Genomic DNA, 115,343 nt, shown 5'->3' on the forward strand with positions numbered 1-115,343 from the left:
AGAAAGCCCGCCTAGTGCGGGCTTTTTGCTGTCTGCGATTTAAGAAAATTGCTCGATTCTGCGCGGAATCCGTGTAGGAGCTGCGGCACGCTGCGATCTTTTGATCTGGCTTTTAGAGATCAAAAGATCGCAGCCTCGTTTCACTCGACAGCTCCTACAGGGGTTGTGATTCTCACTGCTCGGCATTGCGACTGTGCCGATAGTCACTCACCGCCTCATACACCGCTTTGCGCAAGCGGTTGATCCCGCCAATCGGCCGATGCGCCTCGATACCAAACCACGGGTTGAACGACAGGTTGTCGCACGCCAGATTCAGCGCCGGCGTGTCGAAGTCCTGGGCAGGCAGGGTAATGCGCGCCACGGTTTCGAACGGTGAGTCCTGCTCGCGCCATTCGATGCTGGTGTCCTCGATCGGCATGGACTTGTTCGCGTCCTGGCGCTGAATCTGCAACACGAAACACGCAGGCACGCGATCCGTCGACAGTTGCTGGTTCAAGGCGTTGCGCAGGAAGTTCGGCAAATCGTGGTTTTGCGGGGGCAGGGTATACGCCGGGCAGTTATCCGGATCCGGCGTGACCCGAAACTTCGCATTGGCCTCACCGAACTTGTAGGGCGATACCGAAAAGTATGTGGCCCCGGTCGGGCTGTCCGGCGCTGGCGCCAGCGTCGCCAGGGCAATCGCCAAGTGGCGGATCTGCCAGGTGCGCGGATCCCAGCCGGGGAAAAACGCCATGATCTTTTTGCCGTCAGCCTGAGCCGCCACATTCTGACGATACTCGGCGACATCGCTGACAAAGAAATTCGGGTGGCTGAACATCACAAAGTCTTGCTCGCGCCGATCCTGACGGTCGCCGAGCAACGGTTTGCCGGGAACATCGAGCAGCTTGATCGCCATGCCCCGCGCGTCACGGATGCTGTCGAACTGCGGGTAGGCGTTGCCATTGGACAGGCGAATCATCGCCTGCCAGGTCTTGCCCGGCTGGCTGAAAACGCCCTGGCGCAGCGATGGCGTCAGTTCCGGCAACACCGTCACCTCGGCTTTTACGCAACCATGCGCCTTGGCATGCGCATCGCGCAGGTAGCGTGTGCCTTCGCGGTGTTGATCGACGATGCGTATGGCGGTCTGGATCACGTCCTGGGTCATGGCCGCTTCACCGGCGGGAATCTGTTCCTGCGCCGACACCGGGCCGCGGTGTTGCCAGGCGAACCATGCGCTCGCGATGACCCAGCCAAGCAGGCCGATCACCAGCAATGCCAACAGGGTTTTGCCCAGCAGTCGTCCCAGCCACAGCCAGATACGGGCGAGCATGGACGGTCTTTTGTATGAGTTGATCATCATGGCAATTGCGCCTCCAATGGCCCGCCGAGGACTTTCAGGTACTCCAGCAATGCCCAGCGTTCTTCCGGTTGCAGCAGTCGGCCGATGACGCCCTTACCACGCTCGCCGGCGCGAAATTCGTGGCCGCTGTTGTGGTTGCCGGTGATCCGCGTGTCGAACAGAAAGCCATTGGTGAAGGCCTCGGTGCGATATCCCAGATGGTGAGGGTCGTATTCGAATGAACCCTTGTAGAACGTGGGCGCGCGCTCATCCTGCGGCGACAGCAATTGATATATGCTCGGCACCGAACCGTTGTGCAGAAACGGCGCAGTAGCCCAAACGCCAGCCAATGGCCTGGCCTTGTAAGCGACTTTTTCGCGCACGCCGATCGGCAGGCCGAAGCCGTCCAGCCCGGGTTTCTCCTGCGCTGTGACTCCGGCCTCGCGATAGGCGCGGTTTTCAACGAATGCAGTGACGTAGGCCAGGCCTTTAGCCACCGATAGCTGGCTCAGATCCAGTGGTTCCGTGGGCGTCGGATGCAACTTCACGTCCATCTGCTCAAGTTCTTTGAGATTCCATTGCAGCGGCGTCAGGTCGAAACGGTGGCTGGCAATGTTGATGGCGGCGTTCGGATCAGTGCCGATCACGTCCACCGGCAGCATGTGCAAATGCTGCACCCAGCGCTGGCCTTCCTGAGTCTTGCGCGGCATGTGGCAACTGGCGCAGTTCTCGGCAAACAGTGCGCGGCCCTTGGCGGCCAGCGGTTTATCGACAGCGCCGAGCACGTCCTCCGGCCAGGCGGGCGGTTGCAGGCGTTGCAGGGTTTCTTCGATGGTATGCAGATCGCGCACGCGCACACTGGAGGCATAACGCGCATCGCCCTGCAGCGGCTGACCGTTGCTGTCGAAGAAATTCAGCGTGGCGCCGACGCCCAGCGCCTCTCCGATGTTGCGCGCCATTGGTTGCTGCGCCGAGCCGTTCCATTGCACCCAGTCGAAGGTCCACATGTCCCACAGTTGCGGGTAGTCCACCGGGGCATTGGCCACGCGGTAGTTGGCGGGGGAGATGGCGTCACCGAAGGTGGCGTTGGCGATGCGGCCGAAGGCATCGGTGCGCCCGGGGCCTTCTTCGGTCGGGTAGAGGCCGCGGTGGGTGTCGTTCCAGGCGACTTTCAGGAAAGTGTTCAGTGAAACCTTGAAGTCCTTGCGCAGTTGTTCGTGGCGCGCCTCGTAGTCATTGCCCAGCACCTGTCGGGCGAACCGTTCGAATTTCCAGGGGTTGTAGTAAGTCGAGGTCAGACTGGCGACCAATGCCTGTCCGAAACTGCCACCGCGCAGTGTAGGAACGCTGGAGGGCAACACATGTTGCGCCGAACCACCGTCAATCCGCACGGCCTGGCCCTTGAAGCGCAATTCGCCGGTGTGGCAGGCGGCGCAGGTGATATCGAGATAGTGCTCGGTGCCGCCGGGATTCTGATGGCGGGCGAAGCCGACCGGCAGATTGCCGGGATTGTTCGCTGTGGCTTGTTGTTGCGGATCGACCAGAAAACCGAAGCGTGCGAGGTATTCCGGGGACGCAAAGCGCTGCTGCGAGAAGGGCAGCTCCAGCGCCTGGAACCACTCATAGCGCAGGCCTTTGACCTGCGTGCCCTGGGGGGTGAAGTAGTAGGTCTGGCGTTCTTCCTCACTCCACTGGTTCAGGTAATGCACCTGCTGGGCGGGGGTGTAGAACGGCAGTTTCGGGTTGGCGACGTAATACAGAACCACGGCGAGAGCCAGGCCCAGCAGTACGATGATCAGCGTCAGCACACGGAATAAGAGGCGCAAGTTAAACATCCTTGTCGAGTTGTTGCGCTGTTATGCCTCAGCTGTTGCAGGTGTAGCAAGTGGCCATTACGCCAACGGTCGCGGGAAATCTCCTCAGCCCATGTCAGGCCAAGATGACAGAAGCTTCATCGTCGCTTTTCCCGAATGCGTTTTAATCCCTGAACTTATCGGACGTTTCCTGCTCTCATGCCGGTAGCCATTGGTCGTGGCGGCCTGATAAGCTCGCGGCTTTACTCGATTGCCCTTTCGGCGCATGAACAAGGAAATAGCATGAAACAGCATCGGTTGGCGGCGGCGGTAGCCCTGGTTAGCCTGGTCCTCGCGGGTTGTGATTCGCAGACCAGCGTAGAGCTGAAAACCCCGGCGCAAAAAGCTTCCTACGGTATCGGCCTGAACATGGGCAAGAGTCTTGCTCAAGAAGGCATGGATGATCTGGACTCCAAAGCGGTAGCCCAGGGCATCGAAGATGCCGTTGGCAAGAAAGAACAGAAGCTGAAAGACGACGAACTGGTCGAAGCCTTCGCCGCGCTGCAAAAACGTGCTGAAGAGCGTATGGCCAAGATGAGCGAAGAGTCGGCAGCCGCCGGCAAGAAATTCCTCGAAGAAAACGGCAAGAAGCCGGGTGTCACCACCACGGCTTCCGGCCTGCAGTACGAAGTGGTCAAGAAGGCCGACGGCCCACAGCCCAAGCCGACCGACGTAGTGACCGTTCACTACACCGGCAAGCTGACCAACGGCACCGTATTCGACAGCTCCGTCGAGCGCGGCAGCCCGATCGATCTGCCTGTCAGCGGCGTGATCCCGGGTTGGGTCGAAGGTCTGCAACTGATGCACGTTGGCGAGAAGTACAAACTGTACATCCCTAGCGATCTGGCCTACGGCGCACAATCGCCAAGCCCGGCAATCCCGGCCAACTCGGTTCTGGTTTTCGACCTGGAACTGCTGGCCATCAAGGATCCGAGCAAAGAAGACGCCGCCGCCAAGTAAACCGGCAATGGCTTCGACAACAACGCCTCGCAATTGCGGGGCGTTGTTGCATCTGGAGGATGGCAAGGGTAAACAGAGCGAACGGATGCCACTGGCAGCAGTCCTAGAGATTGAGACCGCCAGCGCTAGACGCCCTGAGCCGCCAAGTCAATGAAATATTGGGGTTTTTTATGTGAGTAAAAAACGCCCGATCTGAGCGCAGCCCTTGTAATACGGGGCTCTCAGCGCTGAAATGCAGCTCTGTTCACAAGGTTATCCACAATTTGTGTGGATAACATTTCAACGGGAGAAATAGATGAAAGCACCGTGGAATTTCACCCGATTTCTACCCTTGGCCGGACGCCTGCTGGCCCGCGGCCGCCTGCCGACCCTGCTGTTTGCCGTCGCCAGCAAAGGTGCCGCACAAGGCAATCGTCTGGGCAAGCTCAAGGATGATCTGCGTTTGCTCCAGGCGCTGTGCCTGGCCTACTGGCGCGGTGAATACCGCGCCATCAGCCCCAAGGCGTTGATTTCGGTGGTGGCGGGGTTGATGTATTTCCTCAGCCCGGTGGATGCGATCCCGGATTTCATTCCGGTGTTCGGCATGCTTGATGACATCGCCGTCCTCGCCTGGCTGATGAAAACCCTCGACGATGAACTCAGCGCCTTCCGGCAGTGGCGCAACCGCCAGCAGCCGGAAAAGCTGGCGGTGGTCGAGCGTCTGCCCGATACCCCGGAACAACTTCAGCTTCAGGGCCCGAAAAAGCCCTGATTCATTCCTGCCTGCATACAGATAGATACCCCCCGCGACCTTGGCCGCTGTTAGGATTACACTTCTAGGGAAAAGTGCCGACTCGCTAAGTGTTGTTGTCCTACGGGGTAGTCATGGATATTCAGATAATTGCACGCGATGGCGAACCCGAATATGCGGTTCTGCCATGGCCTCAGTATCAGGCTCTACTGAAAGCAGCAGGCATCAACGAAACACCGTCGCAGCAGGCCCCGGCGCCGCTCGCGGCAACACCGGATCCGATTCTTCCAGGTCTGGATCAATTACGCAGTTTGCGCGAAGGGAAGGGCATCGCCATTGAGGCGCTGGCCCGCACGGTAGGCATCAGCCCGTCTTATCTGGCCATGATCGAAAGTGGCGAGCGTCAACCTGACGCCGCGATTCGCCGCAGCCTGGCCTGGGAACTGACGGTGCCCGGTTGGAGGGATGAATCGTGAGCGTACGCATCAGTCGGCAACATTGGGATGGATTGCTCGGAGAATTGGACCAGGCGCGCAGGCAGCGCCATCTACTGACCTATCGGGCGTTGCTCGAACGTTTGCAGTTGCCGACGCCGGCGATGCAAACCCTGACTGCGGCACTGGAACATCTGGCCGCGCTGGACGCCAAGGCTGAACAACCGTTGCGCAGTTCGCTGGTGATCAGCCAGGGCGCGAGCCGCCTGCCACGTACCGGTTTTTTTGAATGCGTTGAACGTCTGGGGCGTTTCTCCGGGCCATCCGATGGTGTCGCGGCAGCCTCCTGGCACGCATCGGAAGTGGTCAGGGTCTTCGAATACGAGTACCCGGAATCGGCGGAGGCCTGAGTGTTCTTACGACTCAAGGCGCAGGTCAGTTACTGGCTGGCTCGCCGGTTGTTTCACTGGTCGTGGTTTGTCCGTCAGCCAAAAGGCTGGCGCTGGCTCGAAGGGCAGTTTGCGCGTATGGCCAATCTTGGCGATGTCGGCGCGCAGAGCTTTTACGGACACATCCTGACGTTTCGTGGCGTTGGCCTGGGCGCCCGCGAAGAGGGTGTGCGGTTGTTGCGTCTGGCGGCACTCGCTGGTGATGGCAAGGCGGCCTATCAGGTCGGTGTGATCTGCCTGACCGGTACTGCGAGCAAGGCGCCGGATCCGGCAGAGGCGGCGCGCTGGTGGACCCTGGCCGCCAAGGCCGGCCACCCGCTGGCCGAGCTTAAGCTCAAGGAGTTGAGCGCTCGGGACTCAACGCAGTAAATCCATATGTGTCGGCCCGATAAACGTGGCGCGAGGGAAACCTCGCGCCACGTTTTGCGTTTAAATCCGTACGATTTGTAGTTATGGGGCTTTTGAGGACTAGTCCTACAGTAAACGCCTACTCGCCTGACTTCTTTCCTGATTGATCCCCCGCAAAGTCCCCGCGCCTAATTTTTGCGCGAGGGAACGTTCATGTTTGACCCGGTTTTTCATTCCACCCCGCACGGTGGCGTGTGCTGATGGACGCCGTCAGCCGTATCGAGCAGGAACTCGACAGCTTCCCCGACACCCTCAGCCTCTATCGCCAGCAACTTGAGCATTGGTTGAGCCGCACGGCTGATCAGGTCAGCCACGCGGCGGATCTGCCGTCGCTGATGGGCATGGAGCGGATCATCCGCTTCGGTGATCGCACCACCACCGTCAGCAGCGGCGACAACGCATTCTTCTCCAGCGTCGTGCAGTGCCCGGAAAGCGGGGTGCTGGCGATCGAGAGCAAGTTCGAGTCGGTGTATGACATCCCGCTCGGCGACATCGTGGTCGATGTGGTGGCGGTGGAGGGCGCAAAGGTCACGCCGGTCACGCTGGATGCGCAGGGTAAAGGCTCATTCACCGGCGAGGCGGGCAAGTTCTACCGGGTACAGGTTCGCAGTGAGGTCACTCCCAAGCAGTTCAACGATCTGTTTGCCGCTTATGACGGGCTGACGCGTGAGCTCAATGGCTGGCTGCGCAGCGAGTGGCAAGGGTTCAAGCCGCAATGGTCGCAGTCGGTAGCGACGGCGGCGGGCAACGGCATGCTCGCCGGGAGTTGGGCGGCGATCGAGGGAGTGTGGGACAGCATCGGGCTGCTGTCGGAAATTCTGCAGGATCCGCGCAAGTTTGCCGAGCGCTTGGGAAGTGCGGCAGATGATCTGATTGCGCTGGCGCAAACCGCTCCGCAGGTGATGGAGAAGCTGCAACTGCTGGTCAGCGACGAGGCGGCGCTGTGTTTGCTGCTGCGCACCGCGAGCTTGTGGCTGGAGATGCTGCCACCCAGCGAAATGGCCGGGAAAACCGCTGAAGCGGCGTCGATGATCATCGTGCAACTGTTGATCGACGTGCTGATCGGCATCGTCCTGACGTTCGTGGGGGCTGGCGCCGGGATTGCCTATCTGACCCTGCGTCTGGCGGACCGCGCAGCCCAATTATTGTCGATTGTTAAACGATTGGTGAAGGCGATGTTTGGCATCGTCAGCACGTTTATCGAATACGTCGACCGCTACAAAAACGTCGCCGCGCGGGGCATTGCCGCCGGGGTGAAAAAGGGCCGCATGCAATTGCGCTGGGATGCGAAGCGCAACGCCGCGCTGAAGAAAAACGAACCCCACGACGACTCACCCGATCAAGCAAAAAACCCCAACGGCGACAGCGCCGATTGCGTGCCGCTGACCTGCACCAACGGCTGCCCGGTGTCGATGGTCACCGGTGAAGAACTGCTGACCCTGACCGATGGTTCGCTCGACGGGGTGCTGCCGTTCGAGTTCACCCGCCTGTATCGCACCAGCGCCGTTGAGATCGATGTCGGGCTGGGGTTTGGCTGGAGCCATTCACTGGCCCATCGGCTGGTCCTCGATGGCGATGCGGTGGTCTGGGTCGATCACGAGAACCGCCGCACACGGTTTCCCATGCCCAGTGTTCAGCGGCCGGCGATTCACAACAGCCTGTCGCGCGCGGCGATTTTTCTCGGGGATGAACCGGAGGAATTGATCCTGGCGCTGGCGGGGAGCGCGGCGCGGTTTTATCACTTTCGCGCCGGGCGGCTGACGGCGATCAGTGATGCGTATGGCAATCGCCTGCGGGTTGCTCGTGATCATCAGGAGCGCATTGTTCGCTTGGACAATGGTGCGGGTCGGTCGCTGGGGTTGCGTTACGACCGGGCGCATCTGGTTGCCGTCGACTATCAGTCCTTTGCTTCTGACGGGACTGGCTGGCACACCGAACAGACCCTCGTCAGCTACCGCTACGACGCCCGTCAACGTCTGCTCGAAGCGACCAATGCCGCCGGTGACAGCGAGCATTACGACTACGACGATCAGCACGTCATCCTGCAGCGGCAACTGACGGGCGGAGCGAGCTTCTTCTGGGAGTGGGAGCGCGCCGGCAAAGCCGCGCGTTGCGTGCGGCACTGGGCGTCGTTCTCGCAGATGGACAGCCGTTACGTCTGGGCCGACGACGGCAGTGTGGCGGTGCACTACGTCGACGGCAGCGAAGAAACCTACGTCCACGATGACAGCGCGCGGCTGGTGCGCAAGGTCGAGGCCGATGGCGGTGAGCACCTCAAGGCCTATGACGATGCCGGACGGCTGATCGCCGAGCAGGATCCGCTGGGGGCGGTCACCGAATACCGCTACGACGAAGTCGGACGCTTGGTGGCGCTGCTTCCGCCGGAAGACGAGCCAACGTCCTACGAGTATCGCAACGGTTTCCTGCACAGCCGTTCCCGCGGCGAGGCGGTCTGGACATTTCGGCGCAACGCCGAGGGGGATGTCACCGAGGCGGTCGATCCCGACGGGCTGGTCACCTATTACTACTACGACACCCGTGGGCAGTTGCTGTCGATCCGTTACCCGGACAGCAGTCGGCATCAGTTGGTCTGGAACGACCTCGGCCAACTGACCGAAGAAACCCTGCCCGACGGTGGCGCGCGGCGTTTTTCCTACGACACGCTGGGACGACGGATTACCTCTTGCGACGAACACGGCGCGATGACCCGCCAGCAGTGGGACGCCGTTGGCCGACGGGTCCAGACGACGTTGCCCACAGGCGCCACCCGCGCCTACAGCTACGGCGCTTACGGCCAGGTCACTGCCGAGCGCGACGAACTCGGGCGCATCACCCGTTACGAGTATGACGACGACCTGCACCTGGTCTCGCGCAAGATCAATCCCGACGGCACCCGGGTGCAGTATCGCTACGACCATGCGCAACTGCTGCTGACAGAAATCGAGAACGAGTCCGGGGAAAAGTACCGACTGGACTACACGCCGACCGGACTGATCCGACAGGAAACCGGGTTTGACGGCCGACGCACAGCCTACGCCTATGACCGCAACGGGCATCTGCTGGAAAAAACCGAATTCGGGGATGACGGCTCGACGCTGGTCACCGCTTACGCGCGCGATGCCGCCGGGCGCCTGCTGCTGAAAACCCTGCCCGACGGGGTTCAGGTGGCTTACCGCTATGACCGCTTAGGCCGATTGACCGGGGTTGATGACGGGCAGAAACATCCACTGGCGTTCGAATACGACCGGCAGGACCGGTTGATCACCGAACATCAGGGCTGGGGCACGTTGCGGTATGCGTATGACGCCTGCGGCCAGCTCAAACGCCAGCGTCTGCCGGACAACAGCAAGCTCGACTATCACTACGCCAAGGGCGGCGCGCTGACCGCCATCGACCTTAATGGCGCGCGGCTGACCAGCCACGTCTATCAGTCCGGTCGCGAACAACAACGGCAACAAGGCCTGCTGCGCAGCGATTATGCCTACGACGATCAGGGGCGTTTACTCGCTCACGCGGTAGGCCATCAGCACGAAGCGTTGTATCGCCGCGATTATGCCTACAGCGCCAACGGCAACCTCGAGCACATTGCCGACACCCGCCACGGCCAGCGCACCTACGGCTACGACGCTCTCGACCGGCTGATCCGCGTGCGCCACTCGCGCGACGAACTGCCGGAATCCTTCGCCCACGACCCGGCCGGCAACCTGCTGATGCAGGATCGGCCCGGCCCCACCCGGATCAAGGGCAACCGCCTGCTGATGCAGGGCGACCGTCATTACGACTACGACGCCTTCGGCAACCTGATCCGCGAGCGTCGTGGCCGCGATCAACAGTTGCTCACCGAATACCGCTACGACTGCCAACACCGCCTGATCGGCCTGACCCGCCCCGACGGCAACACCGCGTCCTACCAGTACGACGCCTTCGGCCGACGCATCCGCAAAACCGTCGACGGCCAGAGCACCGAGTTTTTCTGGCAAGGCGACCACCTCGTCGCCGAAAGCAGCCAGAGCCACCACCGCAGCTACGTCTACGAACCCGGCACCTTTCGCCCGCTGGCGCTGCTCGACGGCAAAGGCCCGAAAAAAGCCTGCCCGTTCTACTACCAGCTCGACCACCTCGGCACCCCGCAGGAACTCACCGACTACAGCGGCGAAATCGTCTGGTCGGCGCAATACGACGCCTACGGCAAGGTCTCGGCAATCACCCTGGCCGGCGAAGACTACCTCGACCAGCCGCTGCGTTTTCAGGGTCAGTATTTCGATGCGGAGAGCGGGCTGCATTACAACCGGCACCGCTATTACGACCCGAGGTTGGGGCGGTATCTGACGCCGGATCCGGTGAAGCTGGCTGGAGGACTGAACCAATACCAGTACACGCCGAATCCGACGGGGTGGGTGGATCCGTTGGGGTTGAGCTCGAACTGTCCGCCGCCGAACAGGCCGGGCTGCGAGGTGCCGGGTGGGGCTGGTGGGGCTAAGGTTGATGAAGGAGAACCTGAGCTTCCGAAGCCGAAATTAAGCGCAAGGGAGGCCGCGAAGAAAGAGATTGAGAGGTTAAATGACAGTCAGCGGATGCATATGGTTGGTAAGCATGGCCCTGAGCTACCAGATGAAAAATTTAAACAAAGGGCTATTGATGGAACGGACCCGATTACGGGTCAACAAAGAAGGGGGCGAAATGCTGGTGAGGGCAACCCGAGCTCCAGATTCTACAGTTGGGAAATCATGCTTGAAGCCTATGTCCTCGCAACCACTAGGGTTGAACGCGGACTTCCTCGTTACACCGGACAGGATAGGCAGGGCGCCAACGTTGTAAAGATGAGGCTTCCTGACGCAGGGGAAGGTTACAAACCAAATAGAAGGGACAAAGAAAATCCTAGATTGATTACCAATATGGGAGGGTTCGAAATGAAGTTTGATCCCATTACAAACGTACCATTTACTCTTTATCCGACGGAGTGACTTTATGTATATAGATCCTGAAACATCGAAGCCTTATCTACCGAGCCCCGCATATTTTTTGTGTTGTTTTGATGTTTATGATCGTGAAGAAACTCTGGGGGATGAGCTTGAGCAATATAACCCGAATATCGCGGTAGATAGGGAGGTGCTTATTCTAAAATATTGCATGCCTATGAAGCGGTCGTATCGGCAGAAATTTTTACTTGTAGGATGTCTGAAGTCTGCGTTGCAAGACGAGAGATACGATTTTAAATCCCTTTTCCAATATGATCCTGAAGCTTGTTCTTCATTTCCGGATGGTTGGGATGAGATGGTCGATTCAAGGGTTTTTTTTGAAGATATATATCGAATAGCTATGGTTGAGTGGGGGGCAGAATTAAAGAAGGCTAGCTTGGAAGACCAAGCTACGTGGTGAATGCGTTTAGTGAATTATGATGTTGTTGTGGAGTGGTGATGGAAAATGTTTAGAGGCGTTTATAGTTCACGGTTTGTAACCCATCGAGCGCAGTTGAATGCTTATAACGAAGCGATGACAAGAGAGACAAGGAAGATGTCGCGATTTACGGGCGAGGACAGTATGGGTAATTTGGTTGTGAGAATGGCTGCCGAAAATGTGGGGCAAGGATACGAACCTAACCCATTAGATCCCTCAGAACCCCGCTTCATTCAAAAGATGAATGGGTTTGAAATGAAATTTGACTTTGAAACGTTGCAGCCCTTCGCTCTGTATCCGGTGGAGAGTGTTTGATGTTGATGCATCCCTATCTTGACATTCCATACAGCCCTCAGTTGAAGCACTTTCTTGGAGGGTTCGATATATACGATCGCGAGGAGACGCTGGGTGCGGAGTTGGCGAAATACGATCCTGAGTGTCCTTCAGATAGAGCAGACCTAATTTCTAAGTTTATTGTGAGAAGATTTTCGGGCTTGACTCATCGGCACAAGTTTGTCTTGTTTTTCGTATTGGGTGAGGCTCTGGATGACGATACGAGTAAGCTCTCTGAGGTCTTTAAACATGATCCTTTCTCTCATTCATTGCTTCCAGTTGGCTGGAACGAAATGAAAGATCCGAGAAGTTTTTTTGAGCACGTGTACTCTATCCTGTCCGAAGTCTGGATTGATGAGTTATACCGCGCCAGTCAGGAAGATTGCTCAACGTGGTAGGCGGGGCGGCACTAGAAGCTGAATCTAGGGTGACTTTACTGACCCCTTCGCGAGCAAGCCCCCTCCCACAGGGATTTGTGTCGTCTTAGGCCTCAGCGTTGACCGATTAGTTGCGGTGGATGAAGGTCGGCGGCAGTGAGGCTATCAATCACATGCACGCTATACCCCGGAACATTCTTCGCATGATGTTTCGCCTGCGAAGCCATCTCCGCGAGTTGGCTTGCATCCAGTTCGGCGCAGGACTGCGGGTGCAGATGTACCACGCCGATCGATAGCGACAGCAACGGAAACTCCTGCCGCACGCCCTGACGGTTCGGCGCAATGAAGCAGCCCGCCTCCAGGTGTTCCGGGCGATAGAAGCGCCGGCATTGGCTCTGGAAGTCGTCGAGCAGTTGGTTGAGGCGTTTGCGCCAGTCTTCCGGGCCGAGGACGAGGAGGAAGTCGTCGCCGCCGATGTGGCCGACGAAGTCGCGGGACGGGTCGACGCGTTCGTTGAGGCATTGCGCCAGGCACAGCAGGACTTCGTCGCCCCGGCCGTAGCCGTATATGTCGTTGAAGGGTTTGAAGCTGTCGATGTCGACGTAGCAGATGATTGATTCGCGGCCCTGTTGCAGCAGGCGGGTCAGGCATTGCTGGATCGGCACGTTGCCGGGCAGCAGGGTCAGCGGGTTGGCGTAGCGGGCCTGCTGGATTTTCAGTTCGGTGATCAGTTTGAGTACGTCGATCACCCGGCCCAGACCGAGATAACCACCGTTGAGGGTGATGATGAAGTCTTCTTCGATGCGTTGCCGCGCGCGGCTGGTGATCAGGCGGCTGACCTGTTGCAGCGACTGGCTCATCTCCACGGCGAGGAAATCGTCGTTCATCAGGCGGCTGATCGGTTTACGCGCAAACAGGTCGGTGGCGAACGGTTTGAGCAGCGCGTCGGACAGCGAATGGCGGTGGACGATGCCGCACGGCTGGCCTTGTTCGTCGAGCACGGCCAGCGAGTTCAGATTGGCCTGGCGGCGGAAGGCCTCCAGCACCGTGGCGGTCGGTGTATCGCGATGCACGGCCGGATGGTCGTTGAGCAGGGCGCTGAGGTCGCTGCCTTCGTCATTCAGCGCCACGGCGCTGCTGTCGTGTTTGGGCATCAAGGCCCGGGCATCGCGCGGCGGATGTTCTTGCGGACGACCGAGCAAGTAACCTTGCACCAGATCGACGCCCATTTCGGTCAGCACCGCCAGCTCCTCCGGTAACTCGATCCCCTCGGCAATCACCTGCGCCCGTGAGGCTTTGGCGATTTGCAGGATCGAGCCGACGAACTCGCGTTTCAGCGCATCCTGATGAATGCCGTCGATGAAATGGCGGTCGATCTTCACGTAATCCGGACGCAACTCGGACCACAGACGCAGGCTTGAATAACCGGCGCCCAAGTCATCCAGCGCAATCGAAAAACCCATCGCCCGGTAGTGATGCAGGGCGGTTTGCAGCAACTGGAAATCGTCGATTGGGGTCTGTTCGGTGAGTTCGATCACCACCTGGCTCGGCGGAATGCCGAAGTCCTGCAGCAATTGCAGGGTTCGTCCCGGCTGGTGCGCGGCTTCGAGCAGGGATTCCGGGGAGACGTTGAGGAACAGCTTGCCCGGCAGTTGCTGCTCGTTGAACCGGCGGCAGGCCGATTGGCGGCAGGCGATCTCCAGTTCGCTCAAGCGTCCGGCCTGACGGGCTACGGCGAACAGGGCGATAGGCGAGTGCAGAGGGCTGTTGGATGGGCCACGGGTGAGGGCTTCGTAGCCGAGGATGCGGCGCTCGGAGAGACAGATGATCGGCTGGAACAGACTGTGCAAACCGCTTTGAGTCAGGATCGAGCTCAAGGCACTCAGCTGTTCGGTCGTGGTCATGGCAATCTCTGGCGATAAAAAAAGGACTGGGAGCGCTCTCGATGAAGAGAGGCGCTCCCAGTCCTTTATTTCACGACAGAATGATGACTGTTTGATGACGCTCCGAGGAGCGTCAGCACTAAATTGCCATCATCTTACTTCTTGGCCACCTGATTGCTCAGCTTCAGGTAATCGAGCAGGACACGCCCGGTTTCGGCCAGGTAGGCGTCGTCCTCTGGTTTGACCTTGTCCGGCTCGGCGGCTGCGAGCGCGTCTTCATCTTCTTTCTTCAGCTCTTTGAGCGGCTCTTCGCCTTTGGCTTTGCGACGGATGTTTTCCATCGCCAGTTGCTTGGCGTCGATGTCAGTGTGCTGGGCACGGCGGTCTGCTTCGTTGAGGCTGACGGTTTTTTCTTCCATCAGCTTCTGCGCCAGGGCCAGCTTGTCGCGGATGAACACGAACTCGGCGTCCTTGGCGGTACGTGTGTCATGCTCGGACTTGAGCTGTGCCAGAAACGGCTTGAACGGATCGGATGCCGGTCTGATCGCGGCCTTGATGGTGTCCCACGGCATGGCTTCGGGCAGGGCGCTTTCGCCGATTTCCTTGGTGTCGATGATCGACGGATAATCGATGTCCGGCAGCACGCCCTGATGCTGGGTGCTCTGACCGGAAACCCGGTAGAACTTGGCCAGGGTCAGTTTCAGTTCGCCATGGTTCAGCGGCTGAATGGTCTGCACGGTGCCTTTACCGAAGGTCTGGCCACCGATGATCAGCGCACGATGGTAGTCCTGCATGGCGCCGGCGAAAATCTCCGAAGCCGAGGCGGACAGGCGGTTGACCAGCAGTGCCATCGGGCCTTTGTAGAACGCACCCGGGTTTTCATCTTCCAGTACATCGACGCGGCCATCGGCGTTACGCACGAGGACGGTCGGGCCCTTGTCGATGAACAGACTGGTCAGCTCGGTGGCTTCCTGCAGGGAGCCGCCGCCGTTGTTGCGCAGGTCGATGACCACGCCGTCGACTTTCTCTTTCTGCAGTTCGGTCAGCAGTTTCTTGACGTCACGGGTGGTGCTCTTGTAGTCCGGATCACCGGCACGGAACGCCTTGAAGTCGAGGTAGAAGGCTGGAATCTCGATGATGCCGAGCTTGTAATCCTTGCCGTCCTGTTTCAGGTTCAGCACGGATTTTTTCACCGCCTGGTCTTCAAGCTTCACTGCTTCGCGAGTGATCGACACGATCTTGCTGGTCTGATCGTTCGGCGCATTGCTGGCCGGAATCACTTCCAGGCGCACCACGGTGCCTTTCGGGCCGCGGATCAGCTTGACCACTTCGTCCAGGCGCCAGCCCACCACGTCGACCATCTCTTTGTTGCCTTGGGCAACGCCGATGATCTTGTCGGCCGGAGCAACCTGCTTGGTCTTGTCGGCCGGGCCTGCCGGCACCAGACGCACGACTTTCACTTGATCGTTGTCGCTCTGCAACACGGCGCCGATGCCCTCGAGGGACAGGCTCATGTTGATGTCGAAGTTCTCCGCGTTATCCGGCGACAGATAGTTGGTATGCGGGTCGTAGGACATGGCGAAGGTGTTGATGTACGCCTGGAAGATGTCTTCCGCGCGGGTCTGATCCAGGCGCGCCAACTGGTTCTTGTAGCGCTTGGTCAGGGTTTCCTGGATCTGCTTGGAATCCTTGCCCGCAATCTTCTGCCGCAGCACTTCGTCCTTGACGCGTTTGCGCCACAGGTCGTCGAGTTCAGCAGTGGACTTGAGCCAAGGGGCGTCCTTGCGATCGATCAGCAAGGTTTCCTTTGTGGTGAAGTCCATCTTGTCGACGCCCTTGTTCAGCTCCGCAATGGCGAAGTCCAGACGCGCCTTGACGCGGTCCAGATAGCGCTTGTAGATGGTGAACCCGGCGTTGAGGTCGCCGCTTTTGAGGAAGTCGTCGAACTGGGTCTTCCACTTGTCGAATTCGGCGATGTCGCTGGCCATGAAATAGCTGCGCGACGGATCCAGCAGCTTGATATAGCTGTCGTAGATGATCACCGAGCGCGCATCGTCGAGCGGTGGCTTGCTGTAGTGGTGACGCTTGAGCAACTCGACGACGTTGAGACTGGCGATCACTTCGTCGCGATCAGGCTGCAACTTGTCCCAGCTGTTGGCTGCGAATGTATTGCCCGACATCGGCAACAAACCGATACCGATGAAAAGAGCGAGGGCGGTGCTGGGGAGCAAATGCTTCATGCTGATTCGACGCGGGGACAATTGATAACGCATATTAGGCCGTCTTTGAAGTCGCCGGTTCTACGAGAGCCGGTCGCATAATGCAAAAAGCCCGGCGCTACAGCTTCGGGCTCAGTCCAGACTCACTATGGAGGCACTGTGAAGGCATTGCAAGGCGTTGAAGGTCAAGTGGCATGGGTTGAAGAGCCGAGTCCTGTGTGTGATGTAGGACAAGTGCGCATTCGCGTGGCGGCAGCTGGCCTCAATCGTGCCGATTTATTACAGAAAGCCGGGCTTTATCCACCGCCACCCGGCGCCAGTCAGGTGCTCGGTCTTGAGTGCTCCGGGGTGATCAGCGAAGTCGGCGCCGGGTCCTCGTGGCAGGTCGGCGATCGGGTCTGCGCCTTGCTGGCGGGGGGCGGGATGGCCGAAGAGGTGGTCGTCGACGGACGGCACGTGCTGCCGGTGCCCGAGGGTGTCTCGTTGATCGAGGCTGCGGCATTACCCGAGGTTTATGCAACGGTCTGGCTGAATGTGTTTCAGCTGGCAGCGCTGAAACCGGGTGAGAAAGTTCTCCTGCATGCCGGTGCAAGTGGAATTGGTTCAGCGGCGATTCAGCTGTGCAAGGCGTTCGGCAACCCGTGCTGGGTCAGCGTCGGCTCGGCCGAGCGTCTGGCCTACTGCGAAGCGCTGGGCGCCCAGGGCGGAGTAGTGCGCAGCGATGATCTGGAGAGCCTTCGCGACTTTGGCCCGTTTGACGTGATCCTCGATCCGGTCGGCGGCAATTACGCCGCGCTGAACCTCAAGCTGATGGCGCTCGACGGTCGCTGGGTGCTGATCGGTCTGATGGGCGGGCGTGAGGCGAAACTGGACCTGGCGCAGTTACTGGCCAAGCGTGTGCAGTTGCTCGGTTCGACATTGCGCAGTCGTGACGATCAGTTCAAGGCTGACCTGTTGAGTGATCTGGGTCAGCAGGTCTGGCCGCTGTTTGCCGAAGGGCGGCTGCGTCCGCAACTGGCGAAAACCTTCCCGGTGAAGGATGCCGAAGCAGCGTTTGCCGAGCTGGCGAGCAATACTGTTTCCGGGAAACTGGTATTGGTGATTGACGACAGCCTGAGCTGATTGAAGGGACAAGATCAAAAGATCGCAGCCTGCGGCAGCTCCTACATTGGGAGGGTGTACACCCTGTAGGAGCTGCCGCAGGCTGCGATCTTTGTTTTTATTTCCAGAGATGGATCGGCCAGTCGGACTTTTCGGCGTGGTCCAGCAACACCGGGTCCGGATTCACCACATGCGGGAAGTCCACCTTCAGCAGCAACGGCAGATCATTGCGTGAGTCGGAGTAGAAGCTCGCGCCCTCAAGGTTTTCTTCCTCGGCATCCAGCCATTCCAGCAAACGGGTGATCTTGCCTTCGCGGTAGGTCAGCGTGCCGACGGTCTGACCGCTGTAAACGCCGTGCGCGACGTCCAGCTCGATCCCCAGAATCTCGTCGATGCCCAAACGGTCGGCGATCGGCTTGACCAGGTGCGTGCCCGAGGCTGATATCACCAGGATCCGGTCGCCGGCCTTGCGGTGGGCCGCGATGGTTTTGGTCGCATCGCTGAAGATGATCGGTTCGATGAAGTCTTCAACCCACGGGCCGACCAGATGCTCGACTTCTGCCGGGGTGCGGCCGATCAGTGGTTCGAGGCTGAACGCCATGTACTCTTCCATGCGCAATTTGCCATGGCTGTAGGCGTCCATCAGCTCGTTGTTCTTGCGCATGAACGATTCAGGATCGACCCAGCCCAGGCGCCCCATCTGCTCGCTCCAGAGGGTGGCGCAGTCGCCGTGGATCAGGGTTTCGTCCAGATCAAAAATTGCCAAAGCCATCGGTTCTCTCCGAGAACAGCTGCGAGCTACTAGCTTCGAGCTGCAAGAATTGGAATCAGGTTCGCCGCAGTCTACAGCTTGAGGCTTGTAGCTCGAAGCTTGCAGCTGCTTTCAAGCGACTTCACACAGGGCCGTCGGATCGATGGAAAGTGCCAGACGCTGGCCGTCGGGATGCAGATCCGCCGCCGAGCGGTTGAGCACGTCCACCACCAATTCCACGCCGCGTGCCTCGACCCGGTAGCGGATCACGTTGCCGAGCAGGCTGTGGCTGCGGATCTGCGCATCGAGTTCGCCATTGAGGCTCAATTCGATGGCTTCCGGACGAATCGCGATGCGGTGGTTGATCGGTCGTTGCAACAGCTTCGAGGCACTGTCGGCGTCGAGCAGGTTGTAGTTGCCGATGAAGCCGGCGGCGAACAGATCGATCGGCGCGGTGTAGAGGGTTTCGGCGTCGCCGCTCTGGACGATTTTCCCTTGGTTCATCAGGAAAATCCGGTCGGACATGGTCAGCGCTTCTTCCTGATCGTGGGTGACGAAAATCGTGGTCAGGCCGAGTTCGCGCTGGATCTGCCGGATCTGTTCGCGCAGGTGTTTGCGAATCCGCGCGTCCAGCGCCGACAGCGGTTCATCCAGCAGCAACAGGCGTGGGCGGGTGACCAGCGAGCGGGCGAGGGCCACGCGTTGGCACTGACCGCCGGAGAGCTGGTGCGGATAGCGGCTGGCGAAGTCATTGAGCTCGACCAGTTTCAGCACTTCGGCGACACGCTTGTGGCTGTCGTCGGCATTGACCTTTTGCATGCGCAGGCCGAAGGCGACGTTCTGTTCGACGGTCATGTTGGGGAACAGCGCGTAGCTCTGGAACACCATGCCGATCCCGCGTTTTTGCGGACTGAGCGGCACGATGTCGACGCCATCGAGCAGGATCTTGCCGCCATCCACCGGCGTCAGGCCGGCAATGCAGCGCAGCAGCGTGGACTTTCCGCAACCCGACGGGCCGAGCAGGGTGACGAATTCGCCCTTGTTGATTTCGCAGTTGATGTCGCTGAACACCGTGGTGCCCGCGTAGTTTTTCTTCAGGGTTTGGACGCTGACATAGCTCATTCGCTTTTGTCCTTGTTCAAGATGTTGGCGACCCAGGTCAGGACCAGCACGAAAAAGAAGTAGGAAATCACCAGCGCACTGGTGAAGTGACCGCTGCTGTTGCGCATGTTGTTCAGATACACCTGCAGGGTTTCGTAACGCGTGCCGACGAGGATGTTGGCAAACACGAACTCACCGAACAGGAACGAGAACGACAGCAGCAACGCGACCATCAGGCCTTTGCGCAGGTTTGGCAGCACCACCAGGAACGCGGCCTGAAAGGTGCTGGCGCCGAGCAGTTGGGCGGCGTCCATCAGGTCGCGCAGGTTGATGGCCTGCAGGTTGTTGGTGATCGCCCGGTACATGAATGGCAATGCCACGGTGAAATAGCAACCGATCAGGATCCACGGCGTGCCGACCATCGCCAGCGGCCCGGAACCGTAGAGCTGCAACAGCCCCACCGACGACACCACCGGCGGCACTGCGAAGGGCAGCAGGATCAGGATGTTCATCAGCGCATCGAGTTTCGGGAAGTGGTAATGCACCACGAACAGCAGCGGCAGAATCAGCACCACCGACAGTACCAGCGCGCCGACACACACCAGCAACGATTGGCCGAAGGCGTGCAGAAAGCGCGGATCGCTCCACAACTGGATATACCACTTGAAGGTGAAGCCGCTGGGCAGGATGGTCGCCGACCAGCTGCTGGCGATCGAGTAGACCAGCGTGCCCACCAACGGCAGCAGCAGGATCGCGAACAACAGATAAACCACGACGCGGTGGTAGACGCCGGCCGGGCCGGATTCAGCGCGAGACATGGTAGCTCCTCTTCAACAGCAGTTGATGCACGACGGTGACGATGGTCATCAACGCCACCAGCACCACGGCCAGGGCGCTGGCGAGATTCGGATCCAGCGAAATGTCGCCGGAGACCATCGCCGCGATGCGGATCGGCAGTACGTTGAAGTTACCGGTGGTCAAGGCATAGACCGTGGCGTAGGCGCCGAGCGCGTTGGCCAGCAGGATCACGAAGGTGCCGAGCAGCGCCGGGGTCAGCACCGGCAGACCGATGTGGCGCCAGAACTGCCAGCCGTTGGCGCCGAGCAGCGCGGCGGATTCACGCCAGTCTTCACGCAAGGCGTCGAAGGCCGGGTAGAGCAGCAGCACGCCGAGGGGAATCTGGAAGTAGGTGTAGAGGATGATCAGGCCGGTTTTCGAATACAGGTTGAAGTCCTGAATGATCCCGGCCTGCTTGAGCATGATGGTGATGCTGCCGTTGAAGCCGAGCAGGATGATGAACGCGAAGGCCAGGGGCACGCCGGCGAAGTTGCTGGTCATGTTGGCGAAGGCATTCACGAAGTTGCGCAGTTTCGAGTCGACCCGGCGCAGGGAGTACGCACCGAGCACGGCGATGATGATGCCGAACACACTCGACCAGAAACTGATCTCGAGGCTGTACTGGATCGCCTGCAGGTAGAACTTCGAGTTGAAGATCTTGCTGAAGTTGGCGAAGCCCCAGCCGAACTCTTCCGACTGCAGGCTGTTGATCATCACCCAGACCAGCGGGGCGATTTCGAACACGATAAAGAACAGGGCGAAGGGCACCAGGCACAGGGCCGCCAGCCATTTGCCGCGAGTCATGGCATTCACTTGAGCAGCTCCCGGCACACAGGTTTGTCGTGAGGCACGCCGAGCAGCTCGCAGACGGTGCCGCAGATGTCAGTCTGTTTCGGTGCGGCGTCAGCGTTGAGGCTGAAGGCGTCACCGAGGACGAACAGCGGCACCTGACGTTCTTCCGGCAACAGGCCGTTGTGCGAGCGGTCATTGTTCATGCCGTGGTCGGCCGTCACCATGACTTGATAGCCAGCGTCGAGCCAGCCTTGCAGGTAGTCGGCGAGGATGATGTCCGCCGAGCGCGCGCTGTTGCGGTACTGCGAGGAGTCGAGGCCGTGCTTGTGGCCGGCGTCGTCGATGTTCATCGGGTGGATCAGCAGGAAGTTCGGCGCATGGCGCAGGCGCAGGTTTTCCGCATCGGCGAACAGGTGCGAATCCGGGTAGTGGTCATTCCAGTAGAAGTGGCCGTGCTGGATCGGCAACGACAGGTTCTCGGTATGACGGTCGCGAGCGGCGACGAACGGCGAGCGGTTGTACAACTCGCTGACCCAGTGATAGGCCGCTGCGGCGGTTTTCAGGCCGGCGTCGCGGGCGTAGTGATAGATGCTGCGCTGATTGGACAGGCGCGCAACGTTGTTGTGAACGATGCCGCTGTCGATCGGCGGCACGCCGGTGAGGATGCATTCGTAAAGCGGTCGGGACAGGGCCGGCAACTCGCACTCCAACGGATAGAGTGCGGCGCGTCCTGCGCCAACGTAAGCCTGCAGATGCCCCATGGCGTGCCGCGCGACTTCAAAATTGAGGCCGTCGAGCACGACAAGGATGACGTTGTGCTTCATAGGGGCGTTGACTCCGAAAACAAAACTTGGACCGATCAATGTAGGAGCTGCCGCAGGCTGCGATCTTTTGTCTCTGCCTTTTAAAAGCAAGATCAAAAGATCGCAGCCTGCGGCAGCTCCTACAGATGAAGGATTACTTCATCTCGACGATGACTTCTTCGTTCCACTTCTGCGGCAGGGCCTTGGAGGTTTTTTCCCACGCGTCGGCGTCCTTGATCGGCGTGACCTTCTTGTACTGCTCGTTCGGCAGCAGCTTGGCCTTCACGTCTTCCGGCAGTTGCAGGTGTTCGGCGCGGATCGGGCGGGCGTTGCCGCGAGCGAGGTTGGTCTGGCCGGCATCGCTGAAGATGTATTCGCGGGTCAGCTTGGCGGCGTTAGGGTTTTTCGCGTACTTGTTGATGATCGTGGTGTAGCCGGAAATCACCGAACCGTCGGACGGGATCAACACCACGTAGTCATCCGGGTTGGCCATCTTGGCCTTGTAGCTCAGACCGTTGAAGTCCCAGACCACGCCGACTTCGATCTCGCCTTTTTCCATGGTGGCGATGGTCGGATTGGCCATCGACAGGCGACCCTGCTTGGCGATGTCTGCAAACAGCAGCAGGGCCGGCTGGATGTTCTTCTCGTCGCCACCGTTGGCCAGGGCCGCGGCCAGTACACCGTTGGCGGCTTGCGCGGCGGTGCTCACGTCACCGATGGAGACCTTGTATTTGCCGCCCTTGAGATCAGCCCATTTGGTCGGCACTTCGGAGCCGTGCAGCAGCTTCTTGTTGACGATGAAGGCGATGGTGCCGGTGTAGGCCAGTGCCCAGTTGCCGTCCTTGTCCTTGGCCCAGGCCGGAACCTGATCCCAGGTGCTTGGCTTGTACGGTTGCACCACACCCTGCTTGACCGCGATCGGGCCGAAGGCGGCACCGACGTCGCCGATGTCGGCAGTGGCGTTGTCTTTTTCAGCGGCGAACTTGGCGATTTCCTGGGCCGAGCTCATGTCGGTGTCGATGTGTTTCAGGCCGTAGGTTTTGGCCAGGTCTTCCCAGGTGCCTTTCCAGTTGGCCCAGTCATCGGGCATGCCGACGCTGTTGACGGCGCCTTCCGCTTTCGCAGCGGCTTCGAGGGTTTTCAGGTCGGTGTCGGCCGCCATGGCGGCGGTGCACATTGCAATGGTCGAGCCTAACAGTGTTGCCAGGAAAAGCTGTTTCATTCCGAAGCTCCTTGGTCGTGTTCAACGCTGCGATTGCGGTTTGTGTTGGTCTAGGTCAGCAATACCTGAGCCAATTTAAGGGGGCTGGATGACACTTTGATGTCGGCGGTCGCCCGACAGGGCTTTTATTCGCCCGGTTCTGGCGCTTGCCCGGTAAGCGTAGACCAAGGTCAAAGCCCCGGCCGGCAAGGGACTTGGCCGATGTATTGCAAGTCATGAGGGCGACCGTCGGGCGGGTTTGTCATCTCTCGGTCATCTGCACTGCCTAGGCTTGCAATACATGGAAACGGCTTGCAGGCCGTGCGGTTTTTGCCCTGAAACAGTGCTGGTCTAGTCCAGATAGGTAACGTTGATGCGCGATGAGGCAACAAAAGCGGTGACAGCCATCGGCCAGGTGCTGCAGGAGCAGCTCGATCACGGCCTGTTGGCGCCGGGCAGCAAGCTGCCGGCCGAGCGCAAGCTCAGTGAGTTGTTCGGTACCACGCGCATCACGGTGCGTGAGGCGCTGTTGCAGTTGGAGGCGCAGGGGCAGATCTATCGCGAGGAGCGGCGTGGCTGGTTCGTCTCGCCGCCGCGTCTGGCGTACAACCTGATGCAGCGCAGTCACTTTCACGCGATGGTCAGTGCGCAGGGGCGGGTACCGTCGACCGAGATGATTTCGGCGCGCCTGCAGCCGGCTTCGGCGGCGGTGTGTGCGTGGTTGCAGTTACCGGCGTTGTCGAGCGTGATTCAGATTTGCCGGTCGCGGCGGATTGACGGGCGGCTGGTGCTGTATGTGGAGCACTATCTGAATCCGCAGTTTTTTCCGGGGATTCTGGAGTTTGATTTGAATCAGTCGATTACCGAGTTGTATGCGCGGCATTACGATTTGCATTATGGGCGGGTGCGGTTCGAGATTGTGCCGACGTCATTGTCGGCGGATGCGGCGGCGGCGTTGCGGGTGTCGGTGGGGAGCCCGGGGTTGCGGATTGCTCGGGTCAATTATGATCAGCATGGGCGGTTGATTGATTGTGATCTGGAGTTTTGGCGGCATGATGCGATTCACGTGGGTGTAGATGTGGTTTGACCTTGGCGGCCTTTGGGCCGACCAGGTTCTTGGGGTTGGGGTGAATATCCGTTGCTTCGGGGGGTGCGGCTGGCGGTTTCGCCCTTACGGCGAGTCACTTTTTCCAGACGCCGGAATGCCGGCCCAGCGAAAAAATAACCAAAAAGGCTCGCCCCAGCGTTCGGCCCGCTCGCTAAGGCTCGGGGTTCCTTCGTTCCGGAATTCATCCGTGGGGCATCGCCTACGGTTTGCTTCGCTGCACCTCCTCTCGATGTGTTTGGCTTCGCCAAACGGTCGCTGCGCTCCCACCCCCGGATAAACCCCTCCACTCAGCCTGCCGAAGGGGCCGGCAGATCAAGAGCTGCAGCCGAGCTAACGCTCATCCTGTTGAGTGGGGCGGCTTTGCCGCGTGCGGTGCACACAGTTCAAAATTGTGGGAGCCAGCCTACGAGCCGACCAATCACCAACTGAATGCACTCAATCCCACTGTAGGAGTGAGCCTGCTCGCGAAGCCGCCCCCACAATCACCTCATCTCTATCGGGCTGCCTCAGCATTCCCATACAAATAATCCGTCGCCAACGACGCCATCGTCCTCACTCCAACTACCAGCGCCGACTCATCCACAAAGAACCCCGGATTATGATTCGGCGCGGCCTTGCTCATGTCCTGATCCCTTGGCGTCACCCCGAGAAACACGAACAGCCCCGGCACTTCCTTGGCAAAGAACGAGAAGTCTTCCGCGCCGCCCACCAGCGGTGCATTCACCACATCATCCTTGGCGGCCCACTTCAACGTCGGCAGCATTTTTTCCGTCAATGCCGGGTTGTTAATCGTGGGGTCGTATTTTTCGATGATGGTCACGTCGGCTTTCGCGCCGCCGCTTTCGGCGATTTTTTCGATGGTCTGGCGCACGTCTGCGTGCAGTTTCTGGCGGATGCCGTAGTCGTAGGAGCGGATGGTGCCGCTCATGTCCACGGACTCGGGAATGATGTTGTAGCGGGTCCCGCCGTTGATGGTGCCGATGCTGACGACTGACGGATAGGACGAGATGTCGGTGCGACGGCTGACCACGGTTTGCAGGCCGACGATGGTTTGTGCGCCGACGGTGATCGGGTCGATGCCGTCCCAGGGGCGGCCGGCGTGGGTCTGTTTGCCGAGGATTTTGATGCGCAGGTCGTCGGAGCTGGCCAGGGTGGCGCCGGGGCGGTAGGCGATCTGGCCGGCGGGGACGCCGGCCCAGACGTGCAGACCGAAGACGGCGTCGGGTTTGGGGGCTTTCATCACGCCTTCCTCGACCATCATTTTCGCGCCCCAAGTGTTTTTGCCGTCGGGGATGAAGTCGCTCGGGCCTTCTTCGGCGGGCTGGAAGTAGAACACCACGGTGCCGGGCAGGGTGGCGCGCATGTTCGTAAGAATTTTCGCCGTGCTCAGCAGGATCGCGGTGTGAGCGTCGTGGCCGCAGGCGTGCATCACGTCGACTTCTTTGTCCAGGTAGGTGCCTTTGGCTTTCGAGGCGAACGGCAGGTCGGCGACTTCCTTGACCGGCAATGCGTCCATGTCGGCACGCAGGGCCACGGTCGGGCCGGGCAAGGCGCCTTTGAGGATGGCGACCACGCCGGTGCGGGCGACATTGGTTTTGACTTCCAGGCCCATGGCCTTGAGTTGTTTGACGACTAGTTCCGAGGTGCGTTTTTCGGTGTTGCCGAGTTCCGGATGCGCGTGGATGTCGCGTCGGGTTTCCAGCAGTTCGGGTTCAAGTGCCTTGGCCTGCGCGGCGATTTGTTCGCGGGTGCTGTCCAGGGTGGCAGCACCGGCGTGGCCGGCGAACAGGCTGAGCAGAAGGGCTTGGGCAATGCGTGTCAGCTGCATCGGGTTTCTCCATGGTTATTGTTTTTCTGGCTTCCCTGCCTGTGACCCGCACATCGCGCCCAAGTGCTATTCCTTGGGCTGGCCACCGCCGGCGGTGATCACTTGCACGCTCATGCGCGGCGTTGCCAGGTCCAGGCCGGCCTCGTCGAGGTGGCGTTTGAGCGACAGGTTGAACGCTCGGGAAACTTCCCATTGCTTGATCGGCGCGGTCTTGAAACGGGCCCGCAGGATCGCGCTGCCGGACTCGAAGCTTTCTACGCCTTGAATCTCCAGCGGCGACCAGATGTCGCGCCGCTGCAGGGGATCGGTGCGCATTTTCTGGCCGACTTCGCGCATCAGTTTGATCGCGTCGTCGATTTCCATGTTGTACGGCACGGCCACCCGGAAAATCGCGTAGCCGAATTCCCGGGAGTAGTTCTTGATGCTTTTGATTTCGCTGAACGGGATGGTATGGACGATGCCGTCGATGTCGCGCAGGCGCACGGTACGGATGGTCAGGCCTTCGACGGTGCCGAGGTGGCCGCCGACATCCACGTAGTCGTCGATCGCCAGTGAGTCTTCGATGATGATGAACAGGCCGGTGATCAAGTCCGCCACCAGCGACTGCGCACCGAAACCGATGGCCAGACCGATGACACCGGCACCGGCCAGCAGTGGCGTGACGTTCATGCCCATGTTCGCCAGGGCGACGATCAGCGCGATGATGAAAATCGCCACGAACAGCACGTTGCGGATCAGCGGCATCATCGTTTGCGCACGGGCATTGGCCAAGCCTTTGCGCGAGCGGGTGAGGGCGTGATGCACGGCCGTGTCGGCGAGGATCCAGATCAGCCAGGAGAAAATCAGCGTGCCAATCAGGCTGAACAGTTTGACGCTGACGTCATGCCCTTCACCCTCGGCGAAACCGATCAGCGACTTGCCCCATACGCGCAGGCCGAGTTCGATGAAGGTCAGCCACACCAGCAGGTGGGCGAGGGTGTAGAAGAAGCTTTTCAGGCGTTCCGAATACAGCGCATGGCGTTTCGGCCCGCGCTGCGGTTTGAGCGAGTGACGGCGCACGAGGCCGTTGATCACCATGCACAGCACCAGCAGCACTGTGCAGATCAGCGACTGGCGCAGCGCGGTGCTGGTGTCGCCGGCGGAAACGAAGGTGGCGAACAGCGAGATCCCGACCAGTACCAGCGCCGGCACGTACCAGAAGGTGCCGAGGATATCGATGGTGTCGCTGAGGGCGCGGCGGGTCAGGCGGCGGGACAAGGGCTGGTTGCGGATCAGGTGCGCGATCGGCCGGCGGAAGCGCAGGATGAACAGGCCGGTGAACAGCGCTGCGAGGACATTGGTGATCGTCGCGGTGCTATGCGCCAGGTGCACGCCGAGGGCTTCCACCAGACGCGGGTCGTTGAGCGCTTCACCGAACGCGGCGAAGCTGCCGATCAGCCACAGCGGGCGGAAGGCCTGATGGCGCAGGATGTACAGCGCCCGATGCCGATGCGGGCCGTCGAGCAGCGAGAACGCGATCACGCAGATCGCCGAGAAACAGGTGCCGACCACCAGGGCATAAGCCAGCACCATCGCCAGGCTCTTGCCCAATGACGACGGCAGCGCGTAGCTCATGTAGACGGTGATCACCAGCGCGATCAACCACGGCCCGAGTTTGCGCAAGGCAAAGCGCAGCATGTCGAGGGCCTTGGGGTGCTGGGGCAGTTCTTCAGTCAGGCCGAAGCGCATGCGCACCCGGTGACCGAGCCAGATCAACGCGGCGGCGAGCAGGCTCCAGACCATCAGGATCACGGCGAAGGCGAAGATGATCGGCAACCATTCGCTGGCTGGCAGCATCAATGCCTTCAGCTCATCCTTGGCCTGATCGAACTCGTCTGACCAGCGGGTGAGCGGGCTGTCGGCACCGGAAAACTGTTTCTCGAAATTGGCCAGCGTGCCGCCAATCAGACCCAGCACACCTTCTTCCGGAGAGACCTGGGCCTTTTTCGTGGCGTCGCGCAGCTTTTTCAGGTCGGTCAGCAATTGCGCGCGTTGCTTGTCGTTTTCCAGCGACTTGATGACTTCATCCAGCGACTGGCCCAGCGGTTCCTGCGCCTCGGGCTGCGCCTTGGTGTTGCTGAGCAGCCCCGGCAAGCCGACCGCATGGGCAGGGGACAGTGGCAGCAATGTCATCAGGCAGACAAGGAACAGGCAGGGCAGAGCAAACAGACGAGCGAACACTAGGCGGTCAACCTCGCAAAGGGGCGAATTGAGCGAGTGTACGAGGCAGCCAGAATCAATGCGAGCCGGGCGCTGATTTATTCGTTGAGTTTGGCGAGGATCTTGTAGACCACGGTCGCCAGGATCATCAGCATGCCGATCCACATGGCGAACACTCCGGCGTTCTTGTCGCGGAAGTTGAAGCCGATGGCCAGCAGGATCATCCCGGTGAGGATGGGCACGAGCATGGCGTGGAATGAAGACATCGAGATCATGGTGACTGCCTTGTCGAAGGGAATGATCTGAGTCTAGGCCGGTTTTCGCTGACGGGTATTGATCTGTGTAGGCGTTGCCGCAGGCTGCGATCTTTTGATCTTGTGTTTTTGCAGTTCAAAAGCAAGATCAAAAGATCGCAGCCTGCGGCAGCTCCTACAGTGATTTGCGATTCACCCCGAAAGAGATGATCGTTTAGAACTTACGGTAGTTCGCGGGAGGCGTAGAACGCGCTCAGCACTTTGACCAGGTGCGCCAGGTCGTGGCTGCCACACAGTTCGCGGATCGAGTGCATGGCGAAGGTCGGCAGGCCGATGTCGACGGTGCGCACGCCCAGATGGCTGGCGGTGATCGGGCCGATGGTCGAGCCGCAACCCATATCACTGCGGACTACGAAGCTCTGCACCGGTACTTCTTCGGCCATGCACAGGTGGCGGAAGAACCCGGCGGTTTCGCTGTTGGTGGCGTAGCGCTGGTTGCTGTTGACCTTGATCACCGGGCCGGCGTTGAGTTTCGGGCCGTGGTTGGCGTCGTGCTTCTCGGCATAGTTGGGGTGTACGCCGTGGGCGTTGTCGGCCGAGACCAGCAGCGATTTCTGGATGGTACGGACGAATTCATCACCTTCGGGCAGCAGGCGGCGCAGGGTCTGTTCGAGCATCGGGCCGTCGGCACCGCAGGCCGAGCAGGAACCGACTTCTTCGTGGTCGTTGCACACCAGCACGCAGGTTTCGTCGGTCTCGGCGGTGAGCAAGGCTTGCAGGCCGGCGTAGCACGACAGCAGGTTGTCCAGGCGCGCACCGGCAATGAAGTCGCCATTAAGGCCAATCACCGCAGCGCTTTGGGTGTCGTAGAAGCTCAGTTCGTAATCCAGCACCACGTCGGCGTTCAGACCGTGTTCGCGGGCCAGTTGATCGGTGAGCACGGCGCGGAAGTCGACGCGCTCGTCACCGGCGAATTGCGCGAGGATCGGCGGCAGCTCGGTCTGCGCGTTGATCGCCCAGCCCTGGTTGGCTTCCCGGTTGAGGTGAATCGCCAGGTTGGGAATGATCGCGATCGGTGCCTTGAAGTCGATCAACTGGCTTTCGACCTTGCCGTCGCGGCGGAAGGTGACGCGGCCCGCCAGCGACAGGTCGCGGTCGAACCACGGTGCGAGCAGTGCGCCGCCGTAGACTTCTACGCCCAGTTGCCAGAAGCCCTGGCGTTGCAGTTCCGGTTGCGGCTTGACCCGCAGGCACGGGCTGTCGGTGTGGGCGCCGACCAGACGGATACCGTCGTGCAGCGGCGAATTGCGGCCCATTTTGATCGCGACAATCGAGGAGTCGTTGCGGGTGACGTAGTAGCGGCCGTTGGCCTCGGTGTTCCACGGCTCGCGCTCGTCGAGGCGCACGTAACCGGCGGCCTCCAGACGCTGAACGAGGCTGGCGGTGGCGTGGAACGGGGTAGGGGAGGCCTTGAGGAAGTCGATCAGGCCTTGGTTCAACTCTTCGCGCATAAGAAGCTCCAGACAGCAATGGGCGGGAGTTTAACGCATCGGCTTGGGGCTTGGGGCATGACAATGCGCAGTTCATTGTCTGCACGAAAACTGTAGGCGTGAGCCTGCTCGCGATTACGTCGTATCAGTAGCAGATTTGTTGACTGACATGACGTAATCGCGAGCAGGCTCACTCCTACAGGGGATGTGTGGCCTAGCGGGCGGCGGTCACGCGTTTTTTCAGGTAGCTCATGATGACTTTTTCATCTTCGGGTTTGTCCGGGCGCGGCAACTGTTGTGGCCAGGTCTTCTGGCTCAGCAGTTTTTTCTGCCGGCTCTCGTCCCAGCGGAGTATTTCCCGTGAGGCACATTCCCACCATTCGTGTCGGCAGGCGCTGTAGTACGGATCCTCCGGCGCAGCGCTGCCGTACAGCAGGTCGCGACCGACCTTGCGCAGCGCGCCGTTCTGGTGGCGCAGCTTCCATTTGATTTTCAGTCGGTGCCAGGCGGAGGGGAACGGTTTGACCCGCGGTACGTCGGTGCACAGGTCCACCAGGCGTTGACTGAACTGCTCGCCATGCTGGGAGAAGAAGTACGTCTGCATTGCGTGGAAAAAGCGTTTTTCCGCGAAGTAGTGGTAGACGTGTTTGCGCGCCTCCACCACCTGACGCTCGCGCATGGCGTACGACAGGGCGATCTGTTCGATGGTGTGGATTTCGAAGCCGCCGAGTGTCCACTCATCGATCAGGCGGATCGACTCTTCGAACAGCGCCGAATCACGCTCGGTCACGCCACACAGGCCGCTGTTGTAGAGCTTGAAGCCGTTATCCGGGGTCACGCCGTGGCTGCGCAGGTCGTGGCCCAGTTTTTGATACTCGGCGCGCAGGTGCACGTCTTTCCAGTCGTACTCGAAGCGATCCATCACCGAGCGGTTCGGCTCAATGAATTTGAACAGTTGGCTCGGGTGGCGGGTGAACAGGGTGTCGGTGTCGACGAACAGGGTCTTTTCCGCCCACTGCATGCCGGCGGCAATGGCGCAGGCCTTGCGCCGGTGGTGATAGCCGTGAGTGCCTTGCCAGCGGGTCTGGGTTGCTTCGTCCAGCAACACCGTGTCGACCGGCCAGCCGGCATAGTCGTCGGGGCGGTCGGTGAGAATGCGGATGGCCGGACGCTCGCCGTTTTTGGCGTGGGACAACGCCGTCAGGATGCTGAACTTGGCTTCGCGCCGGTACACATCCTGATTGCCGTAAATCAGGTAAAGCAGTTGGTGACGAACTTTTTTGAGGGGGGGTACCAGGGAATCAATACAACTCATCCGAAAACAAAATCCTTGTCTGAAAACAGCGCTGCCTCTCAGATAGCGCTTAAAACGGTGCCGGGCATTCGAAGCGCAGGCGCTCGCCGGTTTGCGGGTGGGTAAAGCTCAGCATGCTCGCGTGCAGGCACAGGCGCGGCCAGGCTGCCAGAGCTTGTTCGTGGGCGTAGAGCCCGTCGCCCAGCAGCGGGTGGCCGATGGACAACATGTGTACGCGCAACTGGTGCGAGCGACCGGTGATCGGCGTCAGTTCGACACGGCACCAGTCGCCGCAACGCTCCAGTACGCGCCAGAAGGTCAGGGCATGCTTGCCGAATTCGTGGTCGACCACGTGCCGCGGTTTGGTCGGCGGATCGTAGCGCAGGGGCAGGTCGATGCTGCCGCTGTCCAGTTCCGGCTGACCCCAGGCCAGGGCGGTGTAGGCCTTTTCGGTTTCGCGGTCGTGAAACTGCCGCGACAGTTCGCGGTGGGTGTCGGCGTCACGGGCCAGCAGAATGATGCCGGAGGTTTCCCAGTCCAGGCGATGGACGATGCGCGCTTCCGGGTAGCCGTTTTCCTGCAGGCGGGTGATCAGGCAGTCCTTGTTGTCGTCGGCGCGACCGGGCACCGAGAGCAACAACGTCGGTTTGTCGACCACCAGTACGGCGGCGTCCTGATGGATGATGCGGATGTTGGACAACGGCATTAAAACAGCCTCGTAACAAATGCCAACGGCGGCTCAGACTGCCGATAACTCTGCAGGAGCCGCCGAAGGCTGCGATCTTTTGACGTTGGAGATCAAAAGATCGCAGCCTTCGGCAGCGCCTGCACGAGCATCAACAGCCCGAGCCGCCGTCGTTCCTGCCGGATCGACTCAGCGATCTGGCAGGGTGATGTTGAGTTCCAGAATCGAGCAACTGCCCTGGCTTTCCAGTGCAACATGTACGTCGTCGTTGCCGATGTTGACGTACTTGCGGATCACGTCGACCAGTTCCTTCTGCAAGGCTGGCAAGTAATCCGGCGTGCTGCGCTGGCCGCGCTCATGCGCCACGATGATCTGTAGACGCTCTTTCGCTACCGAGGCGGTACTTGGCTTTTTGTTGGCACGAAAGAAGTCAAAAAGGTTCATTACCTACCTCCAAACAGGCGCTCGAAGAATCCCTTCTTCTCGACATCGAGGAAACGGTGGGCTTTTTCTTTGCCCAGCAAACGGTCGACGGTATCGCTGTATGCCTGACCGGCGTCGCTCTGGTCGTCGAGAATCACCGGTACGCCCTGGTTGGATGCCTTGAGCACCGCCTGGGATTCCGGGATCACGCCGAGCAGGGTTACCGAGAGAATTTCCTTGACGTCTTCCACGCCAAGCATCTCGCCCTTTTCAACACGCTCCGGGTGGTAGCGGGTGATGAGCAGGTGTTCCTTGATTGGGTCTTCGCCACGTTCGGCGCGACGCGACTTGCTCGCCAGCAGGCCGAGCATGCGGTCCGAATCTCGTACGGAAGACACTTCCGGGTTGGTCACGACGATCGCTTCGTCAGCGAAGTACATGGCCAGGTGTGCGCCTTTCTCGATGCCCGCCGGAGAGTCGCAGACGACGAACTCAAATTGTTCCTTGAGCTCCATCAGAACTTTTTCCACGCCTTCGACAGTCAGCGCGTCTTTGTCGCGGGTCTGGCTGGCGGCCAGCACGTAGAGGTTTTCCAGGCGCTTGTCTTTGATCAGGGCCTGCTGCAGGTTGGCTTCGCCGTTGACCACGTTGACGAAGTCATACACCACGCGACGCTCGCAACCCATGATCAGGTCGAGGTTACGCAGGCCCACGTCGAAGTCGACGATCACTGTTTTGTGGCCGCGCAGAGCGAGGCCGGTACCGATAGCGGCGCTGGTGGTGGTCTTACCCACACCACCCTTGCCGGATGTAACCACGAGAATCTTGGCCAAGGTGTTTCACCCCTAAGGAAGAAGGACTTTTTAGCCCCTGAAAAACATCTCTTGAAAACTACTGCAGTCGGACAGCCTTGGCTGGAATTCGGCGCAAGTCGCACTTGCCGGGGGCAAACACTCCTTGATCCTTTTTCCTACTTCGTTTGAGCCGTTTTCGCTACGTTTTAGAGATGCTTGGAAAATGCGGCAGTATCCGTTAAAGCCGAATGATGTTCAACACGTCGGCCGACAGGCTGACCTGTACGCCGGAGCCCCACAGCGGATCGCGACGCAAATCCTCGGAAACCTTGTAATGCCCGGCGATGGAGATTAGTTCAGCGCTCAATTGCTGACAGAAAATCCGGGCCTTGGTGTCGCCTTTGACGCCAGCCAGCGCGCGACCGCGCATCGGGCCGTATACATGGATGTTGCCATCGGCAAGAAGTTCCGCCCCCGGACTGACCGAAGAAACCACGACCAAATCGCCACCCTGGGCGTATATCTGTTGGCCACCACGTACTGGCGAAGTGATTACGCGGGTCGGTTTGATGGTCGGCTCTGGTGGTTTTTCCGGCTTCTTTTTGACTTCCGGTTCCGGGGTTTCCAGCGGCCGCTCACGGGCGCCGGAGGGCGGCAGCACCGGGATGTCGATGGCGATGGCGGCGGCGATGTCTTCAATACGGCTGGCGCGGATCGCCAGGGTGCGCAGGCCATGCTGGCGGCACACGCGCATCAGCCCGGGCAGGTCGACCGCGCCTTCACCCGGCGGCAGTTTGTCCAGCGCCAGGACCAACGGTGCATTGCTGAAGAAATTCGGCGCCTGGGCGACTTTGGCGGCCAGTTGCCGATCAAGGCTGTCGAGGTCGTTGCGGGACAACTCCAGTACCGTAATGGCCAGCATGCTGCCCTTCAACTGGAACACGGGATCTTGGTCTGGCGATTCGTTTTGGCTCATATCGGCATACAACGGCTTGTCACTAAAAGTGCCGAGACTTATAACGAGAACGCCCGCGAGCCGCAAGCCGGGTCGAACGATGTAGAATGCGCGGCCACTGTATTTACGGAAGCTTTAATGGATCGCCCGCGTTTTCGAAAAGCCTATCTTTCTCCCCGCTTCTGGCCGCTCTGGTGCGGTCTGGGGCTGTTGTGGCTGGTCGTGCAGTTGCCGTATCCGGTTTTACTGACGATCGGTCGTGTCCTGGGCGCGTTGATGTATCGCGTGGCCGGCGACCGGCGGCGCATTGCCAAGCGCAATCTTGAGCTGTGCTTCCCGGAAAAATCCGCCGCCGAACGCAAACGCCTGCTCAAGGAAAACTTCGCCTCCACCGGTATCGCCTTCTTTGAAATGGCGATGAGCTGGTGGTGGTCCCGTGAGCGCCTGGCGAAACTGGCCCACGTCGAAGGGCTGGAGCATTTGCAAAAAGCTCAGCGCGAAGGCAAGGGCGTGATCCTCATGGCCGCGCACTTCACCACGCTGGAAATCGGCGCAGCGCTGCTCGGCCAGCAACACACCATCGACGGCATGTACCGCGAGCACAAGAATGCGTTGTTCGACTTTGTTCAGCGTCGTGGTCGCGAGCGGCACAACCTCGACTCGCTGGCGGTGGAGCGTGACGACGTGCGCGGCATGCTCAAGTTGCTGCGTTCGGGCCGGGCGATCTGGTACGCACCGGATCAGGATTATGGCGCCAAGCAAAGCATCTTCGTGCCGCTGTTCGGCATTCAGGCGGCGACGGTGACCGCGACCACCAAGTTTGCCCGGTTGGGTAAAGCGCTGGTGGTGCCGTTCACTCAGGAGCGTCTGGCGGACGGCAGCGGTTACCGGTTGGTGATCCATCCGCCGCTGGAAGACTTCCCCGGTGAAACCGAAGAGGCCGACTGCATCCGCATCAACCAGTGGGTGGAAAGTGCGTTGCGCGCCTGCCCTGAGCAATACTTGTGGGCGCATCGCCGCTTCAAGAGCCGGCCACCGGGCGAGCCCAAGTTGTACGCCAAGCGGCGCCGTTGATCGACCTATCCCTTTAAGCACCATGGAGCGTTGCGATGAGCCCAGCTGAACCGGTCACAGGTTTGATTCTTTCCGGCGGCGGGGCTCGGGCGGCGTATCAGGTGGGGGTGCTGGCGGCGATTGCCGAATTGCTGCCGCTGGGCGCGGACAATCCGTTTCCGGTGATCGTCGGCACCTCGGCCGGAGCGATCAATGCGGTCAGCCTGGCCAGCGGCGCCACCGACTTTCGCGCCGCCATCGAACGTCTCACCTTGTTCTGGCAGGGCTTTCGCAGTCACCGGGTGTTGCGCAGCGACTGGCCCGGGGTGATCCGTCAGGCCAGCCGTTTTGTCAGTCACAGCCTGCTCGGCATCGGCCGCCAACTGCCGGTGGCTCTGCTCAACAGCTCGCCGCTGCGCGACCTACTCAATGAAAAACTGCACATGCCCGGCATCGCCGAATCCATCGCGCGCAAGCAATTGCATGCGGTGGCGGTGACCGCGTTCGGCTATGAGTCGGGGCAGGCGGTGACGTTCTATCAGGGCGGCGGCAAGATCGATGCGTGGTTGCGCCACCGGCGGATCGGCGTGCCGGCGCAGTTGTCGGTGGACCATCTGCTGGCCAGTTCGGCGATCCCGTTGCTGTTTGCGCCAGTGAAAATCGGCGAGGAATATTTCGGTGACGGCGCGGTGCGCCAATCAGCGCCGATCAGCCCGGCACTGCATCTGGGCGCGAGCCGGGTGCTGGTGGTGGGCGTGAGTGGCAACCCGCGCGGTTTCGATCCGCAGCAGCCGCTGGAGCGCGCCTACACCGGGCAACAGCCGACGCTGGCGCAGATCGGCGGGCACCTGCTCAACAGCACGTTCATTGACAGCCTGGAGAGCGACATCGAGTTGCTGCAGCGTCTGAACCAGTTCAGTCACCTGATGCCCGAGGGCATTCCGACTCGCGAGCTGGGGGTGGCGCCGGTGGAGGTGTTGGTGATTGCGCCGAGTCAGCCGATCGATGAAATCGCGGCGCGGCATCGCCAGGAGTTGCCGGCGGCGTTGCGCCTGTTTTTGCGCGGACCGGGGGCGACCAAGACCAGTGGGGCAGGGGTGTTGAGTTATCTGCTGTTCGAGGCGGGGTATTGCAGCGAGCTGATCGACCTGGGACGGCGCGATGCGTTGGCCAAGCGTGAGGAACTGTGCCGGTTTCTGGGGATTACCGAGGCGGTGGTTCCGGCCTGAAATCTGTGGTGTTGCCATCGCGAGCAGGCTCACTCCTACAAGGATTTATGTCGGGCGCGCAAATGGCGTCAACAATGAACCCCTGTAGGAGTGAGCCTGCTCGCGATGGCGTCCTTGCAGACGCCACCTACATCAGCATCAGAAGTGGAACTTCACCAGGAAGCTGGTCACGTTCTGATTGGTGGTGAACGCACGGGTGTCGTCGATCCCGTACTTGTCTTTCCAGTAGTCGTATTCAACACCGACGTACAGCTGCTTCTCGCCGAAATTCAGCGCCTTGCCCAGGTCGTATTTGACCTGTGGGTTGAAGTGCAGGTTGGCGTGGTATTCGCCTTTGCTGTTGACGTCGTTGTCGACCACCCAGTCCATGAAGCCGTCGATCAGGATGTTCGAGTCGCCGACCGGAATGGTGTAGGACCACACAGGGGTAATCTGCCAGACGTTGTCGCCAGCGCGCGAGCCTTCGGTGTGGCGCTGGTAGAAGTTCAGCTGGAAGTAGTCGAAACCGGGAATCGCCAGGTCGAAACCAGGGCCGATCAGGTACGACTCGACGTCGCCCTCACCGAATTCGTAGGTCATCGCCAGCAGCACGTCCTTGACCGGGCCGAATTCGATCTTCTGGTCGAGGATCTTGCCGAGCGACAGGCGCGGGCTGAATTCGCCGTAGTAAGTGTTGTTGCCGACGCCGCCATCAGGCTTGCCGTTGTAGAAGATCTTGTCGACGAACAGGAAGTTATCCCCGTACTTCCAGGCATCGGCGTGCTCGAAGGTGACGGTCTGCTGGATCGCCGGGTTGACCTTGAAGTCTTTGCCGTAAAGGTAGGTCAGGCTGTTGTTCTGCCATTGCAGCAGGCCGTCGGCCATGGCCTGGCCGCCGGCCAGCATCGATCCCGCGAGCATCAGGCTGGTGCACATACGTTTCATTCGGTTGCTCCCAAAGTAGGTGTTCCACGTTTATTTTTTTAAGATCGGCGCTCTGGTGTGGCGCCTTTTTTCGTTGCTGCAAAAGTCATCCGACTGGTCAGCTTTGATGCTGTTAGCAAGAGCTGAGCCAAGGCTTTCGAAAAGCCAAAAAACGCCCGTTCGGCTGCTGAAAAACAGTCGATTGAGCGTGTTTTCGGGATGCCTCGGTACTGACCGGGGCCGGGATAAGTTGGCCTGCTGGTCAGGAATTAAATTCGGGCTTTTTTTTAGACCGAATTCAAGAGGCCGCGGAGAATACTGACTCCTCGGCCAGGTCTCAAGTGCCCCGCAACAGAGCACCGACGACAGGTATGGGGCACGGTTGCGGGCCATCTTCAGAAGTGTACCTTCACCAGCAGGCTGGCGGTGTTCTGGTTGGTGTCGAGGTTGTGGCTGCTTTCGACGCCATATTTGTTCTTCCAGTAGCTGTATTCGGTGCCGACATACAGCTGCTTGTGGCTCCAGCCCAAGGCTTTGCCCAAGTCGTATTTGATCTGCGGATTGATGTGCAGGTTGGCGTGGTAGGTGCCGCGCGAGTTCTGGTCGTTGTCGACGACCCAGTCCAGATAGCCGTCGATCAGCAGGTCGGAATTGCCCACAGGAACGCTGTACGACCAGCCCGGGGTGATCTGCCACACGCCGTCGCCGGGGCGCGGGCCCTCGGTCTGGCGGCGGAAGATGTTCAGGGTCACGTAGTTGAAACCGGGTACTTTCAGGTCGAAGCCTGGGCCGATCAGGTAGGCCTCGCTGTCGCCTTCGCCGTACTCGTAGGTCATCGCCAGCAGCACGTCCTTGATCGGGCCGAACTCGATCTTGCGGTCGAAGATCTTGCCGAACGAGAAGCGTGGGGTGAATTCGCCGTAGAAGGCGTGCGGGCCTTTGTTGCGGTCTTCCTGACCGTTGTAGAAGATCTTGTCGACGAACAGGAAGTTGTCGCCGTACTTCCACTTGTCGGCGTGCTCGAACGTCACCGTCTGCTGGATCGACGGGTTGATCGCGAAGTTCTTGCCGTACAGATAGCTCAGGCTGTTGGTCTGCCACAGCAGCAAATCGCCGGCCATGGCCTGACTCGCGGCCAGCAGGCCGCCACTCAACAGAACGTTGGTTTGCGTGCGAATCATCGGGTGCTCCCTCTTGTTTTTATTTTTCTGTGGCGAGGGGGATTGCCCCCGTTGGGTCGCGAAGCGGCCCCCTGCATTTTTATGGGTCAAATCGAGCTGGCAGGTTTACGACTGCTTCGCAGCCGAACGGGGGCAAGCCCCCTCGCCACAGGGGATTGCCTTGACTTCAGGCGTTGCTGTTAATGCGGGTGTGCGTGGCAGTCGTTGATCGCTGCGCGTTCGGCGCCGCCGAGGATGTTGAACAGCAGGTTCAGCGTCAGTGCGCTGAGCGTGGCCATGGCGATGCCGCTGTGGGTGATCGGGCTCATCCACAGCGGCAGGTGGGCGAAGAACTCCGGACGCACCACCGGGATCAGGCCCATACCGATGCTTACCGCCACCAGCAACTGGTTGCGCCGGTCACCGATGTCGGCTTCCTGAAGGATCTTGATTCCGGTCGCGGCAACCATGCCGAACATCGCGATCGCCGCACCGCCCAGCACCGCTGGAGGAATCGACGCGACGAGGAATGCGGCTTTCGGCAGCAGGCTCAGCACGATCAGCAGACCGCCGGCGACGATGGTCACCGAGCGGCAGCGCACGCCAGTCATCTGCACCAGGCCGATGTTCTGCGCGAACGAGGAGTGGGTGAAGGTGTTGAAGAAACCGGCGACGAACGAGGCGCCGGCATCGCACAACAGGCCGCGACGCAGCATGCGCGGGCAGACTTCCTGGCCGGTGATCTTGCCCAGCGCCAGGAACATCCCGGTGGACTCGACGAAGATGATCACCACCACCAGGCACATCGACAGGATCGGCGCGAGTTCGAATTTCGGCATGCCGAAGTGCAGCGGAGTGACGAACTGAATCCATGGCGCGTTGGCCATGCCGCTCAGATCGACCATGCCGATCGCGCCGCACAGCACGTAGCCGATGCACATGCCGATCAGTACGGAAATATTGACCCAGAAACCGCGCATGAAGCGGTGGATCAGCAAAATGGTCGCCAGCACCAGAGCGGCGATGGCCAGATAAACCGGGGAGCCGAATTGCGCAGCGGCGGCACCGCCACCGGCCCAATTCACGGCCACGGGAAACAGCGACAGACCGATCGAGGTGATGACCGTGCCGGTCACCAGCGGCGGGAAGAAGCGCACGACCTTGGACATGAACGGCGCGATGAGCATGCCGAAGAACCCGGCGGCAATCGTCGCCCCGAAGATCCCCTGCAGGCCGATGCCCGGCATGCCGGCCATGGCGACCATGCTGCCGACCGCGGCAAAACTGGCGCCCATCATCACCGGCATGCGGATGCCCATGGGGCCGATGCCGAGCGACTGGACGATGGTGGCGATACCGGCGACCAGCAGGTCGGCGTTGATCAGGAAGGCAATTTCTTCACGACTCAGGCCAGCGGCCTGTCCGATGATCAGCGGCACCGCGATGGCACCGCCGTACATCAGCAGAACATGTTGCAAACCGACCAGGATCAGTTGCAAAAGGGGCAAACGCTGAATGGCGGGTGCGTCGGGGATGCGCGCTTTGGACAGCTCGGACATGCAACACCTCGGATCTTTTTATTCTTGTGATTGAACAGCTGCCGGGTGGCTCACAGCTGTCCTTGTGCATCATTCGTATGCTTGGCTGGAGGCATTTTGTGGCAAGGGGGCTTGCCCCCGTTGGGCTGCGAAGTAGCCCCAAAACCTTTAACCGCGTACATCAGGCAGATTGCGATTGCCGGTTTGCGACTGCTGCGCAGTCGAACGGGGGCAAGCCCCCCTCACCACAGGTAAATCCCTTCATCCCAAAAGCCTGCTTTTACACAGGCTTTGGTGTGGCTCAGTTGGTCTGGGCTCCCTGGGCGATCCATGCACCAATCAGGTCACGTTCCTGCTGGGTCATCTGGGTGATGTTGCCCAGTGGCATGATCTGCGTGGTGATGGCTTGCGCCTGGATGCGCGCCGCGTTCTGACGGATCTGCTCCGGGGTGTCGAACATCACACCGGCGGGCGCCGCGCTGAACAACGGGCTGGTCGGTTTGGCCGAATGGCAGACCGCGCAGCGTTCCTGGATCACGTTGTGCACCTTGTCGAACGCAGGCCCTGCGTTGGACGCTTGCGCCGGTGCCGCAGCAGGGGCTGCTGGCGCTGCAGGTGCCGCAGCTTCAGCCGGTTTCGCGCCACCGCCCAGTGCCGTTTCCGGCAGGGGTTGGTAGTCGATTTTCGCTGGCGCCTTGGCCACGTCCGGCGCGGTCGGCATCGGCGCAGGGCCGGTGACGTACGCCAGGGTGATCATGCCCACCGCTGCCACGGGCAGGGTCCAGGCAAACTTGTGGCTGTCGTGACGGGTGTTGAAGTAGTGACGCACCAACACCGCCAACACGGCGATCCCGGCCAGGATCAACCAGTTGTACTGGCTGCCGTAGGTGCTCGGGAAGTGGTTGCTGATCATGATGAACAGCACCGGCAGTGTGAAGTAGTTGTTGTGGCGCGAACGCAGCAGGCCCTTGGCGGGCAGCGCCGGGTCCGGCGTGCGGTTCTCGGCGATGGCTGCGACCAGTGCGCGCTGCGCCGGCATGATGATGCGGAACACGTTGCCGACCATGATGGTGCCGATGATCGCGCCGACGTGCAGGTACGCGCCACGACCGCTGAACACTTTGCTGAAGCCGTACGCCGCGCCGATGATCAGCACGAACAGAATGAAGCCCAGCAGAGCAGGGCGTTTGCCCAGCGCCGAGTCGCACAGGAAGGAGTAGATGAACCAGCCGAGGAACAGCGAGCCGATACCGATGGCCACGCCTTCAGGGCCGCTCAGTGTGCTGCCCGGAGCCAGCAGGTAGAGCGTTGGATTGGAGTAGAACACCACGCACAGCAGCGCGATCCCCGACATCCAGGTGAAGTAGGCTTCCCATTTGAACCAGTGCAGGTTCTCCGGCATCGACGGCGGGGCCAGTTTGTATTTTTCCAGGTGATAGATACCGCCGCCGTGAATCGCCCACAGATCACCGGCCAGACCGGTTTTCGGGTTGACGCGGTTGAGGTTGTTCTCCAGCCAGACGAAGTAGAACGACGCGCCGATCCAGGCCACGCCAGTGATCATGTGAACCCAGCGCACGCTCAGGTTCAGCCATTCCAACAGATGTGCTTCCACAGTCTTTACCTCTCGCCTGTCACTCTTGTTGTCGAGTGATCAGACCTTCTCTTATTGGTGGGGGGCGAGGATCAAACGCTCATCCTCTTTGAAAAAATGCTCATCGCAGTTATTGCCTGTGCCACTGCGATCAACCACCAGGAAGTCATCCCGCTTTTCGATCGTCAGCACCGGGTGGTGCCAGACGCCGCGATGGTAATTGATGCCCTGCCTGCCGTTGGTGACGAAGGCGCGGACCAAGCCTGATACAGGTACATCGCCAAGTGGCGCGACCACGATCAGAAAGGGGTTGCCGAGCAGCGGAATGAAAGCCTGGCTGCCCAGCGGATGGCGTTCCAGCATGCTCACGGTCAGCGGCATGTCCTGCGCGTCGGCGCGGAAGATGCTGATGATCGCGTTGTCCTCAGGCGTAGCGGTTTCGACCGTCGCCAGTTTATGGAAGCGCATGGTCGAACCGTTGTTGATCATGAAGTGATCGCTGCCGTCGGTTTCGATCACGTCACCGAAGGGGGCGAAGGCTTCTTTGGTCAGCGGTTCAATCTGTAGTGTGCGCATGCTGTTCTTATCCGAATTCTGTGTTGTTCAACTTGTCAGTGCGTCTTGCGCGATCCCTGTAGGAGCTGGCGAAGCCTGCGATCTTTTGACTTTGTTTTTTAAGATCAAGATCAAAAGATCGCAGCCTGCGGCAGCTCCTACAGACTCAGCCTTACTTCGCGACCTTGCCCAATACACGCAGGCGACTCACGCCACCGTCCGGGAACACGTTCAGGCGGATGTGGGTGATCGGGCCCAGTGCCTTGATCTGCTCGACGAAGGTGTGTTCGGCGTGCATTTCCAGCTTCTGGCTCGGCAGCAGTTCGCGCCAGAACAGCGATTGGGTTTCGATCTGGCTGTCGGTACCGCCCTTGACGAACGCGCCCTGGATCGAGCAGGTGTCCGGGTAGTTGCCCTTGAAGTGCAGGGTGTCGACGATGATTTTTTCGATCTCGCCCGGGTGACCCAGCGCGACGATCACCCAGTCATTGCCCGGGGTACGACGACGTGCAGTTTCCCAGCCGTCGCCCATGTTGATGCCACGGCCCGGGTTGAGGATGTTGCTCATGCGGCCGAAGTGTTCGTCGGAGCAGGCGAGGGCGCGGCCACCGTTCAGGGCTGCAGCCAGATCGACTTGCTCGTTGTCGCCAACCGCGGACCAGTCGCGGAACGGAATGCCGTACACGCGCAGACGGGCCACGCCGCCGTCCGGGTAGATGTTGAAGCGCAAGTGGCTGAACGCTTTGTCGTTGCTGATTTCGTGGTAGTGGTGGCTGTTGCCCTGCAGCTCGACGGCCGACAGCACTTCAGTCCACTGGGTGTTTTCGTCCGGCTCGCCCGAGGCCAGGAAGCACGCTTCCAGCGAGGCCGATGGCGGGAAGTTGCCGGTGAAGAATGAAGTGTCGATGTCCACGCCTTTGATCGAACCCGGTACGCCCAGGCGGATCACGGCGCTGTCGTAGCCTTCAAAGCGCTTGCGACGCGATTCCCAGCCGTCCATCCACTTGCCGTTGTCGTCGAACACACCCTCCTTCCACACGGCCGGGGTCGGCTGAAACAGACGATTGGCGTCTGCGAACCAGTCATCGGTGACCGAGATGATTTTGGTGCCCAGACGGGCATCGGCCAGGTTGACGAACTTCTCGAAAGGTACAACGTAAGCTTTCATTCTTCTTGTCTGCCTTTAAATAAGTGGCTGGGGATGCTTGCGAGGCCCTGGGCATTCTCCGCGTCTGACATGCTCGGGCCAGGCTTGCTAAAGAGTCAGTAAACGGAACAGGGCGATCTTGTTGATCTGCGCCAGCGCGCATTTGAATTCGGTGTCGACCGAGTTGTGAATGCGCGTTTCGAACGCCGCGAGGATCTGATGCCGGTTGCTGCCTTTTACCGCCATGATGAAGGGAAACTTGAACTTGGCCTTGTAGGCGTCGTTCAGCTCGGTGAAGCGCTGGAACTCTTCGGCCGTGCATTGGTGAATACCGGCGCCAGCCTGTTCATGAGTGCTGGCTTCGGTCAGTTGACCCTGGACGGCCGCTTTGCCGGCCAGGTCCGGGTGAGCGTTGATCAACGCAAGCTGGCTTGCGTGATCGGCGCTCAACAGGATGTCGCTCATGCGCTGGTGCAGGGTTTCGATCTCGTCGATCGAAGCATCTGCGCCCAGGTCGTAGGCCTTCTCGGCCACCCATGGCGAATGTTCGTAGATGTCGGCGAAGGCTTTGACGAAGGCGTCGCGGCTCAGGGTCGACGGTTGCAGGGTTTGAAAGCGGCTCATTGGGCGGCCCCTTGATACGGGTGGGTTTCGTGCCAGTGGCGCGCGATGTCGACACGGCGGCTGAACCACACCTGTTCATGACTTTTGGCGTATTCGATGAAGCGCTTGAGCGAAGCCAGGCGCGCCGGACGGCCGATCAGTCGGCAGTGCAGGCCGATCGAAAGCATCTTCGGCGCTTCGGCACCTTCGGCGTAGAGCACGTCGAACGCGTCTTTGAGGTATTCGAAGAAATCGTCGCCCTTGTTGAAACCCTGCACCTGGGTGAAGCGCATGTCGTTGGTGTCGAGGGTGTACGGAATCACCAGGTGCGGCTTGCCGGTCGGGTTGTTCGGTTCCCAATAGGGCAGGTCGTCGTCGTAGGTGTCGCAGTCGTAGAGAAAACCGCCTTCTTCCATCACCAGACGACGGGTGTTCGGGCCGGTGCGGCCGGTGTACCAGCCCAGTGGGCGTTCGCCGGTGAGTTCGGTGAGGATGCGGATCGCTTCGAGCATGTGCTCGCGCTCCTGCGCCTCATCCATGTACTGGTAGTCGATCCAGCGGTAGCCGTGGCTGCAGATCTCGTGACCGGCCTCGACCATCGCGCGGATCACGTCCGGGTGGCGCTGGGCGGCCATGGCCACGGCGAAGATGGTCAGCGGAATGTCGAATTCCTTGAACAGTTTCAGGATCCGCCAGACGCCGGCACGGCTGCCATACTCGTAAAGCGATTCCATGCTCATGTTGCGCGCGCCTTGCAGCGGCTGGGCGGCAACCATCTCGGAGAGGAAGGCTTCGGATTCTTTGTCGCCGTGCAGAATGTTGCGCTCGCCGCCTTCTTCGTAGTTGAGCACGAACGACAGGGCGATGCGGGCATTGCCCGGCCAGTGTGGGTGAGGAGGGTTACTGCCGTAACCGATCAGGTCGCGTGGGTAGTCAGCGCTCACTGCAGTCTTCCTTCTTATTCGTTGACAGAGGGTGTGGCGGCCTGGCGGTGAGTAAGCAGGCTGGCGTCACAGCGATGGGCTGATTGTATACAACTTTGATCTCACTTTGTAAGCCTGAATTTTCGCATTTTTCACCGACTGTCCTCTTTTGCTGTTAATGGCGTGAGCCTGCAAGAAACCTGCCTGATCAGTCAGCTAATGGATCGCAGGTTCAATAGATAGGCGCTGACTGCGCAGATCAGCGGTAAACGCCCGAATGGCGGGGGTGACGCGAAAAATGTCGTTTTTATTGTGTACAATTTTTATGGAAAGTGTCTTAATTAATCGCTCGCCGCAGCTTTTCGTGCTCCGAATCGGTGCGGTCTCCTTTTTACCTGACTTCGGGAGGCGCGAAGTCTGACTGCTCTTTGCGGCCAGGCGCGCAGAATCAATGGGACGTTTGACAACACACGTTTTGGACGCTGCACACGGTTGCCCGGGCAGCTCGATCAAGGTCGAGCTGTACCGCGTTGAAGGATCGCACCTGGAATTGGTCGCCAGTGCGGTTACCAACAGCGATGGCCGGGTCGATGCGCCGCTGCTGCAAGGCGATGACTACCGCACCGGGGTCTATCAGGTGCAGTTCCACGCCGGAGATTACTACCGCGCCCGTGGCGTGCAGTTGCCGGAGCCGGCGTTTCTGGACGTGGTAGTGCTGCGTTTCGGCATCTCTGCCGAACAGGATCACTACCACGTGCCACTGCTGATCTCGCCTTACAGCTATTCCACCTACCGGGGCAGTTGACCCCCAAGCAGCTGCCCCCACCGGGAAGCGACTGCGCATATAGCTTCTTTGGTCTTTCGCCCGCTCACACTGCGGGCTTTTTTTCGTCTGCCTTAAAGTCAAAAGATCGTCCGAACGCGGCCCGAGCCTTCGGCAGCTCCTACAGGGGACTGTATTTCAAACTGTAGGAGCTGCCGAAGGCTGCGATCTTTTGCTCTTTAGCGGCTCAACAGAGAAGCAGCCCCCGCACCACTGAACAACCCGGCACTCACCCGGTTGAACCAGCTCTGCCCCTTGCCGCTACGCAGATAGCGTGCCGCGCCATGCGCACCCAGTCCGTAAGCCAGTTTGCAGCCCAGGTCGAGCACCACCCAGGTGACGATCATGATCAGCAACTGCGGCAGGAACGGCTGTTGCGCGCTGAGGAACTGCGGCAGAAATGCGGCGAAGAACAGGATGTCTTTCGGATTGCTGGCGCCCAATACAAAAGCCCGCCCGAACAGTGTGCGAAAGCGCGGTACCGGCGCAGCTTGCGGCACTTCAGCGCCTACCGACGGCTGACGCGATTGCTGCCAGCTCTGCCAGGCGAGATAGAACAGGTACAGCGCACCGACGATTTTCAGCGCGCTGAACAGCTGTTCCGACGCCAGCAGCAGGGCGCCAAGCCCCAGCGCCGAGGCACTGAGCAGGCAGATCGAGGCGATCACGCCGCCGAGAAACGCCGGGTACGAACGGCGCAAGCCGTAGTTCAGGCTGTTGCTGATCATCAGCAATGACAGCGGCCCCGGGATCAGGATCACCACCAACGCAGCGCCGCTGAACAGCAGCCAGGTTTCCAGACTCATCACTTTGCTCCTTTTTTTGTTGTACTCAAGAATGTGCAAAAGCCCCACCCGCGAGGGTGAGGCTGTGTCGAAGCTTGAACCGCGTGACGCTTACAAGAAGATGAACTTGGCGATGAAGATCGCGCAGAGCACCCACAGGCTGACGGAAATTTCCTTGTACTTGCCGGTACCGGCCTTCAACGCCACGTAGGTGATGAAGCCCAGCGCGATGCCGTCGGCGACCGAAAAGGTCAGCGGCATCATGATCGCGGTGACGATCGCCGGAATGGCATCGGTGGCTTCGTCCCACTCGATGTGGGCCATGCCACCCATCATCAGCATTGCGACGTAGATCAGTGCACCGGCGGTGGCGTAGGCGGGAATCATGCCGGCCAGTGGTGCGAAAAACATCGCGGCTATAAATAGCACACCTACGGTGACTGCGGTAAGACCAGTCCGACCACCAGCGGCCACACCGGCGGCACTTTCCACGTAGCTTGTCACCGGAGGAACACCGACCACGGCGCCGAACACGCTGGACGCGCTGTCGGCTTTCATGGCGCGGGAGAGGTTTTCGATACGCCCGTCAGCGTTGACCAGATTGGCGCGCTGGGCAACGCCCATCAGGGTGCCAGCGGTGTCGAACATGTGCACAAAGAGGAAAGCCAGGACCACGCTGATCATGCTGACGTTGAACACGCCGGCCACGTTCATCGCCATGAAGGTCGGCGCCAGGCTTGGCGGGGTCGACATGATCCCTTCGTAATGCACGATGCCCAGGCCCCAACCGGCCAGGGTCACGGTGATGATGCTGATGAGGATTGCGCCGAAGACTTTGTGGTAGCTGAGGATTGCGATCATCAGGAAGCAGATCGCCGCCAGCAATGGGCCCGGTTCACGCAGGGAGCCGAGCTTGATCAGGGTGGCCGGGCTGTCGACGACGATGCCGGCGGTTTTCAGGCCGATCAGACCGAGGAACAGGCCGACACCGGCGCCCATCGCAAAGCGCAGGCTGACTGGAATACTGTTGAGCAGCCACTCGCGAATACGCGAGAAGGTCAGGATCATGAACAGTACACCGGAGACGAACACCGCACCGAGCGCGGTTTCCCAGTTGTAGCCCATGGTGCCGACCACGGTGTAGGTGAAGAACGCATTGAGGCCCATGCCCGGTGCCAGACCCACTGGCCAGTTGGCGTACAGGCCCATCAGCAGGCAGCCGAGTGCGGCGGCGATGCAGGTGGCGACGAAGGCTGCACCGTGATCGATCCCGGCATCGGCCATGATGTTCGGGTTGACGAAGATGATGTAAGCCATGGTGATGAAGGTTGTCAGACCGGCAATCAGCTCGGTCTTCACCGTGGTGCCATGCAAGCTGAGTTTGAAGATGCGCTCCAGCACACCGGTGCGTAAGGGCGGTGAGAGTTCCAGCGTCGATGCTTCGGATTTGCGGCTTTCCACAGCGAGTACTCCTCAAGAGTTTTATTGTTATTTCCAGGGCTGGACCCATGAGGGGTGGCAGCAGCCCTTTGAGGCATACGCGAATTTGTTGACCATGCGGTCAGGAACTCGCACGCAGTGGATTATGCTTTTGTGTACAAATAAAGCAAATATTGTTTTTGATTTTGTTTGAGAAAGTTCCGACTTTAGGGGTATATCGTTTGTTCGGACGCCTTCGCGAACGAGCCCGCACATTTGAAATGCGTTCCCCTGTGGGAGTGGGCTTGCTCGCGAAGAGGCCGGCCCATTCAATCGAGGTGTGACTGGCTATTCCCCAACGCTGAATTCACCGCCAACCACCCATTCACCGCCGCCGCCCCAGCCTCGGCAAACACCCGCTCGAGCAACTTCACCTGCTCACGGCGCAACGCCTGCTCGAACTTCGCACCCTCGGCGGTCAGCTCAAGCAGGCGCTTACGCTTGTCCGCCTCTGACGCCACGCTTTCCACCAGATGCATTTCCTGCAACTGGCGCAACGGCATGTTCAGTGCCTGTTTGCTTACGCCGAGCAATCCCAGCAATTGCTTCACACTGAGATTCGGATAACGCGCGATGAAAAACACAATCCGCTGATGCACCCGGGACAGACCGCGCCGCTCGAGCATTTCATCGGCCTTGGCGGTGAACGCCTGATAGCCGAAGAAAAACGCTTCCATCGCCTGTTGCTGGCTAACCGGGTTTTTAAGGTCAAGCATGTTGACGTACTCGCTCAAGCTGTCGTAGTTTCAGTCAACCAGTTTGACTCATTTTTCCCAAGCCTCGCTACCGGTGACTCCCATGGCTTTTTCCGAACGTGTCTCGCGCCTTAAAAGTTCTCTGATCCGTGAAATCCTCGCCGCAGCCCAGCGCCCGGAGGTGATGTCGTTTGCCGGTGGCTTGCCGGCCGAAGCCATGCTGCCGAAAGTCGAATGGGCCGACATGCCGCTGTCTCTCGGCCAGTACGGCATGAGCGAAGGCGAACCGGCGCTGCGTGAAGCGTTGGCGGCGCAGGCGAGGGCGCTGGGGCTGGCCTGTGAAGCGAGTCAGGTGCTGGTGGTCAGCGGCTCCCAGCAAACCCTCGATCTGGCGGCCAAGTTGTACATCGACAAGGGCACTGAAATTCTCCTGGAAGCACCGACCTATCTCGCCGCATTGCAGATCTTCCAGCTGTTCGGCGCCGATTGCCTGACCGTGCCGCAAGAGGCCGACGGCCCGAACCTGGCCCAACTGCGCACTCGTCTTGAGCAGCATCGCCCAGCGTTCATCTACCTGATCCCGACGTTTCAGAATCCGTCCGCCGTGCGCTACAGCGAAGCCAAGCGCGCTGCCGTCGCCGCGCTGCTGGATGAATTCGGCGTGACGCTGATCGAAGACGAACCGTACCGCGAACTGACCTTCGATGGCGGCAGCGCCAAACCGATTGCCGGGCGCCTGAAAAAAGCCAGCTGGATCTACACCGGCACCGTATCGAAAACCCTGTTGCCAGGGTTGCGCGTCGGCTACCTGATCGCCAGCCCGGACCTGTTTCCGCACCTGCTCAAACTCAAGCAATCGGCGGATCTGCACACTAACCGCATCGGCCAGTGGCAGGCGCTGCAATGGATCGGCAGTGAAAAATATCAGCAGCACTTGAGTGAGTTGCGCGGCTTCTACCGGCAGCGCCGCGATGCGTTCCAGTCAGCGCTGGAAACGCATTTTTCCGATCTGGCAGACTGGAACATGCCACAGGGCGGGCTGTTTTTCTGGCTGACGCTCAAGCAACCGCTGGATACGCGCACCTTGCTCAACGAGGCGCTGGCCAACGACGTGGCGTTCATGCCGGGCGAACCGTTCTTTCCCGAACCGGATAAAAACCTCGGGCACCTGCGTTTGAATTTCAGCCACATCGATCCGGCGCGACTGGATGAAGGGCTGAAGCGATTGGCGGCGGTGGTGCGTCAGGCTCAGGCGGCGCAGGCGGCCTGAAAACAAATAAACCGGCTGAGGGCCGGTTTATTTTTGCCTGGACTTTATGGCGACTGGTCGGGCCTGTTCGCGAGCAGGGGGAACGCATTCCAATTGTAGGCGTGAGCCTGCTCGCGATAGGGCCATCAGCCCCGGCACAAATCCATCAGACTGCAGCGAAACGCTTGTCCAGATAATCAATGATCACCTTGGATTCATACATCCAGGTCGTCTGTCCATTCTCTTCAATACGCAGGCACGGCACCTTGATCTTGCCGCCCTGGTCCAGCAGCGTCTGGCGATCCTGTTCGTTGTTTTTCGCGTCCTTCAGCACCACCGGCACGTTCAGGCGGCGCAGGGTGCGGCGGGTCTTCACGCAGAACGGGCAGGCGTGGAACTGATACAGAGTCAGGCCTTTGGCGGCCGCGTTGACCTGGGCCTGGGTTTCGGCCGGGCGCTGTTTCTTGCCCGGGCGAGTGATGAAGTCGATGAAGATGATCAGTTGGCCAAGGCCGACACGAAGCGCTTTTACGAACACGTTGAAAGCCTCACGGTGCAAATGGAGAAAGGCGCGCAGCTTACCCGATTTTTCACGGACGAAAAAAAAACGGCGATCAACGCCGGTTTTTTTCTGCAGCCGATTACTTGATCAGGCTGAGGAACTCACTGCGGGTGGCCGCGTTTTCGCGGAACTCACCGAGCATCACCGAGGTGATCATCGACGAGTTCTGCTTCTCGACACCGCGCATCATCATGCACATGTGCTTGGCCTCGATCACCACGGCGACGCCCAGCGCGCCGGTGACTTGCATCACCGCATCGGCGATCTGGCGGCTGAGGTTTTCCTGGATCTGCAGGCGACGGGCGTACATGTCGACGATCCGCGCAACCTTCGACAGGCCCAGCACCTTGCCGCTAGGGATGTACGCGACGTGCGCCTTGCCGATGAACGGCAGCAGGTGGTGTTCGCACAACGAGTACAGCTCGATGTCCTTGACCAGCACCATTTCGCTGTTGTCGGAGCTGAACAGGGCACCGTTGGTGACCTCTTCGAGCGTCTGTTCATAACCGCGGCAGAGATACTGCATGGCTTTGGCGGCACGCTTTGGCGTGTCGAGCAGGCCCTCGCGGGACACGTCCTCGCCCAGTTGGCCGAGAATCGCGGTGTAATTCTGTTCCAGGGACATGAAACTACCTGTGGGGATTTTCGCAAAGGGCAAGGGTACGGTGGCGGACACAACCCTGCAAGTTCGGTGTAACGCGATTATTCGTCGCGGCCTTCCATCATGGTGCGTTTGAGCATCACGTAAACCGCACCGGCACCGCCATGCCTGGCCTGACAGGAGCAGAAGCCGAGCACTTGCGGATGCTGGCGCAGCCAGGTGTTGACGTGGCTTTTGATCATCGGCCGCTTGCCGTCCAGGCGTACAGCCTTGCCGTGGGTGACGCGCACGCAGCGGATTTCGAATCGGGTCGCTTCCGCCAGAAATGCCCAGAGGGTCTCACGGGCTTTTTCGACGTTCATGCCGTGCAGGTCGAGGCTGCCTTCGAACGGAATCTGGCCGATCTTGAGCTTGCGCATCTGACTTTCCTGCACCCCGTCGCGGGCCCACATCAGTTCGTCTTCGGGGCCGACGTCGATCACGAACTGATCGGACAGGCCATCCACGGTAGTGGTGTCGGTGCGCACGGTGGCGGACTGGCGCAGTTTGGCGATCTGGGCGCGGTCAGCTTTGGGTTTGCCGGTGTCGGCGCGGTCGTGCTTGATCGGCTTGACGCCTTGGATCGCACTTTTGAACAGGGAAAAATCGTCGTCTTGCATGTCAGCCTCCGCGAAGGGCGGCCAGTTTACCCAAGTCGAAACAAAACGGCCCGGCAAAAAGCCAGGCCATCACCTCAGTCGTGTTTTTTCATCAGGTGCGGGGACATGTTCAGTTCCCGCGATTGCCGGGCGCGACGCCGGCAACGACGCCACAGCGCCACGCCGAAGTACAGAAACAACAAACCGACCGCCAGAATGATCGCCGAACCCATCGGCGTGGCATTCAAGTCGCCGAGCGCCGGTGGGCGCCCCAGCAGGCTGGCGGCACCGGCCATCGCCAGCAGCACACCGAACATCGCCAGAATGGCGGCGATCGCTGCGCCAAATCGAAAACGCCAGTTGCTTTGGCCTTTGGGCCGCAAGCGGCGTGCGTCAAATCCATCGGATAACTTCATTCCGACCTTCCTCAATGGGTATCGGCCCTTCGACCGGGAGTTGACCGGGTTGTTCCTGAGGCTAAGGCAATTGAAGCCAATGCGAGGCTTTTGCGGATGAGCGGCGCTGTGAGCCGCTCACCGGAGTTTGAAGCAGGCCCGCGATCAGATCAGATCCTGAGTCAAGGCGAGGGTGGCGAAGTTGTCGGCCATGATCGCCATTTCCGCTTCCTGCACCACGGCGGCGCTGAGCACACGGCCCTTAAATGGCAGGTCGCGGGTGGCGCAGGCGTCTTCGACCAGGGTGCAACGGAAACCCAGGTTCTTCGCCGCGCGCACGGTGGTGCTGACGCTGGAGTGGCTCATGAAGCCGCAGACGATCAGGTCCAGCGAGCCCAGATTCTGCAAACGGTCCAGCAGTTCGGTGCCGTGGAAGGCGCTCGGCAGCAGTTTGCCGATGATGGTTTCATCACCCTGTGGCTCAAGGCCGGGGATGAATTCGCCGCGCTCGCCCTGTGGGTCGAACAGGCCACCGACGGTGCCGAGATGACGCACGTGCACGATCGGCCGACCGGCTGCACGGGCTGCGGCGACCAGTTGTTTGATGTTCGCGACGGCCGCGTCCATGCCGCTCAGGGCCAGCGGGCCACTGAGGTACTCCTTCTGGGCATCGATGATGACCACGGTGGCATGGCTCAGCGTGGCCGCTGCGTAACCGCGGCCGCTGAGTTGAAACATCGTTTTTGGAACGGACATTCTGGGGCTCCTTGGGGTGGGGCTTTTGCGGCATTGTCCTCTGGCTGAGCGGTTCTGTGAACCGCTACCATCGCAAGCGCCGTCGTTACTGGCCTGCAGCCTTGTCAAGTTACACGTTCCGTTCAATAGCTGATGCAAAAATCAGAAAAGTCCTACTGTCGCCCCCGTATGTTTCCCGCGTCGTCGTGACGCGTTTTGGCTGCTAGAATCGCCAGTCGTTTTTTCTGGAGTTCTGCCCCGTGATCACTTCCCGACTTCGTACCCTGCGCGACCACATCCGTTGGGCCGTCAGCCGCTTCCATGGGGAGGATCTGTTTTTCGGCCATGGCACCGACAACGCCTGGGACGAAGCCCGGCAGTTGGTGCTCGGTGCGTTGCACCTGCCATGGGAAATCGCCGACAGCTACCTCGATTGCGCGCTGGAGGATGACGAACTGGTCAACCTGCAGCGTCTGCTCAAGCGCCGCATCGAAGAGCGCATCCCGACCGCTTACCTGCTGGGTGAGGCGTGGTTCTGCGGCATGTCGTTCATCGTCGATGAGCGCGTGCTGATCCCGCGTTCACCGATTGGCGAGCTGATCGAAAACCGCTTCGCACCGTGGATCGGCGACGAGCCTGCACGCATTCTCGACCTGTGCACCGGCTCCGGCTGCATCGGTATCGCCTGCGCCTACGAGTTCCAGAACGCTGAAGTGGTGCTGGCGGACCTGTCGTTCGAAGCGCTGGAAGTCGCCAATCAGAACATTGAGCGCCACGGCGTCGATGAGCGCGTGTATACCGTGCAGGGCGATGGTTTCGATGGGCTGCCGGGGCAGCGTTTTGACTTGATCGTGTCGAACCCGCCGTATGTCGACGCAGAGGATTTCGCCGACATGCCGGACGAATACCAGCATGAACCGGAGCTGGGCCTGGCCTGCGGTGATGACGGTCTGAACCTGGTACGACGGATGCTCGCCGAAGCGGCGGATCACCTGACCGAGAAGGGGTTGCTGATCGTTGAAGTGGGCAACAGCCAGGTGCATGTCGAAGCGCTGTACCCGGAAGTCGACTTCGCCTGGCTCGATTTCGAGCGCGGCGGGCATGGCGTGTTCATGCTGACAGCGGAGCAGTGCCGCGATCACCAGGCCCTGTTCGCCTCCCGCGTCTAAAGCCTAAAAGCAAAAGATCGCAGCCTTCGGCAGCTCCTACAGGGTGTACACCAATCCCAATGTAGGAGCTGCCGAAGGCTGCGATCTTTTGATCTACCGGTGCGTAGCAATCCAGATCAACAACCCCGCCTGAAACACCGCAAACGCCACCAGACAGGTAATGGTGAAGCGCAAACCGGCGTCTTCACGCTTGAACTTGCTGACTTTCTCTTCCTGCTTCTTCAGCTTCACTTCCTGCTCGGCCAGGTTCTGCTCGGCCTGTTGCAGCATCTGCGCCGCTTCGAGAATCTCGACGATCTGCAGCTTCTCGCTGTTCCAGTCGCCCAGCAAGTCACCGACCTGCACCTCTTTGACGCTGCCCTTCAAATGCTGGGCGTCGGCATACACCACGTCGAAACCATGTACGCGCAAGAAGTGATCGCGACGCAGGCGGGTGTCTTCGTTCAGCGCGTCCTTGTTGTTCAAGTCCATGCCGTCGATGGTGTAGGTCGGCCAGCGCTTTTTCGCCCAGTTGATGCCTTGCGCAGCCATGAAGCGGCCGATGCCGCGGTTCAGCGGTTCGATCTGCAAGCCGCTGTCGGGGCCGAAATGCACGCGCTTGGTGGTGTGATTGACCCACACGTCGAGCTGGTTCTGCTCTTTGCGTACGCGCTGGGCGGGGAGTTTGATCGCCATGCGCATCAGGCTGTGTTCTTTGCTGTTGCGCTCGGCATAGCCGAATTCGACAAAGCGCAACGGCCGGCCACCGGTGTGACGGTCAGTCTGCAGCGGGGCCAGGCGGAGCATCTTGTGGTGCTCGACGCTGACGTCCGCCCATGGCAGCTCGACCGCTGGCGGTGCGTCTTTTTCAGCGGTGGTGTCGGGTGAAGTCTGGGTATCAGTCATAGCGGCGAGATCCTGTCCAAGCTCTGCTTGTCGCCAGCCAGTACGCTGGCGACAAAGGCTTATCGGCCGTTTCTGACAAGACTAGAGGGCAAACTACGGTTAACGGGTGCGAAGTCCGTCAATAAACTCGATGAGTTTGCCGCCCAGTTCCGCTGCCAGTGGCAAATTCGGGTCCTTGTAGGAGGCCAATTGCCGCTTCACATCGGCGGGGACGATGCGCATCACGTGGTTCATGCCCTCGATCACCACCAGTTCGGCGTCGGGCTTGGCGGCTTTCAGCGCCCGCGCATCGCCAACGTCGACTTGCATGTCGTTGCTGCCCTGAACGATCAGCGCCGGCATCTTCAGTTGCGCAAAGGCCTTGGCCGGCTCCTGGCGGAACAGCGAAATCAGGTACGGCTGCACACTTGGCCGGAAAATCGGCTGCAGCGGCGCCGGCACGTTGGCATCGGTGTGGCCGGCCTTGAGGCTGTCGAGCAGTTCGTTGCTGCGCAGCATCAACGGCGGCGGCAGACTGCGCGCCAGTTGTTCGCGAATCACTTGATCGACCGGCCGGGCGCTGCCGGACAGGGAAATCAGCGCCGCGGCGTCGGCGCGCGGGGCGGCGAGGGTGGCGATGAGGGCGCCTTCACTGTGACCGAGCAGAATCAACGGACCGAACCGTGGATCGCTTTTCAGCTTCTGGCTCCAGGCCACGGCATCGTTGACGTAGGCCTCCACCGACAGATTGCGCTCGTCGGGTGTGGCCGCAAAGCTCGCGGCCACACCGCGCTTGTCGTAACGCACGCTGGCGATGTTGTGTTTGGCCAGCACCCAGGCCAGCCGCTTGAGGCTGTCATTGCGCCCGCCATCGGGGTTATTTCCGTCACGATCCGTAGGACCGGAGCCTGCAAGGATCAGGACAACCGGCACCGGGTTGTCGGATTTTGGCAACAACAGGGAGCCGAAAAGTTCACCGTTGCCGGTGTCCAGAGAGATCGGGCGCTGCAGGACAGTCGCGTGGGCAAAGCCGGTAAACAGGGTAAGACTCAAGATCAGAACTCGCAGCATCATCACGCCATCATTCGCCAAGGTGCCGGTTGGACTCACCAACACCACTAAGGTTCGAGGATGAACTAGTCGGTTAGCCTGCGTATACTGGCGCGCATCACGAATTTGGGTTTGATTCCACGGAGCGTCCTGCATGTCCGGCAATACCTACGGCAAGTTGTTCACTGTCACCACCGCTGGCGAAAGCCATGGTCCGGCGTTGGTCGCCATTGTCGACGGCTGCCCACCGGGCCTGGAGATCTCCCTCGAAGACCTGCAGCGCGACCTCGATCGCCGCAAGCCGGGCACCAGCCGCCACACCACCCAGCGGCAGGAAGCCGACGAAGTCGAAATCCTCTCCGGCGTGTTCGAAGGCCGCACCACTGGCTGCTCCATCGGCCTGTTGATCCGCAACACCGACCAGAAGTCCAAGGACTACTCGGCGATCAAGGACCTGTTCCGCCCGGCCCATGCCGATTACACCTACCACCACAAATACGGTGAGCGCGATTACCGTGGTGGCGGTCGCAGCTCGGCGCGGGAAACCGCGATGCGCGTGGCGGCCGGTGCGATCGCCAAGAAGTTTCTCGCGACCCAGGGCATCGTCATCCGTGGCTACATGAGCCAGCTCGGCCCGATCGAAATCCCGTTCAAGACCTGGGATTCGGTGGAAGAGAACGCCTTCTTCAGCCCGGATCCGGACAAGGTGCCGGAGCTGGAAGCCTACATGGACCAGTTGCGCCGCGATCAGGACTCGGTCGGGGCGAAGATCACCGTGGTCGCCGAAGGCGTGATGCCGGGTCTTGGCGAACCGATTTTCGACCGTCTCGACGCCGAACTGGCGCACGCGCTGATGAGCATCAACGCGGTCAAAGGTGTGGAAATCGGCGCCGGTTTCGCCTGCGTCGCACAACGCGGCACCGAGCATCGCGATGAACTGACCCCGGAAGGTTTCCTCAGCAACAACGCCGGCGGCATTCTGGGTGGCATCTCCTCGGGTCAGCCGATCGTCGCGCATCTGGCGCTCAAGCCAACGTCGAGCATCACCACCCCGGGCCGTTCGATCGACATCCATGGCAACCCGGTGGACGTGATCACCAAGGGCCGTCATGACCCCTGCGTCGGCATCCGCGCCACGCCGATTGCCGAAGCGATGATGGCCATCGTGCTGATGGACCACCTGCTGCGTCACCGTGGGCAGAACGCCGACGTGCGTGTCAGCACCCCGGTGCTGGGTCAGCTTTGATGGGTGATCTCAAGGCCGCTGCGGCATAACCCCCGTGGCGGCGCTCCCGTACTGGCGGCTGTCCAGTTTCTATCTGTTCTATTTCGCCTTGCTCGGTTCGACAGCGCCGTTTCTGGCGCTGTACTTCGATCACCTCGGGTTCAGCGCTGCGCGCATCGGCGAACTGGTGGCGATCCCGATGCTGATGCGCTGCGTGGCGCCGAACATCTGGGGCTGGCTCGGCGACTACACCGGCAAACGGCTGGCCATCGTGCGCTTCGGCGCGGTGTGCACGCTGCTGACGTTCTCGCTGATTTTTGTCAGCAAGACCTACGCCTGGCTGGCGATGGTCATGGCGTTGCATGCGTTCTTCTGGCACGCGGTGCTGCCGCAGTTCGAAGTCATCACCCTCGCGCACTTGCAGGGACAAACCTCACGCTACAGCCAGATTCGTCTGTGGGGCTCGATCGGTTTCATCATCACCGTGGTCGCGCTGGGGCGCTTGTTCGAATGGCTGAGCCTCGACATCTACCCGGCAGCGCTGGTGCTGATCATGGCCGGTATCGTCCTCAGCAGTTTGTGGGTGCCGAATGCGCAACCGCCTCAAGGTAACCGGCCTGGCGGGGAGGGCTTTCTCAAGCAGTTGCGCAGCCCCGGTGTGCTGGCGTTCTACGGCTGCGTCGCGCTGATGCAGATGAGCCACGGCCCGTATTACACGTTTTTGACCTTGCACCTTGAACGACTCGGTTACAGCCGGGGCGTGATCGGCATGCTCTGGGCCGTGGGCGTGGTCGCCGAAGTACTGATGTTCATGTTCATGAGCCGGATTCTCGCGCGGTTTTCGTTGCGTCGGGTCCTGATGGCGAGTTTTCTGCTGGCGGCGCTGCGCTGGTTGCTGCTAGGTTCGTTCGCCGAATTCCTGTGGGTGCTGTTGTTCGCCCAAGTGCTGCATGCGGCGACCTTCGGCAGCTTTCATGCCGCTGCCATCGCGTTCGTGCAACGTAGCTTCGGTGCGCGCCAGCAAGGCCAGGGCCAGGCGCTGTATGCAGCGCTGGCCGGCACTGGCGGTGCGTTGGGCGCGTTGTATTCCGGTTACAGCTGGAATGCCCTCGGCGCGACATTGACCTTTAGTATTGCCAGTCTCGCGGCGCTCGCTGCTGCCGTTATCATTGCCACACGTATGCAAGAGGACAGGCCATGAGCCTTACGCGTGAACAGCTCGCCCAGCAGATCGTCGACGCCGGGCGTTTTCTTTATGGTCGCGGCTGGTCGCCGGCCACCAGCAGCAATTATTCGACGCGCCTGTCGGCCAGCGAAGCGCTGCTGACCGTGTCCGGCAAGCACAAGGGCCAGTTGGGTCTGGACGACGTGCTCGCCACCGACTTGTCCGGCAACAGCCTGGAACCGGGCAAAAAGCCGTCCGCCGAAACCCTGCTGCACACCCAGCTCTACAGCTGGCGCGCGGAGATCGGCGCGGTGCTGCACACCCATTCGGTGAACGCCACGGTGCTGTCGCGCCTGACGCCGGAAGACTTCATCGAGTTCGAAGACTACGAACTGCAAAAAGCCTTCAGTGGCATCTCCACTCACGAATCCCGGGTGCGCGTGCCGATTTTCGACAACGATCAGGACATTGCGCGCCTCGCTGCCAAGGTGCAGCCTTGGCTCGACGCCCATCCCGATTGCGTCGGTTATCTGATTCGCGGCCACGGCCTCTACACCTGGGGGGCGCAGATGAGCGACGCCCTGCGGCAGATCGAGGCCTTCGAATTCCTGTTTGAATGCGAGTTGAAAACCCGCAGCGTCATGAACCGCCAAGGCTGACTTCACCAGAAGCAGCCCATTTGCCTGATGAAATGCACTGCCCGACCGGTCAGCAAGAACCGGACGGCAAGGCCGATACCGAGGAATTGCCCATGAGCAGCCTGTCCGTCTATCACGTTTCCAGCCCTGACCTTCCGAACAAGGTGCTGACCCATTTCGAAGACATCGCCTCGACACTCGCCGAGCAAGGCGTGCGCTTCGACCGCTGGCAAGCCGCGGCGAAGATCCAGCCCGGTGCCACCCAGGAAGAAGTGATCAGCGCCTATCAGCAGCAGATCGACAAGCTGATGACCGAACGTGGCTACATCACCGTCGATGTGATCAGCCTCAACAGCGATCACCCGCAAAAAGCCGAGCTGCGCGCCAAGTTCCTCGAAGAACACCGCCATGGCGAAGACGAAGTTCGCTTCTTCGTCGCCGGGCGTGGCCTGTTCACCTTGCACATCGACGATTATGTCTACGCGGTGCTGTGTGAGAAGAACGACCTGATCTCGGTACCGGCTGGCACCAAACACTGGTTCGACATGGGCGAGAACCCGCACTTCGTGGCGATTCGCCTGTTCAACAACCCGCAAGGCTGGGTCGCCAACTTCACCGGTGAAGACATCGCCGGGCGCTTCCCGCGTCTGGAGGACTGAGCCGATGTCGATCAAAGTCATCCTCACCGACATCGAAGGCACCACCAGCGCGGTGAGTTTCGTGTTCGACGTGCTGTTCCCATATGCCGCCAAACACCTGCCGGAGTTTGTGCGCCAGAACGCCGAGCGCGCCGATGTGGCCGAGCAGATCGCCGCCGTGCGCCGCGACAGCAACGAGCCGCAGGCTGACGTTGAACGGGTTGTTGAAATTCTTCTGAGCTGGATCGCCGAAGACCGCAAGGCCACGCCGCTCAAAGCACTGCAAGGCATGGTCTGGGAGCAGGGCTATCAGGCCGGGCAGTTGAAGGGGCATGTTTACCCGGACGCCGTTGAAGCGCTCAAGCGCTGGCATCAGGCCGGTTATCAACTGTTTGTGTATTCGTCGGGGTCGATCCAGGCGCAGAAGCTGATCTTCGGTTGTTCCGAGGCGGGGGACCTGACGCCGCTGTTCAGCGGTTATTTCGATACCACGTCGGGGCCTAAACGCGAAGAACAGTCCTATCGCAACATTCAGCAAGCGATTGGCGCCGAGCCGCAGGCCATTCTGTTTCTGTCCGACATCGTTCAGGAACTGGACGCCGCGCAGGCTGCCGGTTTGCAAACCTGCGGCCTGGCTCGCGACGGTGGCGAGCTGCAAGGGCATGTCACCGTCGACAGCTTTACCGGGATCGAACCGGAAGCCTTCTAAACACAAAAACTCCCTGTAGGAGCTGCGGAACGCTGCGATCTTTTGATCTTGATTTTGGTTTTAAAGATCAAGATCTCAAAAGATCGCAGCGTTCCGCAGCTCCTACATAAAAACCGCGTACAAAAAACAGGCCGGGCAGTGAAAGCTGCCAGGCCTGTTTTGTTTAAAGCTTCGAATCAGTTACAGCGAATGATACGTCGGCAGTGCAAAGCGCTGCTGGCTCTGCAGCATCGCAATTTGCGGCAGCTCGCTGGCTTCTTCCGCGAGGTCACGACGAATCGCGCTGATCGCCCACGACAGTTGGTCGGCGTTGTGCATTTGCTGGTACGTCAGGGCGCGCTTGAACACTTTGCCTTCGCTGCTGCGCAGGGTCAGCAGGATCCCGCCATCGGGACGTGGCGCAGTGGTGACGTTGAAGTTGGAGAACAGCGAGGTAAATTTTTCTTGGATCAGGCTCATGTCTATCAGCTCCTTATGCACTTGAATGGCAAGCATGCAGAGGAGGTTGCAGCGATTGTGCCAGCATTTCGAAAATTATAATTCGTTATAAATCAGTAGCTTATGATTCGTGAATTTTGCAAGGGTCGTGCAATCTGCATGAATGGCCATCGTGCATCCTGCATTTTGCGGGATCGTCGTCGACACGATGGAACCTATTCGCTGGGCCATGATCCCCGCTGTCGTCCCTGCGGCTGCGGATACAAAACATTGCAAAAACCGCGTGTACAGGCCGAGAAGCGCTGACGTATTTTCGGTCTCGACCTTTGCCCACAACGCAGGGTCATGCCCATAGCCCGAACAATAAAAAAACGGCCAGCAAGGTCGAACGGGGAGCCTTCATGAGTCACGCGCCAAGCGACACGATTACCTGGGGCATGATGCTCCGCAAGCTGCCGATGATCGCCAGGGCCCTCCCGCGAGTGGTCAAGGGCATGAAGGTGGCTAACGTCAAGGACCCGACCCAGGCCTGTGGTCTTGGCTGGACCTTCGAACAAGCGACCCTGCGCAATCCCGAAGGCATGGCGTTATTGCAGGGCGATGTCCTGTTGACCTATGCGCAGGCCAACCAGTGGGCCAATCGCATCGCCCACTATCTGAGCGAGCAGGGCATCGGCAAGGGTGACGTGGTTGCGGTGTTCATCGAAAACCGCCCGGAACTGCTGGTGACCATTCTGGCGCTGGCCAAGCTCGGCGCCGTCAGCGCGCTGCTCAATACCTCGCAGACCCGCGATACGCTGATTCACAGCGTGAACCTGGTGGCGCCAGTGGCGATCGTGCTTGGTGAGGAATTGCAGCCGGCGTTCGCCGCGATTCGCGAGCACGTGTCGATCGCCGCGCAGCGCACCTGGTTTATCGCCGACGGCGACACCTACAGCCACCCGGGCATTGCGCCCGAAGGCTACGTCAACCTGATCAGCGCCAGTGCCGATGCCTGCGCTGACAACCCGACCAGCAGCCGCGAAGTGTTCTTCGACGATCCGTGCTTTTACATCTACACCTCCGGCACCACCGGCCTGCCCAAGGCCGGCGTGTTCAAGCACGGCCGCTGGATGCGCAGCTCCGCCAGCTTCGGCATGATCGCCTTGAACATGCACCCCGACGACGTCGTCTATTGCACCTTGCCGCTGTACCACGCCACCGGCCTTTGCGTGTGCTGGGGCTCGGCGATCAACGGTGCCTCCGGGTTCGCGATCCGCCGCAAGTTCAGCGCCAGCCAGTTCTGGAACGACGTGCGCCGCTATCGCGCGACCACCATCGGTTACGTCGGCGAACTGTGCCGCTATCTGGTCGATCAACCGGCCAGCGCCGACGACAGTCGTCACGAGGTGCGCAAGATGATCGGCAACGGCTTGCGCCCCGGCGCCTGGGCCGAATTCAAGACCCGGTTTGCCGTCGAGCACATCTGTGAGTTGTACGCAGCGAGCGACGGCAACATCGGCTTCAGCAACATCCTCAACTTCGACAACACCATCGGTTTCTCGCTGATGGCCTGGGAACTGGTGGCGTACGACCACGACAGCGGTCAGCCGTTGCGCAGCGCCGACGGCTTCATGCGCAAGGTCGGCAAGGGCGAGCAGGGCTTGCTGCTGGCGCGGATCGACGAAAAAGCCCCGCTGGACGGCTACACCGACCCGCAGAAAACCGCCAAGGTGGTGCTGCACGACGTGTTCAGCAAGGGCGACCGCTTTTTCAACACCGGTGACCTGCTGCGCAATATCGGCTTTGGCCATGCGCAGTTCGTCGATCGCCTCGGCGACACCTACCGCTGGAAGGGTGAAAATGTCTCGACCACTGAAGTGGAGAACCTGTTATTGCAGCATCCGCACATCTCCGAGGCAGTGGCCTACGGTGTGGAAGTGCGCAACACCAACGGCCGCGCAGGAATGGCCGCGATTACCCCGGCCGAGTCCCTGGCGACCCTGGATTTCGCCGAACTGCTGGCATTTGCCCGTCAGCGCATGCCGGCCTATGCGGTGCCGCTCTTTCTGCGGGTGAAGGTGAAGATGGAGACCACCGGCACTTTCAAATACCAGAAGACCCGCTTGAAAAACGAAGGCTTCGACCCCGCTCAGACGGGCGATGACCCGATCTATGCGTGGCTGCCCGGCACGCAGACTTACGTGCAGGTGACGGACGACGTGTTGGCCGATATTCATCAGGGCAAGTACCGCTATTGATATTGGCTATGGCATGACTTGAGAAAAAGGGGGTGACAGCTATCGTCGCGCTCGGGAAACTGTCGGCTTTGCGAATAACCGAAAGTGGAGTTGCCCATGTCTGACCAAAGCCGCCAGATGACCCCTGAAGAAGCTGCCGAATTCACCGAGCAGGTTTTCAACAAGGCTCGCGACGGTGATGCGCTGATGCTCGATCGGCTGATCAGCGCCGGTTTGCCGGTGAACCTGAAAAACAGCAAGGGCGACACGCTGCTGATGCTCGCCAGTTACTACGGCCACGTCGACGCGGTGCAAGTGCTGCTCAAGCACAAGGCCGACCCGGAACTGCGTAACGGCAACGGCCAGAGCCCGATTGCCGGCGCGGCGTTCAAGGGCGATCTGGCCGTGGTCAAGGCGCTGGTGGAGGCGGGCGCCGAAATCGAAGGTTCGTCGTTCGATGGCCGCACTGCGCTGATGATGGCGGCGATGTTCAATCGGGTTGAAATCGTCGATTACCTGATCGGCAAAGGCGCCGATCCGAAAGCCAAGGATGCCAACGGCATCACCGCGCTGGATGCGGCCCGGACCATGGGCGCGGTCGACACCACGGCGCAACTGGAAAAACTGCTGGCCTGATAAAGTCAAAAGATCGCAGCCTGCGGCAGCTCCTACATGAATGCGTTCGCCATCCATTTGGTGAACGAACGCTAAACCTGTAGGAGCTGCCGCAGGCTGCGATCTTTTGCTTTGTGCGCTATCCTCCGCGCCCTCATATTTACCTTCCACAGGATCCGCTCTCATGAAAGCCGCACTCGTCGAACTCATCAGCAAAATCAGCTCCGGCTGCATGGGCGAGGACGAGATCCTGAACGTGGCCGATGAAGCCGCACAGGCCTACGCCGATGCCGAGGCTTTCCTGGCGGCCAACCCCGATATCAACTACGACGACACCTTCCCGATTCCGCTGGGCGAGTGGGTCGTGGTCGGCAGCCTGCCGGAGACCGTGCTGTTCCAGGCCGACACCTACGTTGACCTGTTCGCGCAGATCGTCGCGTCGTTCGGCCCGGGCGTCGATTTCAACCTCAAGCCAAAACAACTGGCCAAGACCGAAGCGCTGACCGCACTCAACCGCATTCAGGTGCAGATGAGCAGCCTGAACAAGGAAAACGGCGGTTACACGCTGATGAACTTCAGCCAGTTGCTCGACGACGAGCTGCAAGTGGTGCTGGTGTACGGCAACGACGTGCCACGGGTGCAGGAACTGTGCGCCGAAGTCGGCATCGCTGCGGCGCCGTCGCTGGAAGCCCTGAAGGTTGCCGTTCACGTCTGAGCGCAATAAAAGGGAACCCTGCGCGCGACCGTCTATCCTAAAAGTGCATGCCACTATTCTGGAGTGACACCATGGGTTCCACGTTCAACGGTCTGATTGGCCTGATCATTCTTGCCCTCGACATCTGGGCCATCATCAACGTGCTGAAAAGCGGCGCAGAGACCGGGATGAAAATCCTCTGGGTCCTGCTGATCATCCTCCTGCCAGTGCTGGGCCTGATCATCTGGGCGATCGCCGGGCCACGGGGCAACGTGCGGATCTGAGCCTGAGAACAGCGCAATACCCTTTGCAGGAGTGAGCCTGCTCGCGATAGCTATTTCCCAGTCAACGAATCTGTGACTGAAAAACCGCTATCGCGAGCAGGCTCACTCCTACAGGGTTCGACCTGTCATCTTCGGCGACGTAGAATGCGCGCCTTTCCCGGGCAATCGTCCCCACGATCGACGCCCGCGCATTCATCGGAGCACTTGACCATGACCGTCACCAAGACCAGCGAATACCTGGAAACCCTTTACGAAGGCTACGGCCAGCGTTTTCGCATGGAAAAACTGCTGCACGAAGTGCGCACCGAGCACCAGCACCTGGTGATTTTCCAGAACCCGCGCATGGGCCGGGTGATGGCGCTGGACGGCGTGATCCAGACCACCGAAGCGGATGAGTTCATCTACCACGAAATGCTCACCCACGTGCCGATCCTCGCCCACGGCACCGCCAAGCGCGTGCTGATCATCGGCGGCGGCGACGGTGGTATGCTGCGCGAAGTGACCAAACACGCCAGCGTCGAGCACATCACCATGGTTGAGATCGATGGCACCGTGGTCGACATGTGCAAGGAATTCCTGCCGAACCACTCCAAGGGCGCCTACGACGATCCACGGCTGAACCTGGTGATCGACGACGGCATGCGTTTCGTCGCCACCACCACTGAAAAATTCGACGTGATCATCTCCGACTCCACCGACCCGATCGGCCCGGGCGAAGTGCTGTTCTCGGAAAACTTCTACCAGGCCTGCCATCGCTGCCTGAACGAGGGCGGCATCCTCGTGACCCAGAACGGCACGCCGTTCATGCAAATCGACGAAGTCAAAACCACCGCCGGTCGCTTGCGCAGCCTGTTCCCGGACTGGCACTTCTATCAAGCAGCCGTGCCGACCTACATCGGCGGTTCGATGACGTTCGCCTGGGGCTCGACCAACCCGGCCTACCGCAAGCTGAGCCGCGAAACCCTGCAGCAGCGCTTCATCGGCAGCGGCATCGTCACCCGCTACTACAACCCGGAAATCCACATCGGCGCGTTCGCGTTGCCACAGTACGTGCTGCAGGCGATCAACAAGCCAAGCAACGACTAAAAGCACTGCAAAACCTCTGTAGGAGCTGCCGCAAGCTGCGCTCTTTTGATCTTGTTTTTAAAAATCAAAGTCAAAAGATCGCAGCCTGCGGCAGTTCCTACGGTCGATGTCTTTTTTTCATGGTCGCCCGCTGCAATCCTTTTGAACGATCAATCTCGCCAAAAGTCGAGATAGTAGTAAGCCCATTTGCGGGTTTGTTCGAGGAGGCACCGATGCAAAAGTGGAAAGTCACTTTCGTGGACGATCATGGTGAAATTGTCGATGAGGTGTTCGAGCGCGCGGAATGCCCCAGTGATGACGAGGCCGCACGCCTGATCAAGGAACGGCTCCTGCCCGTCGCCGCCGAACTGGACATGAACGATCTGGAAGGTCGTACCGCCGATGCCGGGGTGAAAAGCCTGAAAACCCAGAACAGCATCGAAATCCGCAGCATCACTCCTATCTGAAATTCTTCTTGTCACCTGCTGTGCCAGGCCTTGGCAGCGCCTCTATCTTGGGGCTACTCTGCAAGTGAGATCAGCGAACCAATCGCTAAGGTCTGGTCTTGTCAGCTACATGCTTGTTTCCCGCCGGCAACCCGGTTGCCGATGTACTTTGGCCTGTAAGGCCCGGGGCGGGAATACGGAAAGTCTATCCATCTATCCGAGGGGGACGATTCATGAGCACAGCCTATCAAGAAGACATCAACAGCAATGTGCTGCGCCGCATGAAAGAAGGCGGTTTCGACTTTTCCCGATTCCATCCCATCGAGTTCTACGCCATTTTCCCGGACGAGGAGCGGGCGCGCAGGGCGGCAGGCAAATTTCGCGGTGAGTCCATCAATGCCCAGGTCAGTGCGCGCGACGATGGTGCCTGGTCGCTGGAATTGAGCAAAGTGATGTACGCAACCTATGACGACATTGGCGATTTCGAGCAGGGTTTCTCTGCCGTGGTCGAGCCGCTGGGCGGCATCATCGAAGGCTGGGGCGTGAAGCAGGAGGTGCGCAGTCGCTACCGTCTGAACTGATCTCTTGCATGAACGTAAGCAACGGCTGGCCTTTGGGTCGGCCGTTGTTGTTTTTGAAAATCAAAAGATCGCAGCCTTCGGCAGCTCCTACAACCCATCATCTGTAGGAGCTGCCGAAGGCTGCGATCTTTGGCTTTTGCTTTCAAAACGTTTCAAACAGGCAAAAAAAAGCCACCGGAGAGGGTGGCTAAAGGGAAGACCGATAAGGAGAGGAACCGGTCAGGGTTAAGGCTTTGCGGGCTGCGTTGGTAGTGCGGATCAGTGGGGCTGAAGACTTCTGCGTAGAGGTTCGTTCAGCGAATGCACGGATTATCCGTAGCTGACGCCGAGCAGTGAAATCAACTCTGACTATGCTGGTGATAGGCGACCGCACTGCGTCGCAATGAGGCGGGGGCGATCAGGTCGGGGCATTTGCCGCACAGGAATGGTGCGGTGTTGCTGACGTGAATATCCAACCGATTGAAATCAAAGCGTTTATGCCGATGGCACGGGCCTTGCGAAGGCCTGTAGGTCCGGGTGACAAGGAGTACGGCATGATCCGCACCTATTTTGATGAAATGTACGATGCCGGCGGCCAGGTCCGCCCGCATTACCGGGAGTTCGCCCGCTGGCTGGCCGATACGCCTGACGAGTTGCTGGCACAACGGCGACGCGAGGCCGATCTGCTGTTCCACCGGGCCGGGATCACCTTCACGCTCTATGGGGACGAGCAGGGCACCGAGCGCCTGATTCCTTTCGACACCATTCCGCGCAGCATTCCCGCCAGCGAGTGGCGGATCGTCGAGCGCGGCTGTATCCAGCGGGTCAAGGCGTTGAACATGTTCCTCGCCGACCTCTATCACGAGCAGCGCATCATCAAGGCCGGGATCATCCCCGCCGAACAGGTGCTGGCCAACGAGCAGTACCAGTTGGCGATGCAGGGTCTGGACCTGCACCGGGACATCTATTCGCACATCTCCGGCGTTGATCTGGTGCGCGATGGCGACGGCACTTACTACGTGCTCGAAGACAACCTGCGCACTCCCAGCGGCGTCAGCTACATGCTCGAAGACCGCAAAATGATGATGCGTCTGTTCCCCGAGCTGTTCGCCGCCCAGCGCATCGCGCCCATTGACCACTACCCCAACCTGTTGCTCGATACCCTGAAGAGCTCCAGCCCAATCGATAATCCGAGCGTGGTGGTGCTGACGCCCGGACGCTTCAACAGTGCGTTCTTCGAACACGCCTTTCTGGCGCGGGAAATGGGCGTCGAACTGGTGGAGGGCGCGGACCTGTTCGTGCGTGATGACAAGGTTTTCATGCGCACCACCGACGGGCCGAAAGCGGTGGACGTGATCTATCGGCGTCTCGACGACGCGTTCCTCGACCCGCTGGCGTTCCGCCCGGACTCGATGCTTGGCGTGCCGGGGCTGTTGTCGTCCTATCGCTCCGGCAACGTGGTGCTGGCCAATGCCATCGGCACCGGCGTGGCGGACGACAAATCGGTGTACCCGTTTGTCACCGAGATGATCCGTTTCTACCTCGACGAAGAACCGATCCTGAAAAACGTGCCGACCTGGCAGTGTCGCAACCCCTCGGAGCTTTCCCACGTGCTGGCCAATCTGCCGGATCTGGTGGTCAAGGAAACCCAGGGCTCCGGCGGTTACGGAATGCTCGTGGGGCCGGCGGCGACAACGGCGGAAATCGATGCGTTCCGCGAGCGAATCAAAGCCAAGCCCCACGCGTACATCGCACAGCCGACGCTGTCGTTGTCGACCTGTCCGACCTTTGTCGAAAACGGCATTGCGCCGCGCCATATCGACCTGCGCCCGTTCGTCTTGTCCGGGCGTGAAACCCGGGTTGTGCCCGGCGGTTTGACCCGTGTCGCCCTGCGTGAAGGCTCCCTGGTGGTGAATTCCTCCCAGGGTGGCGGAACCAAGGACACCTGGGTGGTCGAGGATTGAAGGAAGCTTGCCATGTTAAGTAGAACTGCCTCGGATCTGTACTGGATGTCGCGTTACCTGGAGCGAGCGGAAAACCTCGCGCGGATGCTCGATGTCAGCTATTCGCTGTCGCTGATGCCGCAGGACGGTCGCGGCGACGGTCTGCACGAACTGGCCATGCCGCTGTTGATCACCGGCACCCTCGACGATTACCTGGAGCGTCACGGCGAGCTGCACGCCGAACGCCTGCTGCACTTTTTCGCCCTCGATGCGGCCAACCCGGCGAGCATCTACAGCTGCCTCGGCGCGGCGCGGGCGAGTGCGCATGCGGTGCGCGGGCGGATCACCGCGGACATGTGGGAAAACATCAACGCCACCTGGCTGGAGATTCGCGGGATCGCCGAGCAGGGCCTCAGTCGTTACGGCATGAGCCGTTTCTGCGAGTGGATCAAGGAGCGTTCGCACCTGTTCCGGGGCGCGTCCTACGGCACGATCATGCGTAACGATGCGTTCCGCTTCATTCGCCTCGGCACCTTCATCGAGCGCGCGGACAACACGCTACGACTGCTCGATGCGCGCTACGAAATGGCCGGCGATCAGGCCGAAGCCGTCAGTGACGGCACCGCCCACGCCTATTACCAGTGGAGTGCGTTGCTGCGGGCCCTGTCGTCGTTCGAGGCCTACACCGAGATCTACCGCGACGCCCCCGGTGCCCGGCATGTCGCCGAACTGCTGCTGTTGCGCGCCGATGTGCCGCGCTCGCTGCGCGCCTGCACCGAAGAAATCGACCAGATCCTCGCGCAACTGCCAGGGGCCAACGGTCGTCCGGCACAGCGCCTGGCCGCCGAAATGGACGCGCGCCTGCGCTACACCGGCATCAACGAAATCCTCGCCGAAGGCCTGCACGCCTGGCTCACCGAATTCATCCCGCTGGTGCGCCAGTTGGGCAATGCCATTCACAGTTCATACCTGGAGGCTGCATGAGACTTTCCATTAGCCACGAGACCACCTATCACTATGAAGATCAGGTGCGGGCGAGCATCCAGTATCTGCGACTGACCCCGCACGACAGCGAGCGTCAGCACGTGTTGAGCTGGCAGCTCGACTTGCCGCGCCCGGTGCGCGCCCAGCTCGATCCGTTCGGCAACATCCTGCATGTGCTGACCATGGACGAGCCGCACGAAGCGATCATCATTGGCGCCCGGGGCCAGGTCGATATCGACGAATTGCGCGAGGCCGAGCATGAAAGTCAGTCGGCGCTGCCGTTCCTGCGTTTTACTCGCCTGACCGAGGCCGACGAAGCGTTGCGGGCGTTTGCCGACAAATCCTGCAAGCAGCGACGTGATCGCACCGCGCTGATCGACTTGATGCACGGCTTGAACCAGCACATGACCTACACCCCGGGTTCCACCGAAGTCGACACCAGTGCGGCCGAAGCCTTCGCCGGGCGCGCCGGGGTTTGCCAGGACCACACCCATGCCTTTCTGGCGTGCGCGCGCAGTCTGGGGATCCCTTCACGCTATGTCTCGGGTTATCTGTACAGCGAGGATTGCGAGCACCTGGCCAGCCATGCCTGGGCCGAAGCGTGGCTGGATGACGCCTGGTACAGCTTCGACGTGACCAACGAACTGGCCCGGCCCGAACGCCATCTGAAACTGGCGGTGGGCCTGGATTACCTGGATGCCTGCCCGGTACGCGGCATGCGCCGGGGCGGGGGGAGCGAGCAGATGCATGCGAAGGTGTTTGTCTCGCCAACGCCGGTCATCTCCGTGCAACAGCAGTAAACACCATCCCCCTGTAGGAGCTGCGGCACGCTGCGATCTTTTGATTCTGTTTTTTACAATCAAGGTCAAAAGATCGCAGCGTTCCGCAGCTCCTACAGGAAGTGGTGTTGCAAAGAGTTTTTGAACAAGCTCAGGGCTTAACCTTGCGCCCGGCCATGTGCTGCAAATAGCCAATCAACTTCTGCAAATCCCCATCCGGCAACACCTCCGGGGAAAATCCCGGCATCTTCGCCTGTGGCCATTGGCGAAGACTCTGCGGATCGCGAATATAGCGTTTGAGGAAGTCCGCACCGAAATACTCGGTCGGGTTATACGGAATATTCAGATCCGGCCCGAACTGCGCATCCCCCGCACCGTTCAAGCGGTGACAGGCCAGGCAGTTTTTTTGAAACAGCGCAAAACCCTGATTCACCGGGTCATCGGCTTTCAGCGCAGGATCCGGCAACAGGGCAGGGAAACGCGCCGCCACTGGCGCGATGCGCTGGATGCTGGCCACTTCGAACGGCCACTGCTCCGGGCTGATATTGCCGGCCTGCGGATCGGTCCACACCAGATAGAACGGCCCTGCACTGTGCTTGCCTTCCGACAGCGGCGGCCATGGCTGCGCCGGGTCTTCGATCGCCAGCCAGGCCCGCGCGCCCTTACTGTTGAGCAGCGGTGCAGCGCTCAATTCTGCGGCAAACCCGTCCAGCGCCACCGCTTGCAAGTGGTCGTCCGGCTTGATGCCGGTGAGCAGCGCCGCCACGGGAATGGCGCGATAAGTCATGTCCTTCTTGTAGGACACATCGTTCTTGATGGTGAGGGTTTGCACCTGCGGATGCTTGAGCAATTCCTCGGTCTGCCAGGTGCGACTGTTGGCGCCCAGCTGCAGATTCAGCTGGGCGGCAGACAAGGGCATGCTCAGCAGCAAGGCCCAGAACACAATGAGCGTTTTCAAATGATCGCCGTCCATGTCGTGGAAGTGCGCAAAGGTTGGCACAGCCACGCTGGCCCGGGTAGCGGGGCCAGTCACATTTTTTGTGGCGATGACGAGCGCCTGCCGCTTGAGTCAGCCGAGCACCTTGGTCAGGTTCGGCAAAATCAACAACAGCGTCGTGGCGAAAAGAATGAGCCCTGCTTGACGAACTTTCGGTTGTTTGAACATGGCTTGACCGCCTTTATTGTTATTTCCTGATGTCTGCCTGCATATCCATGACGGCAAACGCTGCACTTCCTGTTGAAGAACGTCGGCCCCGGCAAAACCCGACGACTCTGACGTACATGTACTACCTTAGAGCCCGCGTCACGCGCGGCTTAGATCCATTTCGTATGTATTTGCTGCCGATAGCGATAAAAAAGGCATGAGGCGTATTGCCAGCTTCTTTGCCGCCCGCTTGCTAGACAACTCGCCGACCTGAACCGGTTCACCCAGTGGTGGATGACCGTCCGTCTGAGCGTGCGCGTCAACGTCATTGAGCGCTGTGGTCATTGAATCCTCGACCACGCGGGACAACAGTGACACCACGAATTTCACTCACCGCACAGGTTCGAGGACGTCATGACCCAAGCTTTGATTTTCGATGCGTTACGCACGCCCCGCGGCAAAGGCAAGGCCGATGGCGCGCTGCACAGCGTGAAACCGGTGAATCTGGTGGCGGGGTTGTTGACCGCGCTGCAAAGCCGCACCGCGCTGGACACCAGCCAGGTCGATGACGTGGTGCTCGGATGCGTCACGCCGATTGGCGATCAGGGCTCGGACATCGCCAAGACTGCGGTGCAAGTGGCGGATTGGGACGTCAGCGTGGCGGGCGTACAAATCAACCGCTTCTGCGCTTCGGGTCTGGAAGCGGTGAACCTCGGAGCGATGAAAGTCCGTTCCGGCTTCGAAGACCTGGTGGTGGTCGGCGGCGTCGAGTCGATGTCGCGGGTGCCGATGGGCAGCGACGGTGGTGCCTGGGCGCTGGACCCGCAAACCAACCTGCACAGCCACTTCACCCCGCAGGGCGTTGGCGCGGACCTGATCGCCACCCTTGAAGGCTTCAGCCGTGAGGATGTTGATGCCTACGCGCTGCACTCGCAGCACAAAGCGGCGCGGGCACGGGCCGACGGTTCGTTCAACAAGTCGCTGGTGCCGGTGCAGGATCAGAACGGCATCATCCTGCTCGACCACGACGAATTCATTCGGGCCGAATCGACGATGGAAGGCCTCGGCAAACTCAAGCCGAGTTTCGAAATGATCGGCCAGATGGGTTTTGATGCCACGGCGTTGCGGGTCTACAGCCACGTCGAGCGGATCAACCATGTGCATACGCCGGGCAACAGCTCCGGGATCGTCGACGGTGCGGCGCTGATGTTGATCGGCTCCGAAGCCAAGGGCCGTGCACTCGGCCTGCAACCACGGGCGCGAATCGTCGCCACGGCGGTGACCAGCACTGACCCGACCATCATGCTCACCGGTCCGGCACCGGCTACGCGCAAGGCGTTGGCCAAGGCCGGTTTGCGCGTGGAAGACATCGACCTGTTCGAGGTTAACGAGGCGTTTGCTTCGGTGGTGCTCAAGTTCATCAAAGACATGGCAGTGGACCCGGACAAGGTCAACGTCAACGGCGGCTCCATCGCCATGGGCCACCCGTTGGGCGCCACCGGTTGCGCGATCCTCGGCACCCTGCTCGATGAACTGGAAACCCGACGCCTGCGTTACGGCCTGGCGACGCTGTGCGTCGGCGGCGGCATGGGCATTGCCACCATCATCGAACGCCTCTGAGCCCCGAATTCAAGGAACCTTGTTATGAGCGAAGCCATTCGTTACGAAAAAGGCCAGGACGGCATCGTCGTGCTGACCATCGACCTGCCGGGCCAGAGCGCCAACACCATGAACGCTGTGTACCGCCAGGCCATGGGCGCCTGCGTTGCGCGTCTGCTGGCGGACAAAGACAGCATCACCGGAGTCATCATCACCTCGGCCAAGAAGACCTTCTTTGCCGGCGGCGACCTCAACGAGCTGATCAAGGTCGGCAAGCCCGAGGCCAAAGCCTTTTACGACCGGGTGCTGAGCCTCAAAGCTCAGTTGCGCACCCTGGAAACCCTCGGCAAACCCGTGGTCGCCGCCATTAACGGTGCGGCGCTCGGCGGTGGCTGGGAAATCTGTCTGGCCTGCCATCACCGGGTGGCGCTGGACGATGACTCGGTGCAGCTCGGTCTGCCGGAAGTGACCCTCGGCCTGCTGCCAGGTGGCGGCGGGGTGGTGCGCATGGTGCGCATGCTCGGCATCGAAAAAGCCCTGCCTTATCTGCTCGAAGGCAAGAAGGTACGCCCGCAACAGGCGTTACAGGCCGGTTTGATCGATGAACTGGCGGCGGATCGTGACGAGCTGCTGAGCAAGGCTCGCGCATGGATTGTCGCCAACCCGACGGCTGTGCAGCGTTGGGACGTGAAGGGCTATCAGATCCCCGGCGGCACACCGTCGAATCCGAAGGTCGCGCAGATGTTGGCGATTGCGCCGTCGATCCTGCGGGCGAAAACCCAGGGCACGCTGCCGGCGCCAGAGAAGATTCTGTGCGCGGCGGTGGAAGGCGCGCAGGTGGACTTCGACACCGCGCACCTGATCGAAACCCGTTATTTCACCGAACTGACCACCGGGCAGATCTCGAAAAACCTGATCGGCACCTTCTGGTTTCAGCTCAACGAGATCAATGCCGGTGGTTCGCGCCCGCAGGGTTTTGAGCCATATGTCACGCGCAAGGTCGGCGTGCTGGGCGCAGGGATGATGGGTGCCGGAATTGCCTTCGTCAGCGCCTCGGCCGGTATTGACGTGGTGCTCAAGGACATCAACCTGGCGGCGGCCGAGAAGGGCAAGGCGCATTCGGCTGCGTTGCTCGACAAGAAAGTCGCCCGGGGCCAGATGACCGCCGAAAAACGCGACGCGGTGCTGGCGCGGATCCAGCCCAGCGAGAACGATGCCGATCTGGCCGGCTGCGACTTGATTATCGAAGCCGTGTTCGAGGATCGCGAGCTGAAAGCTAAGGTCTCGGCGGCGGCGCAAAAAGTGGTCGGTAGCGATGCGGTGATTGCCTCCAACACCTCGACCTTGCCGATCACCGGGCTGGCGACGGCAGTGCCGGACCAGCGCAAGTTCATCGGCCTGCATTTCTTCAGTCCGGTGGAAAAAATGCCGCTGGTGGAAATCATCAAAGGTGCGCAGACCAGCGATGAAACCCTGGCGCGGGGTTTCGACTTCGTTCTGCAAATCAAGAAAACCCCGATCGTGGTCAACGACAGTCGTGGCTTCTTTACCTCGCGGGTGTTTGGCACCTTTACCAACGAAGGCATCGCCATGCTCGGCGAGGGTGTGAGCGCGCCGATGATCGAGACCGAAGCGCGCAAGGCCGGGATGCCGGTCGGGCCGCTGGCGATCTCCGACGAAGTTTCCCTCAGCCTGATGAGCCATATCCGCCAGCAAACGGCCAAAGACCTGCAAGCAGAAGGGAAACCGCTGATAGAGCATCCGGCGTTCGCCGTGATTGACTTGCTGCTCAACGAATACAAACGTCCGGGCAAAGCCGCCGGTGGTGGTTTCTACGATTACCCGGCCAGAGCTCAGAAACATCTGTGGCCGGAGTTGAAGACGCGCTTCGAGAAGGCGGACGGGCAGATTTCGCCGAAGGATGTGCGTGATCGTCTGCTGTTTGTGCAGGCCCTGGAAACCGTGCGCTGCGTGGAGGAGGGCGTGCTGACCTCGACGGCGGATGCCAACGTCGGCTCGATCTTCGGCATCGGTTTTGCGCCGTGGACCGGCGGTGCGCTGCAGTTCATCAATCAGTACGGCGTGCAGGACTTCGTTGCGCGCGCGCAATACCTGGCCGAGCAGTATGGCGAGCGCTTTGCGCCACCGGCACTGCTGCTGGAGAAAGCGGCGAAAGGCGAGTTGTTTTAAGTGATCGGATGAACGCTGCGGGGCTTGCCTTGCCTGGGTGTTTCAAGGCAGGCTCTGGGGTGTTCATTATTCCCATCACGTGTCAGGTATTTTTTATGTCGCTACGCATCTGCATTCTGGAAACCGACATCCTGCGTCCGGAACTGGTCGATCAATATCAGGGTTACGGGCAGATGTTCCAGCGCCTGTTCTCGCAGCAACCGATTGCCGCCGAGTTCACCGTGTACAACGTGATGCAGGGCGAATATCCGAGCGATGATCTGACCTTCGACGCGTACCTGATCACCGGCAGCAAGGCCGATTCGTTCGGCACCGACCCGTGGATCCAGACCCTCAAACAATACCTGCTGACGCGCTATGAGCGCGGCGACAAGCTGCTCGGCGTGTGCTTCGGCCACCAACTGCTGGCGCTGCTGCTGGGCGGCAAGAGCGAGCGTGCCAGCCAGGGCTGGGGTGTCGGCACCCACAACTACAAACTGGCGGCCAAGGCGCCGTGGATGAGCCCGGTGCGTGAAGAACTGACGCTGCTGATCAGCCACCAGGATCAGGTCACCGCGCTGCCGGAAAACGCTACAGTCATCGCCTCCAGCGATTTCTGCCCGTTTGCCGCGTATCACATCAACGATCAGGTGCTGTGCTTCCAGGGCCACCCGGAATTCATTCACGACTATTCGCGGGCGCTGTTGGATCTGCGCCAGGAAGCGCTGGGCTCTCAGATCTACTCCAAAGGCGTCGCCAGTCTGGAGCAGGAGCACCATGGCACGACCGTGGCGGAATGGATGATGCGCTTTGTGGCGCACAAACCAGAAGCGGCTTAACAGCAGATCAAAAGATCGCAGCCTGCACCTCCTACAGGGTGTACACCATCCCAATGTAGGAGCTGCCGAAGGTTCGGGCCGCGTTCGGACGATCTTTTGCTTTTGCCTCTCTATAACCATCCCGATTTCTTGAAACTCGCCCACAAACTCACACACCCCACCGTGATAAACCCCAGCACGCCGAAGTAGCCGTAGTGCCAGCTCAGCTCCGGCATGTTCTGGAAGTTCATCCCGTAAATTCCCGCCACCGCCGTCGGGAACGCCAGAATCGCTGCCCACGCGGCAAACTTGCGCTGCACCACACTTTGCCTTGAGGCCTCAAGCAACACGCCGACCTCGATGGTCTGGCTGGCAATGTCCGCCAGGGTGGTCAAGTCTTCCATTTGCCGCGTGACGTGGATCTGCACATCGCGGAAGTACGGACGCATGTTCTTGTCGATGAACGGGAAGCTCAGCTTCTGCAGCTCCTCACCGATCTCCACCATCGGTGCCGCATAACGGCGCAGGCGCAGGACATCGCGGCGCAGGCCGTGAAGTTTCTGGATGTCATGCTCGTTCAACGCACTGCACAGCACGTTGCGCTCCAGCTCATCGATCTCGGCATGAATCGCTTCGCCCACCGGCTGGTAGTTTTCGATCACGAAATCCAGGATCGCATAGAGTACGAAATCTTCCCCGTGCTCCAACAACAGCGGACGCGCCTCACAGCGTTGACGGACATGCGCGTAGGACGCCGAGTGGCCATTGCGGGCGGTGATGATGTAGCCCTTGCCGGCGAAGATATGCGTTTCGATGAACTGCAAAATCCCGTGCTCGCGAATCGGCGAGTAGATGACGATAAACAAAGCGTCGCCAAAGGTTTCCAGCTTCGGCCGACTGTGTTTTTCCAGGGCGTCTTCGATGGCCAGTTCGTGCAGGTTGAACTGGCGTTGCAGGTTGGCCAGTTCCTGAGCGTCCGGCTCTTCGAGGCCGATCCAGACAAAGTGCCCGGTTTTGGCGGCCCAGGCGGCGCCCTCATCGAGGGTAATATTGGTGACTTTCTTACCGGCGCTGTAAACCGCAGCAGCAACAACTCGACCCATGGTGGTGATTCACTTCTTCTTGGCAGATGGCAGGGAGTACAAGGCTTCAGCTTAGCTGCGTCGCTGCTTGAGAGTCAGGTGAAATCTGCACAGTTCACCCGGCAAAAGAAAACCCGCACGAGGCGGGTTTGTTTTTCACGCAGCCTGTAGCTGCTGATCCATCGCGGCGATGCATTCGCGCATCTGTTCGCGGCACTGGGTCATGAGCATGGGCATGTCATCCATGGTCAGCCCGGCTGTAGGAATGGCCGGCAGCGAGCGTATGAGAATTTCCCCGCTGCGCCAGCGATTCAGGCGCATGTGTTTGATGTAGCTGCTGACGCACACCGGCACGATCGGCACGCCGGCGGCAATCGCCATCTGGAACGCGCCCTTTTTAAACGGCAGCAGCTCTTCACCGAGGTTGCGCGTGCCTTCCGGGAACACCCAGATCGAGGTGTCTTCGTGCTGCAAGGTGTGGGTCGTGGTGAGCATCGACTTGCGCGCCTTCTGCGCATTGCCACGATCGATCAACACATTGCCGGCCAGCCAGAACAATTGCCCGAACAGCGGCACCCATTTCAGGCTTTTCTTGCCGATGCACACGGTACGCCGGGGCACCACGTTGCCGAACACAAACAGGTCGTAGTTGGACTGATGGTTGGCGATGATTACGCAACTGTCGGGCTTGTTCATCAACGGGCCGACATCGGCCTTTACCCGCAGGCGCAGAATGCACATGGCCGGAAGCGCGTAGAGGCGGGCGCACAGACGGCTGTTGTCCGGGTTGAACGGACGGCACAGGCCGAGGATCACTCCCAGTACACCGGCCAGAATAAAGTGCAGGCCCATCAACAACATACGAAACACAAACAGCATTTTCAGGCCCCACCGGGACAAAAGGTGGCGCAGTGTACGGATGTGCACTGTTTTCGGCAATTGCTGCTATAGAGTCCGGAGATAGGCGATGTTTAAGCGCATGTTTCCGGAGTGTGCGTCAGACGCGTCCTAGAGCCGTTGACGATTCATCAACTGAACGCGCAAGAAAAAGCCCGACACGACGGTCGGGCTTTTCTTCGGCTCGGGCAACGAGGGATTAGCCCAGGTGCTCCTGGTCCTGGATGATCGCGTTGTCGAGGGCCTCAAGCAGCGCCTTGCGCACCTTGAGCTTGGTGTTCTTGTGCGCGTTCATGTTGATCTTCTTCAACTGACGCGCGGCGGCCAGGGCAGCGCCTTGCAGTTCTTCGGCAGCGACCACCTTGTCGAGGAAACCGGCATCCACAGCGCTCTTCGGATCAAACATCTCACCGTTGATCACCGAACGGTGGAACGCCGAACGACGCAAGCGATCACGCGCCAGCTCAATGCCGGCGTGGTGCATGGTCATGCCGATCTGCACCTCGTTCAGGCCGATGCTGAACGGACCGTCGACGCCAATGCGGTAGTCGGCAGACAACAACAGGAACGCGCCCTTGGCCACCGCGTGCCCAGGGCACGCAACGATCACCGGGAACGGGTGAGAGAGCAGGCGACGCGCCAGGGTCGACCCCGCAGTCACCAGCGCCACGGCTTCTTTAGGGCCGGCGGTCATCACCTTCAGGTCGTAGCCACCGGACAGAATCCCCGGCTGACCGGTAATGATCACGATGGCACGATCAGTCACCGCCTGATCCAGCGCCGCGTTGAACGCCGCAATCACGTCAGGGGAAATGGCATTGACCTTGCCGTTGTTCAAGGTCAGGGTCGCGATGCCGTCTTCGAGGTGGTAGGCAATCAACTCACTCATGACGCAATTCCTTGTAAGAAAGATGGGCAGACGTTACTCACCACCGTAGGCCAGGTAAAGCGCCGTGACTGACTCGCCGGTCACCGTTTCCCGGCTCGCCCGGCGTAGCGCGCCGTTCTGCTTCTATATAGAAGGGGTGCCGTTACCAGAGAATGGCCGGTTTGCCATCGGCCGCCGGTGGGTGAAACGCCTTTTTGTCTTAAGCGCATGAAAATTCTGAAAAAAAGTTTGCCATCAGAAAAGCTTTCGACTACATTAGCGCGCCTCGACAGACAGAACATGTTTGAAGAGATACGGTGAAGTGTCCGAGTGGCTTAAGGAGCACGCCTGGAAAGTGTGTATACAGGAAACTGTATCGAGAGTTCGAATCTCTCCTTCACCGCCAAATTAAGTACACAAAACCCCTGATTTCGAAAGAGATCAGGGGTTTTGTGGTTTCTGGCATCTGGATTTCAATCCGCTAAGGAAGTCATGCACGCAAGTGCTCAGCCTGATTTGCCATAGCGCATTACAATCGTCGTTTTATCAGTAGAAAAAAGGACTGTTCCCATGATCATCTCCACCACTCACGCCATCGAAGGCCGACAGATCACCGCGTACCTGGACATTGTCAGCGCGGAGTCGGTGCAGGGCGTCAATGTGATCCGTGACATGTTTGCCGGCATGCGCGACTTTTTCGGTGGGCGCTCGCAGACGCTGGAGCGTGCATTGAAAGAGGCGCGGGTTCAGGCGACTGACGAGATCAAGGAGCGGGCGCGGGCGTTGCAGGCGGATGCGGTGGTCGGGCTGGATTTCGAGATCAGCATGCCGGCGGGCAAGGGCGGCATGGTTGTCGTGTTCGCGACGGGTACGGCGGTCAAGTTGCGTTGATGCAGTTGCCGGTTCAAACGAGCCCATTCAGACGATGAATGGGCTTTTTGCTTTTATTGCTTAAGTTCAGCCCCGTGGTTTGAGTGCGCGGGCCACAGGGCGTTTTAGGTGAGTGGTGTGTTGAATTGGCGTAGGCCATTCGTCGGCCATCAGCGGATCTGAACCACAAGTCCAGGAATGACCGGCTAGTCTCAAAAGTCTTGGAGGTCGGTATTTTTTCAGGCAATAGGGTTTTGCCGGTATCGATCCATTGGAAAAGGGCGAAGGTATGACTGATCCGTATATCGAAGACGATGGAGCCGAATTTTCATTCAACAACTGCGTCCGCTGCGGCCAGACGGAGTACCAGGCGGGCTTTGGCGAGGATCCGGTACTGACCGGCAAGATCAAGTCCACCGCGCCCAAGGGGCCGAAAGCCAAGTTTCTTCCGAAGGTCTCGACTCGGTCGAGAAAGTAATCGGCGACCTCACAACCCCGTCTATAAACGGGGTTTTTTATACCTGAAGTTTATGAAGGGAAATCTCCTACAAGCGGTAGAGCATGTTTTGGTTTTTTTCACAAACTTTTCACGTCCACGGACGTAGGGTGAAGCCATCCGTTAGAAAGCAAGTCTCCAGCCCGTCTCCCCAGCGGGCTTTTTTTTGTCTGCGATAAAACCTTTTGCGCAATCGCTGTCCAATCGGCGCCAAGTGCGTGATGGCAGGTGATTTTGTCTGGACTTTAGCGCGCCGGCAGCATTCAATCTCGGCCCCTTTTGATCTCCCTATTTTTGAGGTTTTTGTCATGCGTCTAACATTGCCTGCTCTGGTTCTGGGGCTTCTGGTTGCTCAAGGTGCGGTGGCCGGCGAAGGCACTGCTGCACTCGGCGGTGGTCTGGGTGGTGCGCTGGGTAATGTCGTTGGCCAGAAAATGGGCGGCAGCACCGGCGCAGCGATTGGTGCCGGTGTCGCAGGCGCGGCGGGCAGTGCGATGGCTGCCGGTAAGGGTAGCCGGACTAAAGCGGCCATCGGTGGTGGTGTCGGCGCGGCCGGTGGTTCGGTGATCGGCAACAGCCTGGGTGGCAAGAACGGCGCGACCATTGGCGCCGGTCTCGGCGGTGCAGCCGGTGGTGCTGTTGGCGCCAACCTGTCCAAAGGTCACAAGCGTCACTGATAGCGAACGCTTGTCAGAAAAAGCCCGGCTCGATGCCGGGCTTTTTCATGGCTGAACGTTTTCCCGAAAAATGTCTCCAATTTGACATAGGCCCTATGGGCATAATGTCCCGATTCGGGAACTGTGAGGTTCAAATGCGTTTGTCATTGTCTGCACTGTTTTTCGGATTATTGATCGCTCAAGGCGCGATGGCCGCCGGAGATGGCAGCGCCGCCGTGGGTGGCGGACTGGGCGGTGTGCTCGGTAATGTGGTCGGTGGCCAGCTCGGCGGCAGCACCGGTGCGGCGGTCGGCGCGGGTGTCGGTGGCGCGGCGGGTAGCGCGGTCGGCGCGAATAAACACAATCGCACGGAAGCCGCCATTGGTGGTGGTCTCGGCGCAGCCGGTGGTTCAGTGATCGGCAACAGCCTGGGCGGCTCCACCGGCTCAGCCATCGGTGCAGGATTGGGCGGCGCGGCCGGTGGTGCGGTGGGCAACAACCTGGGTGACGACGGCGGGAAGGGGCATTCCGGCGGTGGACACAAGCACAACAAGTACAAACATAAAAACCGCCATCATTGATTGAACATCGAAAAGAAACCCGGCCTGGCGCCGGGTTTTTCGTGTCTGGCGGTCTGACGCTGGAACGATTGGCCGTGGAGCTTTTCGAACGTTATACAACCCACCAGACGCAGAGGTTTGCCATGACCCCCGAAACTGAAGGCAAGGAAGAAAAAGGCCCGAGTGGTCTGCCGTATATCAATGATCCGGGGAATGAGGATCCGGGGTCGCTGATGGATGATGCGACGGTGCCGTTAAATGATGCGGATGAGGCTTTGGATGAGGATTATGAAGAGGATGAGGATGAGCAGTGATTGTTTGTTCTTTTGATCCTGCTTCGTAGTGATGCTTTTCGAGTCTTCAGGGCCTGCGGTTCTTTCAGGCCCTTTGGGAGGTGCGAGATGGGATGTGAGCAGAAGGACCACGATGTCTGTGATATGCCTGAGTACTACTTAAATAGCTGTGGAAGTTCCTCATTTGTCATTTGCAAACCTCGATTTCAATTCCCGGTTTTCGTAGAGTTTAAATATTCGCATTAATCTATTTCCTCTAACCCTCCATTCAGAGCCGCTAGCACGTGCATTAACCAAGCTCGGCCTGACTCCCACTCATTCCAGTAGCAGTAGTAGCAACTGAGCTCTTTCAATAAATACTCCCTCAGAACAAGCTCTTCCTTATTCTGCTTAAGCAAGAAGCGTAATTCTTTATTAATCGAAAGCAATGTCTCCGTATCCGAAGCTTGCAAGAAATCAGCTATGACTTGATCGGGAGTATCATGCTCTACCATCCAATCTTGATGGAAGTAAGATCCGAAAAAATCTTGAATTTCTGGGAATTCGTAATTCATAGTTCTGGAAATCCGGTTAATAAATAATATCCCAAAGGCAATGTTGGGTCTTTTTTTAGTACTAAAAGAATCTTCGACGCCGTTTGTGAATGGGGAGAGCCATTTAGCATACTTACTCCCACCGGTTGATTGAAATGATGGGTGATAGTGGTTTTGCTTCTACTGCTTGTTAAAAGTCTTCTCACTTTTTGCATGTTCAAACTTAATGCTTCCGATACCGCAGCCTCAGCTGCGGCACGATCTGAAAATGTAGACGCTGCTGGAATATTGGGTTCTGCTTTTAGTCTTTGGGCCAACTGCGAGTCAGTTCTTCCAATATGTTTGGCAATCAGGTGGCCGCCTTGAGCTTCATGCGTGGCCAATCCACCCCCAGGAACGATCTCACTATATGGCCCATCAGCCTGTATTGCTCCCGGACACGGGGTGCATGCCAACCCCAACGGATCCACCCACCCCGTCGGATTCGGCGTGTACTGGTATTGGTTTAGTCCTCCAGCCAGCTTCACCGGATCCGGCGTCAGATACCGCCCCAACCTCGGGTCGTAATACCGGTGCCGGTTGTAATGCAGCCCGCTCTCCGCATCGAAATATTGCCCCTGAAAGCGCAGTGGCTGGTCCAGGTCCTCGCCCGCCAGGGTGATCGCCGAGACCTTGCCATAGGCGTCGTACTGCGCCGACCAGACGATTTCACCGCTGTAGTCGGTGAGTTCCTGCGGGGTGCCGAGGTGGTCGAGTTGGTAGTAGAACGGGCAGGCTTTTTTCGGGCCTTTGCCGTCGAGCAAGGCCAGCGGCCGAAAGGTGCCGGGTTCGTAGACGTAGCTGCGGTGGTGGCTCTGGCTGCTTTCGGCGACGAGGTGGTCGCCTTGCCAGAAGAACTCGGTGCTCTGGCCGTCGATGGTTTTGCGGATGCGTCGGCCGAAGGCGTCGTACTGGTAGGACGCGGTGTTGCCGTCGGGGCGGGTCAGGCCGATCAGGCGGTGTTGGCAGTCGTAGCGGTATTCGGTGACCAAGAGGTGATCGCGGCCACGACGCTCGCGGATCAGGTTGCCGAAGGCGTCGTAGTCGTAATGACGGTCGCCCTGCATCAGCAGGCGGTTGCCCTTGATCCGGGTGGGGCCGGGCCGGTCCTGCATCAGCAGGTTGCCGGCCGGGTCGTGGGCGAAGGATTCCGGCAGTTCGTCGCGCGAGTGGCGCACACGGATCAGCCGGTCGAGGGCGTCGTAGGCGTAGGTGCGCTGGCCGTGGCGGGTGTCGGCAATGTGCTCGAGGTTGCCGTTGGCGCTGTAGGCATAATCGCGGCGATACAACGCTTCGTGCTGATGGCCTACCGCGTGAGCGAGTAAACGGCCCTGATCGTCGTAGGCATAATCGCTGCGCAGCAGGCCTTGTTGCCGTTGTTGTTCGCGACCGGACTGATAGACGTGGCTGGTCAGCCGCGCGCCATTAAGGTCGATGGCGGTCAGCGCGCCGCCCTTGGCGTAGTGGTAATCGAGCTTGCTGTTGTCCGGCAGACGCTGGCGTTTGAGCTGGCCGCAGGCGTCATACGCATAACGCAACGTGCCCCAGCCCTGATGTTCGGTGATCAACCGGTCCTGCCGGTCGTATTCGAACGCCAGTGGATGTTTCTGGCCGTCATCAACCCCGGTCAATCGGCCCAGACGGTCATAGCGATAAGCCACCTGAACCCCGTCGGGCAGGGTTTTCAGCAGCAGGCGCCCGGCCGCATCGCGCGCGTAAGCGGTGACCAGCGTCGAGCCGTCATCACCGAATTCGGTTTTTTCCAGCAGATGCCCGTTGCGGTCATAGGCGTAGGCGGTGCGCCGGCCGTCGAACCCGGTTTCCTGTCGGATCAGTCCGGTGGGCGTGTAGTCCAGTCGGTACTTTTCCCCGGACTCGTTCTCGATTTCTGTCAGCAGCAGTTGCGCATGGTCGTAGCGATACTGCACCCGGGTGCCGTCGGGATTGATCTTGCGCGAGACCAGGTGCAGGTCGTCGTCATACTCGTAACGGGTGATGCGCCCGAGTTCGTCACGCTCGGCAGTGACCTGGCCGTAAGCGCCGTAGCTGTAGGCGCGGGTGGCGCCGGTGGGCAACGTCGTCTGGAGCAGTCGGCCAACGGCGTCCCACTGCTGGCGGGTCATCGCGCCGTGTTCGTCGCAAGAGGTAATCCGTCGTCCCAGCGTGTCGTAGGAAAAACGCCGCACGCCACCGTCGGGCAGGGTTTCTTCGGTCAGTTGGCCGAGGTCGTTCCAGACCAACTGATGCCGACTGGTGTCCGGGTAACGGATCGACAGCAACTGCCCACGGGTGTCGTAGTAGTAATAGGTGACCAGCCCGTCGGGATCGACCGCCTCGGTGACATCCCCCTCGGCGTTGCGCCGAAACGTCCAGACCGCCTCGCCGCGGGAACGGCTGTGCAGGAAACCGTTGCGATACTCGTAGGACGTTGGCTCGTCTTCCGGCGGAAGCAGCGCGATCAGCCGTCCGACTTCGTCGTAGCGGTATTCGGTGACCGCCCCCAGCGGATCCTGCTCGGCGATCAACCGTCCGGCATCGCCATAGGCCTTGAGGTGCTCACCACCATCGGCCTCGACCTTGCGCACCAGCCGCGCCCGATCGTCGTGGACGTAGGTTTCTGCGCTGCCGTCGACGTAGTGCACCGCCACACTGCCGTCGTCGGCCCAGACGTAACGGCTGTCCATCTGCGAGAACGACGCCCAGTGCCGTACGCAACGCGCGGTTTTGCCGGCGCGCTCCCACTCCCAGAAGAAACTCGCCCCGCCCGTCAGTTGCCGCTGCAGGATGACGTGCTGATCGTCGTAGTCGTAATGCTCGCTGTCACCGACCGCATTGGTTGCTTCGAGCAGGCGCTGGCGGGCGTCGTAGCGGTAGCTGACGAGGGTCTGTTCGGTGTGCCAGTCGCTTTCGCGCCAAACCTGATAATCGACGCCGATCAGATGCGCCCGCTCGTAACGCAACCCCAGCGACCGACCCGCACCATTGTCCAAGCGAACAATGCGCTCCTGATGATCACGAGCAACCTGCAGGCGATTGCCATACGCATCACTGATCGCCGTCAGCCGCCCGGCGCGAAAGTGATAAAACCGCGCCGCGTTCCCCGCCAGCGCCAGGATCAATTCCTCCGGTTCATCCCCGAGAAAAATCGCCGCCCGCGACAAACTGTTGTGAATCGCCGGCCGCTGAACACTGGGCATGGGAAACCGTGTGCGGCGGTTCTCGTGGTCGACCCAGACCACCGCATCGCCATCGAAGACCAGCCGATGCGCCAGCGAATGGCTCCAGCCAAACCCCAGCCCGACATCGATCTCAACGGCGCTGGTGCGATACAGGCGGGTGAACTCGAACGGCAGCACCCCGTCGAGCGAACCATCGGTCAGGGTCAGCAGTTCTTCACCGGTGACCATCGACACCGGGCAGCCGTTGGTGCAGGTCAGCGGCACGCAATCGGCGCTGTCGCCGTTGGGGTTTTTTGCTTGATCGGGTGAGTCGTCGTGGGGTTTGTGCCGCTCCATCCGGGTCGTGCCCCGGGACTTGTCTCGCGCCATGGGCGCCGGGTTCGGTACCGTCAACACCACCGAATCCGCCTGGCGAATGTTCAGCGGGATCGCCGGCGTCGGCCTCATCGGCACGTCGCGCGCATTGATCATCAACGGCTTCAACGTGGCCGCATGTTTGTTCAGATCGGCAGTGGAGGGCAGTTCGGCCAGGCGCAGTGCCGCCGCTGCCAGCCATTGCCGCGCCCGAGGCGACTTGATCTTGTTCAGCACCTTGCTGCTCAATTTCACAGGCACGCCAACGCCGCCGGTAATCCGCATCAGCAGAAAACTGATCAACAGCTCGACCCGGACTTCGGCCACCACTTCCGCCAGATACTGCGGCGGCAGCATCTTCAACCAACTGGTAAACGCTGCCAGATGGATAAACAGCAACGGCTCGTCACTGAGGATCAGCAAGCCACTGGCGATGGCTTCACTGGAGGCATTGAGCAGCGCTTCCAGTTCGACCTCGGTCAGGTACTGCAGCAGTTTTTCACTGTTGGCCTGCAGATCGGCGAGCAGGGCGAACAGCTGTTTAACGTCGTCCCAGATGTCGTGCAGGGCCTTCTCGAACCCTCGCCAGTCAGCCTGTTGCAACTGGCGGTAACGATCACCGAAACCGGTGCCGGAAAACTCCGTCCACTGCGGCTGAAACCCGGCCCACTCGTCGCGAAGCCAGCCCTCCAGCCCGTCCAGAATCCCTTCGTAGGACGCGTACAGCGCTTGGATATGGGCGGTGGAAACATCGGGAAAGAAGGTGATGCGATAACGCTGGCCCCGGTCGCAGTCGCTGACTTCCAGAATGCCGCTCGGGCCGATGGTATGGCGCAGCGGTGCACCGAAACTCAGTACCCCGTCGACGTCGGCGATCACCGGTTCGAGCATCACCGGGGTATTACCGATCGGTACGAAGCGCGCCGCCTCGAACATGTGCACCAGGGTTAACGGGCCGCTCGCCGGGCACATGACCACCGAGGTCTGGATGGGTTGGCGGGATTTGACGGGAGCGCTGAGGTGCAGGTCGTTGCCGACCCTGAACACCTGTTCGACATCCAGCGCCGTCCCGGTCCAGAACTGCTCGGCCCAGGCCTCGTAGTGGTTCAGGCTCAGGCGGAACTCGCGAATCAGCGTTTCGACGTCCGGGTGTTTCGGGTTCAGGGCGGCAACCACCAGCAGGCCGATGCTGTTGTTCAGGGCCAGAAGCCGATCGGTTTGGAACATTCGCAGGCACTCGCGCACGTGAAAGAGGTGCGCGGACTTTGCGGGGGATCAAACGGGAAAGAAGTCGGGCAAGTAGGCATTGGCTGTAGGGCATTTCGCTAAATATCCGCGCACCATTCAACGGCCCGCCGACATTGCCCGTTGCTGAATGTTCGTTGGCCTCGCTATGCTGCTGAACCCTTTAATCCGATCCGGGCAGCGGCGCCGACCGTGCTGCCTGGGATGTTTTTGATAACGGATCCGATGATGAATGCACCGATGAAGACGTTTGGCCCGATCAAGGCCGTGATTTTCGACATGGATGGTTTGTTGCTGGACACCGAAGGCATCTACACCGAGGTCACGTCGCTCATTGCCCAGCGTTACGGGCGGACTTTCGATTGGAGCGTTAAACAGAACATCATCGGGCGTGGCGCCAATGACCTGGCCAACTACGTGGTGCAGGCGCTGGACCTGCCGATCAGCGCCGAAGAGTTTCTGGTGATCCGCGAGCCGCTGATGCGCGAACGTTTTCCCAAGGCGCAGGCAATGCCGGGTGCGGAGGAGCTGATTCGCCACCTCAAGGCGCACAACATTCCGATCGCCGTGGGCACCAGTTCGTCGCGACAGTCGTTCGGCCAGAAAACCACCTTGCACCGCGACTGGTTTGCGCTGTTCGATTTCATCGTCACGGCGGACGACCCGGAAGTCGGCGCCGCCAAACCGGCGCCGGACATTTTCCTCACCGCCGCCCGGCGTCTGGGCGTCGCGCCTGAAGATTGTCTGGTGTTCGAGGATTCGCCGTTTGGCGTCACTGCGGCGAAAGCGGCGGGGATGACCGCCATCGCGATTCCCGACGCGGCCATGGCCGATGAAAAATACGCTCACGCCGACGGGATTCTGCGCACGCTCAAGGCGTTCACCCCGAGTGCCTGCGGTTTGCCGGCGCTGGAATGGGCCTGATCGCTCAATAAACACCATGAAAAAACGCCGCCCTCGGAACCGAGGCGCGGCGTTTTTTGTACCCGGGATTCAGCGCATCAGGCGCCGAAGCCACCGTCGATGGTCAGGCTGGCACCGGTGATGTAACCGGCTTCCGGGCCCACCAGGTAGGCGACGAAACCGGCGATTTCATCGGCAGTGCCGTAACGACCCACCGCCATCAGCGGGATCAGGCTTTCAGCGAAATCGCCATCGGCCGGGTTCATGTCGGTGTCGACCGGGCCGGGCTGCACGTTGTTGATGGTGATGCCGCGTGGGCCGAGATCCCGGGCCAGGCCCTTGGTCAGGCCGACCAGCGCCGATTTGCTCATCGCGTACACACCGCCGCCGCCGAAGGGCATGCGGTCGGCGTTGGTGCTGCCGATGTTGACGATGCGCGAGCCTTCGCCCATGTGCTTGGCGGCTTCCTGAGAAGCAATGAACACACTGCGCACGTTGATTGCCAGGGTCTGGTCGAAGTCTTCCAGTTTGAAATCTTCCAGTGGCGCGATGGCCAGCACACCGGCGTTGTTCACCAGAATATCGAGGCGGCCAAAGGCTTCGACAGTGGCGCTGACAGCGTTGCGGATCGCCGCTTCGTCAGCGCTGTCGGCTTTGATCGCCAGGGCTTTGCCGCCGTTGGCGGTGATGCTGTTTTGCAGTTCTTCGGCCTTGGCGGTGGAGCTGACGTAGGTGAACGCGACAGCGGCGCCTTCGGCAGCCAGACGTTTGACGATGGCGGCGCCGATGCCACGGGAACCGCCTTGAATCAGAGCGACTTTGCCGCTGAGGTGTTGAGTGGTCATGTTCGATCTCCAGGAAGTTGAAGGCGAGGTGCCTTGGTGTTGGAGCCGAGTATCGGCCTTGCATCGACAACCGTGTAGCCCATGATTGCTATAGTCTGTGTAAACCAAAAGTTTATAGTGGCGATCATGGAAACCTTCAGCAGTATCGAATGCTTCGTGCGCAGTGCCGAAGTCGGCAGCTTTGCCGAGGCGGCGCGGCGCTTGAGCCTGACACCCGCAGCCGTCGGCAAGAGTGTGGCGAAGCTCGAGGCGCGGCTCGGTGTACGGCTGTTCCAGCGTAGTACACGTAGCTTGACCCTGACCGAGGCCGGTCAGCTGTTTTTGAGTCAGGTCAGTAGCAGCCTGACGACGATTCAAAATGCTGTGGCCAATCTGGCCAGTGTCGAAGGATTGCCGGCGGGCACGCTGAAAGTCAGCATGGGCACGGTATTCGGGCGTTTGTACGTTGTGCCGTTGCTGGAAGAGTTTTTACGTCGGTTTCCGGCGATCAACCCTGACTGGCATTTTGATAACCGTCAGGTCGATTTAATTGGGCAGGGTTTCGATGCGGCGATTGGCGGGGGATTCGAATTGCCCCAAGGCGTCGTCGCACGCAAATTGGCACCCGCGCATCGAGTGTTGGTGGCATCTGCTGACTATCTGGAAAAACATGAGGCGATTGCCGAGCCGGATGACCTGCAATATCACGACGGCATCCTGATTCGTTCGCCGCAAACCGGTCGAGTACGTTCCTGGCAGTTGATCAGTAACGGCAGTCAGCTCTGTCAACCCTTGACCCTCAAGACGCGAATGACCATGAGCGACTCCGAAGCCGCCTGCGCCACAGCAGCACAAGGGCTGGGGGTTGCGCTGGTCAGCATGCCGTTTGCCGTGGGTTATCTCGAGGCGGGCACGTTGCAACGTGTGCTGCCGGATTGGTACGTCGATGACGGCAACATTTCGATCTACTACGCCGAGCACAAATTGCTGCCGGGCAAGACTCGGGCGTTTGTCGATTTTGTGATTGAGCAGTTTGCGGAGCGGGGGTTGGCTCGGCGGTTCAGTGCTTTCTGAGTTTGGCTTTTGACCGGGTTGCGGCCATCGCGAGCAGGCTCACTCCTACAGAGTTCGGTGTTGCTCACAGATTTCGGGTACGACACTAACCCTGTAGGAGCGAGCCTGCTCGCGATGAACGATAACGCGGTCTACCGGGCAAACCGCTCCGCCCAGCCGATGATCTGTTTCGGCCGTGGCGTCGCGTAAGTGCGCACCTTGGATGTCGACAACCGCAACCGCACCAGCGATTCGGCGATGGTCACCGCCGCCGTCACGCCATCGACCACCGGCACTCCGGTGCGGCGACGAATCTGTTCATCCAGCCCGGCCATGCCGCCGCAGCCGAGGCAAATCACCTCGGCCTTGTCCTGAGTCACCGCCAGTTCCGCTTGTTGCACGATGGCTTCCAGCGCCCGTTGCGGCTCGTGTTCCAGCTCCAGCACTGCCAGACCACTGGCCCGCACCGAAGCGCAGCGATCCCACAGACCCGAGAGTTTCAGCCGGTCTTCGATCAGCGGTACGGTGCGATCCAGCGTGGTCACTACCGAATAGGCGTGGCCGAGAAACATAGCGGTGCTCGCCGCCGCGTCGGTGATGTCCACCACCGGCACGTTCAGCAGTTCCTGCAAGCCTTCGCGGCCGTGTTCGCCGTAGCCGGCCTGAATCACCGCGTCGAACGGTTGATCGTAAGACATCACCCGGTCCATCACGGCGATGGCCGCCAGGTAACTTTCGAAATTGCCTTCCACCGAGTCGGCGCCGAAGAACGGCGTCAGACCAACAATCTCCGTGCCGGGTGAAGCGATCGCCTGCGCCGAGCGGGCGATGGCCTGGGTGATGGATTCGGTGGTGTTGACGTTGACCACAAGAATACGCATGAGAAGTCCTTATTGCGGGCAGTTCAGCGGCCCGAAACCCGGGCCGCGAGGAAATTAGTGGCTGACGTTGTCGACGGCGATGGCTTCGCCACTGACGTCGGCGTAGTGCGGCTGACGCTTGGCAATGATCAGGTAGAGCAGGGCGGCGATGCCGGCGCCCACCAGCCAGGAGAACGGCGAAATGCTGTGGAAGCCCGGCACCAGCGCCAGGACGATGGCGATCAGCGCCGCAGGAATGAACGCTGCCACGGCGCGGAAATTCACCCCGCGGCTGTAGTAATAAGCGCCGTTGGGATCTTCGCTGTACAACTGCGGGACGTGAATCCGGCCTTTGCGGATCAGCCAGTAGTCGACCATGATCACCCCGTACAACGGGCCGAGCAGGGCGCCGAGGCCGGACAGGAAGTACACGATCACCAGTGGGCTGTTGTAGAGGTTCCACGGCAGGATCAGCACGGCGATGGTCGCGCTGATCAGCCCGGCGCGGCGGAAGGTCAGGTACTTCGGCGCCAGGTTACTGAGCACGAAGGCCGGCGCGACGAAGTTGGCCATGATGTTCACTGCCACGGTGACGATCAGGAAGGCCAGGCAACCGAGCACCAGAAAGAACGTGTTGGGAATCGACGCAATGATTTCGGTCGGGCTTTCGATGATCCGCCCGTTGATCTGAAATTGCGCGCCGCACAACAGCACGGTGATGGCGGCGAACACCAGAATGTTCACCGGCAACCCCCAGAAATTACCGACCTTGATGGTCTTGCGGCACGGCGAAGAGCGCGCGAAGTCGCAGAAATTCAGGATCAGCGTGCCGTAGATCGCCAGCCACAGGGCGCCGCCGGCAAAGATGTTGCGCCACATCTCGCCGCCGGTCAGCGGTTCGCGGATCGACCAGGCGATGGTCGCGTTGGCCTGGGTGTACATCCACGCGGCGAGGGCGGCGACGGTCAGCAGAATCACCGGCCCGGCAAAGGCTTCGTAACGGCGGACCATCTCCATGCCGTACGCGAGGATCGCCAGTTGCACGAACCAGATCGCCACGAAACACACCCAGCCCAGGGTCGACAGGCCGAGGATCGAGTTGTGGTCGTACTCGGCGAAGCCGGGGTGGATCGCCGTCAACAGCACGCGAAACACCACCGATGCCAGGTACGTCTGTATCCCGAACCAGGCGATGGCGATCACCGCCCGGATCAACGCCGGAATCTGCGCGCCGTGGATGCCGAAACTGATCCGGCTGATCACCGGAAACGGCACCCCGGTTTTTTGCCCCATGTAGCCGGACAGGTTCATGAAGAAGTACACCAGCGCCGCGCCGATCCCCAGTGACAGCAGGATCTGCCAGCCTCCCAGGCCCAACGCATACAGACCGATGGCGAACGAGTAGTTGGCGATGTTGTGCACATCGTTGGTCCACAGGGCGAAGATGCTGTATTTGCCCCAGCGCCGACCTTCGGTCCGGGTCGGTGCCAGGTCGCTGTTGTGCAGACGGGGGCTCAGTTGTAACGGTTCGGTCAGGCCATCGTGGGGCAAGGGCTGGTCGAGGGCAGAGGCGGGCAGATTCAGCGCGATGTTGTTGGAGAGGCTTGTACGCATTCCGGCAGGCTCCTGATGGGCGGGGCCGCGATGACTGTGCATGAGCCCGGGGCTCGACAAATCTTCGTCGCGGCCAGCAAACATCACTGGTTACGGGGCATCTGCAGCCTGTACGGGATAGGGCGCTTCAGGCTTGCGGATCGAAAGTGTCAGGTCATGTTTTGCGGTTTTGTATACAAAACATGTATGCACTAAAGCCAGATCTGTGCCAGATGCTGATCTATGTGCAGCCGGGCTCATTTCGAAAAGTTATCGATGAGGGCTAAGCTTTTGAAAACAGATGGTTATAAATTGACCGATTGAACAGCTATTTATTTTTTGCGGGAGATTTTGGCGAATGCCGAAAGGAAGGGACGTTCAGAAGGGATGTAACTTTTCAGGGCGAGCAAACAAAAAAGTGCACACATAAATGGCACTGATGGTGACATTCGTGTGTACACATTCTTGAAGATCAGAAGATCGCAGCCTGCGGCAGCTCCTACATGGGAATGCGTTCTCCTGTAGGAGCTGCCGCAGGCTGCGATCTTTTAGCTGTTGGACTTGCTGATGATATTCCCCGCATGCAACCCACATTCTTTCTGCGTCGCTTCTTCCCACCACCAGCGGCCTTCGCGCTCGTGCTGGTTCGGCAGGACCGGGCGGGTGCACGGTTCGCAGCCGATGCTGATGAAGCCGCGTTCATGCAGGCTGTTGTATGGCAGCTCAAGCATGCGGATGTAGCCCCAGATCTCTTCGCTGGTCATTTGCGCCAGCGGGTTGAACTTGTACAGGGTGCGTTCCGGGGTGGAGAACGCGGTGTCGATTTCCAGCACCGCCACGGCGCTGCGGGTGCCTGGGCTCTGGTCGCGGCGCTGGCCGGTGGCCCAGGCTTTGACGCCAGACAATTTGCGGCGCAGCGGTTCGATCTTGCGGATGCCGCAGCATTCGCCATGGCCGTCCTTGTAGAAGCTGAACAGGCCTTTTTCCTTCACGAACGGTTCCAGTTTCGTGTAGTCCGGTGAGACGATTTCGATATCGATCTTGTAGTGCTCGCGCACTTGCTCGATGAAACGATAGGTCTCCGGGTGCAGCCGGCCTGTGTCGAGGCTGAACACCTTGACGTTCTTGTTCAGCTTCCAGGCCATGTCCACCAGCACCACATCCTCGGCGCCGCTGAAAGATATCCACAGCTCATCGCCGAACTCGGCAAACGCGAGCTTCAGGATGTCCTGCGCGGATTTGTTGGCATAGGTCGTGGCGAGTTCCACGACATCGAACGTTGGGCTCATCAGGGCGGCTTCCTACAGGTCGGTGGCGCTGGGCGCTCTATATGGCGGCGATGTTAACAAAAAGCAGCGGGGTACGGGGTGCCCGCTGCGTTGCGCCGTTGCCGGGGAGTCGCTAGAGTTCGGGCTCGCTCGACTCAATAATCAATACAAACGGGAGTGTCTTGTGGAAATTGCTTGCCTGGATCTTGAAGGGGTACTGGTACCGGAAATCTGGATCGCCTTCGCCGAAAAAACCGGAATCGACTCCCTCAAGGCCACCACCCGGGACATTCCCGATTACGACGTGCTGATGAAGCAGCGTCTGCGCATCCTCGACGAGCATGGCCTGAAGCTCTCGGACATTCAGGAAGTGATCGCTACGCTCAAGCCGCTGGACGGCGCAGTGGAGTTTGTCGACTGGCTGCGCGAACGCTTCCAGGTGGTGATTCTCTCGGACACCTTCTACGAGTTCTCCCAGCCGCTGATGCGGCAACTGGGCTTCCCGACCTTGCTCTGCCATCGCCTGATCACTGACGACAGCGGGCGGGTGACCAGCTATCAGTTGCGTCAGAAAGATCCCAAGCGTCAGTCGGTCCTGTCGTTCAAGAGCCTGTACTACCGGGTGATTGCGGCGGGGGATTCGTATAACGACACGAGCATGCTGGGCGAGGCGGATGCGGGGATTCTGTTCCATGCGCCGGAGAATGTGATCCGTGAGTTCCCGCAGTTCCCGGCGGTGCACACGTTTGCCGAGTTGAAGCAGGAATTCATCAAGGCCTCGAACCGCGACCTGAGCCTGTAAACCCAATCCCTGTAGGAGCTGCCGAAGGCTGCGATCTTTTGATCTGGTTTTTTAAGATCAAGATCAAAAGATCGCAGCCTTCGGCAGCGCCTACACAGGATTGTGGTGGTCTAGAGGTTTTGCAGGGTGTCGAGCAGGACTTTGACCTTGGTAATCGACTCCTGATACTCCGCCTGCCAGTCCGAGTCGGCCACGATCCCGCCACCGCCCCAGCAACACACCTGGCCATCCTTGACCAGCAGACTGCGAATGGCGATGGAGCTGTCCATCTCGCCGCGTACGTCCAGGTACAGCAACGAGCCGCAATACAAACCGCGCCGGGTCGGCTCCAGCTCGTCGATGATCTGCATCGCACGAATCTTCGGCGCGCCGGTGATCGAGCCGCCGGGGAAGCTGCCGGCGATCAGGTCCAGGGCATCGCGGTCATCCGCCAGTTCACCGGTCACGCTGCTGACCAAGTGATGCACGTTGGGATAGCTTTCCAGACTGAACAACTCCGGCACCCGCACCGAGCCGATGCGGCAGGTGCGGCCGAGGTCGTTGCGCAGCAGGTCGACTATCATCAGGTTTTCCGCGCGATCCTTGGGGCTGGCCAGCAGTTCGGCAGCGTTGGCCGCGTCTTCGGCAGGCGTCAGACCACGGGGGCGCGTGCCTTTGATCGGGCGGGTTTCCACTTGGCGCTCGCTGACTTTGACGAAACGCTCCGGCGACAAACTCAACACCGCGCCGCCGTCGGGCAGGCTCTGGAAGCCGGAAAACGGCGTCGGGCAGGCTGCGCGCAACGCGCAATAGGCCAGCCACGGATCGCCCTGACACGGTGCGCGGAAACGCTGGGCGAAGTTGACCTGATAGCAGTCGCCGGCCTGGATGTATTGATGAATGCGCTCCAGCGCCTGGCGATAGTCATCGGCCGACAGGTCGGCGGTCATCGGCGTGTTCAGCTTGAACGGCGTCAGCGTCGCCGCGGACGGTTGGCTGAACAGAGCGATCAGCCGTTGCCGCTCGCTGTCGGCCATCGATGGGTGAAACACCAATTGGCTGGTGGCGGTCTGGTGATCGCTGATCAGCGCCCAGTCATACAGGCCGAATCGCGCATCGGGCAGTTGCAGATCGTCCCGGGCCTGGCTCGGCAGGGTTTCCAGATGCCGGCCGAAGTCGTAGCTCAGATAGCCGATCAGGCCGCCGGCGAAGGGCAGGTCATATTCCACAGGCAGCTGCGCTTCGCCCAGGCGGGTCAGATTATTGCGCAGACGTTGCAGGAAAACGCTGCCGCTTTCGTCGGGCAACACCGCCAGATGCTCCAGCGGCCAGGCGCTGAGCAGGTCATAACGACCACGGTTGGCACTCGGCCGGCCGCTGTCGAGCAGCACGGCACCGGGCGCATGGCGGATGGCCGCAAAGTAGTCGGCGGGGTTGGCGCGGTAGGGCAGCGGGTGTACGGAACAGGTCAACATGGGCGGGGCAGATCGGCCATTGAGGCGGGGTGGGGATTGTAGTCCTCTGCGGGAGTTGCTCCTAGAGGGGATGTCGGGGATGAGCAGATTGGGGGCCGGGTTGAGTCTTGTGGTGGCGGTAAGTCCGCTATCGCGAGCAGGCTCACTCCTACAATTTGGAATGCGTTCCCCTGTAGGAGTGAGCCTGCTCGCGATGGCCGCGATGCAGTTCCGGATCAGCCCTCGACCGGCGGAATATGCCCAAACATCTCCTGGGTAAACGCCACCCGTTCCTCAACCGACTCCGTCACCCCACGCGCCTTCAGGTCTTCCAGATGCGCCTCGACCGCGTGCGTGCGCTGAGTCAGCCCGCAATCGTTGGCAATCTGGATATTCAGCCCCGGCCGTGCATTCAGCTCCAGAATCAGCGGGCCTTTCTCCTGGTCCAGCACCATGTCCACACCGATATAACCCAGCCCGCACAGCTCGTAGCAGCCAGCGGCGAGTTTCATGAAACCGTCCCAGTAGGGCAGTTGCACGCCGTCCACCGCGTTGGTGGTGTCGGGGTGTTTGTTGATGATGTTGTTCAGCCAGGTGCCGCGCAGGGTCAGGCCGGTGGCGAGGTCGACACCGACGCCGATGGCGCCCTGGTGCAGGTTGGCCTTGCCGCCGGACTGGCGGGTCGGCAGGCGCAGCATGGCCATCACCGGGTAACCCATCAGCACGATGATGCGGATGTCCGGCACGCCTTCGTAGCTGATGCTCTTGAAGATCTGGTCCGGGGTCACCCGGTATTCGATCAGCGCGCGGTCGCGGTGACCGCCCAGCGAGTACAGGCCGGTGAGGATGCTGGAGATGTGGTGCTCCAGCTCTTCATGGGCGAGGATCTTGCCCGACACCGTGCGATAGCGGCCTTCGAAGCGGTCGGCGATCACGATGATGCCGTCACCGCCAGCGCCCTGGGCCGGTTTGATCACGAAATCGTTATGCCCACCGATGATCGCGTCGAGCTTGTCGATTTCCTTCTCCGTGGAAATCACGCCATACAGCTCCGGCACATGAATACCGGCGGCGATCGCGCGCTCCTTGGTGATGATCTTGTCATCGACGATCGGGTACAGGCTGCGCTTGTTGTACTTGAGCACGTAGTCGGCGTTCCGCCGATTGATGCCCATGATGCCCCGGGCTTCCAGGGCCTTCCAGGTCTTCCAGAAACCGAACATCAGGCGTCAGCCTTCTTCAGGAAAGCCTTGAAGCGCACCAGCTCGGTCAGGCGGTAGCCGCGATAACGACCCATTGCCAGCATGAAACCCACCAGAATCAGCAGGATCGCCGGGAAGGTGAAGACGAAGTACACCAGTTCCGGCACGGTCATGATCAAGTGCGCCAGCGAGGCGGCGAACAGCGTGCCGATCGCCACTTTCAGCGCATGGCTGGCGCCACGTTCTTCCCAGGTGATCGACAGGCGTTCGATGGTCATGGTCAGAATCACCATCGGGAACAGCGCCACCGACAAGCCGCGCTCCAGACCAAGCTTGTGACTGAACAGGCTGATCGCCGCGATCAGCACCACCACGAACGTCAGCACCACCGAGAGGCGCGGCAGCATCTGCAGCTTCAGGTGTTCCAGATACGAGCGTAATGACAGGCCCAGCGCGGTGATCACGGTAAACAGCAGGATGCCGAAGCCCAACTGCGTTTCGCGGAAGGCGAGGGCGATCAGTACCGGGGTGAACGTGCCGAGGGTCTGCAGGCCGACCAGGTTGCGCAGGATCAGGATCACCAGCACGCCGATCGGGATCATCACCATGATCATGAACGTCTGCTGGGTCTGCAGCGGCAGGCCGTACAGCGAGTATTCGAGGAAGTTGGCGTCGGTGTTTTCGTCGGTCAGCTTGGCCAGACGAATCGCGTTCATCTCGCTGTTGTTCAGGCTGAAGGTCACGTTGGCTTTCTTGCCGCCGTCGACGGTGATCAGGTTTTCATCACCGGTCCACCACAGCAGGCGGTCGGTCGGCAGGCCTTGTTCACCGGTTTCCGGGTTGAAGTACAGCCAGTCGTTGCCGTTGAAGCTGCGCAGCCACAGTTCCGGGGTTTGCGGCTGATCGGCGACGAGGCGGATGGTGTGGACCTTTTCCACCGGTACGTGGGCGATGGACAGCAACAGTTCGACGATCTTCGCCTTGTGCGGCGTCGACGGGTCGCCGGCCAGCAGCAGTTTGACGTTGTCGTCGTTGACGTTATTGACGCGTTTGATCGCCTCGCCAATGAAGGTCTCGACATCGGCCGAGTGCTGGCGGATCGGTGCGAGCAGGGCTTCGGCGGCGATTTTTTCCGGGCCTTCGATGGCGATGCTGTCGCGGAAGGTCGGACCTTTGATCTTGGTTTTTTCCGCGGTGTAACGCTTGGTCAGCACCAGACGGTAATAAAGGGTCTGGTTGCCCTTGGCCCGGCGCGCCGACCAGGTGACCTTGCGGTTGCCGTCGACGCGGTTGACCGCCACACCGTAGTTATTGGAGATGAAGCTTTCGTTGAGGCTGACGTAGTCGCGGCTCAGGGGCGGCACGAACATCTGGATCTTCACCGGATCCTTGGTGCTGGCGACGAACTCGACTTTGGCGTCGATGTTCCACAGGTCGTCGGTGGCGTCTTCGGTCACCGGGATGCCGAGCACGAAAATCTGATAGGCCGTAACCGAAACGCCCAGGAGCACCAGAATGGTGATCAGGATTTTCAGGTGGAAGGTTAGAGAACGCATGGAAATTACTCGGCGGTATGAGCGGCGATGGTGCAGGCGGGTTTGCCTGCAGCGTATTTAAGACTGGGGTCGACCAGCGCGTCGAAGCGTTTCAGGGCTTCGGAGCCGATCAAAAGCGGGTATTGGAACGCACTACGGTCGGTCAGGTTCACTTCGATGCTGCGTAACGCCGAACCCATGCAGATGTCCAGCTCGATCACCGGGCGGGCCGTGTACTTCTTGCCTTCTTCCGGGTCGTAGTCGCCGGCGCGGCGTTTGATCTTGCTGACCCGGGCCAGTGGCCGTTCGATCGGGTGCGAGTGCGCGGCGTCGATCGCCAGATAAAAGCGCACCCACGACTCGCCGTTACGTTTGAAGCGTTTGATGTCGCGGGCACTCAGCGAGGCGGTTTTGGCGCCCGTGTCGAGTTTGGCCGCGACTTGCAGATTGATGCCATCAAGCGATGCATATTCGTTGAGGCCGTACACGGTTTTTTCCCCCGCGGCAGCCAGGCCGGGCAGGCAAAACAGAGCGAAAAATGTGGGGAAGGGCTTGAGTCTCATAAATCCTGGTGCGCAGCGTTCCGTTCTCGGTTCAGGTTCCTGGCAAAACTTGCGCAAGCGCCTTCGTGTGCCTATCAGCTTTTTATGACAAGCCGTGCAAATGGCCAGCAAATGCGGGCGGCATTCTAGCACGGTGGTTTTATGGCGCCAGCGCTCACGCCGGTCTATAAAAGCTCAAAAGATCGCAGCCTGCGGCAACTCCTGCATTGGATTCATGTGCACTCTGTAGGAGCTGCCGCAGGCTGCGATCTTTTCCGGTTATTAGACGATTGTCGACAATACCTATTTATCCTTTGACTGATGCGGGTGAATTGGCTAGTTTTTGCCGCATTTGATTTAAAGGTGTCGACAATATGCTGGATCAACTCGATCCCCCGGTCATCAGCGGCGACGATTCCGAGACGCTCTCGGAAAACGTCTTCCGGCGCATTCAGGCGGCCATCGTCAAAGGCGAGATCGCCCCGGGCAGCAAGATCTCCGAGCCCGAGCTGGCACGCACCTACGGCATCAGTCGCGGACCGCTGCGCGAGGCCATTCATCGGCTCGAAGGCCAGCGCCTGCTGGTGCGCGTACCGCATGTCGGCGCGCGGGTGGTGTCACTCAGCCACGCCGAGCTGCTCGAACTCTACGAAATCCGTGAATCCCTCGAAGGCATGGCTTGCCGTCTGGCGGCCGAACGCATGAGCGTCGAAGAAATCGACGAACTGCGTCGAGTGCTGGAAACCCATGAGCGCGACGCAGCGTTTCAGGCCGGCGTCGGCTACTACCAGCAGGAAGGCGATTTCGACTTTCATTACCGGATCATCCAGGGCAGCGGTAACCGCACCCTGACCCAGATGCTCTGCGGCGAGCTGTACCAACTGGTGCGCATGTACCGCATCCAGTTTTCCACCACGCCCAACCGGCCACGCCAGGCCTTTGCCGAACACCACCGGATTCTCGATGCCATCGCCGACCGTGACGGTGAACTCGCGGAATTGTTGATGCGCCGCCACATCGGCGCCTCGAAACGCAACATCGCCCGTCACTACCAGGACGGCGCCGACAATAAGACAGCCACTGAACGAGGTGAGTCATGAGTTCCAAGCAGAACACTCCAGGCCAGCGTTTCCGCGATGCGGTCGCCAGCGAGCATCCATTGCAGGTGGTCGGCGCGATCAACGCCAACCACGCGCTGCTGGCCAAGCGCGCCGGTTTCAAGGCGATCTACCTGTCCGGTGGCGGGGTGGCCGCAGGCTCCCTCGGCGTGCCGGACCTGGGCATCACCGGCCTGGATGACGTGCTGACCGACGTGCGCCGCATCACCGACGTCTGCGACCTGCCGCTGCTGGTGGACGTCGACACCGGCTTCGGTTCGTCGGCGTTCAACGTGGCGCGCACCGTGAAGTCGATGATCAAGTTCGGCGCGGCGGCGATCCACATCGAAGACCAGGTCGGCGCCAAGCGGTGCGGCCACCGTCCGAACAAAGAGATCGTCAGCCAGCAGGAAATGGTCGACCGCATCAAGGCTGCAGTCGATGCCCGTACCGACGACAGTTTCGTGATCATGGCGCGCACCGACGCGCTGGCCGTCGAAGGTCTGGAATCGGCCCTGGATCGCGCCGCCGCGTGCATCGAGGCCGGCGCCGACATGATCTTCCCGGAAGCCATCACCGAGCTTGAGATGTACAAGCTGTTCGCCAACCGCGTGAAGGCGCCGATCCTCGCCAACATCACCGAGTTCGGTGCGACGCCGCTGTACACCACCGAGCAGCTTGCGGGAGCGGATGTGTCGCTGGTGCTGTACCCGCTGTCGGCGTTTCGCGCGATGAACAAGGCGGCGGAAAACGTCTACACCGCGATCCGCCGCGACGGCACGCAGCAGAATGTCATCGACACCATGCAGACTCGCATGGAGCTTTACGATCGCATCGACTACCACACGTTCGAGCAGAAGCTCGATGCGTTGTTTGCGGCGAAAAAATAAAGGCGAAGATCAAAAGATCGCAGCCTCGTTTCACTCGACAGCTCCTACAGGAACGCGGTCGATGTAGGAGCTGCCGAAGGCTGCGATCTTTTGCCAACAACACCGTAATTGCAGATTCCCTAACAAATTCAAGATTGGAGACAGCAATGGCCGAAGCAAAAGTACTCAGTGGCGCCGGGCTCCGGGGCCAGGTTGCCGGGCAAACCGCACTGTCCACCGTGGGCCAGGCCGGTGCCGGGCTGACCTATCGCGGCTATGACGTGCGCGAACTGGCAGCCGATGCGCAATTTGAAGAAGTGGCTTACCTGCTGCTGTACGGCGAACTGCCAACGAAAGCGCAACTCGACGAATACCAAGGCAAACTGAGCAAGCTGCGCGACCTGCCGCAAGCGCTGAAGGAAGTGCTCGAACGCATCCCCGCTGACGCTCACCCGATGGACGTGATGCGCACCGGTTGCTCGTTCCTTGGCAACATCGAGCCGGAGAAAGACTTCTCCGAACAACGCGACAAGACCGACCGTCTGCTCGCCGCGTTCCCGGCGATCATGTGCTACTGGTATCGCTTCAGCCACGACGGCAAACGCATCAATTGCGTGAGCGACGAGCCCACCATCGGCGGCCACTTCCTGCACCTGCTGCATGACAAGAAGCCGAGCGAACTGCACGTCAAAGTGATGAACGTGTCGCTGATTCTTTACGCCGAGCACGAATTCAACGCCTCGACCTTCACCGCTCGGGTGTGTGCTTCGACCCTGTCCGACCTGTATTCCTGCGTCACGGCGGCCATCGGTTCGCTGCGTGGCCCATTGCACGGCGGCGCCAACGAAGCCGCGATGGAAATGATCGAGCGCTTCTCATCGCCGGAAGAGGCGATCAAAGGCACCCTCGGCATGCTCGAGCGCAAAGACAAAATCATGGGCTTCGGCCACGCGATCTATAAGGACAGCGATCCGCGTAACGAGGTGATCAAGGGCTGGTCGAAAAAACTCGCTGACGAAGTCGGAGACACGGTGTTGTTCCCGGTCTCCGAGGCCATCGACAAGACCATGTGGGAGCAGAAGAAACTGTTCCCTAATGCCGACTTCTACCATGCCTCGGCCTACCACTTCATGGGCATCCCGACCAAGCTGTTCACTCCGATCTTCGTCTGCTCGCGCCTGACCGGCTGGGCCGCGCACGTGTTCGAACAGCGCGCCAACAACCGCATCATCCGTCCAAGCGCCGAGTACATCGGCGTTGAACAGCGCAAGTTCGTGCCAATCGAACGTCGCTGAAATGGTGGGCTGACCCGATCCTGGAAAACACCGCAAATCCCTGTAGGAGCTGCCGAAGGCTGCGATCTTTTGATCTTGATCTTAAAAACAAAAATCAAAAGATCGCAGCCTTCGGCAGCTCCTACAGGGGAGGGGTGATTTTCGAGGTCGGTGTCTGACCCCACCCTTTGCAACCACCGTGACCCGAGTCCTGACCCGATGAACACAGAATTCCGCAAAAACCTGCCCGGCAGCTCCCTGGATTACTTCGACGTCCGTGCGGCGGTCGAGGCGATTCAGCCCGGCAGCTACGACACCCTGCCGTACACCTCCCGCGTGCTGGCGGAAAACCTCGTGCGTCGCTGTGACCCGGCCACGCTCACCGATTCGCTGAAACAACTGATCGAGCGCAAACGCGACCTCGACTTCCCGTGGTTCCCGGCCCGTGTGGTGTGCCACGACATTCTCGGCCAGACCGCACTGGTCGACCTCGCCGGCCTGCGTGACGCGATTGCCCAGCAGGGTGGTGACCCGGCGCAGGTCAACCCGGTGGTGCCGACGCAACTGATCGTAGACCACTCGCTGGCGGTGGAAGCGGGCGGTTTCGACAAGCAGGCGTTCGAGAAGAACCGCGCCATCGAAGACCGTCGCAACGAAGACCGTTTCCACTTCATCAACTGGACCAAAAAGGCCTTCAAGAACGTCGACGTGATCCCGCCGGGCAACGGCATCATGCACCAGATCAACCTGGAGAAAATGTCTCCGGTGATCCAGGTGCGCGACGGCGTGGCGTTCCCTGACACTTGCGTCGGCACCGACAGCCACACCCCGCACGTCGATGCGCTGGGTGTGATCGCCATCGGCGTCGGTGGTCTCGAAGCCGAGAGCGTGATGCTCGGCCGTGCCTCGTGGATGCGCCTGCCGGAAAGCGTTGGTGTCGAACTGACCGGCAAGCTGCAACCGGGCATCACCGCCACCGACATGGTGCTGGCGCTGACCGAATACCTGCGCAAACAGAAAGTCGTCGGCGCGTGGCTGGAGTTTTTCGGCGAGGGTGCGGCCGCGCTGACCCTCGGCGACCGTGCGACCATCTCCAACATGGCCCCGGAATACGGCGCCACGGCGGCGATGTTCTACATCGACCAGCAGACCATCGACTACCTCAAACTCACCGGTCGCGAAGACCAGCAAGTGCAGCTTGTCGAGCAGTACGCCAAGCTCAACGGTCTGTGGGCCGACAGCCTGAAAGGCGCGCAATACGAGCGCGGCCTGACGTTCGACCTGTCGTCGGTGGTGCGTAACATGGCCGGTCCGAGCAACCCGCACGCCCGCGTGGCGGTGTCGGATCTGGCGGCCAAAGGCATCTCCGGGCAGTGGGATGACGTGCCGGGGCAAATGCCTGACGGCGCAGTGATCATCGCCGCCATCACCAGTTGCACCAACACCAGCAACCCGCGCAACGTGATCGCCGCCGGCCTGTTGGCGCGTAACGCCAACAAGCTCGGCCTGACGCGCAAACCGTGGGTCAAATCCTCGCTGGCGCCGGGCTCGAAAACCGTCGCGCTGTACCTCGACGAAGCGGGGCTGACCACTGAGCTGGAGCAGCTCGGTTTTGGCGTCGTCGCGTTCGCCTGCACCACCTGCAACGGCATGTCCGGCGCGCTGGATCCGGTGATCCAGCAAGAGATTATCGACCGCGATCTGTATGCGACTGCCGTGCTCTCGGGCAACCGCAACTTCGACGGCCGCATTCACCCGTACGCCAAGCAGGCGTTCCTCGCCTCGCCGCCATTGGTGGTCGCGTACGCCATTGCCGGCACCATCCGTTTCGACATCGAGAAGGATGTGCTGGGCGTGGTCGACGGCAAGGAAATCCGCCTGAAAGACATCTGGCCGAGCGATGAAGAAATCGACGCGGTGGTGAAGTCGTCGGTCAAGCCGGAGCAGTTCCGTCAGGTCTACATTCCGATGTTCGCCGTCCACGAAGACACCGGCCCGAAAGTCACGCCGCTGTACGACTGGCGCGAGATGAGCACCTACATCCGCCGTCCGCCGTACTGGGAAGGCGCGCTGGCTGGGGCGCGTCCGCTCAAGGGCATGCGCCCGCTGGCGGTGCTGCCGGACAACATCACCACCGATCACCTGTCGCCCTCGAACGCGATCATGCTCGACAGCGCCGCCGGCGAATACCTGGCGAAAATGGGCCTGCCGGAAGAGGACTTCAACTCGTACGCCACGCACCGTGGCGACCACCTGACCGCGCAGCGCGCGACCTTCGCCAACCCGAAACTGTTCAACGAAATGGTTCAGGAAAACGGCAAGGTCAAGCAGGGCTCGCTGGCCCGGGTCGAGCCGGAAGGCAAAGTGATGCGCATGTGGGAAGCCATCGAAACCTACATGGAGCGCAAGCAGCCGCTGATCATCATCGCCGGCGCCGACTACGGTCAGGGTTCGTCCCGCGACTGGGCAGCCAAGGGCGTGCGTCTGGCGGGTGTCGAAGCGATCGTCGCCGAAGGGTTCGAGCGCATCCACCGCACCAACCTGGTGGGCATGGGCGTGTTGCCACTGGAATTCAAACCGGGCACCGACCGCCACACCCTGGCCATCGACGGCAGCGAAACCTACGACGTGATCGGCGCCCGCACACCGCGTGCCGACCTGACGCTGGTGATCCATCGCAAGAACGGCGAGCGCCTCGAGGTGCCGGTGACCTGCCGTCTCGATACCGCTGAAGAAGTGTCGATCTACGAGGCCGGCGGCGTGTTGCAGCGCTTCGCCCAGGACTTCCTCGAAGAGGCGGCGGTTGCCGTTTAAATCAACTGATGTGGGCATGGGGTTTCAGGCCCCGTGCCTTCGGTAAGGAGCATCATGGCTCACGCACCACAGATTAAAATCCCCGCCACCTACATGCGCGGCGGCACCAGCAAAGGCGTGTTTTTCAGCCTGCAGGATTTGCCCGAAGTCGCGCAGGTTCCCGGCCCGGCCCGCGATGCCTTGCTGCTGCGGGTGATCGGCAGCCCCGACCCGTACGACAAACAGATCGACGGCATGGGCGGCGCCACCTCCAGCACCAGCAAAACCGTGATCCTGTCGAAAAGCATCAAGGCCGATCACGACGTCGATTACCTGTTTGGTCAGGTGTCCATCGACAAGCCGTTCGTGGACTGGAGCGGCAACTGCGGCAACCTCTCGGCAGCGGTGGGTTCGTTCGCCATCAGCAATGGTCTGGTCGATGCCAGCCGCATTCCGTACAACGGCGTGGCGGTGGTGCGCGTGTGGCAAGCCAACATTGGCAAGACCATCATCGCCCACGTGCCGATCACCAACGGCGAAGTGCAGGAAACCGGCGACTTCGAACTCGACGGCGTGACCTTTCCGGCGGCTGAAGTGCAAGTCGAATTCATGGACCCGGCGGCGGAAGAAGAGGGCGGCGGTGGCTCGATGTTCCCCACCGGCAACCTGATCGATCAGCTGGAAGTGCCGGGTGTCGGCACGTTCCAGGCGACCATGATCAATGCCGGGATCCCGACGATTTTCGTCAACGCCGAAGACATCGGCTACACCGGTACCGAGCTGCAAAGTGCGATCAACAGCGATCCGAAAGCGCTGCAGATGTTCGAAACCATCCGCGCCCACGGTGCGCTGCGCATGGGCCTGATCTCGAATCTGGATGACGCGGCCAAGCGTCAGCACACGCCGAAAGTCGCGTTCGTCGCCAAGCCTGCGGACTACGTCGCGTCCAGCGGCAAGGCGATTGCGGCCAGTGACGTCGACCTGCTGGTGCGTGCACTGTCGATGGGCAAGTTGCACCACGCGATGATGGGCACGGCGGCGGTGGCGATTGGCACGGCGGCGGCGATTTCCGGGACGCTGGTGAATCTCGCAGCGGGTGGCGTTGAACGCAATGCCGTGCGCTTCGGCCATCCGTCCGGGACCTTGCGCGTCGGTGCCGAAGCCAGTCTGGAAAACGGTGAATGGGTGGTGAAGAAAGCCATCATGAGCCGCAGTGCGCGGGTGCTCATGGAAGGCTACGTCCGCATCCCCGGCGACGCCTTCTGACCCAACACCGAGCAAGCCCGCTCCCACGCTGGATCAGTGCAACCCGAGATCCCCCTGTAGGAGCTGCCGAAGGCTGCGATCTTTTGATTTTGTTTTTGAAGATCAGGATCAAAAGATCGCAGCCTTCGGCAGCTCCTACAGGGAGTGCATTCAATAATAAAAAATTGCCAGCCTGAACCGAGGTCCCATCAACGAACACTGCAAGAGTGAATCGAACATGAGCGCCAACGTCGACCTGAACAACCGCCCCGACTACGACCGTGTCCTGCAGGACATCGCCGATTACGTCCTCACCTTCAAAATCGAATCTGCCGAAGCCCTCGACACTGCCCGCAACTGCCTGATGGACACCCTCGGCTGTGGCCTGCTGGCGCTGCGTTTTCCCGAATGCACCAAACACCTTGGCCCGCTCGTCGAAGGCACCGTCGTGCCGTTCGGCGCGCGGGTGCCCGGCACGTCGTATCGCCTCGACCCGGTGAAAGCCGCGTGGGACATCGGCTGCATCGTGCGCTGGCTCGATTACAACGACACCTGGCTCGCCGCCGAGTGGGGGCATCCGTCGGACAACCTCGGCGCAATTCTCGCGGTAGCCGATCACCTGTCGCAGAAACGCATCGCCAGCGGTGAAGCACCGCTGACGGTGCGCGACGTGCTCGAAGCGATGATCATGGCCCACGAGATTCAAGGTGTGATTGCCCTGGAAAACTCTTTCAACCGCGTCGGCCTCGATCACGTCCTGCTGGTGAAAGTCGCTTCGACTGCGGTCACCGCGAAGCTGATGGGCGCCAATCGCGAGCAACTGTTGTCGGCGCTGTCCCATGCGTTTGCCGATGGTCAGGCGCTGCGCACCTATCGCCACGCGCCGAACGCCGGGTCGCGCAAATCCTGGGCGGCGGGGGATGCGACCAGTCGCGGTGTGCGTCTGGCCGACATCGCCTTGCGCGGCGAGATGGGCATTCCCGGGGTACTGACGGCCAAACAGTGGGGCTTCTATGATGTGTCGTTCAGCCACACCAATAACGATCTGGCGCTCAAGCCTGAGAACAAACGCGCCTTCAGCTTCTCGCGGCCCTACGGCAGTTATGTGATGGAAAACGTGCTGTTCAAGATCAGCTTTCCCGCAGAATTCCACGTGCAAACAGCCTGCGAGGCGGCGGTCACATTGCACCCGCTGGTGCGCAATCGGCTGCATGACATCGACCGCATCGTCATCACCACCCACGAGTCGGCGATTCGCATCATTTCCAAGGTCGGGCCGCTGGCCAACGCTGCCGACCGCGACCATTGCATTCAGTACATGACGGCGGTGCCACTGGCATTCGGCAATCTGGTGGCCGAGCAGTACGAGGACGACTTCCACGCCGCGCACCCGATCATCGATGTGCTGCGCGAGAAAATGGTCATTGTCGAGGAGCCGCGTTTTACCCGTGAATACCTCGAGGCCGACAAGCGCTCGATTGCCAATGCCGTGCAGGTGTTTTTCAAGGACGGTTCCAGCACCGAAAACGTGGTGGTCGAATACCCGATCGGCCACCGTCGCCGTCGCGCCGAAGGCATTCCGTTACTGGAAGACAAGTTCAAGGCCAACCTGGCGACGCGTTTCACGGGCCAGCGCAGCAACCAGATCTTCACGTTGTGCAAGGATCAGGCGCGGCTTGAATCTACTCCCGTAAATCGCTTCATCGACCTGTTCGTCATTTGACGCCAAACCCTGTAGGAGCTGCCGCAGGCTGCGATCTTTTGATTTTTTGAGATCAACATCAAAAGATCGCAGCCTGCGGCAGCTCCTACACGGATGGTTTGCGCCATTTTTCGATGGGCAATTTGGTGATCGCAAAACCGCTCAACAAAATCGCCGAATAGATCATCAGTTCCCGGGACAAGGTTTGCCCCTCGTACCAGGCGCCGATGATCACGGCGAACACCGGGAAAATGATAAACACGAACGACAGAATGATCGGGCTCAGGCGTTTGAGCAGTAAAAAGTAAACGATGAATCCGCCCACCGATGCCACCAGTCCGAGGTAGAACAGTGCGCCCCAGGACCGCGCGGTGACGTCCTTGAAGACCGGTGTTTCTAGATTCAATCCGACAATAAATAACATCAGTCCGGCAATGCCGATCGGCAGGGTGTTGTAGGTGATCACACTGATCGCGCTGCCGTGTTTCTTGGTCACCACGTAGCACAGCGCGTGCATGATCGCCGCACCCAGAATCGCCAGCACACCGAGCCATTCCGCCTGGTCCAGATGCAGGCCCTGGCTGCGAATGATCATGAACAGACTGGCGAAACCGATGGCGATGCCGAGCATCTGCGAGAGGTAGATTTTCTCGCGCAGAAACAGCGCGGAAAACATCAGGATGAACACCGGCATGCAACTGAACAGCAGCGCTGTCAGCCCTGACGAAACATGCAGTTCGCCGTAGTTGAGCAGGTAGTACGGCAGGCTGAAATACGACAGCGTGACAAACACGAAAAACCAGCGGCTCTGGCGTGGGAACAGCAGCGGCTCCTTGCGCAGCACGGCGAAGCTCAGGAACAGCGGAAAGGCAATCAGAAAGCGCAGGCCTGCGGCGGTCAGCGGCGGAATGCTTTCCACGGCAATCTTGATCCCCAGCCACGTGGTGCCCCAGCTCAGGCAGACAATCAGAAACAGCGTGCAGGTGAGTAATCCGGCAAGCCAGGGTTTGCTGGCGTTCAATGGCGTGCTGATGGCAGTCGACATGCTTTGTGCTCCGCAGCAGAGGAATTGACCTCGTGGGTGAAAAGGGCTATCCCTGATTGAACCTGTTTTCAGCACGCTATTCGGGGTGGCAATGACTGTCAAAGTAAGTATTGCCATGGTGTCAATCCTGCGTGACGGCCTCGCCAATGGCGTCGGCGTGAAGTACAAGCGCTTGGCGGATGCGGTGGAAAAAGCCATTGCCGAAGGCGTGATTGGCGCCGGAGCGAAGCTGCCGCCGCACCGGTTGTTGGCCGACAGCCTGGGGGTGACCATCGGCACCATCAGTCGAGCCTATGGCGAATTGGAACGGGTCGGTTTGGTCGTCGCGCGCGTAGGAGACGGCACTTTCGTGCGTCAGCGCGGGATGGAACGGTCGCGGGACAAGGGCTTTCGCAATGTCAGCGATGAGCCGCGTGCCTGTTTCGACATGAGTCGGAATCAGCCGATTCCCGGACAGGAAAGCGCGTTCATGAGCCTGACGCTGCAGACGCTGGCTAACGATTCGCACAGCCTGCAGCAGCTGACGGGCTACACCGCCGAAAGCGGTTTGCCCCGGCATCGGCAGGCGGGTGCTTACTGGCTGAGCCATGGGGCATTTCAGGTGGATGCCGATCAGGTGCTGTGCGTCAACGGTGGTCAGCACGGGCTGCTGTGCGCCTTGATGGGCTTGCTCAAGGCCGGTGACACCGTGGTCACCGAGCATCTTTCCTACCCGGGTTTGATCAGCGTCGCACGCCAACTCGGGATCAAGCTTATCGGTGTCGCCATGGATGCCGAAGGCTTGTTGCCAGCGGCGCTTGAGGACGTCTGCCGACAGCATCGGGTGTCTGCGTTGTACTGCACGCCAACCCTGCAGAATCCTACCGCGGCGGTGATGTCGGTCCCGCGCCGCGAAGCCATTGGCGAAATCTGCCGGCAATACAATCTGCTGATTTTCGAGGACGAGGCACATGCGTTGCTGGATAGTCAGCGGCCGTTGCCCCTGAGCGCGTTTGCTGCGGAGCGGTCGGTGCTGATCGGGAGTTTGAGCAAAGCGGTTTCAGCCGGACTGCGTGTCGGTTATCTGCACGCGCCGCACGCATTGCTCGGGCGCTTGAGTTCAGCCATTCGCGGGACGTGCTGGATGGCCAATCCGTTGGCAATGGAGGTGGCGTGCCGCTGGATCGAAAGTGGCATTGCCACACAACTGCTCAACGAGCAAATCAGTGAAATTGGCCGGCGCAAGGCGTTGGTCAGCACGACGCTGAAAGACCTGGCGTACAGGACACACGTCCACAGTCCGCACTTCTGGATCGAAGTGCCGGAGTTGTGGCGCGCGTCGCAAATTGCTGCGGAGCTGAAAGAAAACAACTATCTGGTCGCCACCGCCGAGGCCTTTGCGGTCGGACATGCGGCAGTGCCGCAGTTCATTCGGGCGAGTGTGTGCAATTCGGTGGGGGATGACCGGTTGTTGCTGGGCGGGTTTGAAGCGCTGGCGCGGGCATTGACCGAGACCGTGTGATCGTTCTTCGCGAGCAGGCTCGCTCCTACAGGGGAATGCATTTCAAATTGTAGGAGTGAGCCTGCTCGCGATAGCGGTGTTGCAGATATCCGGAAGCTACTTGAAACGCCGCTCCACGCCTTTCTCCACCAATATTTTCGCCGAAATCTCTTCCACCGAAAAATGCGTGGAGTTGATGTGCGGGATGTTCTCGCGGCGGAACAGGTTTTCCACTTCGCGCACTTCGAACTCGCACTGGGCGTAACTCGAATAGCGGCTGTTGGGCTTGCGCTCGTTACGGATCGCGGTGAGGCGGTCCGGGTCGATGGTCAGGCCGAACAGCTTGTGCTGATGGGCGCGCAGGGCGGTCGGCAGGGTCAGGCGTTCCATGTCTTCTTCGGTCAGCGGGTAGTTGGCCGCGCGGATGCCGAATTGCATCGCCATGTACAGACACGTCGGCGTCTTACCACAACGCGACACGCCCACTAGTATCAGGTCGGCCTTGTCGTAATAGTGGGTGCGCGCGCCGTCGTCGTTGTCGAGGGCGAAGTTCACGGCCTCGATGCGCTCCATGTAATTGGAGTTGTGCCCGATCGAATGCGACTTGCCGACGGTGTAGGAAGAATGCTCGGTCAGTTCCTGTTCGAGCGGGGCCAGGAAGGTCGAGAAAATGTCGATCATGAAACCATTGGACGTTGCGAGAATCTCACGAATGTCCTGATTGACGATGGTGTCGAAGATAATCGGACGCAAGCCGTCGGTTTCAGCGGCTTTGTTGATTTGTTGTACCATGGCCCGCGCTTTGTCCGCGTTGTCGATGTACGGCCGCGTGAGCTTGGTGAAGGTAATGTTTTCGAACTGCGCCAGAAGGCTTTGACCCAGGGTTTCGGCGGTAATGCCGGTGCCATCGGAGATAAAGAAAGCAGATCGTTTCATTTGCACCTTGGGCCTTAAGTGAGTGTCCTGTGTTGCATATGCATGCCGATGTGGCGGCGCCTGTTGTCGCCATACTACGTTGCCGCTCCTCGCCATAGCCAGCTATGACTTGTCGCGGCGCCTTGTCTGGCAACAACAGTCACTCGCCACATCGGCATACCTATGCAACACAGGACACTTATAAGCATTCTTGGATATGATAGGCGCGATTTGCCGGCCGCCATTGGCCCGCATTCTCACTTATTTTCCAGGTCCAGGCCATACAACCGGCCAACGCTCCCCCGAGCTGCCGGTTTCTGAGCTTTTCCAACACAGTTAGTGGAGAGATCACCTTGGTAGAGTACGTAGTTTCCCTCGATAAGCTCGGCAAACACGATGTTGAGCATGTGGGGGGCAAGAACGCATCCCTGGGCGAGATGATCAGCAACCTGGCAGGTGCCGGTGTGTCGGTCCCCGGCGGCTTTGCCACCACCGCGCAGGCCTATCGCGACTTTCTCGAACTGAGCGGCCTCAACGACCAGATCCACAAGGCTCTCGACGCCCTGGACGTCGATGACGTCAATGCGCTGGCCAAGACCGGCGCGCAGATTCGTCAATGGATCATGGAAGCCGAATTCCCTGAAAAACTGAATACCGAGATCCGCACCGCGTTCGCCGCGCTGTCGGCCGGTAACCCTGACGTGGCCGTGGCCGTGCGTTCCTCGGCAACCGCCGAAGACTTGCCGGACGCATCGTTTGCCGGCCAGCAGGAAACCTTCCTGAACATCCGTGGTGTGGAAAACGTTATCCGCGCCGCCAAAGAGGTGTTCGCCTCTCTGTTCAACGACCGTGCGATTTCCTACCGCGTGCACCAGGGCTTCGACCACAAACTGGTCGCACTGTCGGCTGGCGTGCAGCGCATGGTGCGTTCGGAAACCGGCACCGCCGGCGTAATGTTCACCCTCGATACCGAATCCGGTTTCCGTGACGTGGTGTTCATCACCGGCGCCTACGGTCTGGGCGAAACCGTCGTACAAGGCGCGGTCAACCCGGACGAATTCTACGTGCACAAGGGCACCCTGGAGGCCGGTCGTCCGGCGATCCTGCGGCGCAACCTGGGCAGTAAAGCGATCAAGATGATCTACGGCGACGAGGCCAAGGCCGGTCGTTCCGTGAAAACCGTCGATGTCGACAAGGCTGAACGCGCGCGTTTCTGCCTGACCGACGCCGAAGTCAGCGAGCTGGCCAAGCAGGCGATGATCATCGAGAAGCACTATGGCTGCCCGATGGACATCGAGTGGGCCAAGGACGGTGACGACGGCAAGCTGTACATCGTGCAGGCCCGTCCGGAAACCGTGAAGAGCCGCACCCAGGCCAACGTCATGGAACGTTACCTGTTGAAAGAAACCGGCACCGTGCTGGTGGAAGGTCGCGCCATCGGCCAGCGCATCGGCGCCGGCAAGGTACGCATCATCAAAGACGTGTCCGAGATGGACAAAGTCCAGCCAGGCGACGTACTGGTCTCCGACATGACCGACCCGGACTGGGAACCGGTGATGAAGCGCGCCAGTGCCATCGTCACCAACCGTGGCGGCCGTACCTGCCACGCGGCGATCATCGCCCGTGAACTGGGGATTCCGGCGGTTGTGGGTTGCGGCAACGCCACTCAACTGCTCAAAGATGGTCAGGGCGTGACCGTGTCCTGCGCCGAAGGCGACACCGGTTACATCTTCGAAGGCGAGCTGGGCTTCGACGTCAAGAAGAACTCCGTGGACGCCATGCCGGAGCTGCCGTTCAAGATCATGATGAACGTCGGCAACCCGGACCGCGCGTTCGACTTCGCGCAACTGCCGAACGCCGGTGTGGGCCTGGCCCGTCTGGAATTCATCATCAACCGCATGATCGGCGTGCACCCCAAGGCACTGCTGAACTACGACGGCCTGCCGCAGGAAATCAAGGACAGCGTCGACAAGCGCATCGCCGGTTACGACGATCCGGTCGGCTTCTACGTCGAAAAACTGGTGGAAGGCATCAGCACCCTCGCTGCAGCGTTCTGGCCGAAGAAGGTCATCGTGCGTCTGTCGGACTTCAAGTCCAACGAATACGCCAACCTGATCGGCGGCAAGCTGTACGAGCCGGAAGAAGAAAATCCGATGCTGGGCTTCCGTGGTGCGTCGCGTTACATCAGCGAATCGTTCCGTGACTGCTTCGAGCTCGAGTGCCGCGCACTGAAGCGCGTGCGCAACGAGATGGGCCTGACCAACGTCGAAATCATGGTGCCGTTCGTCCGTACCCTCGGCGAAGCCAGCCAGGTGGTCGATCTGCTCGCCGAAAACGGCCTGGCCCGTGGCGACAACGGCCTGCGCGTGATCATGATGTGCGAACTGCCATCCAACGCGATTCTCGCTGAAGAATTCCTCGAATTCTTCGACGGCTTCTCGATCGGTTCCAACGACCTGACCCAGTTGACCCTGGGCCTGGACCGTGACTCCGGGATCATCGCGCACCTGTTCGATGAGCGTAATCCGGCGGTCAAGAAGCTGCTGGCGAACGCGATTGCCGCGTGCAACAAGGCCGGCAAGTACATCGGCATCTGCGGTCAGGGCCCTTCGGACCATCCGGATCTGGCCAAGTGGCTGATGGAGCAGGGCATCGAAAGCGTGTCGCTGAACCCGGATTCCGTGCTGGAAACCTGGTTCTTCCTGGCGGAAGGCCAGGCACAGGCTTGATAAGTATGTGAACGGGCCGCCTCCCCTGCGGGAGCGGGCCTGCTCGCGAAGACGGAGCGACATCCGCAGGGATGTTGGCTGATACAGCGCTTTCGCGAGCAGGCTCGCTCCCGCATGGGGCGGGGCTTTGAGATTCCAGTAGGGCGGGCTCCTGTAGATGCCGCCCTTTTTTGTGCAAGAGCATTATGCAAAGCAGCAGCAACCTGTTTCCTGTCGCCCTGATCAGCGCCGAACGACGCGGTGATCTGAGCGAAGACGTCTATCGATTGAAACCCGGCAACAGTCCCGACTGGTCCGTGGAAATCGCCGTGACCCGTCTGGGCATGGCCGATGAACCGGCGACCCGTGGCGTGCCGGTGATTTTGCTGCACGGCAGTTTTTCCAACCGACGCTTCTGGTTTTCCCCGAAAGGCCTGGGGCTGGGCGCCTACCTCGCGCGTCTGGGCTTCGATGTGTGGATCCCGGAGATGCGCGGCCACGGCCTGTCGCAGCGCAACGAGGACTACCGGCGCAATCGTGTGGCCGACTACGCCCGTTACGATCTGCCGGCGATTGCCGCGTTCGTGCGCGAGCAGAGCGGGCAGGTGCCGCACTGGATCGGCCATTCGCTGGGCGGCATCACCCTGGCGGCAGCGCTGGGCGGCGAGTATCTCGGCGAGCCGGCGGTGGCATCGGCGGCGTTTTTCGGTACGCAGGTCAGCCGCACTTACTGGCCGCTGAAGATTCCGCCGGTGGAGTGGAGCGGGCGCTTCATTCTCAAGCGTTTCGCGCAATTGTCCGGCTCACGCCTCAGGCGCGGCCCGGAAGACGAGCCGATCGGTCTGGCGCTGGAAAGCATGCGCTGGTACGGCTTGTTCGGCCGTTTTGGCGACAAGGACAAGGACTGGTGGGCCGGACTTGCCGAGGTTCAGGTGCCGGTGCTGGCGGTGACGGCAGCGGGGGATCATCAGGATCCGGCGTGGGCCTGTCGCAAACTGTTCGAGCAGATCGGTTCCGGGCACAAGCAATTCGTCAATCTGGGGCGCGAACAGGGCTTCAGTGACAACTTCGGGCATGTCGAGATGCTGGTGAGCAAGGCCGCGCAGGCCGAAGTCTGGCCGCTGGTGGCGCGCTGGCTGCAGGATCAGCACGCACCGCTGTTGGGCGAGAAACCGGATCTGGCTGCGGCGGTTTGAACCGAAGGCTCTGAAAAGGGCATTTCGTTCGGATCGGCTTGCGGCTAAGATATGACGCATTGTGCAATTCTGG

At 60.3% G+C, this 115,343-nt stretch carries 106 protein-coding genes and 1 tRNA gene; 53 read left to right on the plus strand and 54 right to left on the minus strand.

Annotation, left to right across the window (positions count from 1 at the left end):
* Positions 1-172 precede the first annotated feature (172 nt).
* Positions 173-1,309, minus strand: a complete 1,137-nt coding sequence (locus NN484_RS10120) for a catalase family protein (RefSeq protein ID WP_274659034.1) — start codon at positions 1,307-1,309, stop codon at positions 173-175.
* 26 nt (positions 1,310-1,335) lie between these two features.
* Positions 1,336-3,144 (minus strand): di-heme-cytochrome C peroxidase, encoded by a 1,809-nt coding sequence (locus tag NN484_RS10125; protein ID WP_215502955.1) that lies wholly within the window; start codon positions 3,142-3,144, stop codon positions 1,336-1,338.
* Positions 3,145-3,414: 270 nt separating this feature from the next.
* Between NN484_RS10125 and bamJ the strand changes: the two genes are divergently transcribed.
* From bamJ to NN484_RS10170, 9 genes are all read left to right on the plus strand, one after another.
* Complete coding sequence (bamJ, locus tag NN484_RS10130; protein WP_127652611.1) at positions 3,415-4,131, plus strand: BamJ family beta-barrel-assembly machinery protein; 717 nt, start codon at positions 3,415-3,417, stop codon at positions 4,129-4,131.
* A gap of 295 nt (positions 4,132-4,426) precedes the next feature.
* Positions 4,427-4,882, plus strand: coding sequence for a YkvA family protein (locus NN484_RS10135; protein WP_127652610.1), 456 nt, complete (start codon positions 4,427-4,429; stop codon positions 4,880-4,882).
* A 113-nt stretch (positions 4,883-4,995) separates the two neighbouring features.
* Positions 4,996-5,337: a helix-turn-helix domain-containing protein gene (locus NN484_RS10140; protein WP_127652609.1), complete on the plus strand. Its 342-nt coding sequence runs from the start codon at positions 4,996-4,998 to the stop codon at positions 5,335-5,337.
* Positions 5,334-5,705 carry a hypothetical protein gene (locus NN484_RS10145; RefSeq protein WP_003223109.1) on the plus strand — a complete coding sequence of 124 codons (372 nt, stop codon included), beginning with the start codon at positions 5,334-5,336 and terminating at the stop codon, positions 5,703-5,705. Before NN484_RS10140 ends, NN484_RS10145 begins: the two co-directional genes overlap by 4 nt.
* On the plus strand, positions 5,706-6,113 hold the full coding sequence (locus NN484_RS10150; RefSeq protein WP_274659035.1) for a tetratricopeptide repeat protein: 408 nt from the start codon (positions 5,706-5,708) through the stop codon (positions 6,111-6,113).
* 239 nt (positions 6,114-6,352) lie between these two features.
* Entirely contained in the window at positions 6,353-11,116 is a 4,764-nt protein-coding gene (locus tag NN484_RS10155; protein WP_274659036.1) for an RHS repeat-associated core domain-containing protein, read from the plus strand.
* A gap of 4 nt (positions 11,117-11,120) precedes the next feature.
* The gene (locus NN484_RS10160) at positions 11,121-11,531 is read left to right on the plus strand and encodes a hypothetical protein (RefSeq protein WP_215502925.1); all 411 of its coding nucleotides are present in this window, start codon (positions 11,121-11,123) and stop codon (positions 11,529-11,531) included.
* A gap of 93 nt (positions 11,532-11,624) precedes the next feature.
* Positions 11,625-11,864, plus strand: a complete 240-nt coding sequence (locus NN484_RS10165; protein WP_274659037.1) for a hypothetical protein — start codon at positions 11,625-11,627, stop codon at positions 11,862-11,864.
* Positions 11,864-12,280: a hypothetical protein gene (locus tag NN484_RS10170; RefSeq protein ID WP_274659038.1), complete on the plus strand. Its 417-nt coding sequence runs from the start codon at positions 11,864-11,866 to the stop codon at positions 12,278-12,280. The genes NN484_RS10165 and NN484_RS10170 overlap by 1 nt, the downstream gene beginning before the upstream one ends.
* Positions 12,281-12,372: 92 nt before the next feature.
* On the opposite strand, the gene NN484_RS10175 is transcribed toward NN484_RS10170, so the two are convergent.
* Entirely contained in the window at positions 12,373-14,163 is a 1,791-nt protein-coding gene (locus NN484_RS10175; protein ID WP_274659039.1) for a bifunctional diguanylate cyclase/phosphodiesterase, read from the minus strand.
* 134 nt (positions 14,164-14,297) lie between these two features.
* The gene (locus NN484_RS10180; RefSeq protein WP_164747926.1) at positions 14,298-16,382 is read right to left on the minus strand and encodes a carboxy terminal-processing peptidase; all 2,085 of its coding nucleotides are present in this window, start codon (positions 16,380-16,382) and stop codon (positions 14,298-14,300) included.
* A 138-nt stretch (positions 16,383-16,520) separates the two neighbouring features.
* Between NN484_RS10180 and NN484_RS10185 the strand changes: the two genes are divergently transcribed.
* A complete protein-coding gene (locus tag NN484_RS10185; RefSeq protein WP_274659040.1) occupies positions 16,521-17,483 on the plus strand; it encodes a zinc-binding dehydrogenase in 963 nt (320 codons plus the stop codon).
* A gap of 97 nt (positions 17,484-17,580) precedes the next feature.
* On the opposite strand, the gene NN484_RS10190 is transcribed toward NN484_RS10185, so the two are convergent.
* The 6 genes from NN484_RS10190 to NN484_RS10215 all read right to left on the minus strand — a co-directional run bounded on the left by NN484_RS10190 (position 17,581) and on the right by NN484_RS10215 (position 22,968).
* The gene (locus NN484_RS10190; protein WP_274659041.1) at positions 17,581-18,234 is read right to left on the minus strand and encodes an HAD family hydrolase; all 654 of its coding nucleotides are present in this window, start codon (positions 18,232-18,234) and stop codon (positions 17,581-17,583) included.
* A 111-nt stretch (positions 18,235-18,345) separates the two neighbouring features.
* Positions 18,346-19,335: an ABC transporter ATP-binding protein gene (locus tag NN484_RS10195; protein WP_127652602.1), complete on the minus strand. Its 990-nt coding sequence runs from the start codon at positions 19,333-19,335 to the stop codon at positions 18,346-18,348.
* Complete coding sequence (locus NN484_RS10200; RefSeq protein WP_127652601.1) at positions 19,332-20,132, minus strand: ABC transporter permease; 801 nt, start codon at positions 20,130-20,132, stop codon at positions 19,332-19,334. Before NN484_RS10200 ends, NN484_RS10195 begins: the two co-directional genes overlap by 4 nt.
* The gene (locus NN484_RS10205) at positions 20,119-20,955 is read right to left on the minus strand and encodes an ABC transporter permease (protein WP_164747927.1); all 837 of its coding nucleotides are present in this window, start codon (positions 20,953-20,955) and stop codon (positions 20,119-20,121) included. Before NN484_RS10205 ends, NN484_RS10200 begins: the two co-directional genes overlap by 14 nt.
* A gap of 5 nt (positions 20,956-20,960) precedes the next feature.
* Entirely contained in the window at positions 20,961-21,767 is an 807-nt protein-coding gene (locus NN484_RS10210; RefSeq protein ID WP_274659042.1) for an alkaline phosphatase family protein, read from the minus strand.
* Between the two features lie 133 nt (positions 21,768-21,900).
* Positions 21,901-22,968 carry an ABC transporter substrate-binding protein gene (locus NN484_RS10215; RefSeq protein ID WP_025113379.1) on the minus strand — a complete coding sequence of 356 codons (1,068 nt, stop codon included), beginning with the start codon at positions 22,966-22,968 and terminating at the stop codon, positions 21,901-21,903.
* 352 nt (positions 22,969-23,320) lie between these two features.
* Here NN484_RS10215 and phnR point away from each other — a divergent pair, with 352 nt between their 5' ends.
* Positions 23,321-24,034: a phosphonate utilization transcriptional regulator PhnR gene (gene phnR / locus NN484_RS10220; RefSeq protein WP_274659043.1), complete on the plus strand. Its 714-nt coding sequence runs from the start codon at positions 23,321-23,323 to the stop codon at positions 24,032-24,034.
* A 514-nt stretch (positions 24,035-24,548) separates the two neighbouring features.
* Here phnR and NN484_RS10225 read toward each other — a convergent pair.
* The 9 genes from NN484_RS10225 to minC all read right to left on the minus strand — a co-directional run bounded on the left by NN484_RS10225 (position 24,549) and on the right by minC (position 33,998).
* Entirely contained in the window at positions 24,549-25,883 is a 1,335-nt protein-coding gene (locus NN484_RS10225) for an amidohydrolase (RefSeq protein WP_274659044.1), read from the minus strand.
* Positions 25,884-25,949: 66 nt separating this feature from the next.
* Positions 25,950-28,103 carry a mechanosensitive ion channel family protein gene (locus tag NN484_RS10230; RefSeq protein WP_215502916.1) on the minus strand — a complete coding sequence of 718 codons (2,154 nt, stop codon included), beginning with the start codon at positions 28,101-28,103 and terminating at the stop codon, positions 25,950-25,952.
* A gap of 77 nt (positions 28,104-28,180) precedes the next feature.
* Positions 28,181-28,357 carry a hypothetical protein gene (locus tag NN484_RS10235; protein WP_164747902.1) on the minus strand — a complete coding sequence of 59 codons (177 nt, stop codon included), beginning with the start codon at positions 28,355-28,357 and terminating at the stop codon, positions 28,181-28,183.
* Positions 28,358-28,557: 200 nt separating this feature from the next.
* On the minus strand, positions 28,558-29,847 hold the full coding sequence (locus tag NN484_RS10240) for a M18 family aminopeptidase (RefSeq protein ID WP_127651710.1): 1,290 nt from the start codon (positions 29,845-29,847) through the stop codon (positions 28,558-28,560).
* Between the two features lie 193 nt (positions 29,848-30,040).
* Entirely contained in the window at positions 30,041-31,141 is a 1,101-nt protein-coding gene (locus tag NN484_RS10245) for a hypothetical protein (protein ID WP_274659045.1), read from the minus strand.
* A 49-nt stretch (positions 31,142-31,190) separates the two neighbouring features.
* Complete coding sequence (locus NN484_RS10250; protein WP_007960625.1) at positions 31,191-31,826, minus strand: RluA family pseudouridine synthase; 636 nt, start codon at positions 31,824-31,826, stop codon at positions 31,191-31,193.
* A 168-nt stretch (positions 31,827-31,994) separates the two neighbouring features.
* Positions 31,995-32,249, minus strand: a complete 255-nt coding sequence (gene minE, locus NN484_RS10255; protein WP_003223146.1) for a cell division topological specificity factor MinE — start codon at positions 32,247-32,249, stop codon at positions 31,995-31,997.
* On the minus strand, positions 32,249-33,061 hold the full coding sequence (minD, locus tag NN484_RS10260; protein WP_007913953.1) for a septum site-determining protein MinD: 813 nt from the start codon (positions 33,059-33,061) through the stop codon (positions 32,249-32,251). The genes minE and minD overlap by 1 nt, the downstream gene beginning before the upstream one ends.
* Positions 33,062-33,260: 199 nt before the next feature.
* Positions 33,261-33,998 (minus strand): septum site-determining protein MinC, encoded by a 738-nt coding sequence (gene minC, locus NN484_RS10265; protein WP_127651708.1) that lies wholly within the window; start codon positions 33,996-33,998, stop codon positions 33,261-33,263.
* Positions 33,999-34,115: 117 nt separating this feature from the next.
* On the opposite strand from minC, the gene NN484_RS10270 reads away from it, so the two are divergent.
* Positions 34,116-35,051: a lipid A biosynthesis lauroyl acyltransferase gene (locus NN484_RS10270; RefSeq protein WP_064586700.1), complete on the plus strand. Its 936-nt coding sequence runs from the start codon at positions 34,116-34,118 to the stop codon at positions 35,049-35,051.
* A gap of 35 nt (positions 35,052-35,086) precedes the next feature.
* Entirely contained in the window at positions 35,087-36,259 is a 1,173-nt protein-coding gene (locus tag NN484_RS10275) for a patatin-like phospholipase family protein (protein ID WP_127651707.1), read from the plus strand.
* 138 nt (positions 36,260-36,397) lie between these two features.
* Here NN484_RS10275 and NN484_RS10280 read toward each other — a convergent pair whose 3' ends face one another.
* From NN484_RS10280 to puuE, 8 genes are all read right to left on the minus strand, one after another.
* Entirely contained in the window at positions 36,398-37,183 is a 786-nt protein-coding gene (locus NN484_RS10280) for an outer membrane protein OmpK (protein ID WP_127651706.1), read from the minus strand.
* Between the two features lie 374 nt (positions 37,184-37,557).
* The gene (locus tag NN484_RS10285) at positions 37,558-38,343 is read right to left on the minus strand and encodes an outer membrane protein OmpK (protein WP_215502914.1); all 786 of its coding nucleotides are present in this window, start codon (positions 38,341-38,343) and stop codon (positions 37,558-37,560) included.
* Positions 38,344-38,522: 179 nt separating this feature from the next.
* Positions 38,523-39,881 (minus strand): nucleobase:cation symporter-2 family protein, encoded by a 1,359-nt coding sequence (locus NN484_RS10290; protein WP_127651704.1) that lies wholly within the window; start codon positions 39,879-39,881, stop codon positions 38,523-38,525.
* A gap of 280 nt (positions 39,882-40,161) precedes the next feature.
* Positions 40,162-41,475: a urate hydroxylase PuuD gene (locus NN484_RS10295; RefSeq protein ID WP_127651703.1), complete on the minus strand. Its 1,314-nt coding sequence runs from the start codon at positions 41,473-41,475 to the stop codon at positions 40,162-40,164.
* 51 nt (positions 41,476-41,526) lie between these two features.
* On the minus strand, positions 41,527-42,030 hold the full coding sequence (locus NN484_RS10300) for an ureidoglycolate lyase (RefSeq protein WP_041068829.1): 504 nt from the start codon (positions 42,028-42,030) through the stop codon (positions 41,527-41,529).
* Positions 42,031-42,181: 151 nt separating this feature from the next.
* On the minus strand, positions 42,182-43,177 hold the full coding sequence (gene alc / locus NN484_RS10305; protein WP_274659046.1) for an allantoicase: 996 nt from the start codon (positions 43,175-43,177) through the stop codon (positions 42,182-42,184).
* A gap of 87 nt (positions 43,178-43,264) precedes the next feature.
* Entirely contained in the window at positions 43,265-43,780 is a 516-nt protein-coding gene (uraD, locus tag NN484_RS10310) for a 2-oxo-4-hydroxy-4-carboxy-5-ureidoimidazoline decarboxylase (protein WP_127651702.1), read from the minus strand.
* Positions 43,777-44,703: an allantoinase PuuE gene (puuE, locus tag NN484_RS10315; protein ID WP_096797017.1), complete on the minus strand. Its 927-nt coding sequence runs from the start codon at positions 44,701-44,703 to the stop codon at positions 43,777-43,779. The genes uraD and puuE overlap by 4 nt, the downstream gene beginning before the upstream one ends.
* A 430-nt stretch (positions 44,704-45,133) precedes the next feature.
* Here puuE and uraH point away from each other — a divergent pair, with 430 nt between their 5' ends.
* Complete coding sequence (gene uraH, locus NN484_RS10320) at positions 45,134-45,487, plus strand: hydroxyisourate hydrolase (protein ID WP_007913983.1); 354 nt, start codon at positions 45,134-45,136, stop codon at positions 45,485-45,487.
* A 197-nt stretch (positions 45,488-45,684) separates the two neighbouring features.
* Here the strand turns inward: uraH and NN484_RS10325 are convergent, their stop codons facing one another.
* The 3 genes from NN484_RS10325 to NN484_RS10335 all read right to left on the minus strand — a co-directional run bounded on the left by NN484_RS10325 (position 45,685) and on the right by NN484_RS10335 (position 48,485).
* Complete coding sequence (locus NN484_RS10325; protein ID WP_127651701.1) at positions 45,685-46,311, minus strand: LysE family translocator; 627 nt, start codon at positions 46,309-46,311, stop codon at positions 45,685-45,687.
* Between the two features lie 90 nt (positions 46,312-46,401).
* Positions 46,402-47,751, minus strand: coding sequence for an NCS2 family permease (locus NN484_RS10330; protein WP_027613339.1), 1,350 nt, complete (start codon positions 47,749-47,751; stop codon positions 46,402-46,404).
* 287 nt (positions 47,752-48,038) lie between these two features.
* On the minus strand, positions 48,039-48,485 hold the full coding sequence (locus NN484_RS10335; RefSeq protein WP_274659047.1) for a MarR family winged helix-turn-helix transcriptional regulator: 447 nt from the start codon (positions 48,483-48,485) through the stop codon (positions 48,039-48,041).
* 82 nt (positions 48,486-48,567) lie between these two features.
* On the opposite strand from NN484_RS10335, the gene NN484_RS10340 reads away from it, so the two are divergent.
* Positions 48,568-49,734: an aminotransferase-like domain-containing protein gene (locus NN484_RS10340; RefSeq protein ID WP_274659048.1), complete on the plus strand. Its 1,167-nt coding sequence runs from the start codon at positions 48,568-48,570 to the stop codon at positions 49,732-49,734.
* 145 nt (positions 49,735-49,879) lie between these two features.
* Here the strand turns inward: NN484_RS10340 and NN484_RS10345 are convergent, their stop codons facing one another.
* The 5 genes from NN484_RS10345 to NN484_RS10365 form a co-directional block, all read right to left on the minus strand.
* A complete protein-coding gene (locus NN484_RS10345) occupies positions 49,880-50,251 on the minus strand; it encodes a glutathione S-transferase N-terminal domain-containing protein (protein WP_215502906.1) in 372 nt (123 codons plus the stop codon).
* Positions 50,252-50,354: 103 nt separating this feature from the next.
* Complete coding sequence (folE, locus tag NN484_RS10350; RefSeq protein ID WP_003442011.1) at positions 50,355-50,900, minus strand: GTP cyclohydrolase I FolE; 546 nt, start codon at positions 50,898-50,900, stop codon at positions 50,355-50,357.
* A gap of 77 nt (positions 50,901-50,977) precedes the next feature.
* Positions 50,978-51,535: a Smr/MutS family protein gene (locus tag NN484_RS10355; protein ID WP_127651697.1), complete on the minus strand. Its 558-nt coding sequence runs from the start codon at positions 51,533-51,535 to the stop codon at positions 50,978-50,980.
* Positions 51,536-51,609: 74 nt separating this feature from the next.
* Entirely contained in the window at positions 51,610-51,930 is a 321-nt protein-coding gene (locus NN484_RS10360) for a hypothetical protein (RefSeq protein WP_064118638.1), read from the minus strand.
* Positions 51,931-52,074: 144 nt separating this feature from the next.
* Positions 52,075-52,665, minus strand: coding sequence for a cysteine hydrolase family protein (locus tag NN484_RS10365; protein ID WP_003223193.1), 591 nt, complete (start codon positions 52,663-52,665; stop codon positions 52,075-52,077).
* Between the two features lie 239 nt (positions 52,666-52,904).
* On the opposite strand from NN484_RS10365, the gene prmB reads away from it, so the two are divergent.
* Positions 52,905-53,813: a 50S ribosomal protein L3 N(5)-glutamine methyltransferase gene (gene prmB / locus NN484_RS10370; protein WP_097087565.1), complete on the plus strand. Its 909-nt coding sequence runs from the start codon at positions 52,905-52,907 to the stop codon at positions 53,811-53,813.
* Between the two features lie 93 nt (positions 53,814-53,906).
* Here prmB and NN484_RS10375 read toward each other — a convergent pair whose 3' ends face one another.
* Together NN484_RS10375 and NN484_RS10380 are read right to left on the minus strand one after the other, a co-directional pair.
* Positions 53,907-54,698: a hypothetical protein gene (locus NN484_RS10375; protein WP_127651695.1), complete on the minus strand. Its 792-nt coding sequence runs from the start codon at positions 54,696-54,698 to the stop codon at positions 53,907-53,909.
* Between the two features lie 99 nt (positions 54,699-54,797).
* A complete protein-coding gene (locus tag NN484_RS10380; RefSeq protein WP_274659049.1) occupies positions 54,798-55,751 on the minus strand; it encodes an alpha/beta hydrolase in 954 nt (317 codons plus the stop codon).
* Positions 55,752-55,881: 130 nt separating this feature from the next.
* Here NN484_RS10380 and aroC point away from each other — a divergent pair, with 130 nt between their 5' ends.
* The 5 genes from aroC (at position 55,882) to mtnC (ending at position 60,102) form a co-directional block, all read left to right on the plus strand.
* Positions 55,882-56,973 (plus strand): chorismate synthase, encoded by a 1,092-nt coding sequence (gene aroC / locus NN484_RS10385; protein WP_003223202.1) that lies wholly within the window; start codon positions 55,882-55,884, stop codon positions 56,971-56,973.
* A gap of 34 nt (positions 56,974-57,007) precedes the next feature.
* Positions 57,008-58,153 carry an MFS transporter gene (locus NN484_RS10390; RefSeq protein WP_274659050.1) on the plus strand — a complete coding sequence of 382 codons (1,146 nt, stop codon included), beginning with the start codon at positions 57,008-57,010 and terminating at the stop codon, positions 58,151-58,153.
* Positions 58,150-58,776: a methylthioribulose 1-phosphate dehydratase gene (locus NN484_RS10395; RefSeq protein ID WP_215502903.1), complete on the plus strand. Its 627-nt coding sequence runs from the start codon at positions 58,150-58,152 to the stop codon at positions 58,774-58,776. Before NN484_RS10390 ends, NN484_RS10395 begins: the two co-directional genes overlap by 4 nt.
* Positions 58,777-58,868: 92 nt before the next feature.
* Positions 58,869-59,414, plus strand: coding sequence for a 1,2-dihydroxy-3-keto-5-methylthiopentene dioxygenase (locus NN484_RS10400; RefSeq protein WP_127651691.1), 546 nt, complete (start codon positions 58,869-58,871; stop codon positions 59,412-59,414).
* 4 nt (positions 59,415-59,418) lie between these two features.
* Positions 59,419-60,102, plus strand: coding sequence for an acireductone synthase (gene mtnC / locus NN484_RS10405; RefSeq protein ID WP_274659051.1), 684 nt, complete (start codon positions 59,419-59,421; stop codon positions 60,100-60,102).
* Positions 60,103-60,282: 180 nt separating this feature from the next.
* On the opposite strand, the gene NN484_RS10410 is transcribed toward mtnC, so the two are convergent.
* On the minus strand, positions 60,283-60,561 hold the full coding sequence (locus NN484_RS10410; protein ID WP_027613327.1) for a DUF3509 domain-containing protein: 279 nt from the start codon (positions 60,559-60,561) through the stop codon (positions 60,283-60,285).
* Positions 60,562-60,941: 380 nt separating this feature from the next.
* Here NN484_RS10410 and NN484_RS10415 point away from each other — a divergent pair, with 380 nt between their 5' ends.
* The 10 genes from NN484_RS10415 (at position 60,942) to NN484_RS10460 (ending at position 70,150) form a co-directional block, all read left to right on the plus strand.
* Complete coding sequence (locus NN484_RS10415) at positions 60,942-62,780, plus strand: long-chain-acyl-CoA synthetase (protein WP_274659052.1); 1,839 nt, start codon at positions 60,942-60,944, stop codon at positions 62,778-62,780.
* 96 nt (positions 62,781-62,876) lie between these two features.
* Positions 62,877-63,395 (plus strand): ankyrin repeat domain-containing protein, encoded by a 519-nt coding sequence (locus NN484_RS10420; protein ID WP_127651688.1) that lies wholly within the window; start codon positions 62,877-62,879, stop codon positions 63,393-63,395.
* Positions 63,396-63,558: 163 nt separating this feature from the next.
* Positions 63,559-64,089, plus strand: coding sequence for a hypothetical protein (locus NN484_RS10425; protein WP_274659053.1), 531 nt, complete (start codon positions 63,559-63,561; stop codon positions 64,087-64,089).
* Positions 64,090-64,160: 71 nt separating this feature from the next.
* A complete protein-coding gene (locus NN484_RS10430) occupies positions 64,161-64,352 on the plus strand; it encodes a PLDc N-terminal domain-containing protein (protein ID WP_003223221.1) in 192 nt (63 codons plus the stop codon).
* A 210-nt stretch (positions 64,353-64,562) separates the two neighbouring features.
* Complete coding sequence (gene speE, locus NN484_RS10435; RefSeq protein WP_041068886.1) at positions 64,563-65,438, plus strand: polyamine aminopropyltransferase; 876 nt, start codon at positions 64,563-64,565, stop codon at positions 65,436-65,438.
* A 212-nt stretch (positions 65,439-65,650) separates the two neighbouring features.
* Complete coding sequence (locus NN484_RS10440) at positions 65,651-65,884, plus strand: hypothetical protein (protein WP_127651687.1); 234 nt, start codon at positions 65,651-65,653, stop codon at positions 65,882-65,884.
* A gap of 212 nt (positions 65,885-66,096) precedes the next feature.
* Positions 66,097-66,444 (plus strand): ribonuclease E inhibitor RraB, encoded by a 348-nt coding sequence (locus NN484_RS10445; protein ID WP_274659054.1) that lies wholly within the window; start codon positions 66,097-66,099, stop codon positions 66,442-66,444.
* A 533-nt stretch (positions 66,445-66,977) separates the two neighbouring features.
* A complete protein-coding gene (locus tag NN484_RS10450; RefSeq protein WP_127651686.1) occupies positions 66,978-68,387 on the plus strand; it encodes a circularly permuted type 2 ATP-grasp protein in 1,410 nt (469 codons plus the stop codon).
* Positions 68,388-68,399: 12 nt separating this feature from the next.
* Positions 68,400-69,350 carry an alpha-E domain-containing protein gene (locus tag NN484_RS10455; RefSeq protein ID WP_007960702.1) on the plus strand — a complete coding sequence of 317 codons (951 nt, stop codon included), beginning with the start codon at positions 68,400-68,402 and terminating at the stop codon, positions 69,348-69,350.
* Entirely contained in the window at positions 69,347-70,150 is an 804-nt protein-coding gene (locus tag NN484_RS10460; protein WP_025113341.1) for a transglutaminase family protein, read from the plus strand. Before NN484_RS10455 ends, NN484_RS10460 begins: the two co-directional genes overlap by 4 nt.
* A 130-nt stretch (positions 70,151-70,280) precedes the next feature.
* Here NN484_RS10460 and NN484_RS10465 read toward each other — a convergent pair whose 3' ends face one another.
* Positions 70,281-71,102, minus strand: coding sequence for a c-type cytochrome (locus NN484_RS10465; protein ID WP_274659288.1), 822 nt, complete (start codon positions 71,100-71,102; stop codon positions 70,281-70,283).
* Here NN484_RS10465 and NN484_RS10470 point away from each other — a divergent pair.
* From NN484_RS10470 to NN484_RS10485, 4 genes are all read left to right on the plus strand, one after another.
* Positions 71,088-71,324 (plus strand): hypothetical protein, encoded by a 237-nt coding sequence (locus NN484_RS10470; RefSeq protein ID WP_164747897.1) that lies wholly within the window; start codon positions 71,088-71,090, stop codon positions 71,322-71,324. The genes NN484_RS10465 and NN484_RS10470 overlap by 15 nt on opposite strands.
* A 363-nt stretch (positions 71,325-71,687) precedes the next feature.
* The gene (locus NN484_RS10475; protein ID WP_127651685.1) at positions 71,688-72,893 is read left to right on the plus strand and encodes an acetyl-CoA C-acetyltransferase; all 1,206 of its coding nucleotides are present in this window, start codon (positions 71,688-71,690) and stop codon (positions 72,891-72,893) included.
* 24 nt (positions 72,894-72,917) lie between these two features.
* Complete coding sequence (locus NN484_RS10480; RefSeq protein ID WP_274659056.1) at positions 72,918-75,062, plus strand: 3-hydroxyacyl-CoA dehydrogenase NAD-binding domain-containing protein; 2,145 nt, start codon at positions 72,918-72,920, stop codon at positions 75,060-75,062.
* A 95-nt stretch (positions 75,063-75,157) separates the two neighbouring features.
* Positions 75,158-75,880: an amidotransferase gene (locus tag NN484_RS10485; protein WP_095139972.1), complete on the plus strand. Its 723-nt coding sequence runs from the start codon at positions 75,158-75,160 to the stop codon at positions 75,878-75,880.
* A gap of 110 nt (positions 75,881-75,990) precedes the next feature.
* Here NN484_RS10485 and NN484_RS10490 read toward each other — a convergent pair whose 3' ends face one another.
* The 3 genes from NN484_RS10490 to NN484_RS10500 form a co-directional block, all read right to left on the minus strand.
* A complete protein-coding gene (locus tag NN484_RS10490) occupies positions 75,991-76,962 on the minus strand; it encodes a magnesium and cobalt transport protein CorA (RefSeq protein ID WP_127651683.1) in 972 nt (323 codons plus the stop codon).
* Between the two features lie 135 nt (positions 76,963-77,097).
* Entirely contained in the window at positions 77,098-77,820 is a 723-nt protein-coding gene (locus tag NN484_RS10495; RefSeq protein ID WP_215502899.1) for a 1-acylglycerol-3-phosphate O-acyltransferase, read from the minus strand.
* A 217-nt stretch (positions 77,821-78,037) separates the two neighbouring features.
* Complete coding sequence (locus NN484_RS10500; RefSeq protein WP_007960722.1) at positions 78,038-78,727, minus strand: crotonase/enoyl-CoA hydratase family protein; 690 nt, start codon at positions 78,725-78,727, stop codon at positions 78,038-78,040.
* Between the two features lie 295 nt (positions 78,728-79,022).
* Between NN484_RS10500 and NN484_RS10505 the strand changes: the two genes are divergently transcribed.
* The 6 genes from NN484_RS10505 (at position 79,023) to NN484_RS10530 (ending at position 81,602) form a co-directional block, all read left to right on the plus strand.
* A tRNA-Ser gene (locus tag NN484_RS10505) sits at positions 79,023-79,112 on the plus strand.
* A 164-nt stretch (positions 79,113-79,276) separates the two neighbouring features.
* Positions 79,277-79,597 carry a YbjQ family protein gene (locus tag NN484_RS10510; protein ID WP_027613311.1) on the plus strand — a complete coding sequence of 107 codons (321 nt, stop codon included), beginning with the start codon at positions 79,277-79,279 and terminating at the stop codon, positions 79,595-79,597.
* A 268-nt stretch (positions 79,598-79,865) separates the two neighbouring features.
* Positions 79,866-80,054, plus strand: a complete 189-nt coding sequence (locus NN484_RS10515; RefSeq protein WP_127652673.1) for a hypothetical protein — start codon at positions 79,866-79,868, stop codon at positions 80,052-80,054.
* Between the two features lie 326 nt (positions 80,055-80,380).
* Complete coding sequence (locus NN484_RS10520; RefSeq protein WP_127652674.1) at positions 80,381-80,749, plus strand: bacteriocin; 369 nt, start codon at positions 80,381-80,383, stop codon at positions 80,747-80,749.
* A gap of 134 nt (positions 80,750-80,883) precedes the next feature.
* The gene (locus tag NN484_RS10525; protein WP_127652675.1) at positions 80,884-81,309 is read left to right on the plus strand and encodes a YMGG-like glycine zipper-containing protein; all 426 of its coding nucleotides are present in this window, start codon (positions 80,884-80,886) and stop codon (positions 81,307-81,309) included.
* A 122-nt stretch (positions 81,310-81,431) separates the two neighbouring features.
* Complete coding sequence (locus NN484_RS10530; protein WP_215502897.1) at positions 81,432-81,602, plus strand: hypothetical protein; 171 nt, start codon at positions 81,432-81,434, stop codon at positions 81,600-81,602.
* A gap of 221 nt (positions 81,603-81,823) precedes the next feature.
* Here NN484_RS10530 and NN484_RS10535 read toward each other — a convergent pair whose 3' ends face one another.
* Together NN484_RS10535 and NN484_RS27295 are read right to left on the minus strand one after the other, a co-directional pair.
* Positions 81,824-82,135, minus strand: a complete 312-nt coding sequence (locus NN484_RS10535) for a contact-dependent growth inhibition system immunity protein (protein ID WP_215502896.1) — start codon at positions 82,133-82,135, stop codon at positions 81,824-81,826.
* Positions 82,132-86,913 carry an RHS repeat-associated core domain-containing protein gene (locus NN484_RS27295; protein WP_425518802.1) on the minus strand — a complete coding sequence of 1,594 codons (4,782 nt, stop codon included), beginning with the start codon at positions 86,911-86,913 and terminating at the stop codon, positions 82,132-82,134. Before NN484_RS27295 ends, NN484_RS10535 begins: the two co-directional genes overlap by 4 nt.
* Positions 86,914-87,159: 246 nt before the next feature.
* Between NN484_RS27295 and NN484_RS10555 the strand changes: the two genes are divergently transcribed.
* Entirely contained in the window at positions 87,160-87,855 is a 696-nt protein-coding gene (locus NN484_RS10555; protein ID WP_274659057.1) for an HAD-IA family hydrolase, read from the plus strand.
* A 77-nt stretch (positions 87,856-87,932) separates the two neighbouring features.
* Here the strand turns inward: NN484_RS10555 and NN484_RS10560 are convergent, their stop codons facing one another.
* Positions 87,933-88,679 carry a 3-oxoacyl-ACP reductase family protein gene (locus NN484_RS10560; protein WP_274659058.1) on the minus strand — a complete coding sequence of 249 codons (747 nt, stop codon included), beginning with the start codon at positions 88,677-88,679 and terminating at the stop codon, positions 87,933-87,935.
* A gap of 126 nt (positions 88,680-88,805) precedes the next feature.
* On the opposite strand from NN484_RS10560, the gene NN484_RS10565 reads away from it, so the two are divergent.
* Complete coding sequence (locus NN484_RS10565; RefSeq protein WP_274659059.1) at positions 88,806-89,732, plus strand: LysR family transcriptional regulator; 927 nt, start codon at positions 88,806-88,808, stop codon at positions 89,730-89,732.
* Positions 89,733-89,863: 131 nt separating this feature from the next.
* Here the strand turns inward: NN484_RS10565 and NN484_RS10570 are convergent, their stop codons facing one another.
* The 3 genes from NN484_RS10570 to NN484_RS10580 all read right to left on the minus strand — a co-directional run bounded on the left by NN484_RS10570 (position 89,864) and on the right by NN484_RS10580 (position 93,453).
* The gene (locus tag NN484_RS10570; protein ID WP_127652001.1) at positions 89,864-90,592 is read right to left on the minus strand and encodes an aspartate/glutamate racemase family protein; all 729 of its coding nucleotides are present in this window, start codon (positions 90,590-90,592) and stop codon (positions 89,864-89,866) included.
* A 54-nt stretch (positions 90,593-90,646) separates the two neighbouring features.
* A complete protein-coding gene (locus NN484_RS10575; RefSeq protein WP_274659060.1) occupies positions 90,647-92,185 on the minus strand; it encodes an NCS1 family nucleobase:cation symporter-1 in 1,539 nt (512 codons plus the stop codon).
* A gap of 527 nt (positions 92,186-92,712) precedes the next feature.
* Entirely contained in the window at positions 92,713-93,453 is a 741-nt protein-coding gene (locus NN484_RS10580) for a phosphoadenylyl-sulfate reductase (protein ID WP_274659061.1), read from the minus strand.
* 163 nt (positions 93,454-93,616) lie between these two features.
* On the opposite strand from NN484_RS10580, the gene thrH reads away from it, so the two are divergent.
* Positions 93,617-94,234: a bifunctional phosphoserine phosphatase/homoserine phosphotransferase ThrH gene (thrH, locus tag NN484_RS10585; protein WP_127652004.1), complete on the plus strand. Its 618-nt coding sequence runs from the start codon at positions 93,617-93,619 to the stop codon at positions 94,232-94,234.
* A 110-nt stretch (positions 94,235-94,344) separates the two neighbouring features.
* Here the strand turns inward: thrH and pabB are convergent, their stop codons facing one another.
* The 4 genes from pabB to rloA all read right to left on the minus strand — a co-directional run bounded on the left by pabB (position 94,345) and on the right by rloA (position 98,967).
* The gene (gene pabB / locus NN484_RS10590; RefSeq protein WP_274659062.1) at positions 94,345-95,688 is read right to left on the minus strand and encodes an aminodeoxychorismate synthase component I; all 1,344 of its coding nucleotides are present in this window, start codon (positions 95,686-95,688) and stop codon (positions 94,345-94,347) included.
* Positions 95,689-95,903: 215 nt separating this feature from the next.
* On the minus strand, positions 95,904-96,890 hold the full coding sequence (locus tag NN484_RS10595) for an alpha-L-glutamate ligase-like protein (RefSeq protein ID WP_274659063.1): 987 nt from the start codon (positions 96,888-96,890) through the stop codon (positions 95,904-95,906).
* A complete protein-coding gene (rloB, locus tag NN484_RS10600) occupies positions 96,890-98,425 on the minus strand; it encodes an osmotic stress tolerance membrane protein RloB (RefSeq protein ID WP_274659064.1) in 1,536 nt (511 codons plus the stop codon). Before rloB ends, NN484_RS10595 begins: the two co-directional genes overlap by 1 nt.
* Positions 98,426-98,430: 5 nt before the next feature.
* Positions 98,431-98,967: a retropepsin-like aspartic peptidase RloA gene (rloA, locus tag NN484_RS10605; protein WP_102357837.1), complete on the minus strand. Its 537-nt coding sequence runs from the start codon at positions 98,965-98,967 to the stop codon at positions 98,431-98,433.
* Between the two features lie 356 nt (positions 98,968-99,323).
* On the opposite strand from rloA, the gene NN484_RS10610 reads away from it, so the two are divergent.
* From NN484_RS10610 to prpD, 6 genes are all read left to right on the plus strand, one after another.
* Positions 99,324-100,046, plus strand: coding sequence for a GntR family transcriptional regulator (locus NN484_RS10610; protein ID WP_169432611.1), 723 nt, complete (start codon positions 99,324-99,326; stop codon positions 100,044-100,046).
* Complete coding sequence (prpB, locus tag NN484_RS10615; RefSeq protein ID WP_274659065.1) at positions 100,043-100,933, plus strand: methylisocitrate lyase; 891 nt, start codon at positions 100,043-100,045, stop codon at positions 100,931-100,933. Before NN484_RS10610 ends, prpB begins: the two co-directional genes overlap by 4 nt.
* A 146-nt stretch (positions 100,934-101,079) precedes the next feature.
* Entirely contained in the window at positions 101,080-102,207 is a 1,128-nt protein-coding gene (gene prpC, locus NN484_RS10620; RefSeq protein ID WP_274659066.1) for a bifunctional 2-methylcitrate synthase/citrate synthase, read from the plus strand.
* 198 nt (positions 102,208-102,405) lie between these two features.
* On the plus strand, positions 102,406-105,000 hold the full coding sequence (gene acnD, locus NN484_RS10625) for a Fe/S-dependent 2-methylisocitrate dehydratase AcnD (protein ID WP_127652009.1): 2,595 nt from the start codon (positions 102,406-102,408) through the stop codon (positions 104,998-105,000).
* Positions 105,001-105,054: 54 nt separating this feature from the next.
* Positions 105,055-106,245 (plus strand): 2-methylaconitate cis-trans isomerase PrpF, encoded by a 1,191-nt coding sequence (gene prpF / locus NN484_RS10630; protein ID WP_274659067.1) that lies wholly within the window; start codon positions 105,055-105,057, stop codon positions 106,243-106,245.
* 217 nt (positions 106,246-106,462) lie between these two features.
* On the plus strand, positions 106,463-107,947 hold the full coding sequence (gene prpD / locus NN484_RS10635; RefSeq protein WP_274659068.1) for a 2-methylcitrate dehydratase: 1,485 nt from the start codon (positions 106,463-106,465) through the stop codon (positions 107,945-107,947).
* 85 nt (positions 107,948-108,032) lie between these two features.
* Here the strand turns inward: prpD and NN484_RS10640 are convergent, their stop codons facing one another.
* Complete coding sequence (locus NN484_RS10640) at positions 108,033-108,971, minus strand: DMT family transporter (RefSeq protein ID WP_274659069.1); 939 nt, start codon at positions 108,969-108,971, stop codon at positions 108,033-108,035.
* A 91-nt stretch (positions 108,972-109,062) separates the two neighbouring features.
* Between NN484_RS10640 and NN484_RS10645 the strand changes: the two genes are divergently transcribed.
* Positions 109,063-110,472 carry an aminotransferase-like domain-containing protein gene (locus NN484_RS10645; RefSeq protein ID WP_274659070.1) on the plus strand — a complete coding sequence of 470 codons (1,410 nt, stop codon included), beginning with the start codon at positions 109,063-109,065 and terminating at the stop codon, positions 110,470-110,472.
* Between the two features lie 96 nt (positions 110,473-110,568).
* Here NN484_RS10645 and ppsR read toward each other — a convergent pair whose 3' ends face one another.
* Positions 110,569-111,387, minus strand: coding sequence for a posphoenolpyruvate synthetase regulatory kinase/phosphorylase PpsR (gene ppsR / locus NN484_RS10650; RefSeq protein WP_127652014.1), 819 nt, complete (start codon positions 111,385-111,387; stop codon positions 110,569-110,571).
* Positions 111,388-111,719: 332 nt separating this feature from the next.
* Between ppsR and ppsA the strand changes: the two genes are divergently transcribed.
* Together ppsA and NN484_RS10660 are read left to right on the plus strand one after the other, a co-directional pair.
* Positions 111,720-114,095, plus strand: coding sequence for a phosphoenolpyruvate synthase (ppsA, locus tag NN484_RS10655; protein ID WP_127652015.1), 2,376 nt, complete (start codon positions 111,720-111,722; stop codon positions 114,093-114,095).
* A gap of 185 nt (positions 114,096-114,280) precedes the next feature.
* Positions 114,281-115,270, plus strand: a complete 990-nt coding sequence (locus NN484_RS10660; RefSeq protein ID WP_127652016.1) for an alpha/beta fold hydrolase — start codon at positions 114,281-114,283, stop codon at positions 115,268-115,270.
* The last annotated feature ends 73 nt before the right edge of the window (positions 115,271-115,343 follow it).

The sequence above is a fragment of the Pseudomonas serboccidentalis genome, from assembly GCF_028830055.1.
Taxonomy (GTDB): Bacteria; Pseudomonadota; Gammaproteobacteria; order Pseudomonadales; family Pseudomonadaceae; genus Aquipseudomonas; species Aquipseudomonas serboccidentalis.

Bases quoted from the DNA above. Each gene is read 5' to 3' on its own strand.
- NN484_RS10140 (WP_127652609.1), top strand. From the start codon at position 4,996: ATGGATATTCAGATAATTGCACGCGATGGCGAACCCGAATATGCGGTT.
- NN484_RS10245 (WP_274659045.1), bottom strand. From the start codon at position 31,141: ATGAGTTGTATTGATTCCCTGGTACCCCCCCTCAAAAAAGTTCGTCAC.
- aroC (WP_003223202.1), top strand. From the start codon at position 55,882: ATGTCCGGCAATACCTACGGCAAGTTGTTCACTGTCACCACCGCTGGC.
- NN484_RS10485 (WP_095139972.1), top strand. From the start codon at position 75,158: ATGTCGCTACGCATCTGCATTCTGGAAACCGACATCCTGCGTCCGGAA.
- rloB (WP_274659064.1), bottom strand. From the start codon at position 98,425: ATGCGTTCTCTAACCTTCCACCTGAAAATCCTGATCACCATTCTGGTG.
- NN484_RS10500 (WP_007960722.1), bottom strand. From the start codon at position 78,727: ATGAGTGAGTTGATTGCCTACCACCTCGAAGACGGCATCGCGACCCTG.
- NN484_RS10270 (WP_064586700.1), top strand. From the start codon at position 34,116: ATGGATCGCCCGCGTTTTCGAAAAGCCTATCTTTCTCCCCGCTTCTGG.
- NN484_RS10570 (WP_127652001.1), bottom strand. From the start codon at position 90,592: ATGCGTATTCTTGTGGTCAACGTCAACACCACCGAATCCATCACCCAG.
- NN484_RS10470 (WP_164747897.1), top strand. From the start codon at position 71,088: ATGATCGCCGTCCATGTCGTGGAAGTGCGCAAAGGTTGGCACAGCCAC.
- NN484_RS10205 (WP_164747927.1), bottom strand. From the start codon at position 20,955: ATGACTCGCGGCAAATGGCTGGCGGCCCTGTGCCTGGTGCCCTTCGCC.
- NN484_RS10515 (WP_127652673.1), top strand. From the start codon at position 79,866: ATGACTGATCCGTATATCGAAGACGATGGAGCCGAATTTTCATTCAAC.
- NN484_RS10240 (WP_127651710.1), bottom strand. From the start codon at position 29,847: ATGCGCGAAGAGTTGAACCAAGGCCTGATCGACTTCCTCAAGGCCTCC.
- NN484_RS10440 (WP_127651687.1), top strand. From the start codon at position 65,651: ATGCAAAAGTGGAAAGTCACTTTCGTGGACGATCATGGTGAAATTGTC.
- NN484_RS10400 (WP_127651691.1), top strand. From the start codon at position 58,869: ATGAGCAGCCTGTCCGTCTATCACGTTTCCAGCCCTGACCTTCCGAAC.
- NN484_RS10135 (WP_127652610.1), top strand. From the start codon at position 4,427: ATGAAAGCACCGTGGAATTTCACCCGATTTCTACCCTTGGCCGGACGC.
- alc (WP_274659046.1), bottom strand. From the start codon at position 43,177: ATGAAAGCTTACGTTGTACCTTTCGAGAAGTTCGTCAACCTGGCCGAT.
- prpC (WP_274659066.1), top strand. From the start codon at position 101,080: ATGGCCGAAGCAAAAGTACTCAGTGGCGCCGGGCTCCGGGGCCAGGTT.
- NN484_RS10580 (WP_274659061.1), bottom strand. From the start codon at position 93,453: ATGAGCCCAACGTTCGATGTCGTGGAACTCGCCACGACCTATGCCAAC.
- NN484_RS10180 (WP_164747926.1), bottom strand. From the start codon at position 16,382: ATGAAGCATTTGCTCCCCAGCACCGCCCTCGCTCTTTTCATCGGTATC.
- NN484_RS10365 (WP_003223193.1), bottom strand. From the start codon at position 52,665: ATGTCCGTTCCAAAAACGATGTTTCAACTCAGCGGCCGCGGTTACGCA.
- NN484_RS10190 (WP_274659041.1), bottom strand. From the start codon at position 18,234: ATGGCTTTGGCAATTTTTGATCTGGACGAAACCCTGATCCACGGCGAC.
- NN484_RS10415 (WP_274659052.1), top strand. From the start codon at position 60,942: ATGAGTCACGCGCCAAGCGACACGATTACCTGGGGCATGATGCTCCGC.
- NN484_RS10355 (WP_127651697.1), bottom strand. From the start codon at position 51,535: ATGCAAGACGACGATTTTTCCCTGTTCAAAAGTGCGATCCAAGGCGTC.
- NN484_RS10535 (WP_215502896.1), bottom strand. From the start codon at position 82,135: ATGAATTACGAATTCCCAGAAATTCAAGATTTTTTCGGATCTTACTTC.
- NN484_RS10575 (WP_274659060.1), bottom strand. From the start codon at position 92,185: ATGCGTACAAGCCTCTCCAACAACATCGCGCTGAATCTGCCCGCCTCT.
- NN484_RS10495 (WP_215502899.1), bottom strand. From the start codon at position 77,820: ATGCTGTTTGTGTTTCGTATGTTGTTGATGGGCCTGCACTTTATTCTG.
- NN484_RS10275 (WP_127651707.1), top strand. From the start codon at position 35,087: ATGAGCCCAGCTGAACCGGTCACAGGTTTGATTCTTTCCGGCGGCGGG.
- NN484_RS10290 (WP_127651704.1), bottom strand. From the start codon at position 39,881: ATGTCCGAGCTGTCCAAAGCGCGCATCCCCGACGCACCCGCCATTCAG.
- ppsR (WP_127652014.1), bottom strand. From the start codon at position 111,387: ATGAAACGATCTGCTTTCTTTATCTCCGATGGCACCGGCATTACCGCC.
- NN484_RS10175 (WP_274659039.1), bottom strand. From the start codon at position 14,163: ATGACCACGACCGAACAGCTGAGTGCCTTGAGCTCGATCCTGACTCAA.
- minC (WP_127651708.1), bottom strand. From the start codon at position 33,998: ATGAGCCAAAACGAATCGCCAGACCAAGATCCCGTGTTCCAGTTGAAG.
- NN484_RS10455 (WP_007960702.1), top strand. From the start codon at position 68,400: ATGTTAAGTAGAACTGCCTCGGATCTGTACTGGATGTCGCGTTACCTG.
- NN484_RS10525 (WP_127652675.1), top strand. From the start codon at position 80,884: ATGCGTTTGTCATTGTCTGCACTGTTTTTCGGATTATTGATCGCTCAA.
- phnR (WP_274659043.1), top strand. From the start codon at position 23,321: ATGCGCGATGAGGCAACAAAAGCGGTGACAGCCATCGGCCAGGTGCTG.
- NN484_RS10450 (WP_127651686.1), top strand. From the start codon at position 66,978: ATGATCCGCACCTATTTTGATGAAATGTACGATGCCGGCGGCCAGGTC.
- NN484_RS10300 (WP_041068829.1), bottom strand. From the start codon at position 42,030: ATGCGCACACTACAGATTGAACCGCTGACCAAAGAAGCCTTCGCCCCC.
- NN484_RS10640 (WP_274659069.1), bottom strand. From the start codon at position 108,971: ATGTCGACTGCCATCAGCACGCCATTGAACGCCAGCAAACCCTGGCTT.
- uraD (WP_127651702.1), bottom strand. From the start codon at position 43,780: ATGAGCCGCTTTCAAACCCTGCAACCGTCGACCCTGAGCCGCGACGCC.
- prpD (WP_274659068.1), top strand. From the start codon at position 106,463: ATGAGCGCCAACGTCGACCTGAACAACCGCCCCGACTACGACCGTGTC.
- NN484_RS10480 (WP_274659056.1), top strand. From the start codon at position 72,918: ATGAGCGAAGCCATTCGTTACGAAAAAGGCCAGGACGGCATCGTCGTG.
- NN484_RS10410 (WP_027613327.1), bottom strand. From the start codon at position 60,561: ATGAGCCTGATCCAAGAAAAATTTACCTCGCTGTTCTCCAACTTCAAC.
- NN484_RS10475 (WP_127651685.1), top strand. From the start codon at position 71,688: ATGACCCAAGCTTTGATTTTCGATGCGTTACGCACGCCCCGCGGCAAA.
- NN484_RS10250 (WP_007960625.1), bottom strand. From the start codon at position 31,826: ATGCCGTTGTCCAACATCCGCATCATCCATCAGGACGCCGCCGTACTG.
- NN484_RS10195 (WP_127652602.1), bottom strand. From the start codon at position 19,335: ATGAGCTATGTCAGCGTCCAAACCCTGAAGAAAAACTACGCGGGCACC.
- NN484_RS10215 (WP_025113379.1), bottom strand. From the start codon at position 22,968: ATGAAACAGCTTTTCCTGGCAACACTGTTAGGCTCGACCATTGCAATG.
- NN484_RS10560 (WP_274659058.1), bottom strand. From the start codon at position 88,679: ATGACCACTCAACACCTCAGCGGCAAAGTCGCTCTGATTCAAGGCGGT.
- prpF (WP_274659067.1), top strand. From the start codon at position 105,055: ATGGCTCACGCACCACAGATTAAAATCCCCGCCACCTACATGCGCGGC.
- NN484_RS10395 (WP_215502903.1), top strand. From the start codon at position 58,150: ATGAGCCTTACGCGTGAACAGCTCGCCCAGCAGATCGTCGACGCCGGG.
- NN484_RS10225 (WP_274659044.1), bottom strand. From the start codon at position 25,883: ATGCAGCTGACACGCATTGCCCAAGCCCTTCTGCTCAGCCTGTTCGCC.
- pabB (WP_274659062.1), bottom strand. From the start codon at position 95,688: ATGTTGACCTGTTCCGTACACCCGCTGCCCTACCGCGCCAACCCCGCC.
- NN484_RS27295 (WP_425518802.1), bottom strand. From the start codon at position 86,913: ATGTTCCAAACCGATCGGCTTCTGGCCCTGAACAACAGCATCGGCCTG.
- rloA (WP_102357837.1), bottom strand. From the start codon at position 98,967: ATGAGACTCAAGCCCTTCCCCACATTTTTCGCTCTGTTTTGCCTGCCC.
- NN484_RS10595 (WP_274659063.1), bottom strand. From the start codon at position 96,890: ATGTTCGGTTTCTGGAAGACCTGGAAGGCCCTGGAAGCCCGGGGCATC.
- mtnC (WP_274659051.1), top strand. From the start codon at position 59,419: ATGTCGATCAAAGTCATCCTCACCGACATCGAAGGCACCACCAGCGCG.
- NN484_RS10335 (WP_274659047.1), bottom strand. From the start codon at position 48,485: ATGCTTGACCTTAAAAACCCGGTTAGCCAGCAACAGGCGATGGAAGCG.
- acnD (WP_127652009.1), top strand. From the start codon at position 102,406: ATGAACACAGAATTCCGCAAAAACCTGCCCGGCAGCTCCCTGGATTAC.
- NN484_RS10555 (WP_274659057.1), top strand. From the start codon at position 87,160: ATGAATGCACCGATGAAGACGTTTGGCCCGATCAAGGCCGTGATTTTC.
- NN484_RS10380 (WP_274659049.1), bottom strand. From the start codon at position 55,751: ATGATGCTGCGAGTTCTGATCTTGAGTCTTACCCTGTTTACCGGCTTT.
- prpB (WP_274659065.1), top strand. From the start codon at position 100,043: ATGAGTTCCAAGCAGAACACTCCAGGCCAGCGTTTCCGCGATGCGGTC.
- NN484_RS10430 (WP_003223221.1), top strand. From the start codon at position 64,161: ATGGGTTCCACGTTCAACGGTCTGATTGGCCTGATCATTCTTGCCCTC.
- NN484_RS10490 (WP_127651683.1), bottom strand. From the start codon at position 76,962: ATGGGTCGAGTTGTTGCTGCTGCGGTTTACAGCGCCGGTAAGAAAGTC.
- NN484_RS10420 (WP_127651688.1), top strand. From the start codon at position 62,877: ATGTCTGACCAAAGCCGCCAGATGACCCCTGAAGAAGCTGCCGAATTC.
- NN484_RS10360 (WP_064118638.1), bottom strand. From the start codon at position 51,930: ATGAAGTTATCCGATGGATTTGACGCACGCCGCTTGCGGCCCAAAGGC.
- minE (WP_003223146.1), bottom strand. From the start codon at position 32,249: ATGAACCTTTTTGACTTCTTTCGTGCCAACAAAAAGCCAAGTACCGCC.
- speE (WP_041068886.1), top strand. From the start codon at position 64,563: ATGACCGTCACCAAGACCAGCGAATACCTGGAAACCCTTTACGAAGGC.
- NN484_RS10325 (WP_127651701.1), bottom strand. From the start codon at position 46,311: ATGAGTCTGGAAACCTGGCTGCTGTTCAGCGGCGCTGCGTTGGTGGTG.
- NN484_RS10170 (WP_274659038.1), top strand. From the start codon at position 11,864: ATGTTGATGCATCCCTATCTTGACATTCCATACAGCCCTCAGTTGAAG.
- NN484_RS10280 (WP_127651706.1), bottom strand. From the start codon at position 37,183: ATGAAACGTATGTGCACCAGCCTGATGCTCGCGGGATCGATGCTGGCC.
- NN484_RS10210 (WP_274659042.1), bottom strand. From the start codon at position 21,767: ATGAAGCACAACGTCATCCTTGTCGTGCTCGACGGCCTCAATTTTGAA.
- NN484_RS10445 (WP_274659054.1), top strand. From the start codon at position 66,097: ATGAGCACAGCCTATCAAGAAGACATCAACAGCAATGTGCTGCGCCGC.
- NN484_RS10120 (WP_274659034.1), bottom strand. From the start codon at position 1,309: ATGCTCGCCCGTATCTGGCTGTGGCTGGGACGACTGCTGGGCAAAACC.
- uraH (WP_007913983.1), top strand. From the start codon at position 45,134: ATGGGACGTTTGACAACACACGTTTTGGACGCTGCACACGGTTGCCCG.
- NN484_RS10285 (WP_215502914.1), bottom strand. From the start codon at position 38,343: ATGATTCGCACGCAAACCAACGTTCTGTTGAGTGGCGGCCTGCTGGCC.
- NN484_RS10340 (WP_274659048.1), top strand. From the start codon at position 48,568: ATGGCTTTTTCCGAACGTGTCTCGCGCCTTAAAAGTTCTCTGATCCGT.
- NN484_RS10425 (WP_274659053.1), top strand. From the start codon at position 63,559: ATGAAAGCCGCACTCGTCGAACTCATCAGCAAAATCAGCTCCGGCTGC.
- NN484_RS10375 (WP_127651695.1), bottom strand. From the start codon at position 54,698: ATGACTGATACCCAGACTTCACCCGACACCACCGCTGAAAAAGACGCA.
- folE (WP_003442011.1), bottom strand. From the start codon at position 50,900: ATGTCCCTGGAACAGAATTACACCGCGATTCTCGGCCAACTGGGCGAG.
- NN484_RS10660 (WP_127652016.1), top strand. From the start codon at position 114,281: ATGCAAAGCAGCAGCAACCTGTTTCCTGTCGCCCTGATCAGCGCCGAA.
- NN484_RS10565 (WP_274659059.1), top strand. From the start codon at position 88,806: ATGGAAACCTTCAGCAGTATCGAATGCTTCGTGCGCAGTGCCGAAGTC.
- NN484_RS10155 (WP_274659036.1), top strand. From the start codon at position 6,353: ATGGACGCCGTCAGCCGTATCGAGCAGGAACTCGACAGCTTCCCCGAC.
- NN484_RS10520 (WP_127652674.1), top strand. From the start codon at position 80,381: ATGCGTCTAACATTGCCTGCTCTGGTTCTGGGGCTTCTGGTTGCTCAA.
- NN484_RS10235 (WP_164747902.1), bottom strand. From the start codon at position 28,357: ATGATCTCGATGTCTTCATTCCACGCCATGCTCGTGCCCATCCTCACC.
- NN484_RS10460 (WP_025113341.1), top strand. From the start codon at position 69,347: ATGAGACTTTCCATTAGCCACGAGACCACCTATCACTATGAAGATCAG.
- NN484_RS10465 (WP_274659288.1), bottom strand. From the start codon at position 71,102: ATGGACGGCGATCATTTGAAAACGCTCATTGTGTTCTGGGCCTTGCTG.
- NN484_RS10200 (WP_127652601.1), bottom strand. From the start codon at position 20,132: ATGTCTCGCGCTGAATCCGGCCCGGCCGGCGTCTACCACCGCGTCGTG.
- NN484_RS10530 (WP_215502897.1), top strand. From the start codon at position 81,432: ATGACCCCCGAAACTGAAGGCAAGGAAGAAAAAGGCCCGAGTGGTCTG.
- bamJ (WP_127652611.1), top strand. From the start codon at position 3,415: ATGAAACAGCATCGGTTGGCGGCGGCGGTAGCCCTGGTTAGCCTGGTC.
- NN484_RS10645 (WP_274659070.1), top strand. From the start codon at position 109,063: ATGACTGTCAAAGTAAGTATTGCCATGGTGTCAATCCTGCGTGACGGC.
- NN484_RS10160 (WP_215502925.1), top strand. From the start codon at position 11,121: ATGTATATAGATCCTGAAACATCGAAGCCTTATCTACCGAGCCCCGCA.
- NN484_RS10510 (WP_027613311.1), top strand. From the start codon at position 79,277: ATGATCATCTCCACCACTCACGCCATCGAAGGCCGACAGATCACCGCG.